The organism is Mycobacterium sp. 2-64 (assembly GCF_035918375.1).
GTDB classification, from domain to species: Bacteria; Actinomycetota; Actinomycetes; order Mycobacteriales; family Mycobacteriaceae; genus Mycobacterium; species Mycobacterium intracellulare.
Map to the genome: position 1 here is coordinate 849993 of NZ_CP142361.1, position 114099 is coordinate 964091.

Below are 114099 nucleotides of genomic sequence, written 5' to 3' on the forward strand. Positions count from 1 at the left end.
CCGCGGCGCCGTTCCGGCGGATGGCCGCGAGGCTCGCCCGGCGCCGCGGCATCGCGGTCGACCTCGTCGAGGGAACGGGCGAGTCGATTCCCTTCCCGGACAACTCTTTCGAATCCGTCCACGCCGGGCTGGTGTTGTGCTCGGTCGGCGACGTGGCCGCAACCCTCGGCGAGATCCGGCGGGTGCTGGTGCCCGGCGGCAGGCTCGTGGTCCTCGAGCACGTGCGCGGTGACGGCGCGACCGGCCGGTTCCAGGATCTGATCGCCAAGCCGTGGTCGTGGCTCGCCGGTGGCTGCGAGCCGAACCGGCGCACCCTCGAGGCCATCGCCGCCGCCGGATTCGACACCGCCGCGCTGCGCAGCATCCGAACGCCGGTGCCCTTCCCGTGCAAACCCCATCTGCAGGGATTCGCCACCGTCACTCGACGCTGACCGCCTCGATGATGGACAGGCGCGCCGCGCGCCGTGCCGGTGGCACCGAGCCGAGCAGGCTGATCGCCAGCGCCCCGAGCGTGAAGGCGAGCGCCAGGGGGCTCGGGTGAAAGCCGACTTCGAAATTCATGATGTCGTCGCTGATGCGGCTGAACAACCACTGGTCGGTCAGACCGAGCGCCAGCCCCAAAACGCCGCCGACGACACCGATTCCGGCCGCCTCCGCCAGCACCATCCGCAAGGTGAACCGCCGGCTGGATCCCATGGCGCGCAGCACGCCGATTTCGCGGCGGCGTTCGTTCACCGAGAGCGTCAGCGTGTTCAGCAGTGCGACCGCGGCCACCGCCACGACGATGACCCACACCGCGTTGGCGATGAACATGCTCTGACGCAGCGGGGCCTGCAGCCCCGCCAGCGCGGTGGGGCCGTCGTACACGTGGTTCGGGGCCGGCGCCGCCTCGCGGACGCCGGCCAGCAGCCGCTGCCGATTCACCCCCGGGGCCGCGGCGATTTGCAGTGTCGTCGCCGCCGGGCGATCGAACCAGGCCCGCATCTGGTCGAGGTCGATTCCGACGGTGCCGATCACGGTCGAGAAGAACGGCACCAGGGCCAGCACGGTCACCGACCGCGGGCCGTGCGGCGTTTGGAGCCGCAGTTGGTCGCCGGCCCGGACGTGCAGAGTGGTGCCGAGAATCCGCGTGAGCACCACACCGCGGCCGGCGAGCACCTCGGTGCGCACCCGTTCGTCCAGCGCCCGGAAGAGCGCATCGTTGCTGCCGGCGGAAAACCCGTCGAGCAGGACGCGGGTACCGCCGACCACGGCGAAACCGAACGCTCCCTCGGTCACGCGCGCCACGCCGGGAAGCGCGGCGACCTTCGCGGAAAGCCCCTGTGGCAGAACGTCGGTGGGGTAGCTGTCGGGCGGGTCCGCGCTCACCCACACGTCGGTATCGGTGACCGGTGCGAAGATGTCCCGCGCGGACCGAATCATGTCGGCGTTCGTGCCGGTGATCACGACGGTGGTGAGTACCCCGATGAGCACGGTCATCACGGTCGCCCACACCCGGCGCGGCGCACGCTGGATCGTCGCCGCGGCCAGCGCCCCGAACGACCCGAACGTGCGCGCCATCGCCGCCGTGGCGTGGACGATGGGCGCGGTGAGCGCGAAGCCCAGGGCGATCTCGGCGCCCAGCACCGCGGCCATCGCCACGACGGCGTAGCTGCCGCGCTGGCCGGTGACGACCGGCGTCGACACCGCGAACACCGCCACCGCACCAACCCCGCCGGCGATGCGCAGCCACCGCGGCACCGTGTCGGCCGCCGAGGCCCCGACCGGCGCGAGCGCCTCGATCGGCGAGACCTTGTACACCTGCCGCGCCGCCATCGCCGAGGCCGCCACGCTGGTCAGCGCCGTCGCCGCGAGCGCCAGCGGTATCGCATAACCGGGCAGCCAATACTGCACGCGGGCTTCGAGCCCTTGCGTCATCGCCGGGGGCAAGCGCCCAATCGCGATGTGGCCCGCCACAATTCCCATGCCGGACCCGATTGCCCCGCCGATCAGGCCGAGCACCGCCGCCTCCGCCAGCATGTCGCCGACGATGCTGGCGCGCCGGCCGCCGATAGCCCGCAGCATCGAGATGACCGGCCGGCGCGCGGTGATCGCCATCGTCATCGTGGTGTAGATCAAAAACGCGCCGACCACCAACGCGACCGCGGCGCCCAGCAGGGCCATGTAGTTCATCAGCTTGACGCCGTCGCCGGCGCGGGCCGCCCGAAAGCTCGGGGCCGCGACGATCGCACGGCCGTGCACGGCGGCGGTGACCGCGGCGCGGACGGCGCCGGGGTCGGCGCCCCGCTTCGTGGTGATGAGTATCGAGTCGAGTTGACCGGTGCGGCCGGTGGCGTTCTGCGCCAAGGCAAGTGGCGCAAGCACGTAGTGCCCGCCGTTGAGGTCCTCGTATCGCTTGCCCGCGAGCACATCGGTCACCGTGACCGACGCCGAACCCAGTTGAAACGCCTGGCCTTTCGCATAGCCGACGCGGGGTCCGGCCTGAACGCCGGACGGCGTCGAGGACAGCGCCTGCACCGGCCGGGTCACCACGTCCTTGAGGGCGCCGCCCAGGGCGGCGGTGCTCGCGTCGGCGCCCAGCAGCAGCACCGGCCCCGACGGTGTGGACGCCGACGCCCGGATCATCGGTGCGGCGGTGGCTACGCCGGGAACGCCGGCCACGTCGGCCAGTATCGAGTCGGGGAATCCGCCGTCGGTGATGCCGGACACCTCGAGCGCGGCGACCCCGGCGATCCCGTCGGCCAGCCGGCCCACCGACCCGGTGATCGACCCGAAGATGCCGAAGATCGCCACCAAATACGTTGCCGAGACCGCCATTACGGCGATCGACGCAAACGTGCGGCGTCGATGCACGGCCAGCTCGCGCAGGCTGAACACGCGCAGCCTGCTCGCCGCGGCCGTGAGCTTGAGGCCGCGCCGCGCCCCGGGCCTCACCCCGCGACCGCCATCACGTCCGAACCGACGCGACCGTCCTGCAGCGTGATCACCCGGTCGGTGGCCGCGGCCGCGTCGGCGTTGTGGGTCACCATCACCACCAGCCGACCCCCACCCTCCTCGTGCGCCACCTCCGCCAACAGCGCCAAAATGGACGCGCCCGTCGCGGAGTCCAGGTTTCCGGTCGGCTCGTCGGCGAGGATCAGCGGCGGGTTCATCATCAAGGCACGCGCGACCGCGACCCGCTGCATTTGGCCGCCGGACAGTTCCGCCGGCCGGTGCTGCGCCCGGTTGCCGAGCCCGACCCGGTCCAGCAGGCGGATCGCGTCCGGCTTGGCGCTGCCCAACCGGACTCCGTCGAGCAGCTTGGGAATCGCCACGTTCTCCCAGGCCGACAGCGTCGGCAGCAGGTTGAAGAACTGAAAGATGAAACCCACCCGCCGATGGCGGAACCGCGACTGCTGTTCATCGCTAAGGCGGGCGATTTCCTCGCCATCGAAGGCGATCGACCCGGAATCGGGGGAATCCAAGGCGCCGAGCACGTGCAACAGCGTGCTCTTGCCCGCCCCGGACGGTCCGACGACCGACACGAACTGCTCGTCCGCCAGCCGCAGGCTGACGCCGTCGAGCGCCCGCACCGTTTGACCGCCGACCCGGTATTCGCGCACGACGTTGCAAAGTTCGACGGTCATTCAAACATCACGATGGCCGCCGGTGAACGGTTCATGTACTGGATCTGGACGACGATGAACCGACCGGGCCGCTACCTCGTTTCATCAGGCATGCTTGGCAGGCACCGGGTGGTCGACCATATCGTCGGGCACCTCGCGGCGATCGGAGTCGATCACATCTTCGGTGTGGACGGCGCCAACATCGAGGACGTGTACGACGCCGCGCACTTTTGCCCCGACATCGACGCGGTGCTGGCCAAGCACGAGTTCTCCGCGGCCACCATGGCCGACGGGTACAGCCGAAGCGGGGCCGGGGTGGGCGTGGTGGCCGCGACCTCGGGCGGGGGCGCGCTGAACCTCGTTGCGGGTCTGGGCGAGTCGCTGGCGAGCCGGGTTCCGGTGCTGGCGTTGGTCGGCCAGCCCGCCCGCACGATGGACGGCCGCGGCAGCTTTCAGGACACCAGCGGCGCAAACGGATCGTTGAACGCCGAGGCATTGTTCTCGGCGGTATCGGTGTTCTGCGAGCGGCTGCTGACGCCGGCCGACATCGTCTCGCTGCTGCCCCGGGCCATCGCCGCGGCGCGCATCGGCGGACCGGCGGTGTTGTTGCTGCCCAAGGACATTCAGCAGGCCCATCTTGACGCCGGGCGTGACGACAATGACGCGGATGGCATGCGGGCCGCGATCGGCAACCCGCATCCGATCGTCGCCGAGCTGCGGCGGGTGCAGGGACGGGTCACCATCCTGGCCGGCGAGCAGGTGGCGCGCGATGACGCCCGCGCCGAACTCGAAGAGCTACGCGCGCTGCTGCACGCGCGGGTGGCGACCGTGCCGGACGCGAAGGATGTCGCGGCTGCAGACGGGGGGCCGGCCGCGTTGGGGGTGACCGGCGTCATGGGTCACCGCAACGTGGCCGAGGCGGTGGCCACCAGCGCGGTGTGCCTCATCGTCGGCACCCGGCTGGCGGTCACCGCGCGCGGCGGCCTGGACGAGGCGCTGGCGGCGGTGCGGACGGTCTCGATCGGTTCGGCGCCGCCGTATCTGCCCTGCACCCACGTGCATACCGATGATCTGCGCGGCTCGCTGCGCGCGCTGACCCATGCGGTTCGCCACCGCGGGCGGCCGGCCGGTCCGCGCATCCCCGGCGCGGGCCGGCCCGCCGAAATGACGCCCCCGCCCTTCACCGGGCCGGGCGTGCGGTACCGCGAGGCCATGGCGGTGCTGGACGATGTCGTGCCCGACGGGTCCGACATCGTGGTCGACGCCGGCAACACCGGCGCCGCGGCCATCCACTACCTCCCGGTGCGACGCGGCGGCAGGTTCGCCGTCGCGCTCGGCATGGGCGGCATGGGCTACAGCTTCGGCGCCGGGATCGGAATGACGTTGGGGCGAGCCAACACTGGCCGCCCGGCCGGCCGCACCGTGGTGATCGCCGGTGATGGCGCGTTCTTCATGCACGGCATGGAGGTGCACACGGCCGTGCAGTACCGGCTACCGATGACGTTCGTGTTGTTCAACAACAACGCGCACGCCATGTGCGTGACCCGCGAGCAGCTGTTCTACGACGACCTGTACAGCTACAACCGGTTTCGTCCCAGCCGGCTCGGCGCCGGCCTGGCGGCGATGTTCCCCGGCCTGGCGGCGGTGGACGTCAGCGACGCCGATGGATTCGCCGCGGCCATGGGCGCGGCGCTCGACATCGACGGCCCGGCGGTGGTCAGTGTCGAGTGCGCCGCCGACGAGATCCCGCCGTTCGCACCATTTCTCACCGCCGCGCCCGCTAAAGGCCGCGGGGTGGACCAGATTTCACTTGCTGAGGAGAACTTGACCAATGTCGCTGCCAGCGCTTGAGGATATCCCGGACCTCATCGACGGGGTCACCCGCATCGAAACCAGCCCCAGGGAGAAGGCCACGCCGATCATCATGGACATGATGCGGTCGGTGTACCCGCACGACCAGGTCTTCGGGCAGTACTGCACCGTCAACGACTACGTCGACTGCCCGCCCGACGAGCTCTACGAGTACATGGCCGACACCCGCAGCCTGGAGGAGTGGACGTACAGCCTGCGCGGGTTCACCCCCACCGACGAGCCCGGATTATGGCTGGCGCACGACCGGCTCGGCTCGGAAACCGAGATCTACACGCGCACCGTCGCCAACGCCCAGGCGCGGACCGTGGATTACCACTGCGCCTGGGATCAAGGCAAACATCTGTGGATGATCTACCTGATGCGTGTCGTCGACGCCCAGACCGTCCTCGACAAGCCGGGATCGGTTGTGCTGTGGACGAATTGCCACCACCCCTTCTACGACCACAACCCGTACCCGGAGACCGCTCCGGCGCAGCGGCCCGTGTGGGTCGGCGACTTCTGGGACATGTTCGCCGCCGGCCACCTGCTGGAGTTGCGCAACCTCAAGGCGATCGCCGAGTACCGCCACCGCAACGGCCTGCCCGTGACGCCGGTGTGGATGAGATGAGCAGACCATGGCTAAGCCGACCGTCAGCCTGATCGACGTTTCCACCTATCTGCCGGGGGATCCGATTCCCGCCGGCTACTACGCCCGATTCGCCGAATCCGACGACCTGCGCGACAACGTGATGTTCCGCGCTCCGAAGTTTCGCCATCACGTCGGCGCGGACGAGAGCTCGGTCGACATGATCGAGCGTGCGGCCCGGGGCCTGATCGAACGGCACGGCCACGACGTCGTCGCAGGTGCGGACGTGCTGATCACCCACACCCAGGTACCCGACATGGCGTTCTACGGCCAGGGTGGCGGCATCGCGCATCGGCTGGGCATGCGGCCGTCCTGGGTGCTCGACCTGAACAACGGCGGCTGCGCCGCATTCGTGTTGGCGCTCAACGTGGCCCGCACATTGTTGTCCGCGGGCCAGGGCCGCACCGCGCTCATCGCGATCGCACAGAACGCGGCCGGACAATTCTTCGATCAGCCGACCATCCGCCGCAAGGCGCAGTCGGCGGTGCCCGGTGACGGCGCCGCCGTGGGACTGGTCGCGCTGAGCGAACACTCGCCCATCCTGGATGTCGAGTGCCGCACCTACGGCGAGTATGCGGGCGAAATGACGCTGTCCTACGACCCGCCCCGCAAGTGGTGGCAGGCCGGCCCCGGCGAGGGCAGCATCGGTTTCACGGAGAGCAAGATCACCAAGGTGCTGGCCCGCGGCAACCGGCAGGTTCCGGAAGTGGCGCTGGCGGTCTGCGACCGAATCGGGTTGGCCGCCAAGGACATCGACCTGCTGGTCACCAACCAGCCCAACAGGGCGTTTCTGCGCAATTGGCGTGACGCGCTCGAGTTGCCCCCGCAACGTCATCGGGACACCTTTGACGAGTGCGGCAACCTGTTCGGTGCCGGGATCCCGATCAATCTGGACCGCGCGATCGCCGACGGCCAGCTGGGTGCCGGGGAAGTGGTCATGATGGCGGCCTTCGCGCATGCCGGCGACTTCGCCGGCGCCGCCGCGGTGCGCTGGGGCGGACGAGACTGATGCACGCGGTTCCGGCCCCGGTTGCCGGCCAGATCTGCGATGCGCTGCCCGACGCGGTGGATCCGTTCGCCTTGTCGCTCAACGAGAATCCGTTTCCGCCGCTACCGTCGGTGCGTTCGGCGTTGATTCGGTCCGTTTCCGCGGCGAACCGGTATCCGGAGTTCTTGCCGGAGCGGTTGCGCGGCTTGGTCGCCGGCCACATCGGTGTGCCCACCGAGCGGGTGGTGCTGGGCGCCGGGGCGACGGGCGTCGTGTTGCAGGCGCTGCAGGCGCTGACCGCGCCGGGCGACACGATCGCCATGGCGTCGCCGACGTTCGATGGCTATCCGATCGTCGCGCAACTGGCACGATTGAACTCGTCGTTCGTTCCGCTGGACGCGCACGGCCAGCACGACCTCGACGCGCTGGCCGACGCGGCCGGCGCCGCCCGCGTGGTGGTGGTGTGCCGGCCGCACAATCCGACCGGCACGCTGGAGCCCGCGGCCGCCGTTCTCCGGTTCCTGCGCCGGGTGCCGCGCGACACCGTCGTGCTGCTCGACGAGGCCTATATCGAGTTCACCGCTCCCGAGCACCGTTTCGACGTGGCGGCACTGGTCACCCGTTTTCCCAACGTCGTGGTGGTGCGGACCTTCTCCAAAGCCTACGGCCTGGCCGGGCTGCGAATCGGTTACGCGGTGGCGTCCCACCAGCTGGCGCCGACGCTGTGGACCCAGCAGCTGCCGTTCGGCATCGCGATCACGGGCCTGCTCGCGGTCGCGGCGTCGTATGCCGCGGAAGGTGAACTGCTGCGCCGGATCCGGCTGATCACCGCCGAACGCCGCTATCTCCGGATGCGCCTGAGCGCGCTGGGGATCTACACGACCGACGCGCACGCGAACTTCATGTATCTGCCGTCTCAACAGGGCTTGTCGTGGCGTGAGGCTTTCGGCAACGACGCTCCACGCGTGCGGTATTACGCGGACGGTGCCGCGCGGATCACCGTGGGCGGCCGCGCATCGACGACGGCGGTGCTGTCGGCGTTGGGAAAGGCCACGCTCGGGCTCCAAGTGCGGTAAGAAGGGGCGTGGCCGACTCACGACCGGACAAGCGTGATCCGATCGCCGCGGCGCGGGCCAACTGGGAGCGCGCCGGGTGGGGTGACGTGGCGCCGGGCATGGTCGCGGTGACGTCGGTGATGCGTGCGCACCAGATCCTGCTGGCCCGCGTGGAGACGGCGTTGCGGCCCTACGACCTCAGCTTCTCCCGGTACGAATTGCTGCGGCTGCTGGCGTTCAGCCGCTCCGGCGCGCTACCCATCACCAAGGCCTCCGACCGGCTGCAGGTTCACGTCACCAGCGTCACCCACGCGATCCGCCGGCTGGAGGCCGACGGGCTGGTGCAGCGTGTTCCGCACCCCACCGACGGGCGCACCACGCTGGTCCAGATCACCGACCTGGGCCGCTCCACGGTCGAGGACGCGACGATCACGCTCAACAAGCAGGTGTTCGCCGATCTCGGGATGTCCGACGCCGAATCGCAGGACCTCGCGTCGTCCATCGAGACGTTGCGCCGCAACGCCGGCGACTTCTGAAGCTCTTCGTCCCGCGCGCCCAACGTGGAGTTGTTGCGCCGAATCGGCTTATTTCCCGCCACAAGTCGACGTTCGGCGCGCGGTCAACGCAGCGTCTCGATGATCGCGCTGAAGTCCTTGTCACCGTGATCGGCGGCGAACTCAGCGTAGATCTCGGCGGCGTGGCGGCCCAGGGGGGCGGTCGAACCGCTGGAGGACACCGCGTCCATCGCCAGTCCAAGGTCCTTGTTCATCAGCGCGGCGGCAAACCCGGGCTTGAAGTCGTTGTTGGCCGGTGACGTCGGGACCGGGCCCGGCACAGGGCAATTGGTGTGCACGGCCCAGCAGTTTCCGGTCGCCCCGGTGATCACGTCGAACAGGGACTGCGCCGACAGGCCGAGCTTTTCGGCCAGGACGAACGCCTCGCCGATCGCGATCTGCTGCACCGCCAGGACCATGTTGTTGCACACCTTGGCGGCCTGCCCGGCCCCGGCCGCGCCGCAGTGGATGATCTTGCCCGCCATGGGTTCCAGCACCGGCCGCGCGCGTTGCAGGGCGGCGTCGTCGCCACCCACCATGAATGCCAGCGTCCCGGCGACCGCGCCGTTCACCCCGCCCGAGACGGGCGCGTCCAGCTGGGCGATGCCGCGCGATTCCGCCAGCGCATGCACCTCGCGGGCGTCGTCGACCGAGATCGTGGAGCTGTCGATGAACAGAGCACCGGGCCGCGCCGCGGGCAGAATCTCCGCGTAGCAGCGCTTCACCAACTCGCCGTTGGGCAGCATGGTCATGACCACGTCCGCACCGGCCACCGCGTCGACGGCGGTGTCGAAGGCGGCGACGCCGGCCGCCGCGGCCGCGGACAGCGCCGCGGGCACCGGGTCGAATCCGCGCACCGCATGGTTGGCCGCAACGAGGTTCGTCGCCATGGGCCCGCCCATGTGGCCCAACCCCAGGAAAGCCACGGTCACGTGCTCGGTCATCTGAAGACCCTTCTATGCGGTTGCCGGAGAAGCTCTGAACCGTGCGGCTTCTGCCCGACCGATGACCACTCGCATGATTTCGTTGGTGCCTTCCAGGATCCGGTGCACCCGCAGGTCGCGCACGATCTTTTCCAGACCATACTCGCGCAGGTAGCCGTAGCCGCCGTGCAGCTGCAGGGCCTTGTCGGCGACCTCGAAGCAGGTGTCGGTGACGTAACGCTTGGCCATCGCGCACAACTCGACCTTGTCGGGGTCGTCGGTGTCCAACGCATTGGCCGCGCGCCACAACATCATGCGCGACGTCTCGAGGCCGGTCGCCATGTCGGCCAGGGCGAACCGGATGGTCGGTTCGTCGAGCAGGGACTTGCCGAACGCCTGCCGATCGCGAACGTAGGCTCCCGCCTTGTCGGCGGCGGCCTGGGCGCCACCGAGCGAGCACGCGGCGATGTTGAGCCGGCCGCCGTTGAGGCCGTTCATCGCGATGCCGAATCCGGCGCCCTCGCCGTCCGCGCCACCCAGCATCGCGTCGGCCGGCACCCGCACGCCCTCCAGGATCACCTGGGCGGTGGGCTGGGCATGCCAGCCCATCTTCTCCTCCAGCGCGCCGAAACTCAGCCCCGCACTGTCCTTTTCGACGATGAACGCCGAGATGCCGCGCGGGCCCTCGCCGCCGGTCCTGGCCATCACCACGTAGACGTCCGACGCGCCCGCGCCCGAGATGAACTGCTTGACCCCGTCGAGCACATAGTCGCCGCCCTCTTTGACCGCGCGGGTGCTCAACGCGCTGGCGTCGGAGCCGGCGCCCGGCTCGGTGAGGCAGTAGCTGGCGATGACGTCCATCGACGCCAGGCGCGGGACCCAGTCCTTGCGCTGTTCGGCGGTGCCGAAGGTGTCGATCATCCACGCGCACATGTTGTGGATCGACAGGAATGCGGCGGTGGTGGGGTCGGCGATCGCCAGCTGCTCGAAGATGCGGACCCCGTCGAGCCGGCGCAGCCCGCTGCCGCCGACGTCCTCGCGGCAGTAGATCGCCGCCATGCCTAGCTCCGCCGACTCACGCAGCACGTCGGTCGGAAAGTGCTTGGCCGCATCCCATTCCAGGGCGTGCGGGGCCAGGCGCTTGGCGGCGAACGCGGCGGCCGTCTCGGTGATCACCCGTTCGTCGTCGTCAAGGGTAAACATGCGCGGCCCTAATCCATTGTGGGAATGACGAATTCGGCGCCGTCCTTGATGCCGGACGGCCACCGAGACGTCACCGTCTTGGTCTTGGTGTAGAAGAGGATTGACGACGGACCGTGCTGGTTGAGGTCGCCGAAGCCGGAGCGCTTCCAGCCGCCGAAGGTGTGGTAGGCCACCGGCACCGGGATCGGCACGTTGACACCGACCATCCCGACCTGCACGCGGGAGACGAAGTCGCGGGCGGCGTCGCCGTCGCGGGTGAAGATGGCCACGCCGTTGCCGTACTCGTGCTCGGACGGCAGACGCAGGGCCTCCTCGTAGTCGTGGGCGCGCACGATGCACAGGACGGGCCCGAAGATCTCGTCGGTGTAGATCGACATGTCCGGGGTGACGTGGTCGAACAGGGTCGGCCCGATGAAGAAGCCGCCTTCGAGGTTGGCGTCACCGAAAGTCAGGTCGTCGCTGGCGCGTTCGCGGCCGTCGATGACCAATTCGGCGCCCGCGTCGACGCCCTGGCCGATGTAGTCGCGCACCCGCGCCACGGCGGCCTCGGTCACCAGCGGACCGTAATCGGCCTTGGGGTCCAGGCTGTGGCCCACGCGCAGGTTGTTGATCCGCTCGATGAGCCGGGCGCGCAGCCGGTCCGCGGTCTGCTCACCGACCGGGACCGCGACGCTGATCGCCATGCAGCGCTCGCCCGCGCTGCCATATCCCGCGCCGATCAGCGCGTCGACGGCCTGGTCCAGGTCGGCATCGGGCATCACGATCATGTGGTTCTTGGCGCCGCCGAAGCACTGCGAACGCTTGCCGGTGGCCGCGGCCCCGGCGTAGATGTACTGGGCGATGTCGGAGCTCCCGACGAACCCGACCGCCTGGATGTCCGGGTGGTTCAGGATGGCGTCGACGGCCTCCTTGTCGCCGTGCACGACCTGGAACACGCCCGGTGGCAGGCCGGCCTCGACGAAGAGTTCGGCGAGGCGCACCGGGACCGACGGGTCGCGCTCGCTGGGCTTGAGCACGAACGCGTTGCCGCAGGCCAGCGCCGGGCCGGCCTTCCACAACGGGATCATCGCCGGGAAGTTGAACGGCGTGATGCCCGCGACCACGCCCAGCGGCTGGCGCAGCGAATAGACGTCGATGCCCGGACCGGCGCCCTCGCTGTATTCGCCCTTGAGCAGGTGCGGGATGCCGATGGCGAACTCGATGACCTCGATGCCGCGCTGGATGTCGCCCTTGGCGTCGGCCAGGGTCTTGCCGTGCTCACGCGACAGCAGCTCGGCCAGCTCGTCGTTGTGTTTGTTGACCAGCTCGATGAAACGCATCATCACCCGCGCGCGGCGTTGCGGATTCGTTGCGGCCCAACCTTTTTGGGCCTCGAGGGCCGACGCCACCGCGGCGTCGATGTCGGCCTGGCCGGCCATCGGCACCTGGGCCTGGACACTCCCGGTGCTGGGGTCGAAGACGTCGGCGGTGCGGCCGGACTGGCCGGCGGTGCGCCGACCGTCGATGAAGTGGGGAATCTGTGTGGTCATGGGGCCCTCGGATGTGGTTGACGCGCTTAAGCGGATACTTGCATATCCTAGTAACCCGGTTCGGGCCTTGGCAAGGTGGGTGGCGGGCTAGCCTGACAGCGGTATGCACACCATCGAGGCCGACTACCTGGTGGTCGGGGCGGGCGCCATGGCCATGGCGTTCATCGACGCGCTGGTCGCCGAAGCCTCAGCGGCGCAGGCCCGCGTCGTGGTGGTGGACCGCAACCACGCGCCCGGTGGGCACTGGACCATGGCCTACCCGTTCGTGCGGCTGCACCAGCCCTCGGCGTTCTACGGCGTCAACTCGCTGCCGCTGGGTGGCGACGCCATCGACCAAGTCGGTTGGAACCGGGGGCTTTACGAACTGGCCACCGCCGGCGAGATCTGCGCCTACTACGACCACATCATGCGCCGGCGGCTGCTGCCGAGCGGGCGGGTCAGCTACTTCCCGATGAGCGAATACCTCGGCGAACACCGTGGTGAAGCCCGGTTCCGCACGCTCGCCGGCGCCGACTACACCGTCCGGGTGGCGCGCCGCGTCGTCGACGCCACCTACATGCGGGTCACGGTCCCCGCGATGCGCCCGCCGCCTTATCGGGTCGCGCCCGGCATCGACTGCGTCCCGCCCGGCGACCTGCCGCGGCGCGGCGCCCACGAGCGCTACGTCATCGTCGGGGCGGGCAAGACCGGCATCGACACCTGCCTGTGGCTACTGGGCCAGGGCGTCGACCCGGATCGGCTCACCTGGATCATGCCGCGCGATTCCTGGCTGCTGGACCGCGAGACCATGCAGCCCGGCGCGTTGTTCGCCGAGAAGATCAAGGCCAGCTTCACCGCGCAACTGCGCGCCATCAACGACGCGGCGTCGGTGCGGGATCTGTTCGACCGCCTCGAAGAGGCCGGCCTGCTGCTGCGGATCGACCCGGCGATCCGTCCCGCCATGTACCGCTGCGCCACCGTCACCCGCCTCGAACTCGAGCAGCTGCGGCGGATTACCGACGTCGTGAGGATGGGGCACCTGCGGGCCATCGAGGCCGACACGATGGTCCTCGACCGGGGCGCCGTGGCGGTCAGCGGCCGCGAGCTCTATCTCGACTGCACCGCCGACGGCGCCGAAAAGCGGCTCGCCACACCGATATTCGATTCCAACCGCATCACCCTGCAGAGCGTGCGCGGCTGCCAACAGATCTTCAGCGCGGCGCTGATCGCCCACGTGGAGGCCGCGTACCGCGACGACTCGCTGAAAAACGAGCTTTGCGTGCCGCTGCCGCATCCGGACACCGACATCGACTGGCTACGGCTGGCGTGGGCCGATTACAGCAACCAGCTGCGCTGGTTCGACGACCCGGACTTGATGTCGTGGTTGTCGACGGCGCGCCTGGACCTGTTCGGTCACCTGATCGGCCACCTGCTGCCGTCCGCGTCGGCGAAGCCCCGGGTCCGCGACCGGATACTGGGCATCGCCAAGTCCGTGTTTTCCGCCACCGCCACCAAGCTCGACGAGCTGATGGCCGCCGAAGCCGCGCTCGCCGCGCGCTGACCCGTGTAACCCGAGCCGATATTGATCGGGTGAAGGAGGCATGTGGCGGCAAGAAGCGATCCCGTCGGGCCGCGACCCCTGCGCGCGGTACCCGGCGCCGGGCATGAGGCCGGCTACCCGGACTGGGAGGCCGTGTACTCCGACAACGTGGGGTGGGTGTACCGCACGCTGTTCGCGCGCGTCGGCAACCGGACCGACGCCGAAGACCTCACCGCCGAGGTGTTCCTCGCCGCGCTGCGGCCGCTGCGCCTGACCGTGAGCGTGGCCGAGGTGCGCGCCTACCTGCGGGCCACGGCCAGGACGGTGCTGGCCGCACACTGGCGCCAGACCCTGGGACGGGAGATCACCTCAATCGAGGACATCGAGCAACCGGCCGACAGCGAGGAGGCGATCAGCACCGCGCCGCAGCGGGTGGCCCGCGTCCTGGACGCCCTGCCGGATCGGTATCGCCTGATCCTGCAATCGCGCTTTCTGCGCGGCAATTCGATCAAGGAGTCGGCCGCGGAACTCGGAATCAGCGTGCCCAATGCCAAAGTGCTCCAGCACCGCGCCCTGCGGCTGGCGGCGCAGGTCAACGATGGGGGCAAGCAATGAATGCGCGGGGCTTGCGACGCTATGTCGACGATCTGTTGCGGGGGCGCCGGCCCAGGCCGTTCGCGCCCGACGACTTCGAGGCGGCGCAGCTGCGCACCGCCATCGAGCTGCGGGCCGCCCGCAGCGGGGATGACACGCCGCGCCCGGAATTCCTCGCCGATCTGCACCGTCGCATCGGCGAGCAGATGTCAGGCACGCCGCCGCGAACCCCGCCCGGGCGCACCGGCACGCGCCGCCAGGTCATCGTCGGCACGTCGGCCGCGGCGACGGCCGCGGTCGCCGCGGTTTCCCTCGATCGCGCAGTGATCTCCGGTCGCCATCGGCGACCGAGTGCCCCGGATAACGCCGCCGGGCGACTCACCCCCAACGAGGGAAGCTGGCAGCGCGTCGCCTCCAGCTCGGACGTGCCCGACGGGGCCATGCGAGCTTTCGATCTGGGTTCGGTGACCGGATTCGTCCGGCGCATCGACGGCAACGTGCACGCGATATCGGGGGTGTGCACCCATCAAGGGTGCAAGCTGTGGTTCGACGCGTCCGAAGACACCTTGCGCTGCCCCTGCCACACCACGTCGTTCTCGCCCAGCGGGCAGGTGCTCACCCACCAGTTGCCGATCGCACCAAAACCGTTGCCCGAATTGATGGTTCGTGAGGTCGACGGTGTCATCGAGGTGTTCGCCCCGGGGCGCCGCACCTGAACGGTGTAACCCGCCGCCCTATCTGTGGGCATGGATATCGCCCTGCGTCGAAGGCTTTTGGCGGCCGTGCTGGCCGCGAGCGTGATCTCATCGCCCGGCTGTGGCCGGCCGCGTCCCGTGGCGACCACCCCCGCGCCCACCACCGGGGTGTCGATCACCGCGCCAACCCCCGCAGCCGGCGCCAACCAGGTCACCATCGACGGCTTCGCTTTCGCGCCGCCGAACCTGACGGTGCCCGCCGGGACCACCGTCACCTGGACCAACCGCGACGAGGAACCCCATACGGTCGCCGCAAGTGACGGCTCATTTCACTCACCCGGCATGGGAACCGGAGCCACCTTCGCCCATACCTTCTCCGCCCCTGGGACTTTCGACTATGTCTGCTCGATTCATCCGATGATGCGCGGCACCGTGGTGGTGACGGGATGACCGGCCGCCCGGGCGACGATGCCATGACCCGGCGCCAGCTCCTCCGGCACACGGCGTGGTTCGGGGCGGCGGTCGGGTTGACCGTGGCCGGGGGCGAGGTCATCTCGCATGTCGCCGGGGAAGCGGCGGCTCAGCGCGCGCACGTCCGGCCCACCCTGCGGTTCGCCCAAATCAGCGACAGCCACCTCGGCTTCACCGGTGCGCCCAACAGGGACGTCGCGGCGACGTTCAGCGACGCGATCGACAAGGTCAACAGCCTCGGCTACACACCGGATTTCGTCATCCACACCGGCGACCTCACTCACCTTTCCAGCACCGAACAGTTCGACCAGGCGAAGCAGATGATGAGCGGTCTGAAGACGCCCCACGTGTTCACCGTGCCGGGCGAGCACGACTCCGTCGACGACGCGGGACAGAAGTACCGAAACACCTTCGGCGCGGGCGCGGTTGGCGACGGCTGGTACAGCTTCGACGTCGCCGGTGTGCACCTGATCGCGCTCGTCAACACGTTGAACCTGCGCAAGCTGGGCCATCTGGGGGTGGATCAGCTGGAGTTCGTCAAGAAGGACGTCGCCCATCTGCCGAGCGACACCCCGATCATCGTGTTCAGTCACATCCCCTTGTTCGCGATGTACCCCCAATGGGGCTGGGGCACCGACGACGCCGCCCAGGCGCTGAGCTACCTGCGCCGGTTCTCCTCCGTCACGTGCCTCAATGGCCATGTCCACCAGCTGTTTTCCAAAACGGAGGACAATGTGACGTTTCACAGCGGCACCGCCACCGCGTACCCGCTGCCCAGACCCGGTGACGGGCCCGCGCCCAAACCGGTGACGCTGCCGGCCGGCAAGCTGCGCGACGCGTTGGGTATCCGCGAGGTCGGCTACACCACGGGAGAGTCCGCGCTGGCGCTGAAAGAGCGGGCGTTGCGGTGATCGGCGTCCTGGTGCGGCTCGGACTCGCCGCGTCGTTGGCCCTCAGCGCCGTCAGCCACGCCTACCTCTATGTCCATGGCTACCAACGCATTCCGGCCATCGGCACGGGATTTTTGGTGCAGGCCAGTGTTTCATTGGCGATCGCTCTGCTGATCGTGGCCGGCGGTCCCGCGTGGCTGCGCTGGGCCGGTGCCGCGATGGCCGCCGGATCTCTGGTCGCCTTCGCGCTGTCGCGGACCGTGGGGCTTTTCGGCTTCTCCGAACGGGGCTGGGATCCGTCGCCTTATGCGGCGATCAGCGTGGCCGCCGAAGTGGTCATCCTGCTGCTGTGGTGGCGGGGTGGCCGCCTTCGGCTTTCGTGGCGTCAGACCACTTCCGTTTGAGCCGGCGCTTGAGAGCCATCGAGGGCTTTTCGATGAGGAACCAGCTCGCCGCGGCCACGGGTAGCGTCGCCGCGGCGGCGACGAGAAAGAACGCAACGGGTTGAAGACGCGCAAGGCCGCACACGGCCAAGAGTTGCTGGGTCGGGAACGCGTAGATGTAGACGCCGTAGGACAGATCCGTGCGTAGCCTCAAGCGGCTGCTCTTCAGCAAGGCTCCGGACACGATGATCGCGTAGGCCAACGGAAGGGCGGCGACCGTACGGTAATCGGGCAGCATGCTGGACGCCAGCACGATGACGACGCTCATCCCGACGAGCGGCCACCGCGCGGGGATCACCTCTCTCCATTGATAAAGGACGGCTCCGGCCGCGAACATGATCGCCGAACGCACGGCGATCTGGGGGATGGTCCATACCCCGGGGAACGTCATCGGCGGCATCGCCGTCGCCAGACCCGTAGCCACGACGAGTATTGCCGGAGAGACCCAGCGGTGATGGGCCAGGCCCGCCAAACCGACACCGGCGACGGCGAGATAGCAGATCACTTCCCAGACCAGCGACCACAGCGAACCGTTCCAGAGCCCGGAATGAGGTATCCCGCTTGGTGTTCCGCCGACATCGAGATGGACATAAGCCACCGCGCTGTTTTTCAGGACGTATTCGAGCGGCCCGCCGGAGCACACGAGCTCGCCGACCGAGCCGCCCTGGAGCGCCACGCTGAGCGGGGCGAAGGCGAACGCCGTCACGATGAGGCACGCGTAGTAGCCGGGCAGGATGCGAAGGGCGCGGGCGGTCAGGTAGTCACGCACGTGCGGGTCGTCGAGCCAACTCCTGGTGATGAGGAACCCCGAGATCGCGAAGAACCCGTCCACCCCTATCGAGAACAGAAGTTGCAGCGTCGCCGCCGGTGGCATCCGGCCGGTGACGGGCCAGCAGTGCCACAGCATCACCTCGGCAGCCAGCACCAGCCGCCACGCGTTCAGCGCGTTGTTCCCCGCGTTGAAAGCTTGTCCGAGGGTCATCGGCCACCGCCCGTCGTGGACCCCCCGCTTCGCGGATATTACCGCCGTTGGAGACGACCCGGCCTAGGCGGTACCCGGGGCCTCCGTAGCCGGCCGGTCGGCCACGGCGTTGGCCGCGCTGACGGGGCCCGCCTCGTCGGAGCTGGACGGGACCGGAGCCGACCACTTGACCCGAAGCCGGCGTTTGAGGGACATCGAGGGTTTCTCGACGACGAACCAGCTGATCGCGGCGAGCGGCAGGGTGGCCGTGACCGAGGCAAGAAAGAACAGCACCGGGTGGAGGCGCGTCGCGAGTCCACAGACGGCCAGCAATTGCTGGGCCGGGAAGGCGTAAATGTAGACGCCATAGGACAAATCGGTGCGCAGCCTCAACCGTTCGCTCTTGAGCAAGGAGCCCGAGACGACGACGGCGTAGGCCAGCGGAAGCGCACCGACCACCCGGTAATCGGGCAGTAACCCGGACGCCGCCACGATCACGAGGCAGACCGCGACCAGCGACCATCGGGCGGGGATGACGTCTCGCCACTGATACATGACGGCTCCGGCCGCGAACATGATGGCCGCGCGCACCGCGAGCTGCGGAATGGTCCACACCCCGGGAAATGTCAGGGGCGGCAAGACCAACGCTCCCAGTGTTGCCACCGCCAAAACCACGGGGGATACCCAGCGACGATTGCCCAGTCCCGCCAGGCCGATAGCGGCAACGAACAAGTAGCACAGCAGTTCCCAGACCAACGACCACATCGAGCCGTTCCAGGTGTTTCCACCCGGTAGATCGTGCAGCGTTCCGTCGATCGTCGGCTGCAGGTAGGCGATCGCACTGTTTTTCAGGACGTACTCGAGCGGCGCGGTGGACCCCAGCAGCTTGGCGGCCGACCCCCCTTGAATCGCCACGCTGAGCGGGGCGAAAACGAACGCGGTTACGATCAGACAGACGTAGAAACCGGGCAGAATGCGAAGGGCGCGGGCGGTGAGGTAGTCACGCAGGCGCGGGTCGGTGAGCCAACTCCGGGTGATCAGGAAGCCGGAGATCGCGAAAAACCCGTCCACACCCACCGAGAAGAAAAGCTGCAGAGTCGACTTGGGGGGCATGTGTCCGGTGATCGGCCACGAATGGAACAGCATCACCTCGGCCGCCAGCGCCAGCCGGAGCGCGTTGAGCGCGTTTCTTCGCGGATCGAATACCTGTCCGAGCTTCATCTGCCTCCAACCCCCGTCACGCCACGCACCATCGGCGCCATCGTATCGGCCAGAGGCCGGTGGTCGGTGACAACCGGTGAAGCCGGTCGCGCCGTCGCGTGAGTCCTTGGGCTGTGGCCACGACCGCAGCTACGCGGCGCCCGTGACCTCCGGAGGCAGCACCATCGCCGCTTCGCGGGCACCCGCCGCTTTTCGTTTGATGCGCGCCTTCAGGGACCTCGCCGGCTTTTCGACAAGGAACCAGCTCGCCGCGGCCAGCGGCAGTGTCGCCGCCGCCACGGTGAGGCAGAACACGAACGGATTGAGGCTGAGCAAGCCGAGGACCGCCAAAAGCTGCTGCATCGGGTACGCGTAGATGTACATGCCGTAGGACACGTCGGTGCGTAATCTCAAGCGTTTGTTGTGCAGCAGGGAGCCGGAGACGACCACGGCATACGCCAGGGGGACGGCGGCCACCACCCGGTAATCCGGCAGCTGGCCGGCCAGCAACACGATGACCACGCTCACCGCGACCAGCGACCACCGCGCGGGAATGACATCGCGCCATTGGTACAGCAGCGCTCCCGCCGCAAACATGATTGCGGCGCGGCACGCCAGGAAGACGATGACGATGCCCACGTTGCCGGTCGGACGATTGAACACCTCGGGGAAGGTGACCGGTGGCATCATCGAGGCCCCGATCGCCGCGACCACCAAAATGGCCGGGGAAACCCACCGGCGGTTGGCGAGTCCGGCGACGCCGATGATCGCGACGACGAGATAGCACATCACTTCCCAGAACAACGACCACAGCGACGCGTTCCAGATGCCCGCGTTGGGAATGTCGTGCGGGGTGCCGCCGACGTCGGGCTTGAGCCACATCACCGCGATGTTCTTGAGGACATATTCGAACGGGGCGAACGAGAACAGCAGCCTGGCCGCGGAGCCGCCCTGGATCGCCACGCTCAGCGGGGCGAAGACGAACGCCGTCACGATCATGCAGACGTAGAAGCCGGGCAGGATGCGAAGCGCCCGCGCGGCCAGGTACGCGCGCAGCCGCGGGTTGCTGATCCAACTCGCGGTGATGAGAAAGCCCGAGATCGCGAAGAATCCGTCGACGCCGACGCAGAGCAGCAGCTGAAGAACCGCCCGCACCGAAGGCAGATGACCCCGGACCGGGTAGGTGTGCCAGAAGATGACCTCGCCCGCGAGCGCTAACCGCCATGCGTTGAGCGCATTGCTTCGCGGATCGAACACCTGCCCGAGTTTCATCGGCGCAATCCTAGCGCCACCGAATCCTGAATTGGGCCGGTTTACGGTACTGGTCCAATTCGGCGACCGCAATGGGAACGTTAATAGATATGCGTCTAATAGGCAGCTCAGGCGGTGCAAATGATTTTGCGCGCCGCGCGCGTCAACAATGGTGCGGGATAACGCACATCGCCTCAGATGGGCATGCCGATCACCCGCGTCAATTCGTGGGCTTTGCCCGCAAACCCTCGACGAACGCGTTCGTCTCCTCCCACGTGGGGAGTAGGCCGGAGGCGCGTACGTCGTCGAGGCTGGGGGCCGCCGCGTCGCGGTCGGACAGGGTGGGCGGCGCGCCGTCCACCAGCGGCCAATCGATCCCCAGCGCCGGATCGGTTGCGCAAATGGTGTGTTCGCGTTGCGGGTTGTATTCCGCCGAGCACAAGTACATCACCGTCGAATTGTCTTGCAGCGCCAGGAAACCGTGTCCGAGGCCCTCGGAGAGGTAGATCGTCCTGTGCTCGGTGTCGTCGAGCAGCACCGAGTCCCACTGACCGAATGTCGGTGAGCCCACCCGGATGTCGACGACGACGTCGAATACCGCCCCGCGCACGCAGGTCACGTACTTGGCCTGGCTCGGCGGTACCTGGGCGAAGTGCAGGCCGCGCAGCACGCCGGCCGATGACACCGAGCAATTGGCCTGCCGAACATCCAACCGGTGACCGGCGAAGGACCTGAATCCCTTGTCGGTCAGCCATTCGAAGAAATGACCCCGCGAATCGCCATGAACGGCGGGGGTGATCTCCCAGGCGCCGGGAACTTTCAGCTCGCGAACTTCCACGTCACTGCCCACGTTCTTCGTAGCGGGCTTCGGAGGCGTCCTTCAACGGGCGCCACCATGATTCGTTCGCGCGGTACCAGTCGATGGTCTCACGCAGCCCCTCCTCGAAGTCGGTATGCTTTGGCGCCCAACACAATTCGTCGTACAGCGTCGATGGGTCGATCGCGTAGCGCAGGTCGTGGCCGGCGCGATCGGTGACATGGTCGAAGTCGTCGGGTTCGCGGCCCATCATCTGCAGCAGCGTCCGCAACACGGTCAGGTTGTCGCGCTCGCCCTCGGAGCTGATCAAATACGTCCGGCCGATCTCGCCGGATTCCAGGATGCGCCGCACCGCGCTGTTGTGGTCGTCGACGTGGATCCAGTCCCGGACGTTGGCGCCGGCGCCGTAGAGCTTGGGTCGCCGCCCGGTGAGCACGTTGGTGATCTGCCGCGGGATGAACTTCTCGACGTGCTGATACGGCCCGTAGTTGTTGGAGCAGTTCGAGATCGTCGCGCGCACCCCGTATGACCGCACCCAGGCCCGCACCAGCATGTCGGCGGCGGCCTTGGTCGCCGAATAGGGGCTGGACGGGTTGTACGGCGTCGCCTCGGTGAACCGCTGGGGGTCGTCGAGCTCCAGGTCGCCGTAGACCTCGTCGGTCGAGATGTGGTGCAGCCGCACGCCGTAACGCCGCACCGCTTCGAGGATGGTGAAGGTGCCGACCACGTTGGTGTGCAGGAACGGCTCGGGGCCCTCCAGCGCATTGTCGACGTGGCTCTCCGCGGCGAAGTGCACCACGGCGTCGGATTCGGCGACCAGCCGCGACACCAGTTCGGCATCGGTGATGTCGCCGACCACCAGCTCGATGGCGTCCTCGACGCCGGCCAGTGACTCGCGCCGGCCCGCATAGGTCAGGGCGTCGAGCACGGTCACGGAGTCCTCGGGGTGCTCGCGAACGGTGCTGTGCACGAAATTGGCGCCGATGAAACCAGCGCCGCCGGTGACCAGTAACCGCATGCCCCAAACCCTAACCGAGCCGATGGGTCAGTTTGCGGCAGTTAGCCCCAGAGCGCCGGCCAATTCGGTCAGCGCAGGTAGCAGGGTTTCTTCGGAATAGCCGCCCAGCACCTGGATGGCCACGTGGTCGGCTCCGGCGTCCAGGTGCTCGCGCAGCCGGCCCGCGATCGCCTCCGGGGTGCCGTGGGCGACCACCGCGTCGATCAGCCGGTCGCTGCCGGGCGTGCGCACATCGGCTTCGGTGAACCCCAGCCGCAGCCAATTGTTCACGTAGTTGCTCAGGCCCAGATAATGCTCGACGGTCTGGCGGCCGATCTCGCGGGCCTGTTCGGCGTCCGTGCTCAGCACCACCTTGTGCTCGGGCGCCAAATACACTGCCCCGCCGAGCAACTCGCGTGCCTTGGCCGTGTGTTCCGGGGTGGTCAGGTAGGGATGTGCGCCGGCGCTGCGTCGCGCGGCGAGCCGCAGCACCCGCGGCCCGAGCGCGGCGACCACCCGGCGGCTGGTCGGCACCAGCGCCGCGTCGAGTTCGTCGAGGTAGGAGACCAGGGCGTCGTACGGTTTGACGTACTCCTGGGTGTGCTCGGGGTGGCCGACCCCGACGCCGAGCAAAAACCTTCCCGGGTGGTGAGTTTCGATGCGGCGGAACGACTCGGCGACGGCCGCGGCGGGCGCCGACCAGATGTTGACGATTCCGGTGGCCAGCTGCAGCGACGTCGTGCGCGCCAGGGCCGGTTCGACCCAGGACAACTCGGCGTCCGGCGAGCCGCCGATCCAGGCGGCGCCGTAGCCCAGCGATTCGATCTGCGCCGCCAACTCGGGCTCGATGGATCGCGTCGGCAGCCACACGCCGAACTGGCCCAGGTCGGGCTTGAGCGAAACTCCCTCGATCATCCAGCTCCCCCTGCCGGTCGTCAGGACGGATTCAGTCCCAGTGGCCCCGCCAGTTCGGCCAGCGCCGAGACCAGGTTTTCATCCTTGGTCAGGACCTGCACCGGGACGTGGTCGGCGCCGGCCTCGAGGTGCTCGGTGAGCCGCGCCGCGATCTGGTCCACGGTGCCATAGGCCACCACCGCGTCCACCAGCCGGTCGCTGCCCGGCCGGGTGACCTCGTCCTCGCCGAAACCCAGCCGCTTCCAGTTGTTTCGGTAGTTGGCGAGATTGAAATAGACGTCGAGCGCCTTGCGGCCGACCGCCCGCGCCTTCTCGGCGTCGGTGGTCAGGATCGCCTTGTGCTCGGGGGCCAGGAACGCCGACGGGCCGATGATCTCGCGGGCCCGCGCGGTGTGTTCCGGCGTGGTCAGGTACGGGTGTGCCCCGGCGGAGCGCTCCGCGGACAGCTTGAGCACGCGCGGCCCGAGCGCGGCGACGACCCGGCGGTTGGCGGGCACCCCGTAGTCGTCGAGCTGCTTCAGGTAGTCCACCAGGGCGTCGTAGGGCTTGCGGTACTCGGTATGAGCCTCGGGATGGCCGACGCCGATGCCGAGCAGGAAGCGGCCCGGGTACGCCTTGTCGATGCGGTGGAAGGACTCGGCGACCGGCTTGGCGGCCGCGGTCCAGATGTTGACGATGCCGGTGCCCACCTGAAGCGTCGTCGTGGCTTCCAGGAGGGGTTCGACCCAGGACAGCTCGGCGGGAGGCGACCCGCCGACCCAGACGGCCCCGTAGCCCAGCGCCTCGATGTCCTTGGCCTGCTGGGGTGTGACGCCGCGTCCGAACGATCCGAACCGGCCGAGATCGGGCTTGCTTGCTGCATCGGTCATGGTCTTCCCAACCGGGCGCGGTGCGGCCCTATTCCAGTCCTATTCCGGGGTCGTGACGTTTTCTTCCGGGCCGTCGAGGTCGGGGGCGACGTCGGCGGCGGGCGGTTGCAGCGGCAGCAGCACGATGAATCGGGTGTCGCCGGGCGCCGATTCCACCCGCAGGTCCCCGCGATGCTTCTTGACCACGATGTTGAACGCCAGATCCAGGCCCAGGCCGGTACCCTCGCCGAACGGCTTGGTGGTGAAGAACGGCTCGAAGATGTGCTCCCGCACGTCCTCGAGTATGCCCGGGCCGGTGTCGCAGATCTCGACGCGGGCCATGTGCTCGCCTTCCCGGCAGGTGCGGATGGTCAGCGTGCCGCCGGTATCGCGCATCGCGGCGATCGCGTTGTCGATGATGTTGGTCCACACTTGATTGAGATCACCCGGATAGCAAGGGATTTCGGGAAGCGACTGGTCGAAGTCCTTGACCACGGCGATGGCGTGCGAGTTTTTGCCGCCGTCCTTGGTCAGCCGGTCGGCGAACATCACCAGCGTGCTGCGCAGCAGCTCGTGCACGTTGGTCACCTGGAACGGCGCGCGATCCAGCTGCGAATACTGTTTGGCGTCGGCGACCAGGGCCGAAATCCGTTTGCTCGCTTCGAGGATCTGGTTCATCAGCAGTTCGCTCTCGATGGTGTAGTTGATCCACCGGATCGCCTGCTCCGCCGATGTCGACGCGAGCTCCTCGCTGACCGCGGAAATCCGCTCCAGCCAATCGGTGTCGATGCCGCCCTCGACGAACGTCGGCGCGATGTCCCAGCCGCCGTCGATGCCGTGGGCTTCCAGCCAGTCGCCGACGGCGTCCTCGCGGTCGGCGGTCTCCAGCGCACTCAGATGCTGCGAGGCGGACTTGGCGACCTGCTCGGCGACCCTCTCCTGCAGCCGGACCAGGGCGCTGAGCGCCTCGGGGGAGACGGTGCCGTCGGCGAGCATCGCCAGCTTGTGCCGCATGCTGGCCACCCGTTCGCGCAGATCCGACGCGGCCCGCGAGATCGCCGCGGCCGGGTTGTTGAGCTGGTGGGTCAGCCCGGCCGACAGCCGGCCCAGCGCCAGCAGCTTCTCCCGGTTGTCGATGATGCGGCGGGTCCGGTCGGTGCCGACGGCGATGCCGTCGAGCAGGTGGACGGCCATCGGGAACTGGTCGCGCATGAATTGGGCGAACACCGGGGCGTCCATCACGAAGAACCGCGACGGCCGGGTCACGTGCACCGAGGCGTCGTAGCTCTTCTGCTTTCCGCCGGTGAACGCCCGCCAGGCCCCGCAGTACACGCCGCGCTGCGAGGTGCGGTTGGTCTCGATGTCCTGGCCGCCGGAGAGCTTGGACATCATCAGCTCGCCCTCGATCAGCACGTAGAAGCAGGTCGCCGGTTCGCCTTCGACGCAGATCGGGCCCGGTTCGTAGGTTTCGATGTGGCCCGCCGCGCACAGCACCGCAAGCTGCTCGTCGGTGAGCGCCTCGAACAGAAACAGGCTGCGCAGCTCGTCGGGCTCGCAGGGGACCTTGATCGATTCGGCGCCGGTCATGATTCGGCCAGGTAGCGGTGGACCAGCATCACGGCCATCGACCCTTCGCCGACGGCGGCCGCGACCCGCTTGGCCGACGTCGAGCGGACGTCGCCGGTGGCGAAGACCCCCGGCACGCTGGTTTCGAGCTGATGCGGCGGGCGGTCCAGCGTCCAGCCGCACACGTTGCGCAGGTCGGGGCCGGTCAGGATGAAACCGTGGTCGTCTCGGGCCAGCACCCCGTCCAGCCAGTCGGTGCGCGGGGCGGCCCCGATGAAGATGAACATCCGGCCGCAGGTGACGTCCTCGGTCTCGCCGGTCCGGTTGTTGACCAGGCTCAGCTGCTCGAGGTGGCCGTCGCCGGTGGCGCGCTGCACCTCGGTGCAGGTCAGCACGTTGATCTTGGGGTTGGCCTCGATCTGCTGGATCAGGTAGTAGGACATCGACGCCTCCAGGGAGGGGGCGCGCACCACGATGTTGACCGATTTGGCCGTGCGCGACAGGTACATGGCGGCCTGCCCGGCCGAGTTGGCCCCGCCGATCACGTAGACCTCTTCGTCTTCGCACTCCGCGGCGATGGAGACCGCCGCCCCGTAGCAGATGCCGCAGCCGGTCAGCTCGGCGCACCCTTCGGCGTCCAGCTGGCGGTAGGCGACGCCGGTGGCCAGGATGACCGCGTGAGCGTCGATCGAGCCGCCGTCGGCGAAGCGCACGGTGCGCTTGGACCCGTTCACCTCGAGGGCGGTCGCCTTGCGGGCGGTGATCAATTCGGCGCCGAACTTCTCGGCCTGGCGGCGGGCGCGGTCGGCCAGCTGGCCGCCCGAAACCCCGTCCGGGAAGCCCAGGTAGTTCTCGATGCGCGAGCTCTGCCCGGCCTGACCGCCCGTCGCGATGTGTTCGATGAGCACCGTGCGCAGGCCCTCGGAGGCGCCGTACACCGCGGCGGCCAGGCCCGCGGGCCCGCCGCCGACCACGATCAGGTCGTAGAACTCCTGCGACGGCGTGGTGGTCAGGCCCAGGGTCTCGGCCAGCTGCGCGTCCGTGGGTTCGACGAGGGTGTCGCCGCGCTGGGTGACCACCACCGGCAGCCGCAGTCCGTCCTCGCCCGCCGCGTTGAGCAGCCGCTCGCCGGCGGGCTCGTCGGCCATGAACCAGGTGTAGTAGAGGCCGTTGCGGGCCAGGAAGTCGCGCACCTGCCAGGACCGCGCCGACCAGCGGTGGCCGATCACCTTGGTGTGCGGGACGGGGTGCTCGGGGGCGGCCCGCCAGGCGTCCAGCAACCCGTCGATGACGGGGTAGAACTTCTCCTCGGGCGGGTCCCACGGCTTGAGCAGGTAGTGGTCCAGGTCGACGACGTTGATCGCGTCGATGGCGGCGTGCGTGTCGGCGTAGGCGGTCAGCAACACGCGGCGCGCCGCCGGATACAGGTCCATCGCCTGCTCGAGGAACTCGATGCCGCTCATCTGCGGCATCCGGTAGTCGGCGATGAGCAGCGCGACCGTCTCGCCGCGCAGTTTGAGCTCCTTGAGGGTGCCCAGCGCGTCGGGCCCCGACTCCGCGCGCACGATCCGGTGGTCCTCGCCGTAATGACGACGCAGGTCGCGCGCGACCGCCCGCGAAACCGAGGGGTCGTCGTCGACGGTGAGCATGACGGGCTTGCGCTGGCTTGAGGGGTTGGTCATCGGCGTTAAGTATGCGCTCGTCAGCGGGCGTGTGGGAGGTCGAGCGGGCGGCCCGCCTTCCGCCGACAGCGATTTTGGTGGACGCCGATGACCAGGTATCGTGGAACGACGGTGCGGCATCCGCGCCGACTTTCGGTGTGTCCAGTCCTAGGAATTTCCTGTCACCGGCTCACGTTACAAGTCGGTGCGCCATGTCGCGCCGATCTGGGCGCAGACGCGAACGAGACTAAACGATGAGGATTCTTAACTAGTTATGGCCAAGAAAGACGGCGCCATCGAGGTCGAAGGCCGCGTGGTCGAGCCGCTGCCCAATGCGATGTTCCGCATTGAGCTGGAGAACGGTCACAAGGTGCTTGCCCACATCAGTGGCAAGATGCGGCAGCACTACATCCGCATCCTGCCCGAGGACCGGGTGGTGGTGGAGTTGTCTCCCTACGACCTGTCCCGGGGCCGCATCGTGTACCGGTACAAGTAACAAGCCCGATCAGAACAACCTACGAACGACACAGAACAGGATCGAACAGCCGTGAAGGTGAACCCGAGCGTCAAGCCAATCTGTGACAAGTGCAGGGTGATCCGTCGGCACGGGCGGGTCATGGTGATCTGCTCCGATCCGCGCCACAAGCAGCGCCAAGGCTGAGCCAGGCGCCCCGCGGTACCAACACAACTGAATGCAGACCTCCCAGCACCACTGAGCGAATACGTCGCTCATCCACGCCCGGACGGAGGCCGGGCCCCGGATAGATCGGGAACGGGCTGGGATCAGACCTCCGCCGAGAAAAAGAGGAAACGCCACCTATGGCTCGACTAGTAGGCGTCGATCTGCCGCGTGACAAGCGGATGGAGATCGCGCTGACGTACATCTTCGGCGTCGGCCGGACCCGTTCGAACGAGATTCTCGAAGCGACCGGGATCGACAAGAACCTGCGCACCAGGGACCTCACCGACGACCAGCTGACCCACCTGCGCGACTACATCGAAGCCAACCTGAAGGTGGAGGGTGACCTGCGCCGCGAGGTCCAGGCCGACATCCGCCGCAAGATCGAGATCGGCTGCTACCAGGGCCTGCGGCACCGCCGCGGCCTGCCGGTGCGCGGCCAGCGGACCAAGACCAACGCGCGCACCCGCAAGGGCCCCAAGCGCACCATCGCCGGCAAGAAGAAGGCCAGGTAACCCCCCATGCCACCAGCCAAGAAGGCAGCGTCCGCCCCCAAGAAGGGGCAGAAGACCCGTCGCCGGGAAAAGAAGAACGTCCCGCACGGCGCCGCCCACATCAAGAGCACGTTCAACAACACGATCGTGACGATCACCGACCCGCAGGGCAACGTCATCGCCTGGGCGTCGTCGGGTCACGTCGGGTTCAAGGGCTCGCGGAAGTCGACGCCGTTCGCCGCGCAGCTGGCCGCCGAGAACGCGGCCCGTAAGGCGCAGGAGCACGGCGTCAAGAAGGTCGACGTGTTCGTCAAGGGACCGGGCTCGGGCCGGGAGACCGCGATCCGGTCGCTGCAGGCCGCCGGACTGGAGGTCGGCGCGATCTCCGACGTCACCCCCCAGCCGCACAACGGCGTTCGCCCCCCGAAGCGCAGAAGGGTCTAGGAGATACTCATGGCTCGTTACACCGGACCCGTCACCCGCAAGTCGCGCCGGCTGCGCACCGACCTCGTCGGTGGCGACCAGGCGTTCGAGAAGCGCCCCTACCCGCCCGGCCAGCACGGCCGCGCGCGGATCAAGGAAAGCGAATACCTGCTGCAGCTGCAGGAGAAGCAGAAGGCCCGCTTCACCTACGGCGTGATGGAAAAGCAGTTCCGCCGCTACTACGAAGAGGCCGTGCGGCAGCCCGGCAAGACGGGTGAAGAGCTGCTGCGGATCCTGGAAAGCCGGCTCGACAACGTCGTCTACCGCGCCGGACTGGCGCGCACCCGCCGGATGGCACGCCAGCTGGTCAGCCACGGACACTTCAGCGTCAACGGCGTGCACGTCAACGTCCCCAGCTACCGGGTGTCGCAGTATGACATCATCGACGTGCGGGACTCCTCGCTGAACACCGTGCCGTTCCAGATCGCGCGGGAGACGGCGGGCGACCGGCCGATCCCGAGCTGGCTGCAGGTCGTGGGGGAGCGTCAGCGCATCCTCGTCCACCAGCTGCCCGAGCGGGCACAGATCGACGTCCCACTCACCGAGCAGCTCATCGTCGAGTTCTACTCGAAGTAAGTGACTTTCGGGCCGGCCGGCCCGAAAACCCAACGGCATCAAATAGCGGGTGCCGAGAAGGAGAAGAAGAAACACCATGCTGATCTCTCAGCGACCCACACTGTCGGAGGAAGTCCTCACCGACAACCGCTCCCAGTTCGTCATCGAGCCGCTGGAGCCCGGATTCGGTTACACCCTGGGCAATTCGCTGCGCCGGACGCTGCTGTCCTCGATTCCGGGTGCGGCCGTCACCAGCATCCGCATTGACGGCGTGCTGCACGAGTTCACCACCGTGCCCGGCGTCAAGGAAGACGTCACCGCGATCATCCTGAACCTCAAGAGCCTGGTGGTGTCCTCCGAGGAGGACGAGCCCGTCACGATGTACCTGCGCAAGCAGGGTCCGGGCGAGGTCACCGCGGGCGATATCGTGCCCCCCGCCGGTGTCACGGTGCACAACCCCGACCTGCACATCGCGACGCTGAACGACAAGGGCAAGCTCGAGGTCGAGCTGGTCGTCGAGCGGGGCCGTGGCTACGTGCCGGCCGTTCAGAACCGGGCTTCAGGCGCCGAAATCGGCCGCATCCCAGTCGATTCCATCTACTCGCCGGTGCTCAAGGTCACCTACAAGGTGGACGCCACCCGTGTCGAGCAGCGCACCGACTTCGACAAGCTGATCCTCGATGTCGAGACCAAGAGTTCGATCAACCCCCGCGATGCGCTGGCGTCCGCGGGCAAGACCCTGGTCGAATTGTTCGGTCTGGCACGCGAACTCAACGTCGAGGCCGAGGGCATCGAGATCGGGCCGTCGCCGGCGGAGGCCGACCACATCGCGTCGTTCGCGCTGCCGATCGACGACCTGGACCTGACGGTGCGGTCCTACAACTGCCTCAAGCGCGAGGGCGTGCACACCGTCGGCGAGCTGGTGTCGCGCACCGAGTCCGACCTGCTGGACATCCGCAACTTCGGTCAGAAGTCCATCGACGAGGTGAAGGTCAAGCTGCACCAGCTGGGCCTGTCGCTCAAGGACAGCCCGGCGAGCTTCGACCCCTCGCAGGTCGCGGGCTACGACGTCGCCACCGGCACCTGGTCCACCGAGGCCGCCTACGACGACCAGGACTACGCGGAAACCGAACAGCTGTAGCAGTTCCGTCCCGGTCCTACCTGATACGGGGACCGGCCCCAATTAGGAGAAGTCGCAATGCCCAAGCCCACCAAGGGCCCTCGCCTCGGCGGGTCGTCATCGCACCAGAAGGCCCTTCTGGCCAACCTGGCGACGTCGCTGTTCGAGCACGGCCGTATCAAGACGACCGAGCCCAAGGCGCGTGCGCTGCGGCCGTATGCGGAAAAGCTGATCACCCACGCGAAAAAGGGTGCGCTGCACAACCGTCGAGAGGTGCTGAAGAAGATCCGCGACAAGGACGTCGTGCACACCCTGTTCGAGGAGATCGGGCCGTTCTTCGCCGACCGCAACGGCGGCTACACCCGGATCATCAAGGTCGAGCCGCGCAAGGGCGACAACGCGCCCATGGCCGTGATCGAGTTGGTGCGGGAGAAGACGGTCACCTCCGAGGCCGATCGGGCCCGCCGGGTGAAGGCGTCCAAGAAGTCTGACGCTCCTGTCGCGGCAGCGGCGGCGCCTCAGGCCGCCGTCGAGCCTGAGGAAGCCGTCGGGCCGACGGCCGAGGAAGCCACCGCCGAGGCCGGGGAGACCAAGCCCGAGACCGAGGCCTCCGACGAGCCGACCAAGGCCCAGGCCGAAGCCGAAGACAAGGCCGACAAGGCCGTGGCCGCGAGGGCCGAAGCCGAGGCCGCCGAGAAGGCGAACGACGAGGCTGACGAGAGTTAGCGAGGACGTCCGTCTGCGGCTCGATATCGCCTACGACGGAACAGGTTTCGCAGGCTGGGCAACTCAGACCGGCCAGCGTACCGTGGCCGGGGTTCTCGACGAGGCGCTGACGACCATCTTCCGCACACCCGTGCGGCTGCGGGCGGCGGGACGCACCGATGCCGGAGTCCACGCCACCGGGCAGGTGGCCCATGTCGACGTGCCCGCGGCGGCCCTGCCGAACGCGTACTCGCGTGCACCGCACGTCGGTGAGGCGGAGTTTCTGCCGTTGCTGCGCCGGCTGGGCCGGTTCCTGCCGACCGACGTCCGGGTCGTCGACATCGTCCGCGCCCCTGCGGGTTTCGACGCCCGGTTCTCGGCGCTGCGGCGTCACTACGTGTACCGGCTGTCGACGGCGCCGTGGGGTGTGGATCCGCAGCAGGTCCGCTACGTCACCGCCTGGCCGCGCCCCCTGGACGTCGAGGCCATGGCCACCGCCTCGCCGGACCTGTTGGGATTGCACGACTTCGCCGCGTTCTGCCGTCACCGCGAGAACGCCACCACCATCCGCGACCTGCAGCGGCTGGAGTGGACGCGCGAGGGTGACCTGATCACCGCGCGGGTCAGCGCCGACGCGTTCTGCTGGTCGATGGTGCGCTCCCTGGTCGGGGCGCTGCTGGCCGTCGGCGAACACCGGCGTCCCGTCTCCTGGTGCCGCGAACTGCTCAGCGCCACAGCCCGATCCAGCGACTACGCGACCGCCCCGGCGCACGGGCTGACACTGGTCGGCGTCGACTACCCGCCCGACGACCAGCTGGCCGCGCGCAACCTCATCACCAGGGACGTGCGCTCGCGCTAGACCCTCGCCGCGGCGAAACTCGCGGCTTTGTTGGTCAATCCGGGCACGTAGCTCAAATGCGACGCCCACCGCAGGCCGCCCGAACAGATCGGGTCGCCCGGGTTGCACAGGTCGATGGTCTTGCCCTCGAAATTCGGGCTCAGCGCGCTCATCAGGTTTCCCGCCCGGCCGGACGGATTCCCGAAGAGAGCGACGGCGGCGACGTGATCGGCGGCCGCCGGCGGCAACGGCCTGCGAAACCCGAAGCCGGACACCGGTGCGGCCGTGACGATGTCGATGACGGCGGCCCCCTGCGAGTAGCCACCCAGCACCAGCTTGGTGTTGGGGCAGTTCACCGCCATGCGCTGGATGTGGCTGCTCGCGTCGTTGGCGCCGTCCGCGGCGGCCAGGAAGTCCTTGTCGGCGGGATAGTTCACGCCATATGCGCCAACGCTTTTACGGGTCTGCTCGCGCAACGAGTTGACGAACGCCCCGCCCACCTTCCCGACACCGGGCGCCTCATCCGTTCCCCGGGCAAACACCACTTCAACGCCGGGGCAGGACGCCGATGCACGGGGAACCAATTGCGGGGCAACCAATAACGCTGCCCCCGCGAGCAATCCGACGCCCAGCCCTAAAGGGATAAGCCTCACACAGAGATGTTAAGCGCGCGTTGATAACCCGCCGGTAACGATTTAGACGAGAGGTGCTTGCGGTACGGACGTGACCGGCCCGGGCGCGAGCGGCGCGGGCGCCGGGGCGGTGCCGGTGCCGCCGTGGATCGAGGGGCCCGACCCGGGCGGGGTCTGCCCGTACACCGGCGTCTGCTGGCCGTACCCGGGCTGGCCCGGAACCTGCGGGCCGGCGCCGGGGAACGACGGGCCGTACCCGGGCACCGACTGGCCGGCGCCGACGAGCCGGGACGCGACGAACGCCGCGGCCTGGGTGGTGTAGACGGGGACGTAGCCCTCGGTGTGCCCACTCCACTCGTTGCCGGGGCCCGCGTGGCAGATCGGGTCGTTGGGGTTGCACAGGTCGATGGCCTTGGAGCCCAGCAGCTTGCTCTGGCTGGGCAACGTGCCGCCGGCGCGGTCGGCCACGTCGCCGAAGGTGGCGACGGCCGCGATGTTGTCGGCGTACTGCGGCGGCAGCGAGTTGCCCCAGTTGATTCCGCCGATGGGCACGCCGGCCACGATGTCCATCACCGAGGCGCCCTGCGAGTAGCCGCCCAGCACGATCTTGGTGCTCGGGCACTTCTCCACGCTTTTCTTCACGCGGTCGATGGTGTCGTTGGCGCCGTCACCGCCGTGCAGCTGCAGCTTGCTGGCGGCGTAGTTCACGCCGTAGGGCAGGATGTTCAGCCCGCCCGTCTGCTGACGCAGCGAGTCCACGAAGGCATCGCCAACCCGGCCCAGGCCGGGGGGCTCGTTGGTGCCGCGGGCGAAGATGACCTCGACGTCCGGGCAGTCATCGGCGGAGGCGACCGGCGTCGCAGCCGGTGCGGCGAGGAGGCCGGCGGCGGTCACCAGGGCCGAAGCGCCCAGGCCGACGAGGCGAGCTGCACGGTGAGTTTTCACCGGGCAATTTTACCCAATTTCGGCCGGGGCGAAACTCCTGCGACCTGTGGATAAGCGCTCCGGCGGGGCCGTTCGGCGGCCTACCGTGGGCCCAGACGGATTTCGCAGGGTGGGGGGATCAGTGCCGCGTCAGCCGACCACGTGGCTGCGCGTCAGCGCTCACCGATACCTCGTGCGCCGCACCGAATGCGCGTTGCTGGGCGAGGCGATATACCCGACCGGTCCCCGGGCGCGGATGCCGTCGGCATCGCTGGCAGCCGGCTGTGTGGTCACGGTCCTCGCACTGGCGGGCTGTGCGCTGCTGGGTTTGCTGAGCCCGCACGTCGCGTTGGATCGGGCGCAGATCGTGATGTCCCGGGACTCGGGTGCGCTGTTCGTTCGAGTGGGCGATGTCTGGCATCCGGTGCCGAACCTGGCCTCCGCGCGGCTCATCGCGGGGAGCGCCGCCGATCCGCAGCCGATCCGCGAGGCCGACCTGGAGCGCGCCAAACGCGGCCCGCTGCTGGGCATCCCGGGTGCACCGCAATTCGTCGGCAGGCCCCTGCCCGCGCAGGAACTGGCCTTCTCGATGTGCGACAGCGATGACGCCAGCAGCACGACGGTCGTCGTCGGCCCCGTCGCCGACAACGGGGTCACCCGCATGCCCCCCGGGCAGGCCGTCCTTGCCGCGGTCTCCTCGGGTTCGCCGGCCTATCTGCTCTACGACGGGCACCGGGCCATTGTGGACCTGGAAGACGCGGCCGTCGTGCGGGCGCTCCGACTCGAGGGCCACGCGCCGCGGCTCGTCTCGCAAGCGTTGCTGAACGCCATGCCCGAGGCGCCGCCGATCTCGGCGCCCCGCATCCGCGGCCTCGGGGGCGCCGCGCCCGGGCTGCCGGGGTTTCGCGTCGGCAGTGTGCTTCGCGTCACACGCGCCGACGGTGACGAGTATTACGCGGTGCTGGCCGACGGCGTGCAGCGGATCGGCCAGGTCGCCGCCGACCTGATGCGCTTTGGCAGCTCCCAGGGCACGGTCAGTCCCATCACCGTCGCGCCCGCGGCGATCCGGGCCGCGCCCGTCGTCGCCGAGCTGCCCGTGGCCGGTTTCCCCGACCGGGCGCCGACGCTGCCGGAGGCCGCCGGCACGTTATGCGCCAGCTGGGCGGGCGGGCGAGCGGGGGTGGCTTTGCTGGCGGGGGGCCGGCTGCCCGTGCCGCCCGGTCAGGCGGCGGTGACGCTGGCGCAGGCGGATGGCCGGGGCCCCGCGCTGGATGCCGCGTACGTGCCGACCGGCCGCAGCGCCTACGTGCGGGCGGGCGACAAAGCCGGCACCCGCTACCTGATCGTCGACACCGGGGTGCGATTCGCCATCCCCGACGACGACGCCGCGCACGATCTCGGCCTCTCCGAGCCGACCCCGGCGCCCTGGCCGATCCTCACGCTCTTGCCGGCGGGACCGGAGCTGAGCAGACGCGGCGCGTCAATCGCCCGGGACGCGGTCGCGGGCTCCCCGTAACCGGCTTCTGACCGCTCCGGCGGCGAGCGCGACCGTCAGCGCGACGAGGCAAACCGCGGCGCCGCGCACCGCGGTGTCCCGGGCGCGGGTATCGCGCGATCGGGTCGTCGGCGGCGACACGGCGGCCGGCGCCGCGGCAGGCGGCGGCTTGGGAGTGGTGGCGGGCGGGCCCGTCCCGGTGCTGACCGCGGCGAGCGGATCGATGGTGCCGTTGCCGACGAGCGGATCCCACCCCGCGGGCGGATGATGCGCGGTCGACTCGATGCGCTGCATCACCTGCCGCGCGGTCAGCGCCGGGAAGCGGGCCCGGATGAGAGCGGCCAGACCGCTCACCACCGGGACGGCATAACTCGTGCCCGACACCGGATCCGGCGCGAGGGAGGCCACGGCCTCGCCGGGCGCGGCGACATCGACCCAAGGTCCGGCAAGGCTGAAACCCGAGGGAGCCCCTTCGGCGTTCACCGAACCGACGGTCAGCACGTAGTCGTCGTACCACGCGGGACTGACCGCGACCGTGATGGTCTGCCAGGTGGCGTCCGGTCGCTGCGGCGGGCACTGCGCGGCGCCGCCGGTATTCCCCGCCGCCGCAACCACGACGGCATTCTTGACGTCGACGGCGTAGGCCAGCGCGGCGCCCAGCGCGCGGTCGTCGAGCGCGGCGGCCACCGGAACGCACGCCACCGAGGAAATGTTGATCACCGACGCGCCCAGATCCGCTGCGGTCCGAACGGCTTTCGCCATGGTGTCGACGTCACCCACCCCTGAGCGGGACCGGTCGGTGGCGGGCGCGAACTTCGCGCTGGACTGCCGAATGCTGATCAACGTGGCCTCCGGAGCGATCCCGCTGAAGCCGTCCGACTTGGAATCCGCCGCGGCCGCAATGATTCCCGCGACCAGCGTGCCGTGCGCGTCGCAGTCCTGCGTGCCGTCGCCGGTCGACACGTAGTCACCCCCGGGCACCACGTCGGGCAGCCGGCGGTGCCGCGAGACCCCGGTGTCGATCACCGCGATCCGTTGTCCGGCGCCGCGGGTGAGGCGCCACACCTCCGAGAGATCGAACGCCCCGGGCGGCTGGTTACGGCCCGGCCTCGAGTCGCGCGTCAGCGCCGCGCAGACCTCGCGCTGCACGGTCGGCCGCGTCGGCGCGGGCAAGGCGGGCTGGGGCAGCCACTTGTCGTCGATGCCGGGTGGCGAAACCGCCTGCGCCGGCGGCGTTCCGAACGCGGCGAGCATCGTCAGCGCCGACACCGCGAACACGCGCCCAACGTGCGAGTTCCTCACGTGAGATGCAATCCCCGGACCGCGCCGTAGAGCCCGCTGATCCAGCAGGCCAGCGGGACCAGTGCCGACCACGCCAGCCACTCGAGCACTTCGACACATCGGAGCGCGACGGGCGAGGAGGGTGTCGCGGCAAACCCGAGGTACATCGCGGCGGCGGCCAGCGCCGTCGCCGCCGCGAGGAGCGGTCCGGGCATCTGCATGCGCAGTACCGTGACGCCGAAGGTCGTTGCCGCGATGAGGGTTCCGCCGATGGCAAAGCTCAGCAGCCCGGCGCCTGCGCCGGACCTGCAGCGCAGCAGGAACAGGGCGGCGGTGACGGTCCCGAACGCCATGCAGGACAGCCGCGGTGCGCCGGCGAGCACGGTGAGAGCGGCGCCGACGCCGGCCGACGACGACAGCCCCGCGCGCAGGCTCACCAACCACCGGTCGGCGCGGATCGCTTGCGCGGGCACCCGCGAGTCACTCGGGCCGGGGACAGCGAAGTCCGCCGTCGCAAATCGGGGCGACAACCCCGCCAGCGCAATGGACATGCGCGGCGCCGCCCCGAGCAGACCGAGCGACAGGACCGCGGATGCCGACGCGATGACATGCACAGGCGCGGCGGTGATCGCGCCCACCAGCGCCGCCGCGGCGACGGCCGCCGCGAAGCACGCCGCCGCCGTCAACGCGACGACGCCGCAGCCCGACAGCCGCATCGCCAGCACGGCGGTGACGGCCGCCGCCGCCGCGGCCAGCAACACGTTGGAAACGCTTGGGCCACCGGGCACCATCACAAACCCGGCCACCGCCGCGAAGACGATGGCGATCACGCTCAGCGCCAGCCCGGCGATCGGGTCTCGGTAGGCCCGGTGCGCGACCGCGGCAAGCCCGAGCGCGACGAGGGCGGCCGATCCCAAAGCGGCGCCCGTCATCCCTTCGTCTCGAGGGTGGCTGTCGCTGAAGGTGTTTCGGACCAAAGCCAGCCCGCCAACCGCCGTCAGGACGACGGCCGCAGTCGCTCCGCAGAGCCGGGTGACCCGCCGGGTTGCGGCACCGCCACGCAACCGAGCGGGCCCCTCCAGCGTGGCCGCCACCTCCCGCGCGATGTCGACGTAACGCGGCGCGGGTAACGGCACGGAGGGTGTGCTCAGCACCAAGACCGCGCCGTCGCCGATGCGGTTCTGCGCCAACGTCGTCGACGGGTTCAGCGCGGACGCGCCGGGGATCGACACCTGGTAGCGCACCGCCTCCTGGTCGGCGGGACGGACCCCGAGGGCGTCGATGAGCGACGGAATCAACACCGCGACAGGCACTCCGGCGGGCAGCACCAGATCGGCGACGGCGGTGCCCCAATGAACGCGGACCCGGCACAGCCCGGTATCGGATGCAGCCAACGGCGGTCCCTTCGGTCGGATCCTGGCGAACATAGCCGGGTTTCGACGTCCCGGCATCCGGCTGTCCACAGGTGACTTGTCGCCGTTTTCGGTGCTCCCTACCGTCGTCGAACTGGAGGCGATGCGATGACCGAGATGTTGGTGCCCGAGGCACAACAGGCGCCAATCGTGGTCGAGGCGCCACCGGACCTGCCGCCACCGGCGGGGCCCGGCCTACTGCCCCGCCTGCTGCCGGTGGCGATCTCCGTGGTGAGCATCGGCATCATGGCCGCCGCGTTCGCGTCGGGGACCGCCATGGCCCGCACCCCCGTGTTCCTGGCCTTCCCGCTGATGATGCTGGTCTCGGCCCTGGCGTCCGGGCTGACCGGCCGGGCCCACCGGCGCGGCGATGGCATCGATGCCGACCGCGGACGGTATCTCGACTACCTGAGTCGGCTCAGTCAATCCGTATCCGAGGTCGCTATGGCGCAGCGCGCGTGCGCCATTCGGCGTCATCCCCATCCCGACACACTGTGGACGTTGATCGGCGGCGCTCGGATGTGGCAGCGCGGACCGGGCGACGCGGACTTCTGCGTCGTGCGGCTGGGCACGGGACCTCAGCCGCTCGCCCGTCGTTTGGTGGCGCCGGAGCTCGCCGCCGAGGAGCTTCGCGATCCGGTCACCGACACGGCGTTGCGCCGGTTCCTCCACGCATATTCGACAGTCGTTGCGCCGGTACCGATCGACCTGCGGGACGGATCGCTGGTGACGATCGACGGCGACGCGAGGGCCGCGCGTGGCTTGCTACGCGCGATGATCTGCCAGCTCGCCGTGCAGCATGCGCCCGATCAGGTGCGGATCGCCGCCGCGGTCAGCGAGCCGCATCGCGCCCACTGGGAATGGCTGAAATGGTTGCCGCACAACCAACATCCCGGCGATTCCGACGCGGCCGGTCCGGTGCGGATGGTCTATTCGGATGCCGCGCAGGTGCAGGGCGCGCTCGCGGGCGTTGCGGCGACCCGGGTGGTGGTGGTCGCCGAGCTGGACGAGGGTCCCACCGCGCTCGGCGGCGCCACCACCATCGCGATCGGCGGCGGCAATGACGGTGCGCCGCTGACGATCCGGCGCTCCGGCGAGGCCGCGCCGGTTTCTTGCCCCGACCGGATGGAGCCCGTCGACGCGCTGGTGTGCGCCCTCCGGCTGGCCGGTCATCGGGGGAGAGCGGGGGGCGGTGATCCCGGTTGGCCCGGATTGGTCGGTCTGCGCGACGTGCATCGTTTCGACCCGGCGACGCTATGGCGCGGCCAGGCGCGCCGCGACCGCCTGCGCGTCCCCATCGGCACCACCATGCAGGGCGCACCGCTCGAGCTGGACATCAAAGAGCCGGCCGAGGGCGGGATGGGCCCGCATGGGCTCTGCATCGGTGCAACCGGGTCGGGAAAATCGGAGCTGTTGCGGACCATCGCGCTGGGCATGATGGTCCGTAACTCCCCGCTGACGCTCAACCTGTTGCTCATCGACTTCAAGGGCGGGGCAACCTTTCTCGACTATGCGCGAGCGCCACACGTGGCCGCCGTGATCACCAACCTGGCCGACGACGCGCCGCTGGTGAGCCGCATGCGCGACGCGCTGGCCGGCGAGATGAATCGTCGCCAGCAGCTGCTGCGCACGGCGGGCTGCGTCAGCGTCGAGGCCTACGAAGGCGCGCGCCGCAGCGGCGACCCGCCTGAGCCGCTGCCGGCCCTGCCGACGCTGTTCATAATCGTCGACGAGTTCTCCGAATTGCTCAGCCAGCAACGAGATTTCGCCGACACCTTCGTGGCGATCGGTCGTCTCGGCCGATCCCTGGGCATGCACCTGCTGCTGGCCAGCCAGCGCCTCGACGAGGGACGGCTACGCGGGCTCGAGGCCCACCTGTCGTACCGCCTGTGCCTGAAGACCCTGTCCGCCGCCGAATCCCGCACGGTGCTGGGCAATCTCGATGCGTACGAGCTGCCCGCCGCGCCCGGCGCCGGCTTCCTGCGGATCGGCGGCGGCGAACCGATTCGCTTCCAGGCCGCCTCGGTTTCGGGACCGCTGCGGACGGACGCTTCCCCGGATAAGGCCCCCGCCGCGGCGCGCTCGACCCAGGCGTTCACGACCCGCGTCACCGGCGCGGTCCGTCGCACCCACCGGGCGAACATGACTTCCCCGCCGGCCATCTACCATGCGGTCCTGGACCGGCTGCGCGGCCAGGGGCCGCCCGCGCACCGGGTTTGGCTGCCCCCGCTGGGGCCGGCGCCGCAGCTGCACACCCTGCTGCACAGCGCGGAGCCCACGCCGGCCGGCCTGACCGCCGTCCCCATCGGCCTTGTCGACCGCCCCTTCGAACAGCGCCGAACGCCACTGATGATCGACCTGTCCGGGGCCGCCGGCAACGCGGCGATCGTCGGGGGGCCCCAATCCGGCAAGTCGACGGCGCTGCGCACACTCATCACCGCCCTGGCGGCCACGCACGACGCGAGCCAGGTGCAGTTCTACTGCTTGGATTTCGGTGGCGGGACGCTGTCGTCGGTGCGGTCGTTGCCGCACGTCGGTGCGGTCGCCGGCAGGGCCGAGTCCCGACTCGTCGGGCGGATCGTCGCCGAATGCGAGTCGGTCGTGCGGCGGCGTGAAGCCATATTCGGTGAGCACGCGATCGGCTCGATCGCCGACTATCGCCGGCGGGCCGCAGCCGGCGTCGCCAACGATGATCCGTTCGGCGACGTCTTCCTCGTCATCGACGGCTGGGCAACCGTGCGCCAGGAATTCGAGGCGCTGGAGGCCTCGATCACCGCCCTTGCGACCCATGGGCTTTCGTTCGGTGTGCACGTGGTGTTGTCTGCGTCGCGCTGGGCCGACGTCAGGCCGTCGCTGCGGGATCAGCTCGGCACCCGCGTCGAGTTGCGGCTCGGCGATCCCGCCGACTCCGAACTGGACCGCAAGGCCGCCGCGCACGTCCCGCACGACAGCCCGGGACGGGGGCTGTCCCGGGACGGCCTGCACATGGTGGTCGCAAGGCCCGTAGCCGAGGTGCTCGCCGGTCACTCGGTTGCGCCGCCGATACCGCTCTTGCCCGATCACGTGGACCGCGAGACCTTGGTGCGCGGGTCGGGAGCCGAGCTTCGCGCCCAAGTGCTGCTCGGCCTGCGAGAGCGCGAACTGCGCCCGGCGGCAATAGATTTCGACGGTCAGCCGCATCTGGTGATCCTCGGCGACAGCGCGTGCGGGAAGACGGCGACGCTGCGTACCTTGTGCCGTGAGCTGGTCCGGACGAAGACCGCCGCGCAAGCACAGCTGTTGATCGTCGACTTCCGGCGCACGCTGCTCGGCGTTGTCGAGTCGGAGCATCTCCGCGGGTATGCGATGTCGCCGGCCGCGTTGGCCGCGCTGCTGCCCGACGTGCTCGCCCTGCTGAGCGCACGAATGCCGCCGCCCGACGCGAGCCAGGCCGAGTTGCGCAGCCGCTCGTGGTGGTCCGGGCCGCAGATCTACGTCGTGGTCGACGACTACGACCTGGTCGCCACGCCGACGGAAAATCCGCTGGGACCGATCGCCGAATTCCTGCCCTACGCACAAGATTTGGGATTGCACCTCGTCGTCGCCCGGCGCGGCGCCGGGGCGGAGCGCGCGATGTTCGAGCCGGTGCTCGCGGGTCTGCGTGACCTCGGTTGCATGTCGCTGATGATGAGCGGATCTCCCAGCGAGGGCGCGCCGTTCGGCCGCGCTCGGCCGGCGCAATTGCCGCCGGGCCGCGGCTTGCTGACCAACCGTACCGGCGACGAAGACCTCGTCCAGGTGGCTTGGAGCCCGCCGTGAGCGAACACCGTCCGATCATCGAGGCCGGGCCGGGCACTATCCGCCGGTTATGTTGTGGCACAGGACCGATCGACGAGGGCGAGACGGCCGACGTCATCCGGTCCGCCCTGGACGCGATAGACGACCGCGTCGCGCTGGTGGGGGAGCGGCCGGTAACCGTCGACGCGTTGTGGGAGGCCGCGCTGCGGGCGGCAACCTGCGGAACCGCCGACGGCATGGTCGTCGTGCACCCGTCCTGGTGGTCCTCCTCGCGCGTGGGCGTGGTGACCGCGGCCGCCGCGAGGGTGGCCGGCGCGGTGCGGACGCGCCCGCGATCATGGCTGCTGACGCGGGCGTCTCGCGCGGAACCGACGGTGGCGGTGGAAATCGCCGAGCGGCTGGTGGCGGTCACCGCGAGCGAGATCACCGCCGTACCGCGCAACGCCGATCCGCAATCCGTCGCCGAAGCCGTCGCGGATGTCATCGCCGGCGCGGCCCCCGCGGCGGTGGTGATCGACACGCCGAGCACGGTCGCCGGGGCGTCGCCGCTGGCGGCGTCGATCATCCACGGGCTACGCGGGAGCGGGCCGTCGGCACCAAGTGTGCTGGAAATCAACCATATTCGCTTCACCCGGCTTGCGCGGGCGTCCTTCCCGGTGCGCCCGCTGCCGTCGGGGGCGCGTCCCACCGCCCGCCCGTCGCGGGTGCGGGCCCTGGGCACACTGGGGGCCGCCGCCATCGTCGTCGCCGCGGCGGCGCCGGCTGCGATGGCGCCGGACCGGCGTGGCGTAGTGCCCCCGACGCGAGTAGAGGCCACGCCCACGACGTTTTTGGTGGAAGGCCGGGTGGCGCTGTCGGTCCCGGCGACATGGCCGGCGCGACGGGTGGTCACCGGGCCGGGCTCGGCGCGGGTCCAGGTCACGTCTCCGGCCGATCCCGAGGTCGCGCTGCACATCACCCAGTCGCCGGTGGCCGGCGAGACGCTCAGCGGCACCGCCGAACGGTTGAAACGCGCGATCGACGTCGAGCCCGCCGGGCTGTTCGTCGACTTCAACCCGTCCGGTACCAGCGCGGGCCGGTCGGCGGTGACCTACCGCGAGGTGCGCCCGGGTCATGAGGTGCGCTGGACGGTGCTGCTCGACGGCCCCCTGCGGATCAGCGTCGGATGCCAGAGCAGACCCGGCGACGAGGGCGGGGTCCGCGATGCGTGCGAGCAGGCGGTCAGATCCGCCCACGCGATCGGATGACAATTCGTGGAACCGAACGACCCCCGTCACGGTCGTAATAGGTATGGCTGCACCAAACCCACTGAGCGCCGACGTCGACCTGATGCGGTCGGTGGCGGGCACCACCGACGCGCGCAACGAGGAAATCAGGGCAATGTTGCAGGCGTTCATCGGCCGGATGAGCGGCGTGCCGCCGTCGGCGTGGGGCGGGCCGGCGGCCACGCGCTTCAAAGACGTGATCGATCGCTGGAACGCCGAGTCGGTGCGGCTCTACCACGCCCTACACACCATCGCCGACACCATTCGGCAGAACGCGGCCACCCTGCAGGAGGCCGGCCAAAGCCACGCCGACCGCATCGCCGCCGCCGGCGGAAACCTGTGAGGAGGAAAGATCCCGTGGATTCGGTGTTGTCCTACAACTTCGGTGAAATCGAATACTCGGTGCGCCAGGAAATTCACTCGACATCGGCCCGCTTCAATGCCGCGCTCGACGAGCTGAGAGCACACATCGCGCCCTTGCAGCAGCTCTGGACCAGCGAAGCGGCCGCCGCCTACCAGGCCGAGCAGCTGAAATGGCACCAGTCGGCGACCGCGCTCAACGAGATGCTGGCCGCGCTCGGAAACGCGGTCCGCGACGGCGCGGACGAGGTGGCCAACGCCGACCGCCGCGCCGCCGGGGTGTGGGCGCGGTAGCGGCCGACGAGACACCGCGCGGTCTGGCCGCGCGTGAGACTGTGTGGTCCTGACGGGGGAGAGCCGTCGGGGCCACACAGTCATTTTGACCTGCGGGGATGGCGGTCGGTAAGCTGCTCCGTTGGCGTGCGGTACGCCAGGGCCTCGGGTCAACGTCGGTCGCCGAGACCAAGCCCATACCGCGGACGCCTGACCGGCACCCGGTCACACCGGGATCCACAGCCTCGGAACAGAGGCTCGCAGAGAAAGAGTGGTAAGCGCTGTGCCTACGTACACGCCAAAGGCGGGTGACACCACGAGGTCGTGGCACGTCATCGACGCCACGGACGTGGTGCTTGGCCGCCTTGCCGTCGCGGCAGCCAACCTGCTGCGCGGCAAGCACAAGCCGACGTTCACCCCCAACGTCGACGGCGGTGACTTCGTCATCGTCATCAACGCCGACAAGGTCGCCTTCAGCGGCCAGAAGCTGGACAAGAAGCTGGCGTACCGCCACTCGGGGTACCCCGGCGGTCTGAGCAGCCGCACAATCCGCGAGCTGATGGCAAAGCACCCCGACCGCGTCGTGGAGGACGCGATCGTCGGCATGCTGCCCAAGAACAAGCTCGCCCGGCAGATCGCGCGCAAGCTGCACGTCTACGCCGGCCCGACGCACCCCCACGTCGCACAGCAGCCCGTTCCGTACGAGATCAAGCAGGTGGCCCAGTGACCGAAACGACCGAGGGCCTGGAGAACCCAGAGAACCCGGACAACCCAGAGACCGCAGAGGAAACAGTGGCCGCCGCCGAGGTGACCGAAGCCCCGGTCGAGGCCTCGGAGCCCGCCGACGTCGCCGCGCCCGCCGAGCCCTACGTGTTCGAACGGCCCATCCAGACCGTCGGCCGCCGCAAGGAGGCCGTGGTGCGGGTGCGCCTGGTGCCCGGCACCGGCCAGTTCAACCTGAACGGCCGCACCCTGGAGGGCTACTTCCCCAACAAGGTGCACCAGCAGCTCATCAAGGCCCCGCTGGTCACCGTGGACCGGGTGGAGAGCTTCGACGTCTACGCCCACCTGCACGGCGGCGGCCCCTCGGGGCAGGCCGGCGCGCTGCGCCTGGGCATCGCGCGGGCGCTCATCGTGGCCTCGCCGGACGACCGTCCCGCGCTGAAGAAGGCCGGGTTCCTCACCCGTGACCCGCGCGCCACCGAGCGCAAGAAGTACGGCCTGAAGAAGGCCCGCAAGGCGCCTCAGTACAGCAAGCGCTGATCAGCCGTCGCTTTCCGGCCACAACTTGGCATCGCGGTGCACAAGTTGTGGCCGGTTGCGGCGTGTCTGCGCCCACCCGCGCCTGGTTTCGGCCACAAAGGAACGGGCACGTTAGGTGCTAGCCCGACAACTGTGAGAGGTTTGTTCGCATGGGTCGACTATTCGGCACCGACGGTGTCCGTGGGGTCGCCAACCGCGAGTTGACCGCCGAGCTGGCGCTGGCGCTGGGTTCCGCGGCGGCACGGCGTCTGGCGAGCGCGTCGGCGCCGGGCCGCCGCGTCGCGGTGATCGGCCGCGATCCGCGGGCCAGCGGCGAGATGCTGGAGGCCGCGGTGATCGCCGGGCTGACCAGCCAGGGCGTCGACGCGCTGCGGGTGGGGGTGCTGCCCACCCCCGCGGTGGCCTACCTGACCGGCGCCTACGACGCCGATTTCGGGGTGATGATCTCCGCCTCCCACAACCCGATGCCCGACAACGGCATCAAGATCTTCGGGCCCGGCGGCCGCAAGCTAGACGACGGCACCGAGGACCAGATCGAAGCCCTCGTCGGGGATCCGGGGCCGCGCCCGGTCGGAACCGGCATCGGGCGGGTCGTCGACGCCGAGGACGCGGCCGACCGCTACCTGCGTCACCTGAGCAAGGCCAGCACGCTGCGCCTCGACGGGTTGACCGTGGTGGTGGACTGCGCCCACGGCGCGGCCTCGGCGGTGGGCCCGCGCGCGTACCGCGCGGCCGGCGCGAGGGTGATCGCGATCAACGCCGAGCCCAACGGGCTCAACATCAACGACAACTGCGGCTCCACGCACCTGGATTCGCTGCGCGCGGCGGTCGTCGCGCACCGCGCCGACCTGGGCCTGGCGCACGACGGGGACGCCGACCGGTGCCTGGCCATCGACGCCGACGGCAACCTCGTCGACGGCGACCACATCATGGTGGTGCTCGCGCTGGCCATGCACGAGGCCGGCGAACTGTCCTCGCGGACGCTGGTGACCACCGTGATGAGCAACCTGGGGTTGCATCTGGCCATGCGTTCGGCCGGAATCACGGTGCGCACCACCGGCGTCGGCGATCGCTACGTCGTGGAGGAACTGCGGGCCGGCGACTACAGCCTGGGTGGCGAGCAGTCCGGGCACATCGTGATGCCCGCGCTGGGCTCGACCGGCGACGGCATCGTCACCGGGCTGCGGCTGATGAACCGGATGGCGCAGACCGGCTCGTCGCTGGCGCATTTGGCCTCGGCCATGCAGACGCTGCCGCAGGTGTTGATCAACGTCACGGTGGCCGACAAGGCCACGGCCGCCGCCGCGCCGTCGGTGCAGTCCGCGGTCGGGCAAGCCGAGGCCGAGCTGGGCGACACCGGTCGAATCCTGTTGCGCCCGTCGGGAACTGAGCCCATGATCCGCGTGATGGTGGAGGCTCCCGAAAAGGAGATCGCTGCGCGGATCGCCACCCGGGTCGCCGAAGCGGTCAGCGCCGCGCACTGATCCCGCAGCGCCGGGAACCCCGACCCGCCTACCGGCGTCGGATTAGGCATGAAATTCGTTGGGGGAACACGGCCTGTCGCCGCCGCCCGCGCCCAGATCGACGCGTCGGCCACGCACCGGGTCGCTAACCAATTCGCCATGGCCGCGGAATTTCTCGACCGCGCGGTCAGCGATCACCTGGCCAGGCTGGCCTTCGGCGGGGCCTGCGCCGGGCGGGCGCACGCCGCGCGCGGCGACGCGCTTCGCATCGAGTTGGGGCGCCTGACGCAGCAGGTGACGCAGTGGTCGCGCGCGTCCAGCGAGATCGCCGCCGCCCTGCGGTCCAGCGCGCAGCGCTACGCCGACGCCGAACTGTATGCCGCGGCGCGGATCGCGTAGCTCGTGGCCGACCGGTTGGACGTGGACGCGCGCCTCGCCGAGGGCCGGGTTGCCGTCGAGCACACCCAGACCTACGTGCAGGCGTCCCACGCGCTCGGCTACCAACATCTTGACCTGACAGCGCATCCCGCGCAGATCCGGGAATGGTATGCGAGCGAGGACGGACTCGACCTGCGCGCGCTCGACCGTGACTGCGCGGAGCTGCGGGCCGCCGGCGTGGTGGCCGCCGAGGCGCTGCGCATGCAGCGCGCCCAGGTGGCCGAGCTGGCCGCGGCGTGGCAGGGCGCGGGCGGCGACGCCGCGGTGCAGCTGTTGCAACGGCATTGCGACAGCGCGGACGGGGTCGTCGGCGAACTGCGCGCGGCGGCCCAGCGATGCGAGTCGCTGCGCGACAACCTGTGGCACCTGGTCGATTCGAAAGTCGCGACGGCCATCGCCGTCGACGACCGCGCGCAGGCGCAGCGGCCGGCCTGGTTGGCCGCCGCCGCCGCGGTCACGGCCGGGGACCGGCGGGGCGCCGAGGATGTGGTGCGGCATCAGGTGATTCCCTACGTGGACAACGACATTCGTAACGACTGGCTGGCCGCGATGCGGTCCACGTCGGACGGGGTCCAGACGTCCTACGCCATGGTGATCGACAGGGCCGCGGCCGCCCCGGCGGCGCGGTTCGAGTTTCCCGGTGATCTCGGGGCGGGCGTCGTTCCGGTGCAGCTCGCCCCGCCGGTGGCCGCCGCGTCCGCACCGCGGGTGGACGACCCCGCGGCGACGGTGGCGGCCGCGGCGCCGGCGCCGGTCGCCCCCCTGCCGGCCCCGCCGGCGCCGGTCGCGGGCTGGGGTAGCGGCCTCGGTGACGCGTCGGGGTGGCCCGCCGAAAGCTTGGGCGATCTGGGCGGGCTCGGCGGCGGTGGGCTCGGCGACGGCCTCGGCAGTGGTGGGCTCGGTGGGGGTGGCGGCGGTCTTCTTGGGCTCGCCGCCAGGATCGTCGACGCGATGGGCGATCTGCTCGGGTCGGCGGGCGACGGGTCGGATGGCGCGGCCGCGCTCGGCGATTCGGCGGACGGAAACGCGTTCGACGAGAACCCTTTTCACGCAGAGGATCCGACTGACGCGAAGGGCGCAGAGGACGCCGGCGACGCCGAGGACGCCGGCGACACCGCCGAGGGGAGCGGTCCAGCCGAACCTGTCGACGGGGAGGCGGGTCAGCCCGATCCCACGGAGCCCGAACAGCAAGCCCAACCGGTCGAGACCCCGCCGCCGGCGGATCCGGCGCCGGCCGAGCCGCCGGCTCCCGCGGCAGCGCCGGCCGCCGAACCCGCACCCGCCGCGGGGGAGGGGTCGACGCCGTGCGAGATTGCCGCGGACCAGCTTCCGCAGGCGGGGCAGTGACCGCTCAGGGCTGCAGTTGCAGGGCTTCCTCGACGAAACGCATGGACTCGTCGCGGTCGGTGGCCTGCGGGCTCAACAACAGCGTGGTCACGCCGGCCTCGGCGAAGGCGGCCATCCGTTCGGCCACATACCCGCGCGGCCCGATCAGCGACATGCCCCGCACCAGCTCGTCGGGCACGGCGTCGATGGCCTCCTGCTTGCGGCCGGACAGATACAGCTCCTGGATCCGGTCGGCGACCTCGCCGTACCCGTAACGCGTCGCCAGATTGTGGTAGAAATTGCGGCCTTTGGCGCCCATCCCGCCGATGTAGAGCCCGAGCTGCGGCTTGACCCAGGCCAGCCGCTCGTCGACGTTGTCCCCGATGGCCAGCGACGCGTGCACCATGACGTCGAGCGGACCCAGCGCGGGATCGCGTTTGGCGGCGCCGGCGGCCAGCGGCTCACCCCAGATCGACGCGGCCTTGTCCGGAAGATAGAAGACCGGCTGCCAGCCCTCGGCGATCTCGGCGGTGAGCTCGACATTCTTGGGACCCAGCGCGGCGATGCTGATCGGAATGCGTTCGCGCACAGGGTGATTGATGAGCTGCAGCGGCTTGCCCAGACCCGTTCCGCGGTCGGCGGGCAGCGGTAGCTGGTAGTGCTTGCCGGCGTATTGCACGCGCTCGCGGCGCCACACCTTGCGGCAGATCTCCACGATCTCGCGGGTGCGCCCGAGCGGGGCGTCGAACGGGACCCCGTGAAAGCCCTCGATCACTTGCGGTCCGGAGGTGCCGATGCCGAGGCGGAATCGCCCGTCGGACACGAAATCCAGGCCCGCGGCCGTCATCGCCAGCAGCGACGGCGTGCGGATGTAGAGGGGAAGCACCCCGGACGCCAGTTCGACCGTGTTGGTTTTGGCGGCCAGGTATCCCAGCTGGCTGATGGCGTCGAACGAATACGCCTCGGCCACCACCGCGACCTCGATGCCGGACTTTTCGAGTTCGACGACGCGGTCCACGGCTTCGTGAAAGCCGCCCGAATAGTTGAGAGCGATCCCGATTCGCATCCATGACACTTACCACGCGCCCGTGCGGGACGGGGCGCTCAGCCCGCGGAAGTGCCCGTCCAGTACTCGGCGAAGCGCCGGCCGTCGGCGGCCAGGCGCAGGATGTCGTTACCGGTGAACGAGACCGGGCCGTCCGGGCCGTGGCCGGTGCCCACCCAGCGCCCGGCCACCAGATCACCCTCGGTCAGTGGGCCGACCTCGATGCCGAAGCTCAAGTCCGAGAACATGTTTCGTGTCTGCTCGATGATCTGCGCGAGAGCGTCCGGTCCCTGTACCTCCCGGCCGGGCCAGTGACCGACGAAGTCGTCGGTGACCAGCTCGGCCGCGACCGGCCGTCCGTTCCAGAGTTCGGTGATCCAGCGGGCGTACAGCGCGTGCGCGCTCGACATCAACTCCCCCTCACTTCAGCAGGGCGACGATCTTTTCTTCCAGGGGAATCGCCTCGGCCTCGGGATCGATGGCGTCCGTCCCGGGCAGGTGCACGTCCGGGTCGGCGAAATCGCGATACTTCTTGTCGCCGCCGAGCGTGTAGAGCAGGTAACCGGTCAGCAGCGCCCGAACCGACCGCTGGGTACGCCGGTGCGGGCCGGGCAGGCCGAGCACCGTGGCCAGCCGCCGACCCTCCACCAGCCCGCCGGGCTCGGCCTTGCTGACGATGCGCAGCGTCGCCGGCTTCCACGCCTCGGCAAGCGCCAGCGCGTTGGAGTTCAACGTCGTCCGGTCGCCCGGCGCGGTGAAGATCACTCCCGGCACCTTGAGCGTCGCGGCGGGCTGCTGGGCCGGCGGGCTGGTGACGCTGGGGAAAATCGCCGCCACCGCCGCGAGCTTGGCGGGCATTCCCGCGGCGGCGAATACCGCGGCCGAGCCGCCGAAACCATGACCGACCACGCCCAGCTTGGCGGGATGCACGCTGATCTTGCCCGGCCCGAGGCGCACACCCGACACGATGTCCAGGGCGGTGCCCAGATCGAAGGCGAAGTTCAGCACCGAGGGGGCCACACCCCGCTGGGTGTCGGGAGCGCCGGCCACGATCCCCCACGACGCCAGATGCTCGAGCAGATTCGAGTACCGGGCGGCGCCGGCCAGCCACTCGTGGCCGAACGCCACGCCGGGCAGATTCAGGCCCTCCTCCGGGGTGTACACCACACCCGGCAGACCGGCAAAGGCCAGGTCACCCCGCAAAACCCGGTGCGGACCACGGCGGTGCAGAGCGGCGACGAGCTTGCGGATGCGGGCCACGCGTCGACGTTAGCGCATCGCAATCGCGCGCCGGCGCAGATGACTAGGCCGTGACCTCGATGACCCCCGCCCGCCACAGCGCCGCGTAGAGCTGGTGCAGCGTGGCGGTGAGCACGTGGGTGGTCAAGTCCATCAAGGCGTTTCCGGAGCCCGCGGACGGGTGCCGGCGTGGCCGGGCGGCGTGCCCGGGGGCCGGCGCCGAGGGGGCGGGCACCACTTCGTCGTACCGAACTGCGGTCATGATTGCCTCCTCATGGCGCACGGTTGTCGGTCGGAGCAAGTTACGCATTTCAATGCGACCCGCTGCACAATTCCCGGTGAACAACCATCGACGGCTGAATTCATGTGTCGGCGAAAACGGGAATCGAGGTAGCCAGAAACTCTGGGCAGCCTCACGCAGCTCGTCCTTTGGTCGGTGACGATCTTTGCTGACAATTTGGAATGCTAGAGGCGTTAAGCGCGGCCGCGATGACGTGAACGAAAACGTCGCGCGCACATCAGATGAAAGAACTCCCGCCGGTTATGACGGTGACATGAATGGCTGGGGACTGGGCGGATTGGTCCAGGACGTCCACCTGAGGCCGTCCCAGTCGCGGTGCCCGGGCACGCCTTCCTGCAGGTGGGCGGCCTAACCATAGCGCCGGATTGCGGGCCCGGTGTGCCGCCTGCACTACCCTGGTCAGAATGTGCGGAATTGTCGGCTATGTCGGGCAGCAGCCCGCCTGTGACGTCGTCATGGCCGCGCTGCGGCGGATGGAGTACCGCGGGTACGACTCGTCGGGCATCGCGCTGGCGAACGGCGACGGCACCCTGACGGTGAGCCGCCGCGCCGGCCGGCTGGCCAACCTGGAAGAGGCGGTCGCCCAGATGCCGCGGCACTCGCTGACCGGCACCACCGGCCTGGGCCACACCCGGTGGGCCACCCACGGGCGCCCCACCGACCGCAACGCCCACCCGCACCGCGACGCCGCCGGCAAGATCGCGGTGGTCCACAACGGCATCATCGAGAACTACGCGAACCTGCGCCACGAGCTCGAGGCCCAGGGCGTGGAGTTCGCCAGCGACACCGACACCGAGGTCGCGGTGCACCTGGTGGCGCAGGCCTACCGCCACGGCGAGACCGCCGGCGATTTCCCCGCGTCGGTCCTCGCGGTGCTGCGCCGCCTCGACGGCCACTTCACGCTGGTGTTCGCCAACGCCGACGACCCCGGCACCATCGTCGCCGCCCGCCGCTCCACCCCGCTGGTGCTCGGCATCGGCGACGGCGAGATGTTCGTCGGCTCCGACGTCGCGGCCTTCATCCCGCACACCCGCAACGCCGTCGAACTCGGCCAGGACCAGGCCGTGGTGATCACCGCGGACGGCTACCGGATCACCGACTTCGACGGCAACGACGATGTCGAATACCGCGAGTTCCATATCGATTGGGATCTGGCCGCCGCCGAAAAAGGTGGCTACGAGTACTTCATGCTCAAGGAGATCGCCGAGCAACCCGCCGCCGTCGCCGACACCCTGCTGGGCCATTTCGTCGACGGCCGGATCGTGCTCGACGAGCAGCGGCTCTCCGATCAGGAACTGCGCGAGATCGACAAGGTGTTCGTAGTGGCCTGCGGCACCGCGTACCACTCCGGGCTGCTGGCGAAGTACGCGATCGAGCACTGGACGCGGCTGCCGGTCGAGGTGGAGCTGTCCAGCGAATTCCGTTACCGGGACCCGGTTTTGGACCGCAGCACCCTGGTGGTCGCCATCTCGCAGTCCGGCGAGACCGCCGACACGCTCGAGGCCGTCCGGCACGCCAAGGAGCAGAAGGCCAAGGTGCTGGCGATCTGCAACACCAACGGCTCGCAGATCCCGCGCGAGTGCGACGCGGTGCTCTACACCCGCGCCGGCCCGGAGATCGGGGTGGCGTCGACGAAGACGTTCCTGGCGCAGATCACCGCCAACTATCTGGTCGGCCTGGCGCTGGCGCAGGCCCGGGGCACCAAGTACCCCGACGAGGTCGCGCGCGAGTACCACGAGCTGGAAGCCATGCCGGACGTCGTCGCGCGGGTCCTCGCGACGATCAAGCCGGTGGCCGCGCTGGCCTACCAATTCGCCCAGTCGCCGACGGTGCTGTTCCTGGGCCGCCACGTCGGCTACCCGGTGGCGCTGGAAGGTGCGCTCAAACTCAAGGAACTGGCCTACATGCACGCCGAGGGGTTCGCCGCCGGCGAGCTCAAGCACGGCCCCATCGCGCTGATCGAGGACGATCTGCCCGTCATCGTCGTCATGCCGTCCCCCAAGGGGTCCGCGGTGCTGCACGCCAAGCTGCTGTCCAACATCCGCGAAATCCAGGCCCGCGGGGCGATCACCATCGTGATCGCCGAGGAAGGCGACGACACCGTGCGCCCCTACGCCGACCACTTGATCGAAATCCCTTCCGTGTCAACGCTTTTGCAGCCCCTGCTGTCGACGATCCCGCTTCAGGTGTTCGCCGCGTCCGTGGCCCAGGCGCGCGGCTACGACGTGGACAAGCCGCGCAACCTGGCCAAGTCCGTCACCGTCGAGTAGGCAGCGCGCACCGCTTCGCGCGTATCGGCGACGGACCCGCGGCCGATCCATTACATTGCCCTGGGAAGCATTTCGGCCAGCTGGTCACGGCGTCCGTGCGGGAGGAAGTATGCGATCGGGCGGCATCAGATACGTCGTCGTGGGCCTCGTCGTGCTCATCGTCGCGGCATACATCGTGTCGATCATGATGTACGCCCAAGGCGATGCCGTCCGGCGTCTGGACGGTATAACCCCGGTCGTGAGCGCCGACGAGCCCTCGGCGACGATCAACGTCGAAGAGATCCAGTCGAACTACAGCGTGCTCGCCGTCAACCTCGCCTTCAATCCGGGATCGGCGTTGCTGGATCCGAAAACCCACCATCTCAAGGAGGATCTCAGCCTCCGCGTCCGATCCTCGGCGATGCCGTCGCGGCACACCTGGACCAAGGGCATGCTCCCCGGCCTGATGTCGGTCCCGCTGACCATCGCCGGGCAGATCGAACGCTGGCCGTTCGACCAATACCGCTCGGGGCTGATCGAAGTCGAGATCTTCTACGGCCCCGACACCGACCGCGCGCCCGCACACGTGCCCGTCACGTTCGTCGACCACCTCTCGGGGTGGCAGCTCACCGCGACCAGGCCCCAGGCGGACGGCCCCTACCGGCTGCAACTGCGGCGGTCGCTGAGCACCGCGGCGTTCGCCATCGTCATCCTCGGCGTGCTCATCACGATCGCCAGTCTGGCTGTGTTCGTGGCGGTTCAGACCGCGCGGGACCGGCGGCCGTTCCAGCCACCGATGACGACCTGGTACGCGGCGATGCTGTTCGCGGTGGTGCCGTTGCGAAACGCCCTGCCCGGTTCACCACCCTTCGGCAGCTGGGTCGACATCACCGTCGTGATCTGGGTCCTGGTCGCGCTGGTGGCCTCGATGGTGCTCTACATCGGCTGCTGGTGGCGACATTTGACACCGCCGGCGCCCGCCGCCGCGCCGCCGGCCGAGGTCCCCGCGCCATCGGGTAGCTGAGGGGTGGCGGCGTGTTAGCCGCCGAAGTCGTAGGGGCGCGGCGCCCCGCGTGCGAAGGTTGATGTCGTGGCGCCTGCATCGGTTCGAGCACGAGTGCGCAGCATGACGCTGGCGGTGTGGCATTTCGTCAGCACCGCGCCGCTGACCTACGGCTGGCTGTTGGTGCTGATGGTCACGACGATCATCCAGAACCATCTCACCGGCCGGCAGTTGCACTCGGTGTTGTTGCACCGCTCCACCAACATTCACGAGTTGGGCAAGGATCCACTCCACGTACTGTTTTCCAGTCTGCTGTGGATCGACGGCAAAAGCTTCGAGCCCTACCTGCTGCTGTTCACCCTGTTTCTCGCGCCGGCCGAGCATTGGCTCGGTCAGCTGCGCTGGCTCAGTGTGGGATTGAGCTCTCACATCCTGGCCACCTACATCAGCGAGGGCATCCTCTACTTCGCGATCGAGGAACGCGATGCGTCGCAACGCCTCGTGCACGCCCGCGACATCGGGGTCAGCTATTTCCTCGTCGGCGTGATGGCCGTGCTGACCTACCACATCGCCCGGCCCTGGCGCTGGGGCTATCTGGGGGTGCTGTTCGTCATCTTCGGCTTCCCGCTGATCACGATGGACCGCGTCGACCTCGACTTCACCGCGATCGGGCATTTCGCCTCGATCCTCATCGGACTGTGCTTCTACCCGATGACCCGCACCCGGTCCCGGCGCAGCCGGCAATTGAGTCCCGCGCGACTCAAGGCCATGGCGCGCCGCAGCGTGCCCCCGAGCTGATGGCGGTCCGCGGCGAAAGATGGTGGGCGCCAAGCCCCCGCGACGGCGACACGTAATCTGGCTCTGATGCGGCATTACTACTCCGTAGACGCGATCCGCCAGGCCGAGGCGCCGCTGCTGGCCAGCCTGCCTGACGGCGCCCTGATGCGGCGCGCGGCCTACGGGCTGGCCGCCGAGATCATCGGCGAGTTGGCGGCCCGCACCGGCGGGGTGAGCGGGCGACGCGTGTGCGCCGTCGTCGGCTCCGGAGACAACGGCGGTGACGCGCTGTGGGCGGCCACCTTCGTGCGCCGTCGCGGGGCGGCCGCCGACGCGATCCTGCTCAACCCCGAGCGCACCCACCGCAAGGGGCTGGCGGCGTTCCGCAGGGCCGGCGGCAGGATCGTCGAAAGCGTCTCGCCCGCAACCGATCTCGTCATCGACGGTGTCGTGGGCATCTCCGGCTCGGGATCGTTGCGGCCCGCCGCGGCCGAGGTGTTCGCCGCGGTCGATGACGCGGGGATCCCGGTGGTTGCCGTCGACATCCCCAGTGGCATCGACGCGGCCACCGGGGCCACCAGCGGCCCCGCCGTGCGCGCCGTCCTGACCGTCACCTTCGGCGGGCTCAAACCCGTGCACGCGCTCGGCGAGTGCGGGCGGGTGCGGCTGATCGACATCGGCCTGGACCTGCCCGACACGGACGTGCTGGGCTTCGAGGCCACCGACGTGGCGGCACGCTGGCCGGTGCCGGGACCCCACGACGACAAGTACACCCAGGGTGTCACCGGCGTGATGGCCGGCTCGTCGACGTACCCGGGTGCGGCCGTGCTGTGCACCGGCGCCGCGGTCGCGGCGACGTCCGGGATGGTGCGCTACGCCGGCAGCGCGCACCGCGAGGTGCTCGCCCATTGGCCCGAGGTGATCGCCTCTCCCACCCCCGCGTCGGCCGGGCGGGTGCAGTCCTGGGTCGTCGGGCCGGGATTGGGCACCGACGACGCCGGGGCCGCGGCGCTGTGGTTCGCGCTCGACACCGAGCTGCCGGTGATCGTGGACGCCGACGGGCTGACCATCCTGGCGGCCCATCCCGAGCTGGTGGCCAAACGCGGCGCGCCGACGGTGCTGACCCCGCACGCGGGTGAATTCGCCCGCCTGGCGGGTAACCCCCCCGGTGATGACCGGGTGGGCGCGTGCCGCAAGCTGGCCGACGCGTTCGGCGCCACGGTGTTGCTCAAGGGGAACGTCACGGTCGTCGCCGATCCGGGCGGTCCGGTCTACCTCAGCCCGGCCGGGCAGTCGTGGGCGGCCACCGCGGGTTCCGGCGACGTGCTGTCCGGCATGATCGGCGCGCTGCTGGCGGCGGGCCTGCCGCCGGGGGAGGCGGCCGCGGCCGCGGCCTTCGTCCACGCGCGCGCGGCGGCGAGCTCGGCCGCCGACCCGGGCCCCGGCGACGCGCCCACCTCGGCCTCGCGCATGGTGCCACACATCCGAGCCGCCCTGGCCGCCCTGTAGACCTATCGAGAGGATTCCCCAGTGCCACAACACCCTTCGCTGCCCGCGCACTCCATCGCCCCCGCCTACACGGGCCGGCTGTTCACCGCACCGGTCCCCGCACTGCGGATGCCCGACGAATCGATGGATCCCGACGCCGCCTACCGCTTCATCCACGACGAGCTGATGCTCGACGGGAGTTCGCGGCTGAACCTGGCCACCTTCGTCACCACCTGGATGGACCCCGAGGCCGGCAAGCTGATGGCCGAGACGTTCGACAAGAACATGATCGACAAGGACGAGTACCCGGCGACCGCGGCCATCGAGCAGCGCTGCGTGTGCATGGTGGCCGACCTGTTCCACGCCGACGGCCTGAACGACGCCGACCCCTACAGCGCGTGCGGGGTGTCCACGATCGGCTCCAGCGAGGCGGTGATGCTCGGCGGGCTGGCGATGAAGTGGCGGTGGCGCGCGAAAATCGGCAAGGACTGGAAGGGCCGCACCCCGAACCTGGTGATGGGGTCCAACGTCCAGGTGGTCTGGGAGAAGTTCTGCCGCTACTTCGACGTCGAGCCCCGCTACCTGCCGATGGAGGAGGGCCGCTACGTCATCACCCCCGAACAGGTCGTCGACGCCGTCGACGAGAACACCATCGGCGTGGTGGCGATCCTGGGCACCACCTACACCGGCGAGCTGGAGCCGGTCGCCGACATCTGCGGCGCGCTGGACAAGCTGGCCGCCGGCGGCGGTGTGGACGTCCCGGTGCACGTCGACGCCGCCAGCGGCGGGTTCGTGGTGCCCTTCCTGCACCCCGAGCTCAAGTGGGATTTCCGGCTGCCCCGGGTGGTGTCGATCAACGTCAGCGGCCACAAGTACGGGCTGACCTATCCCGGCGTCGGGTTCGTGGTGTGGCGCAGCAAGGAGTACCTGCCCGACGACCTGGTGTTCCGGGTCAACTACCTCGGCGGCGACATGCCGACCTTCACGCTGAACTTCTCCCGCCCCGGCAACCAGGTGGTCGGCCAGTACTACAACTTCCTGCGGCTCGGCCGGGAGGGCTACACCAAGGTCATGCAGGCGCTGTCCGGGACGGCGCGCTGGCTCGGTGAGCAGCTGCGGGTCAGCGAGCACTGCGAGCTGGTCTCCGACGGCTCGGCGATCCCCGTGGTCGCGTTCCGGCTGTCCAAGGACCGCGGCTACACCGAGTTCGACGTCTCCCACGAGCTTCGGACCTACGGCTGGCAGGTGCCCGCCTACACCATGCCGGACAACGCCACCAACGTCTCCGTGCTGCGCATCGTGGTGCGCGAGGGCCTGTCCGCCGACCTGGCCCGGGCCCTGCACGATGACGCCGTCTCGGCGCTCAGTTCGCTGGACAAGCTCCGGCCCGGCGGCCACTACGCGGATCAGCACTTCGCGCACTGAGGTGGTGGCGCCGCGCCGTCGAGCGTGGAGTTGTTGCGCCGATCACGCCGAAATCTCGCCAACAAGTCCACGCTCGGCGGCGGGTGGCGCGGTTCTGGGACAATGGCGCCCATGACCGGGCGGGCCGCTACGCCGATATCCCTGACACCGGGCCTCCTCGCCGAGGCCCTGGTGGACCTCGGCGCCATCGCGCACAACGTGCGGCTGCTGTGCGAGCAGGCCGGCGGCGCGCAGGTGATGGCCGTCGTCAAGGCCGACGGGTACGGCCACGGAGCCGCCCAGACGGCGCGCGCCGCGCTGGCCGCGGGGGCCGCCGAGCTGGGGGTGGCCACCGTCGACGAGGCGCTGGCGCTGCGCGCCGACGGCGTCCGCGCGCCGGTGCTGGCCTGGCTGCACCCGCCCGGCTTCGACTTCGCGCCCGCGCTGCTGGCCGACGTCCAGATCGCCGTGTCGTCGGAGCGCCAGCTCGACGAGCTGCTCGACGCCGTGCGCCGCACCGGCCGGACCGCGACGGTCACCGTCAAGGTCGACACCGGGCTGAACCGCAACGGCGTGCCGCCGGAGCACTACCCGTCGATGCTTACCGCGCTGCGCCGCGCCGTCGCCGAGAACGCCATCGTGCTGCGCGGCCTGATGTCCCACATGGTGTACGCAGACCAACCCGCCAACCCGGTCAACGACCTTCAGGCCCAACGGTTTACCGAGATGCTCGCCCAGGCGCGCGATCAGGGGGTGCGGTACGAGGCCGCGCACCTGTCGAACTCGTCGGCCACGATGTCGCGGCCCGACCTCGCCTTCGACATGGTGCGCCCCGGCATCGCGGTGTACGGACTGAGCCCGGTTCCCGAGCGCGGCGACATGGGACTGATTCCGGCGATGACAGTGAAATGCCCGGTGGCACTGGTGAAGTCGATTCGTGCGGGCGAGAGCGTGTCCTACGGGCACACCTGGACCGCGCGGCGAGACACCACCCTCGCGCTGCTGCCGGTGGGCTATGCCGACGGCGTCTTCCGGTCCCTGGGCAACCGCCTGGAGGTGTTGATCAACGGCCGGCGCCGACCGGGGGTCGGGCGGATCTGCATGGACCAGTTCGTCGTCGACCTGGGACCCGGCCCCACCGATGTCGCCGAGGGCGACGAGGCGATCCTGTTCGGTCCCGGCGCGAGCGGCGAACCCACCGCGCAGGATTGGGCGGATCTGCTCGGCACCATCCACTACGAAGTGGTGACCAGCCCCCGCGGGCGGATCACCAGGACCTACCGCGAGGCGCGAACCATTGAGCCCTGACGGAACCCGCAGGCGCTATAGGGGCAGGGCATGGCTTGCGGGTGGTGCGGGGCTGACGGCCATCGCCACGATCATCGGAGCCTCGGCCCGCCGCTCGATCACCCAACGCGCCACGGTCGAAGACCCTTACGCCCACGAGGATTTCAACCGGCTCGAGGACGACCGCAGCCTGGTGGTGACCACGCCCGACGGGGTGCCGCTCGCGGTCCGCGACGCGGGCCCCGCCGACGCGCCGCTGACGCTGGTGTTCGTGCACGGATTCTGCCTGCAGATGGGGGCCTTCCACTTTCAGCGGACCCGGCTGCCCGACCAGTTGGGCCCCGACGTGCGCATGGTCTTCTACGACCAGCGTGGCCACGGCCGATCCGGCGAGGCCGAGCCCGAGACCTACACGCTGACCCAGCTCGGCAGGGACCTGCAGACCGTGCTGAACGCGGTGGTGCCGCGCGGAATGATCGTGCTGGTGGGCCACTCGATGGGCGGCATGACGGTGTTGTCGCACGCCCGCCAGTTCCCCGAACAGTACGGGCGCCGAATCGTGGGCGCCGCGCTGATTTCCTGGGCGGCCGAAGGTGTGGCGAGATCACCACTGGGCGAGATCCTGAAAAACCCTGCGCTGGAAGCGGTCCGGGTCGCCGCGCGGTCCGCGCCGAACCTGATGCACCGCGGGCGCAACGTATCCCGCTCGCTGATCGGCCCGGTGCTGCGCGCCGCGTCCTACAGCGATCTGCAGGTCAGCCGGAGCCTGGACGCGTTCTCGCAGCGGATGATGAACAGCACGCCGATACCCACCATGGTGGGGTTTCTGGACGCGTTGGAAAAGCACGACGAAACCGCCGGGCTGTGGACCCTGCTGCGGGTCCCGACCCTGATCGCCTGCGGGGACCACGACCTGCTCACCCCGGACGAGTATTCGCGAAAGATGGCCGCCAGCCTGCCGCGGTCCGAGTTGGTCATCGTCGTCGGCGCGAGTCACCTGGCGCTGCTGGACAAGCCGGAGGCGATCAACGGTGGCCTGGTGCGGCTGGTCAGGCGTGCCACCCCGACCAAGGCGGCGCTGCGGCTGCGGCGGATACGGGAAAGGCTGTGGCGTCGTGGGTAAGGGTGAGGGCACCGCGACCTGCGAGCGCGTCGAGGACACGATCGCGTTGGGGACCCGGCTCGGTGAGCAGCTGCGGGCGGGCGACGTGGTGGTGCTCTCCGGTCCGCTCGGTGCGGGAAAGACCGTGCTGGCCAAGGGGATTGCCGCGGCCATGGACGTCGACGGCCCGGTCACCTCGCCGTCCTACGTGTTGGCGCGGGTGCATCCGCCGCGACGGGAGGGCGCCCCGACGATGATTCACGTCGACATGTACCGGTTGCTCGACCACACCGACAACCAGGGCGCAGACCTGCTCGGTGAGCTCGATTCGCTGGACTTGGACAGCGATCTCGACGACGCTGTCGTCGTGGTGGAATGGGGTGAAGGTCTGGTCGAGCGCCTCGCGGAACGCCACCTCGACATCAGGCTGGAACGCCTCAGCGGGTCCGACGTGCGGATCGCGACCTGGCAGTGGGCCGACAGGCCCGAGAGGGGCCACAGGGCCGGCGGTGAGGCGCACCCATGAGCATCGTCCTTGCCCTCGACACCTCCACCCCCGCGGTGACGGCCGGCATCGTGCGGCGCGAGGACCTGTGCGCGCTGGCGCAGCGGGTCACCGTCGACGCCCGCGCCCACGCCGAACGCCTGACCCCGAATGTGCTTGCCGCCCTTGCCGATGCGGGGCTGACAATGGTCGACCTCGACGCCGTCGTGGTGGGCTGCGGCCCGGGTCCGTTCACCGGCCTGCGGGCCGGGATGGCCACCGCCGCCGCCTACGGGCATGCGCTCGGCATCCCGGTGCACGGCGTGTGCAGCCTGGACGCCATCGGCGTGCACACCACCGGGGACGCGCTCGTGGTGACCGACGCCCGACGGCGCGAGGTCTACTGGGCCCGCTACCGCGACGGCGTCCGGACCGGCGGACCGGGCGTTGATGCCCCCGCCGACGTCGACCACGGCGGAGCGCAGGCTGTGGCCGGCTCACCCGACCACGCGGCGATGTTCGGCCTGCCGGTGTGCGGTCCCATCCACCCGACACCGGCCGGACTCGTTGCCGCGGTGGGGGATTGGCGCGATGACCCGGCTCCGCTGGTGGCCCTGTACCTGCGTCGGCCCGACGCCAAACCCCTGGCGGCGCGGCAATGATCGCCGAGCCGGTGACCGTCGGCGCGTTGACGCGGGCCGACGCGCAGCGCTGCGCCGAGCTGGAGGCGCAGCTCTTCGACGGCGACGATCCATGGCCGGCGGCAGCGTTCAACCGCGAATTGGCCAGTGCCCACAACCATTACGTGGGCGCGCGCGTCGGCGGAACGCTCGTCGGCTACGCCGGCATCTCGCGATTGGGCCGCACACCGCCCTACGAGCACGAGGTCCACACCATCGGCGTGGACCCCGCCTACCAGGGGCAGGGCATCGGCCGCCGGTTGCTCGACGAGCTGCTGACGTTCGCCGACGGCGGCGTCGTCTACCTGGAGGTGCGCACCGACAACGAGGCGGCCATCGCGCTGTACCGCAGTGTCGGGTTCGAGCAGATCGGCGTGCGCCGGAGCTACTACCGGGTCAGCGGCGCCGACGCCTACACCATGCGGCGGGAGGCGCTGTGACGACGATCTTGGCCATCGAAACGTCGTGCGACGAAACGGGAGTCGGCATCGCGCGGCTGGACACCGACGGCACCGTCACCCTGCTGGCCGACGAGGTGGCCTCCAGCGTCGACGAACACGTGCGGTTCGGCGGCGTGGTCCCCGAGATCGCCTCGCGCGCGCACCTGGAGGCGTTGGGGCCCGCCATGCGCCGCGCGCTGGCGGCCGCGGGCCTGGACAGGCCGGACATCGTCGCCGCCACGATCGGGCCCGGGCTGGCCGGCGCCCTGTTGGTGGGAGTTGCTGCGGCCAAAGCCTATTCGGCCGCCTGGGGGGTTCCGTTCTATGCGGTGAACCATCTGGGCGGGCACCTGGCCGCCGACGTCTACGAGCACGGGTCGCTACCCGAGTGCGTGGCGCTGCTGGTCTCGGGCGGCCACACCCACTTGCTGCATGTGCGCTCGCTCGGCGAGCCGATCGTCGAGCTGGGCAGCACCGTCGACGACGCGGCCGGCGAGGCCTACGACAAGGTGGCGCGGCTGCTGGGGCTGGGCTACCCGGGCGGCAGGGTGCTCGACGAGCTGGCCCGCACCGGCGACCGCGACGCGATCGCCTTCCCGCGCGGCATGACGGGGCCGCGCGACGACCCCTATGCGTTCAGCTTCTCCGGCCTCAAGACGGCCGTGGCCCGGCACCTGGAAAGCCACCCGGACGCGGTGAACGCCGACGTCGCGGCCGGGTTCCAGGAGGCGGTGGCCGACGTGCTGACCCGCAAGGCCGTGCGCGCCGCGACGGACCTCGGCGTCTCGACACTGCTGATCGCCGGGGGAGTGGCCGCGAATTCGCGGTTGCGGGAGCTGGCCGAGCAGCGCTGCGCGGCGGGCGGCCTGACGTTGCGCATCCCCAGGCCCCGGCTGTGCACCGACAACGGAGCGATGATCGCGTCGTTCGCCGCGCATCTGGTGGCCGCCGGGGCGCCGCCATCCCCGCTGGACGTGCCCAGCGACCCGGGCCTGCCGGTGGTGAAGGCGCAGGTCGGCTGATCGCTGAGGGCGAACGCGCGGGGAGCAGCGGGGCCCCCTTGAGTGCTAGCACTCCCGTGTATAGAGTGCTAGGTGGCAATCGGCCACGCCCTGTGTCGGCACCCGCGACGACGGCGCTCGGGCATGGACGAATGCCGAACACCTGATAATTCGGCAGGTTCCGGGCCCGCCCCGGACCGGCCACCAACTCCCGGTCCGGGCTCGTCCCGGACCCGACCCAAACACTGGAGGGCTCCAATCGTGGCGAAGGTGAACATCAAGCCACTCGAGGACAAGATTCTCGTGCAGGCCAACGAGGCCGAGACCACGACCGCGTCCGGTCTGGTCATTCCCGACACCGCCAAGGAGAAGCCGCAGGAAGGCACCGTCGTCGCAGTCGGCCCCGGCCGGTGGGACGAAGACGGCGAGAAGCGCATCCCGCTGGACGTCTCGGAAGGCGACACCGTCATCTACAGCAAGTACGGCGGCACCGAGATCAAGTACAACGGCGAGGAGTACCTGATCCTGTCGGCGCGCGACGTGCTGGCTGTCGTCTCCAAGTAAGAACCGTGTCCCGCCCCGGCGATCCCCGCGTCCGCGCGGGTGATTTCCGGGGCGGCATGCGTTAGAGCCTCAGAGCTGGGGCGTGAAGGAGCCTGATGAGCAAGATTATTGAGTACGACGAAACGGCGCGCCGCGCCATCGAGGCGGGCGTGAACACGCTCGCCGACGCGGTACGCGTGACGTTGGGCCCGCGCGGCCGGCATGTGGTGCTGGCCAAGGCATTCGGCGGGCCCGCGGTCACCAACGACGGTGTCACCGTCGCGCGGGAGATCGACCTGGAAGACCCGTTCGAGAACCTGGGCGCCCAGCTGGTGAAGTCGGTGGCGACCAAGACCAACGACGTCGCCGGCGACGGGACCACCACGGCGACTGTGCTGGCCCAGGCGCTGGTCAAGGGCGGCCTGCGCCTGGTTGCGGCCGGCGCCAACCCCATCGAACTCGGTGCGGGAATCTCCAAGGCCGCCGACGCGGTGTCCGAGGCCCTGCTGGCGTCGGCCACCCCGGTCTCCGGGAAGGAAGCGATCGCCCAGGTGGCGACCGTGTCGTCGCGCGACCAGCTCCTCGGCGAGCTCGTCGGCGAGGCGATGACCAAGGTCGGCACCGACGGCGTAGTCAGCGTCGAGGAATCCTCCACGCTGAGCACCGAGCTCGAGTTCACCGAGGGCGTCGGCTTCGACAAGGGCTTCCTGTCGGCGTATTTCGTGACCGACTTCGATGCCCAGCAGGCCGTGCTGGACGACCCCGTGATCCTGTTGCACCAGGAGAAGATCAGCTCGCTGCCCGACCTGCTGCCCATGCTGGAAAAGGTCGCCGAATCCGGCAAGCCGCTGCTGATCATCGCCGAGGACATCGAGGGCGAGCCGCTGGCGACCCTCGTGGTCAACTCGATTCGCAAGACGCTCAAGGCCGTCGCGGTCAAGGCGCCGTTCTTCGGCGACCGCCGCAAGGCGTTCCTCGAGGATCTGGCGATCGTGACGGGCGGCCAGGTGATCAACCCCGACGCCGGCCTGCTGCTGCGCGAGGTCGGCACGGACGTGCTGGGCTCGGCCCGCCGCGTGGTGGTCAGCAAGGACGACACCGTCATCGTCGACGGCGGCGGCGCCAAGGACGCGGTGGCCAACCGCATCAAGCAGCTGCGCGCCGAGATCGAGTCCACCGACTCCGACTGGGACCGCGAGAAGCTGCAGGAGCGGCTGGCCAAGCTGGCCGGCGGTGTCGCCGTGATCCAGGTGGGTGCCGCCACCGAGACCGCGCTCAAGGAACGCAAGGAGAGCGTCGAGGATGCCGTCGCGGCCGCCAAGGCCGCCGTCGAGGAGGGCATCGTCGCGGGCGGCGGCTCGGCGTTGCTGCAGACCCGCAAGGCGCTTCAACAGCTGCGCGGCTCGCTGACCGGTGATCAAGCGCTCGGCGTCGACGTCTTCTCCGAGGCGCTGGCGGCCCCGCTGTACTGGATCGCCACCAACGCCGGGCTCGACGGTGCGGTGGCGGTGCACAAGGTGACCGAGCTGCCCAACGGCCACGGGCTGAACGCGGACAAGCTCACCTACGGTGACTTGATCGCCGACGGTGTCATCGACCCGGTCAAGGTCACCCGCTCGGCGGTGCTCAACGCGGCGTCGGTGGCGCGGATGGTGCTGACCACCGAGACGGCGGTCGTCGACAAGCCGGCCGAGGAAGCCGATGACCACGGCCACGGCCACGGTCATCACCACCACTAGGCGACTAGACACGGAACACCCCCGGCGAAACCGGGGGTGCTTCGTTTTTGGAGGCAATTTCTGGCGTCGCACCTAACCGCCCAAAAGGCTGCATCGACATCGAATGTAATTCTGGTTCAGGTAAGTTGCGGCAAGTGAACTCGCAGGGGCGATTGGTGCCGCGGATCCTGCTGACTCTCGTGCTGACCTTGTCGGCCGCGGGTTGCGGCAGTGGCACATCGGATTCAAGTAAGACCACGACTGCTACGACGGCCTCGACCGCATCCGGCGCCCCCACCCAACGCATCCTTTCCGAGAAGGCGCTCACCGAGGCGCTACTTGGCGTGCAGGACCTTCCTGCCGGGTACAGCCAAGACCCTCCCTCGGACAGGTCGGTCGACAAGACATTCTGCGACTACAAGCCGGCCTTCCAAGAGAAAAGCTATGTGAAGCGGGACTTCACCAAGGGAGGTGGCCTGTCCGCTGAATTTCTCAAAGTCGGGTTGCGCCAGTACGCCGACGCCGATCAAGCTAGAGCGTCGTTCAAGTCCTTAACCGATGCCCTCGCAACCTGCACGGGCGAAACCTACAACGGTTCCAATCTCACTTACGCGCCGATGTCCGCGCCAAAGGTCGCCGCTGGCTCAGTCGGAGTCAAGATCACTGCCGATGGCGCCAGCCTGCTTTCGTTCTTCGCGGTCGATGGGCCTGTCCTCATCAATACTGGCGGTGGCGGATTAGTGAATGCCAACGCCGACGAGGTCATAAAAACCCTGGAATCCCAAGTTAAGAAGTACGAAGCATTGGCGAAGTCATAGCCAGCTTATGCTTCCGAAGCTCGATGTGCGGACCGCCGCATGACCCGGGGTAAGTCTCTCGATTCTTCCGCCCCGGCGCCCCGGGGTGTTTTCCTTCAGGGCTCGGTGCGGCCCGCGGCCAGCAAGCCGGCGGACGCGAACTTCAGGCCGGCCCGCAATTCGTCGAGCCGGATGGGATCGTCCGACTCGATGTAGCGCATGGTCGTCGCCACGGCCATGTTGAAGAACAACCACGCCAACGCGCTGGGGCTGAGCTCGTCGCGGTATTGGCTGCGGTAGTGATTCATGTGCAGCGTGGTCATCGCCAGCAGCGTGGCGTTGAGTCCCGAGACCTTGTCGAACGTGCGGACGTGGTCGGGCCGTTCGGCGAGGTAGCGGATCAGCCGACGGTTGGCGATGGTGTAGTCGATCAGGATGTCGATCGATGACTCCATCGCCGACTCCGGCCGGTCGAGGGTGATCCCCCTGAGCATGTCCTCGATTGCGGGAGCCTGCTCGGCGGCGAGCCGTTCGATCGCCGCGTTGATGATTTGTTCCTTGTCGGCGAAGTACTGATAGATCGAGCCCTTGCTGACGCCGGCCTTCTCGGCGATCAGGTTGGTGGTGATCTGCTCGGGCGCGTGCTGGCGCAGCAGCAATGTTGTCGACGACACGATTTTCGCGACCATCTCGCGAGAGCGTGCTTGCTGCGGCGCTTTTCGGCGCCTTGAGCTGGACTTTGCGGTGCCCACATGAACTCCTAACGCGACTTGAACGCGACCTTACGGTCACATTAGCGTCGGCGCCATGACCGCAAGTCCCGAAGTCGATGTCCGCCGGCACTCCGAGGACCAACAGGACGCAGAAGAGATCGAACTCGTTCCGCCGGAATCGCTGACCGCCGAGCACACCGGGCGCTGGACATTCCTCATCCTCGAGGGCGCGGCGTTCATGATGCAGGCCATGCACCCGGTCATCGCCGAAATCACCGGCCGCTACTCCGCTGCCTTCCACGGGGACCCCGGCGGCCGCGCGATCCGTTCCGTCGACTCGGTCCTGCGCTGGACCTATGGCGGCACCGAGGCCAGGGCGGAAGGTGACCGCGTCCGTGCGATGCACCAGCCGATCACCATGAAAAGCGCCGAGACCGGTAGGCAGATCAGCGCTTTGAATCCCGAGGCCTATCAGTGGGTGATCGCCACCGGCTACATCGTCAACGCACAGGCCGGGCGGTTGTTGATCGGGCGCGAGTTCACCGAGGCCGAGAAAGAGGAGCTGCTGCGCGACAACCGCCGGCTGGCCCGGCTGCTCCACGTGCCCATGCGCGGCTATCCCGAGTCGCAGCAAGAGATGGCCGACTATTTCGAAGCGATGATCGACACGCTGCGGGGCACGCCCCAGGCGCTGCAGCTGATGGAGGACATGAAAACCGGCAGGGTCGACGTGCCGCCGTCGTTGCCGAAAGCGCTGGCGCCGTTGGTGCGGGCCGCGGTGCTGCCCGCGCTCCGGCTCAACTACCTGTCCGTCGTGGGGTTGCTCGACCCGCGTCTTCGCGAAAAGCTCGGCGTCACTTGGAGTCCCAAGGAGGAACGTCAACTCATCCGCGTGTACACCGCGATCCGCACCGCCTACCGCGTGCTGCCCGACCGGCTCACCTACTTCCCGCTGGCGTATCACGCCCGCAAGCACCACCAGTGCCTGGAGAAGATGAAGCAGCGTCAAGAGAAGTCGTTCGCCTATCACCTTCGGTGACGTTTCCGGATAGGTCTGTGGCGCAACGCGTTCCACTCGACCGCACGCGTCAGAACTTGGCGCCCAATCCCGCGATCAGGTTGATGGTGACCGCCAGGACGACCGCGCCGAGCAGGTAGGACAGCAGCGCCTGGCGCAGCACCGTGGCCCTGATGGAGGTCAATCCGATCTCGGTATCTGACACCTGATAGGTCATGCCGACCGTGAAGGCGACATACGCAAAGTCGCGAAAGCGCGGCGGCTCCGGGTCGTGGAAGTTGATTCCGCCCGGTTCGTCCGAGTAATACAGCCGCGCGTAGTGCACGGTGAACAGCGTGTGCACGGCGAACCAGGACGCCGCGACGGTCAGGATGCCGACGACGGCGGCTTCCACGGCGCCGGGACCCGAACGCGACGCCGCGGCGACCACGTAACCCACCCCGCCCAGGCTCGCGACGCTCGCCGACACGATGACCGCGTCGGATGCCCACCGGGTGGGATCCTCCCGGGTCGCATATTCGCGGGTTTGATCGGCATCCATTCCGCCCAGGATGAGCCGCGTCCACACCACGTAGACACCAGCGGTCACGATCCAGCCGACCAGCGCGAACCGCCAGCCGACCGTGTTGCCCACCCCAAGGGCGACGGCGACTCCGAGCACGGCGGCCACCACTATCCGCGCCCCGACCGTGTCGCGAAAGAAGTCGGCGAGGGGTTTCACAATCCCGACCTAAGCACGATCCTCAGCGCCCGACGAGGACCCCGACGATGACGATGCCTACGCCCACCAAGATCGCCAGCGAGAGCGACACCAACCCGAAGCTGACAAAGCTCTCCTTCGCCGTCGAGGCCTCAAAGTCGCCCGCCGCGATGGGCGCGAATCTGCGACCGGCGCCCCACGCCGCCGCGAGCAGCGTCGTCAACCAGTTCGCGTAGGCCGCGTACACGATGAGCGCGACCGCCGCGATTCCCCACGCGTGGGGCAGGTGAATGTGCGGCCACAGCAGACCGAGCAACACGAGGAACATGCCGTTGAGCAACGCCTCCAGGTGGCTCGACAACCCCATGCGCGCGTTCTTCAGGGCGGGGACGGCCAGCCCGGTGAGCAGGCCGAGCAGAAACAGGACCAGACCCAGGGTGAACAGCGCGGTCTGCATCTCAGCACAGTAATTCGCCGTCGCGGGGCCGGCGCCGTTTTCGGGGCCTCAAGCGTCAGCGGGTGCCCGGCGGCAGGCTGGGCGGGGTCGTCACGGTCGTGGTCGGCGCGGACGTCGTGGTCGGGGTGCTGGTGACCGTGACGGTGCTCGTGCTCGTGCTCGTCGACGGCGGTGGCACGACGACTGTGCTGGTGCTGGTGCTGGTTGTGACGCTGGTGGTCGACGAGGTCGTCGTCGCCGACGCCGCCGCGATCACACCGCAGGCGATTCGTTTGTTCGACTCGGCGGTGGGGCCGCCGCCCAAGTTGTCGACGCTCTGGTGCAGGATCAGGGCGCTGCCCGAGCTGCTTCTCAGGTCCGCGGCGGTAAACGAGTTGCTGGTGGTGACCAGCTTCGCCGAGCCGTCGGAGCGCACCTGCAGCGCGGTCAGGTCTCCGCTGGCGGGGTAGCCCGTGTGATCGGCCGCCTGGTAGACGCTTCCCGCGGAGTCGAAGTCGCCCTCGCATTTGCCGACCGAATGGATTTGCAGCCCATGGAAACCGGGGCTCAGCACCTGGTTGGGGCCGGCCTCCACGGTCACCGTGGCGTAGCCGTTCGCGAATTCGAAGGTGGCGTTGGCGACCGGGATCCCGTCGGCGGTCTTGAGCTGGGTGGTCAGCCGCTCCGCGCCCGGGGCGGGGCTGGTCAGCGGCGACGTATTGGGTTGGCTGCCCTGCTGGTTCGCGCAGGCGGCCAGCGGTGCGAGGGTCGCGGTGAGCGCCGCGACCGCAAAGGATGCGCCCTTGTTCATGGGCGGTGCCTACCCAATTCGCCGATTTCAAAAACGGGCACGACTCGCCGCAGCGCCAGATCCCCGCCCGTCACAGCGAACTGAGCAGGGCCGCGCGGCCGCGGACGCGGAGCCGATTGAGCGTCGACCCACGCAGCCGGGCGATGCGCTCGACCATTTGATTCCCGAGACTTTCGAGCAAGTCCTCGCTCAAATCTATTGGGGCCGGACACAAGTCGCGTTCCTCCTCGCTGGCATGGGCATCGAGGACGGTGACGAATGAGCGCCATTCGTCTTCGTAGTCCGGCGCGGTCGGCGACGTCCGAAGGAGCACCGCCAGCTGATCCCAGACCTGGCGATGCTCCGCATGGGCGATCGCGACGAGTGTGCTCGCCGCCGACACGGCGGGGTAGAACAGGTCGTCCTCGATCCGCATGTGGACGTCCAGCTCAATCAACAGCTCGTCGAGGGCGACTTGGCGCTCGTCGGCCTCGGGCGGTATCGCTGTGATCCTCTCGCAGAGTCCGCGTAAAACTCTGTGGTGCTCGAACAGCACGTCGTAGGCGTTCACTGCGCGACTCCGCGCACCTCGATCAGCCCGTCGCGGATCCGCACCGGATAACTCGGCAGCGCCGCTGTTGCCGGTCCGCGCAACACTTCTCCCGATTCGCACGCGAACCTGGAACCGTGCCAGGGGCAAACGATTCGATCGCGGTCGATCCAGCCGTCGTTCATCGGCGCGCCCAGGTGGGGGCAGTGCTCGCCGACGGCCAGCACCCGGCCTTCGTTGCGATAGAGCACCACGCCGACGCCGGCCACCTCCACACGCCGCGGCTGGCCATCCAAGGACGCGACCGCCAGCACCGGTGTCCACCGGTCTCCGCTCAGCCGGGCGCCGGAGCGGTCAACCCCGGTGCCCGATGCGAACACCAACGTGCCGCCGAGGTAGCCGGCGCCGAGGGTGAGGCCGTAGCCCAGCGCGCTCGCCGCCATCCCGCGCCGGTGCCGCCCGCCCCGGCGGTCCCACCAGGACACCGCGTACAGGCCGGTGGCGATGGCGTTGAGGGCGCCGTGGACGAGACCGATTCGACGCGATTGTTCGTGGGTGTGCTGCCAGTCCGTCAGTCCGGTGGCGGCCGCGCCGACGCTGCCGGCGAGCCCGACGCCCAGCGCAAACCTCGACGCGTCGTGCAGCGGCGCGGCGCGGCGCGGCAACACGCCGACCGCATCCATTGCGACCGTCGTCGTCAGCGCTCCCATCGGAATCGACGTCAGAGCCGGATGCAGCGGATGACCGAGCCAGGTGCCGTGCAAGAAATTGCTGATCCGATCCCGGTGCCGACCCGCCGCGGCGAACACGAAGGTCAGAGCGTGCTCGAGTCGGTAGCTCGGCCGATCCAGCCACGCTTGTCGTCCCAGTGTGGTGCGCCCATGTGCCACAGTGCATCCCCTTCGGGTGCGAGGACCGGCGCGGCGCAACGCGTCTCGACGCCGCGTCGGCTATAGACCGCGGCTGGCCCGCCGCGTCCATGTCTGGTTCACGGACTGCGGATGCGAATCGTTCATTCGACGGCCGGCCGGGCCGTGCGGCGGCGACGACATTGTCGGGGCTCGACAACGAGCCCCCTCCCCGTTGTCCGGTGGGGGCAAGCGCCACTGCGGCCGGTCACGCGACCATGGAATCAGCAAGGGACGCAGACTTCGCCCAACCCAGGGCGCGCCCAGTCGTCAGGGGCGGTGCACCGGCCCGCCCGCCCCTGGCGGCAACCCCCTCCGACACGAAAGGACGCCACGCGCCATGACCACCATCCAGCGCATCCGGATGACGCCGCAGGACTACACCCGATTGCACGACGAACTGGCCGGGCTGCGTTCGCGCCGCGGGGCCGAGGTTCCCGACGACCTCATGGACTACAACCCGAATCGCCGTGCGCGCCAGTCCGTGTGGCGCGCGCGCATCTGCGAGATCGAGGGCCTGCTGTCCCACGCGGTCGTCGTCGGCGAAGGGGCGGCCTTTGACCCCGTCGCCGAAGCGGGCATGGTGTTGACCATCCGCTACGACGACACCGGCGAGACGGAGACGCTTCTGCTCGGCCGGCCGTGCCCCGAGGCCGCCGGCATCAAGGCCTATTCGATGGCGTCCCCGCTGGGTCGCGCGATTGCCGGCGCCCGCCCCGGCGACCAGCGTTTCTACGCCATCCCGGGTGGGACGGGGCGGTCCGTGACCGTGCTAAGGGCCCTGCCGTACGAAATGCATGCGGCGAAAAGCCTTGGGCCACAGGTGGTCTTACGGTGATGCAGACTATGGAAGCAACCATGCCCGCGGAGAAGGCGAAATCGCTGTTCACCCAGCGTGATTCGGCGCACGTTCCGGACAAGCAGATCCACCGCTGGGAAGGCGAGGGCGGCGCGGAGTACCTGCCCAGGTCGCATCGACGGCCGGAATACTAGGCCCGCGCCGAAAGACGATCGGGGGTCAGGCGCTGCGCCGGATGCCGCGGCCGATGTCACCCTTGAGCAGCAGGTCGCGCTCGGATTCCGACAGGCCGCCCCACACCCCATAGGGCTCGCCGACTTCGAGGGCGTGCGAACGGCATTCCTGGATCACCGGGCATTGCCGGCACATTTCCTTGGCGCGTTGCTCGCGTTGCATGCGGGCGCGCCCGCGCTCGCCGTCGGGGTGGAAGAACATTGCTGAGTCAACGCCGCGGCACAAGCCCTGCAGTTGCCAATTCCAGATGTCGGCGTTGGGTCCAGGTAGCTGCTCCGGCTGTGGCATTGGTTCGTTCCCTCTCTGCACGGCCCGCCCACGTGCGGTCGGGTTCGCGAAAGCGATTGTGTGCAACTTAAATTAAGTGGAGTGGAGTCCCCGATGACTACCCGTCGTGTGTAGACGTTAGGGGCGACGGTGAATTTCCGTCAATAGCCACTTAGCCCGGCAAAGTATGTGTCCTTTGGTGCAAAATTAACGTTGCGTTCATCTCGAATGAAATGGCGCCTCCGACGGGGCGCTACCAGGCGGTTGTCCGAAACGTGATTTCCCAGCTCAGCGCCGACCGCGCCCGCGGACCGAATTTATCCATGGGCTATAGTGATTAACTGTTCGGTAACAGGAAGACCACAAACTGTTTACTACATCATTGTGATTGAAACTCGTCACACTTCCTTGATTGGGCGGCGGTTGGCCGACGCCGCGTTCGGAGACGGGCCCGGCGACTGGCCGCTGCCGTCGGCGACGACGCCGGCGCAACTGTGGCTGCGCGCCGTCGCGGCCGGGGGACAGGGGCGCTACGGCGCCGCGCAGCGCGACCTCGCGGCGCTGCGGCGCGCCGCGCCGGCCGGCCGGCTGGCCTCGCTGGGCATGAGCACGCAGGGATCGTTCCTGCGCCAGCTCGGTTGGCACACCGTCGCGCGCCGCTGGGACGGGCGCGCCCTGGCGCTGGCCGGCGCCGATCCCGAGGCGGGCGCCGACGCCCTGATCGGGCTGGCGGCCGACGCGCTGGGCGTGGGGCGATTCGCGGCCGCGGCGGCGCTGCTGGCGCGCGCCGACCCGCTGCTGGCATCCCCGGACCCCAAAACGCCCGTGCCCGACCGGATTTCGGTGCGCCGGCGGTGGGTGGCCGCCGAACTCGCGATGGCCCGCGGCGAGGGTGACGTCGCCGTCCGCCATGCCGGCGAGGCGGTGGAGCTGGCGACGGCCATGAGCGTCCCGTCGGCCCGGCACCAAGTCAAGAGCGAGGTGGTGCTGGCCGCCGCGCTGTGCAGCGCGGGAAACATCGAGCGCGCCCGCGCGGTCGCGGACGCCGCGCTGCAGACCACCGGCCGGTTAGGTCTGCTCCCGTTGCGTTGGGCGTTGGCGTGCTTGCTGATCGATATCGAAAGCGTCACGTTTTCGGCACAGCAACTGCACGAAATCCGGGATGTCTGCGCAGGCCAGGTGCGGCACGCCGGTGGAACGTGGCGTTCCGCTTGAATTGGGCCCTTGCCCGTTATTGTCATTTCGTTAGTTAGCCCAGTTGGCCCGCGATGTGTCCGGTTCGTAACGTTAGGGATATCACCGTCGATGACAATTCCAGCAGGGGAACGTCTCGATGCCGTGGTCGCCAAGGCCGTCACCGGAGACCACGGCGCGCTGAGGGAGGTGCTGGAGACCATCCGTCCGATCGTCGTGCGATATTGCCGGGCCCGCGTCGGCACGGTCGATCGGGGTGGCCTGTCAGCGGATGACGTGGCGCAGGAGGTGTGCTTGGCGACCATCACGGCGCTGCCCCGCTATCGCGATCGCGGACGCCCCTTCCTGGCCTTCCTCTATGGCATCGCGGCCCACAAGGTCGCCGACGCCCATCGGGCCGCCGGTCGTGACCTGGCCTATCCCACCGAATCGATTCCCGAACGGTGGTCGCCCGACGCGGGGCCCGAACAGCTTGCCATTGAAGCCGATTCGGTGAGCCGGATGAGCGAACTGCTCGAAATCCTGCCCGCCAAGCAGCGCGAGATCTTGATCCTGCGCGTCGTCGTCGGCCTGTCCGCCGAGGAGACCGCGGCCGCGGTCGGCAGCACCACGGGGGCGGTCCGAGTTGCCCAGCACCGCGCGTTGTCGCGGTTGAAGTCCGAGATGATTGCGGCAGGTGACTGTGCCTGAATCCCTGGATGAATTCGCCCGCACCGACCTGCTCCTCGATGCGCTGGCCCAGCGGCGGCCGGTGAGCGTCGAGGACCCCGACGTCGACGTGCTGACCACGATGCTCGAGGACTGGCGCGACAACCTGCGATGGCCGCCGGCCAGCGCGCTGGTGACGCCCGAGGAGGCCGTCAACGCGCTGCGGAAAGGACTGGCCGAGCGCCGGCGGGGCCGTCGCGGCCTGACCGCCATCGCCTCGGTCGCCGCCGCGCTGATCGCGCTCAGCGGTTTCGGGGCCATGGTGGTCGAGGCCCGTCCCGGCACCCCCCTGCACGGGCTGCACGCGATGTTCTTCGACCAACCGCGGGTCCACGAAAAGCAGGAAATGCTGGCCGCCAAGGCCGACCTGGCCAAGGTGCAGGAATCGATCGACCGCGGCGAGTGGGAGCAGGCCAAGAATCAGCTGACCGACGTGAGCAGTCTGGTGCAGTCGATCGACGACCCCGTCGCCAAGCGGGAGCTGATGAATCAGCTGAAGCTGTTGAACGCCAAGGTCGAATCGCGCAACCCGAACGCGACGCTGCCCTCGTCGGCGGCTACGCCGGGTGCGCCCAATCAGTGACGGCGGTGGAAGCCGTCGGCGTCTGACGTCGCCTCGTTGAGCGCGGCGTCGGCGTAGCCCCGGCAGTAATCCCACGTGACGTAGGCGTCCGGCTCGGGGTCATAGGCGGGCTCGTGCGGGCGCACGGTGCCGTCGATCAACAGCTGCAGCAGGTTGGCCCGCAGCATGTCCCAGTCGTGGTAGTGATCCTGCTGACACTCGTCGCAGCAGACGACGAGCCCGCGAATGCCTTTGTGCGCCAGCAACGCTTCGTACACCGCCAGGTCAGCGAGGTCGGCCTCGACGGCCATCCGCTCCTGCTGATCCAGGGGCTGGCCCGGCTCGACGGCTTCCAGTGCCGCCGACGGATCACAGGGGTCGTCGGCGAAAGGGTCGGGCGGCAAACCCGGTGGGAGGTGGTCGCGCACGCCCCTAGCCTACGCAGCCCGGTCGGGATAACGCCAGCAGGGAGCCGCCCGCCGTTCCCGTTCCGTTCGGGGTGCGCGGCGCGCCCCGAGCAAGCGAACTCTCACGCTGTGCCCGATTGGCCGGCTTCCTCCTCGCGCCGTCCCGGCGCGCATCGTCACCCGGCGAAGGGGAGCCGATAGGATGGGTTTTCTCACGCCGCATCGTATGGAGGACCCCACTGATGACCCGTGGCACGTCCCACCTGGAAGCCAGCTCTGACCTCGTCGGCAGTCCGTATGTGCGGGTCGGCGGCCTGGTCGACGACCCGGTGCCCACGGGGGGCGACAACCCGCACAAGATCGCGATGCTGGGGCTGACCTTCGACGACGTCCTGTTGCTGCCCGCCGCCTCCGACGTGGTCCCCGCCACCGCCGACACGTCCAGCCAGCTCACCAAGAAGATCAGGCTCAAGGTGCCGCTGGTGAGCTCGGCGATGGACACCGTCACCGAGTCGCGCATGGCGATCGCGATGGCGCGCGCCGGCGGCATGGGTGTGCTGCACCGCAACCTGCCCGTCGCCGAACAGGCCGGCCAGGTCGAGATGGTGAAGCGCTCCGAGGCGGGCATGGTCACCGATCCGGTCACCTGCCGCCCGGACAACACGCTGGCCCAGGTCGACGCGCTGTGCGCCCGGTTCCGCATCTCCGGCCTGCCGGTGGTCGACGAATCGGGCGCGCTCGTCGGCATCATCACCAACCGCGACATGCGGTTCGAGGTCGACCAGACCAAGAAGGTCGCCGAGGTGATGACCAAGGCCCCGCTGATCACCGCGCAGGAGGGGGTGTCCGCCGACGCGGCGCTAGGCCTGTTGCGGCGCCACAAGATCGAGAAGCTGCCGATCGTCGACGGCCACGGCCGGCTGACCGGGCTGATCACCGTCAAAGACTTCGTCAAGACCGAACAGCACCCGCTGGCCACCAAGGACAGCGACGGCAGGCTGCTGGTCGGCGCCGCCGTCGGCGTCGGCGGCGACGCCTGGGTGCGGGCGATGATGCTGGTCGACGCCGGGGTGGACGTGCTGATCGTGGACACCGCGCACGCGCACAACCGGCTGGTGCTCGACATGGTCGGCAAACTCAAGGCCGAGGCCGGCGACCGCGTCGAGGTGATCGGCGGCAACGTCGCCACCCGGTCGGCGGCCGCCGCGCTGGTCGCCGCCGGCGCCGACGCCGTCAAGGTGGGCGTGGGGCCGGGGTCGATCTGCACCACCCGGGTGGTCGCGGGCGTCGGCGCGCCGCAGATCACCGCGATCCTGGAGGCCGTCGCCGCCTGCGGGCCGGCCGGGGTGCCGGTGATCGCCGACGGCGGGCTGCAGTACTCCGGCGACATCGCCAAGGCGCTGGCCGCCGGGGCGTCGACGGCCATGCTGGGCTCGCTGCTGGCGGGCACCGCCGAGGCGCCCGGCGAGCTGATCTTCGTCAACGGCAAGCAGTTCAAGAGCTACCGCGGCATGGGGTCGCTGGGGGCCATGGCGGGCCGGGGCTCCGGGACCGGAAAGTCGTACTCCAAGGACCGCTACTTCGCCGACGACGCGCTCTCCGAGGACAAGCTGGTGCCCGAGGGGATCGAGGGCCGGGTGCCGTTCCGCGGCCCGCTGTCTTCGGTGATCCACCAGCTGACCGGCGGTCTGCGCGCGGCCATGGGGTACACCGGATCGTCGACCATCGAGGAACTGCAGCAGGCCCAGTTCGTCCGGATCACCGCGGCCGGGCTGCGGGAAAGCCACCCGCACGACGTCGCCATGACGGTCGAAGCCCCCAACTACTACGCGCGCTGAGGCCCAGATGGTCGAGATCGGGATGGGCCGCACCGCCCGTCGCAGCTATGAACTGAGCGAAGTCAGCATCGTGGCGTCCCGGCGCACCCGGTCGTCGCAGGACGTGTCGACCGCCTGGCAGCTCGACGCCTACCGGTTCGAGATCCCGGTGCTGGCGCATCCGACCGATGCGCTCGTGTCGCCGGAGTTCGCGATCGAGCTGGGCCGCCTCGGCGGGCTGGGCGTGCTCAACGGCGAGGGGCTGATCGGCCGGCACGCCGATGTCGAGGCCAAGATCGCCCAGCTGGTCGAGGCCGCCAGCAAGGAGCCCGAACCCTCGGCGGCGATCCGGCTGCTGCAGGAATTCCATGCCGCCCCGCTGAACCCGGACCTGCTGGGCTCGGCCGTCGCCCGCATCCGGGAGGCCGGCGTCACCACCGCGGTGCGGGTCAGCCCGCAAAACGCCCAGGCGCTCACCCCGGTGTTGCTGCAGGCCGGCATCGACCTGCTGGTCATCCAGGGCACCATCGTCTCCGCCGAAAGAGTGGCCAGCGACGGCGAGCCGCTGAACCTGAAGACGTTCATCTCCGAGCTCGACGTGCCGGTGGTCGCCGGGGGCGTGCAGGACCACCGCACCGCGCTGCACCTGATGCGCACCGGCGCCGCCGGCGTCATCGTCGGCTACGGCGCCACCCGGGGCGTGACCACCAGCGACGAGGTGCTGGGCATCAGCGTGCCGATGGCCACCGCGATCGCCGACGCGGCCGCCGCGCGCCGCGAATATCTCGACGAGACCGGCGGCCGGTACGTGCACGTCCTGGCCGACGGCGACATCCACACCTCGGGCGAGCTGGCGAAGGCCATCGCCTGCGGCGCCGACGCGGTGGTGCTGGGCACCCCGCTCGCCGAGTCCGCCGAGGCGCTCGGCGAGGGGTGGTTCTGGCCGGCCGCGGCCGCGCACCCGTCGTTGCCGCGCGGGGCGCTGCTGCAGATCGCCGTCGGTGAACGGCCGCCGCTGCGGCAGGTGCTGGGCGGGCCGTCCGACGACCCGTTCGGCAGCCTCAACCTGGTCGGCGGGCTGCGCCGGTCGATGGCCAAGGCGGGCTACTGCGACCTCAAGGAATTTCAGAAGGTCGGGCTGACCGTCGGTAGCTGACTCGTCATCGGCGGGTGCCCGGCCAGGCGGGCGCGGGACGCCGACCGCGCGGCCAGCCGGGCGCCCGCGCATCGGCGGAGGCCGCTGGTTTGTTACCCGCGAGTAAGGCCATACTGGTGCGATGAAGCCGGATTACGACGTACTGATCATCGGTTCGGGTTTTGGGGGCAGCGTCAGCGCATTGCGGCTGACGGAAAAGGGCTACCGCGTCGGCGTCCTCGAGGCCGGACGCCGGTTCGCCGACGAGGATTTCGCGGAGACGTCCTGGGATCTGCGCAAGTTCCTGTGGGCGCCGAAGCTGGGTTGCTACGGCATCCAGCGCATCCACCCGCTACGCAACGTGCTGATCCTGGCCGGCGCCGGCGTGGGCGGCGGCTCGCTGAACTACGCCAACACGCTGTATGTGCCGCCGGAGCCGTTCTTCAAAGACCAGCAGTGGTCGCACATCACCGACTGGCGCGACGAGCTGATGCCGCACTACGACCAGGCGCGACGCATGCTGGGCGTGGTGGAAAACCCGACCTTCACCGACGCCGATCGCGTCGTCAAGGAGGTCGCCGACGACATGGGCTGCGGCGACACGTTCGTGCCGACGCCGGTCGGGGTGTTCTTCGGCCCCGACGGCACCAAGGCGCCGGGCAAGACCGTGCCGGACCCCTACTTCGGCGGCGCCGGACCCGAGCGCACCGGCTGCCTGGAGTGCGGCTGCTGCATGACCGGGTGCCGCTACGGCGCCAAGAACACCCTGCTGAAGAACTACCTCTATCTCGCGGAATCGGGTGGGGCGCAAGTCATTCCGATGACGACCGTGAAGCGGTTCGAGCAGCGCCCCGACGGGCTGTGGGAGGTCCGCACGGTGCGCACCGGCAGTTGGCTGCGCCGCGACCGGCGCACCTACACCGCCAAGCACCTGATCCTGGCCGCCGGGACGTGGGGCACCCAGCACCTGCTGTTCAAGATGCGCGACGAGGGCCGGCTGCCCCGGCTCTCCAACCGCCTCGGCGTGCTGACCCGCACCAACTCCGAGTCCATCGTCGGGGCCGGGCGCCTGGAGGTCTCTCCGGATCTGGACCTCACCCACGGGGTGGCGATCACGTCGTCGATCCACCCGACGCCCGACACCCACATCGAGCCGGTCCGCTACGGCAAGGGCTCCAACGCGATGGGGCTGCTGCAGACGTTGATGACCGACGGGCCGGGCCCCGAAGGCACCGACGTGCCACGCTGGAAGCAGTTGCTGGACACCGCCCGTGAAGATCCGCGCGGAATGCTGCGGCTGCTCAACCCGCGCCAGTGGAGTGAGCGCACCATGATCGCGCTGGTGATGCAGCACCTGGACAACTCGATCACCACGTTCACCAAACGCGGCAAGCTCGGCATCCGCTGGTACACCAGCAAGCAGGGCCACGGCGAGCCGAACCCGACGTGGATCCCGGTGGGCAACGAGGTCACCCGCCGCATCGCCGCCAAGATCGACGGCGTGGCGGGCGGCACCTGGGGCGAGCTGCTCAACATCCCGCTGACCGCGCACTTCCTCGGCGGCGCGGTGATCGGCGACAACGCCGACCACGGGGTCATCGACCCCTATCACCGGGTCTACGGCTACCCGACGCTGTATGTGGTGGACGGCGCGGCGATCTCGGCGAACCTGGGCGTGAATCCGTCGCTGTCCATCACCGCCCAGGCCGAGCGGGCCGCGTCGCTGTGGCCGAACAACGGCGAAAACGACCGGCGCCCGGCGCAGGGCGAGCCGTATCGCCGGCTGGATCCGATAGCGCCGGCGCACCCGCGGGTGCCCCTCTCCGCCCCGGGCGCGCTGCGCTGGTCACCGGTCGATCCGGTCAGCTCGGTGGGCTAGCTAGCTCCCGTGACGATCGCGAGCGCGGCGTAGCCGGGCGCTGCGGGTCGTCACCATCAGCTCCCGTGACGATCGCGAGCGCGGCGTAGCCGGGCGCTGCGGGTCGTCACCATCAGCTCGCCAGCACCTCGAGCGGTGTGCCGCTGACCACCCGGCTGCGCTCGCCGTGCACGTTGACCGGCACGTCGCCCATCAAGGTGATGCGGTGCATGAGCCGGGGCTGGTCGTCGTAGTCGTCGATGGCCCGGTGCTGGGTCGCGCGGTTGTCCCACATGGCGACGTCGCCCGGCGCCCAGGCCCAGCGAATGGTGTTCTCCGGCATGGTGATTCGTCGCTGGAGTAGCTCGAGCAGCACGCTCGACTCGTGGTTGTCCAGGCCCACGAAGCCGCGCACGAAATCGCCGGCCAGCAGCGCGCGTTCACCGGTCTCCGGGTGTACCCGCACCACGGGATGCTCGGTGCGGAAGTCGGGCTTCTCGAAGGCTTGCCGAAACGCCCGCTGCGCGTCGCTCATCGACATGACCGCCTCGGTGGACACGTAGTCGTAGCGGTTGGTGTGCAGCGCCCAGAGGTTTTCCACCAGGGCCTTCAGCGGCTCCGGCAGATGCTGGTAGGCCGCCACGGTGGAGGCCCACAGCGTCGAGCCGCCATAGGAGGGCAGGGTGACCGCCCGCAGGATCGAGGCCGCCGGGTAGTTGGCGGCGAACGTCACGTCGGTGTGCCAGCGGGTCGCCTTGCCGTACTCGGAGTCGATCGGCGTGATCACCGGCATGTGCTTGGCGGCCAGGGCGGACGCGGCCGGGTGGCCGATGGGGGTGCCCAGCAGGCGCGCGAAATCGAGCTGCTGCTCGTCGTCAAGGTGGTGCTGGTGGCGAAAGAAGACGACCTTGTGCGTCAACAGCGCCCGGCGGATCGTCTCGACCGCGGCGTCGTCGAGGTGGCCGCCGAGGCTGACGCCGTCGATTCGGGCCCCGATGCGACTTCCCAGCTTGGTGACGGTGATTTGAGCAGTCATGTCGTGTTCCTCGAGTCAAAACGGGTGTAGTCAAGTGACTACGTTTGGTAGTGTAGTCAGATGACTACAACGTCCGCAAGAGGCCGCGGGAAACCCCCGACCGGGCGGGCGGAAGTGGCCGCGGCGATCCTGGAGGCCGCCACCGAGCTGTTCGCCGAGCGCGGCCCGGCGGCGACCTCCATCCGCGACATCGCCGCGCGGGCAGGCGTCAACCACGGGCTGGTGTTCCGGCACTTCGGCACCAAGGAACAACTCGTCGGCGCCGTGCTCGACCACCTGGGGGACGACCTGAGCGCCCAGCTGGAGACCGACACCCCCGCCGAGGTGGTGCAGCGCTCCCTGGACCGCCAGATGCGGGTGATGGCCCGCACCGTGCTCGACGGCTATCCGGCGGGCCAGCTGCAGAAGCGCTTCCCCAACATCGCCACCCTGCTCGACGGGGTGCGGCCGCTCTACGACGACGAGGTCAAGGCGAGGCTCGCCGTCGCCAATGCCCTTGCCCTGCAATTTGGTTGGCGGTTGTTCGCGCCGGTCCTGCGCTCGGCGACCGGGATCGAAGAGCTGACCGACGCCGAATTGCGCGCCGCGGTGGGCGCCGAAGTGGAGCGGATGCTCGGGCCCGCCGACACTCAGTGAGGCCGCGACAGCACCCGCCGGTGCATGGGCGCGCGCCCCAGCGGCTGGTGCGGCGGCGGCAGGAGCGGCTTGCGGGGACGCACGGCGACCGTCGTCGGGGATTCGGTGCTCAGCTCGAGGTCCTCGCCGGCGTGCCGGATGGTCAGCTCGCCGCCGGGCCCGTCGCGCAGCGTGTACGTGACATCGACGTGGTTGACGTCGATGGTGACCCGGAAGTCGCGCCACCGCAGCCGGAATCGCAACCGCGAAATCCCGTCCGGCAGAGCGGGATCCAATGACAGCATGCCCTCGTCGTCGCGCAGGCCGCCGAACCCGGCCACCAGCGCGGTCCAGGCGCCGGCGAGCGAGGCCATGTGCAGGCCGTCGCGGGTGTTGTGGTGCAGATCGCGCAGGTCGATCAGGGCGGCCTCGTAGGCATAGTCGTGGGCCAGCTCCAGATGCCCGACCTCGGCGCACATCACCGCCTGGGTGCAGGCCGACAGCGACGAGTCGCGCACCATGCGCGGCTCGTAGTAGTCGACGTTGCGGGCCTTCTGTTCGGGGGTGAACGCGTGGCTTCGCCAATGCATCGCCAGCACCAGGTCGGCCTGCTTGATCACCTGCGCGGGATAGAGCCGGACGTAGGCCTCGTGCAGCAGCAGCGGGTAGGTGGTGTTCTTCTCGAAGTCCCATTCGGCGTAGGTGGTGAACCCCTCGCACTGCTGATGGACCCCGAGCCCGTCGTCGTAGGGGATGTGGGCGGCGTCGGCGGCATCGCGCCACGCGGCCGCCTCCTCGGTGGTGACCCCCAGCGCCTTGGCCGCGTCGGGATGGCGGTTGCACGCGTCGGCGGCGGTGTGCAGGTTGTGCGCGGCCATCAGGTTGGTGAAGGCGTTGTCGCGGACGACCGCGGTGTACTCGTCGGGGCCGGTGACACCGTCCAGGTGCCAGACGCCGTGCCGGTCGTGATGGCCGAGCGAGAGCCACAGCCGGGCGGTCTCGACCAGCACCTTCAGGCCGCAATCGGCTTCCAGCTCGTCGTCGCCGGTGACGATGCGGTAGCGCTCGAAGGCCATCGCGATGTCGGCGTTGATGTGCCAGGCCGCCGTGCCGGCCGGCCAGTACGCCGAGCACTCCTGCCCGCGGATGGTCCGCCACGGGAAGGCGGCGCCCTCCAGGCCCAGTTCGGCCGCCCGCTCCTTGGCCAGATCCAGGGTGGAGGCCCGCCACTTCAGCGCGTCGGCCACGGTGTGCGGCGCGGTGTAGGTCAGCACCGGCAGCACGTAACCCTCGGTGTCCCAGAAGGCGTGCCCGTCGTAGCCGGTTCCGGTGAGTCCCTTGGCCGCGATGGCGCGGCGTTCGGCGCGGGCGCTGGCCTGCAGCAGGTGGAAGAGCCCGAAGCGCACCGCCTGCTGGGATTCGGGGTCGCCCTCGACCTCGACGTCCGCGCAGTCCCAGAAGTTGTCCAGGTACTTCCGTTGCGAATCCAGCAGCCCCTGCCATCCGCTGTAGCGGCCGCCGTGCAGCGCGGCCGCGACCTGGTCGCGCAGCGCCGGACGCGAGCGCATGCTCGACCAGCCGTAGGCCAGGTATTTGACGATGCGCAACTTCTGTCCCTCGCGCAGCCCGCAGATCACGGTGGTTCGCGCCAGATCGGCCCGCGCATCGGTGCTGACCTCGACGCGGCCGGGAACCTCGACCTCGTGATCCATTCCGGCGGCCATCATCAGCGCGCTGCTACGGGTGCGGTGCATGAGGACCGCGCCCGTATCGGTGTTTTCGTGGGCGACCTCTTCGAGCGGGTTCTCCAGGATGGCCGACACGCGCGGGTCGCCGGAGGTCTGCGGCTGGTCCTCGTTGGTGACCAGTTCGGACTGCACCGTGACCCGCACGAATTCGCCGACCGCTTCCACGACATACTCGATGGCGGCCAGGCCGCGGTGCGGCAGCGAGACCAGCCGGGTGGTGACCACCTTGACCTCTTTGCCCGCGGGCGAGCGCCAGTGCGCGGTTCTCGTCAGCGTCCCGGCGCGCAGGTCGAGATCGCGCTCGTGAGAGATCAGTTCGCCGTAGCGCACGTCGAAGGGCTCGTCTTCGACCAGCAACCGGATGATCTTGCCGTTGGTGACGTCGATGAGCGTCTGGCCGGCTTCCGGGTAGCCGTAGCCGGCTTCGGCGTAGGGCAGCGGCCGGATCTCGTAGAAGGAGTTCAGGTAGGTGCCCGGCAGGCCGTAGGGCTCGCCCTCGTCGAGGTTGCCGCGCAGCCCGATGTGCCCGTTGGACAGGGTGAACAGGGATTCCGACTGGGCCAGCAGGTTGAGGTCGAGCTGGGTTTCGCGAACGTGCCACGGGTCAACGGGAAACGCTTCGTCGGTGATCATGACTGCAGCAACTCGGCGAGGTCGCTGACCACCACGTCCGCGCCGTTGCGGCGTAAGTCCTCGGCTTGGCCCACCCTGTCGACACCTATCACGAAACCGAAGTTACCGGCCCGGCCGGCGGCCACCCCCGACAAGGCGTCTTCGAACACGGCCGCCGCCTCGGCGGGGACGTCGAGCAGTTGCGCCCCGCGCAGGTAGGAGTCGGGCGCCGGCTTGCCGGCGATGTGTTCCTGGCGCAGGGTGATGCCGTCCACCCGCTTTTGCACGAACCGGTCCAGCCCGGTGACCTCGAGGACGTCGCGGGTGTTGGCGCTCGAGGACACCACCGCGATGCCCAGGCCCGCGGCCGACGCCGCCTCGAGGTAGCGCCGCGAACCGTCGAAGACCTTGACGCCGTCCTGCTTGAGGACCTTCTGGAACATGTCGTTCTTGCGGTTGCCCAGGCCGTAGACGGTCTCGGCGTCATCGGGGTCATCGGGGCTGCCGTCGGGCAGTTCGATGCCGCGGCTTTCCAGAAACGACCGGACCCCGTCCTCGCGTTTCTTGCCGTCCACGTATTTGCGGTAGTCCGCGGCCGCGTCGAAGGGGACGAATTCGTCGCCGGTGCGCTGGGCCCGGTCGGACAGGTAGGCGTCGAACATCGCCTTCCACGCCTTGGTGTGCACACTGGCGGTGTCGGTGAGCACGCCGTCGAGGTCGAACAGGCAGGCGCGCACCTTTTCTGGCAGACCCAGCTCTGAGCTCACCGGCGGTCCTCGCTTTCTGGTCTCGGGGGCTGGTTGACCGATACCCACTCCACCATGTCCGCCATGCGTGCCGCCAGCGTTTCGGTGTCCGCCGCCGCGGCGGGGCGGATGCCTGCGGGGACGGCCGGTCGCCGGTCAACGCGTTAACGCACTGTGCCGCAGGTGATTTCGTCGACGACGGACTCAGTCCCGGCTGCCGGGCGCCCCCGTGCCGTCGCCCGGGGGCCAGGTGCCCGGCACCATCGGCATTCGGGGTGCGTCGCCGAATTCGTCGGCCGCCAGGGTGGTCAGGCCCGCCGCGGCGACGGGTTCCTTGCGCGCCGTGCCGGCGAAGCCCAGGTTTCCGGCGCCGCCGTGCGACGCCGTCGTCTCCGGCTCGTTCCAGTCCGGATCGACGTCGACGTTCATGTCCATGAACTCGTCGCCATGGGCGCGCTGCCGCGCCCGCCGGCGCCGGCGGGTGCGCGCCGCCTCCCGCGCGGCCGCGGCCGCGACGGCCGCGGCCGAATCGGGTTCGGGCGCCTTCTTTTTCGCGCCGGCGGCGGCGCCCGCGCTCATCCCCGAACCGAAACCGATGCCGGGAGGCGCGAGGGCGTACGGGGGCACGAACGGGACGGTGCCGGCGGCCGGCGGCGCAGGCGGCGCCGGGCTGGCCACCGTGGCGGCCGAGGGCGCGGGCGCGGGCGCGGGTGCCGGCGCGGCGGCCGCGGCTGGCGCGGTGACGGGGCTCATGGCGGGCGCCGCCGGCAGGCTCGGGGGTGCGGCTGGGGCCGGGGCGGCCGGCACCGCGGCGGGCGCGGCCGGGGGGGCCGGGGCGGCCAGGCCGGCAAAGCCGGCCAGCGCCCCGAAGGGGGCCGCGGCGACGAGCATCGGCAGCAACAGCAACTGGGGCTGCGTCGGGAGCCAACTGGCTAGCTGGGCCAGGTGTGTCGGCCAGTCGAGCAGCACGAGTTGCGTGATGAACTCGAAGGCCGCCGCCGGGTTTTCCTGCAACAGGGCCCCGAACTGCTGGAAATCGGAAAACAGCTCGAGGGCCCGGACCACCCACCACATCAGGTCCCCGGGGTTGGTGTAGGCCTCGTAGGGCAGGCCGTTGAGGGTCCCCTCGACCGGATCCCAGTCGAGGCCGAACAGCCGCAGGATCTGGGCGACGAACTGGTTGAGCGGGCTGTCGAACCCGTGCTCGTGGTCGTGGTGGTCGTCGTCCTCCTCGTGGTCGTGTTGCGCGGTGGCCTCGGACTTCAGGATCGGCGGCGCCGGGTCGGTCGGCGGTACGGCCGCCACCGTCGCCGTGGATACGGCTTCATAGGTCGCCATCGTGCCGGCGGCCTGGACCCACATCCGCGCATAGTCGGCCTCGTTGACCGCGATCGGAATGGTGTTGATCCCAAAGAAATTCGTCGCCACCAGGGCACCGTGGACGACGTGGTTGGTGGTCAGCTCCGGCAGGGTCGGCATCGCCGCCAGCGCGGCGGTGTAGGCGGTGCCCGCCGCCTCGTGCTGGGCGGCCGCCGCGGCGCTGTGCGCGCTGGCCTGTGTCAACCACGCCAGGTACGGGGCGTGCGCGGCGACGTAGGATTCGGCGCTGGGCCCCTGCCATGCCCCGGCCTGCGTCGACGTCAACAGCGCGCCGAGTTCTTCTGCGGCCGAGGCGTATTCGGCGCTCATTGAGCTCCACGCCGCCGCCGCGGCGAACAGCGACGCCGGCCCCGGTCCGCTGCTGAGCAACGCCGAGTGCACCTCGGGCGGGGACGCCATCCACACCGGCGCGGTCATCGCCGGACGCCTCGTCGGCGGTCGGCCATCGGCGGCGCGCTTGCGGCGGGCAACGTCATCACGGCAACTCCTGGGCTGGGCAGTGTGCAGATCCTCGACCAGTCAATTGAAAATGATTGTCGTTATCAATACTCGACCGCCGACCTCATGCCAAAGGCATAGAATTCGCCGCGGCGGCGCGTTACGCACCGCGTTTTCGCCGTGGGCCTCTCGGGCGGCGGCGGCGCAGGCGGCCACTAGACTCGCCTGCGTGGCCGAATCCAGGGAAACTGAGGCAACCGAGCCGGCGGGCGCGTCCGGACCGCCCGCTCGACCGGTGCTCGTCGTGGACTTCGGGGCGCAGTACGCGCAGCTGATCGCCCGCCGGGTCCGCGAGGCGCGGGTTTTCTCGGAGGTCATCCCGCACACCGCCACGGCCGAGGACATCAAGGCCAGGGACCCGCTGGCGCTGGTCCTTTCCGGCGGGCCGTCCAGTGTCTACGCCGACGGCGCCCCGCAGCTGGACCCGGCGCTGTTCGACCTCGGGGTGCCGGTGTTCGGCATCTGTTACGGGTTCCAGGCCATGGCCCAGGCGCTGGGCGGGACCGTCGCCCACACCGGCACCAGCGAATACGGCCGCGCCGAACTGAAAGTCCTTGGCGGCGAACTGCATTCGGGCTTACCGAGCGTCCAGCCGGTGTGGATGAGCCACGGCGACGCGGTCACGGCCGCGCCGGACGGGTTCGAGGTGGTGGCCAGCAGCGCGGGCGCGGCGGTCGCCGGGTTCGAGAACCGGGCCCGTCGGCTGGCCGGCGTGCAGTACCACCCGGAGGTGATGCACAGCCCGCACGGGCAGCAGGTGCTCAGCCGCTTCCTGCACGACTTCGCCGGGCTCGGCGCGGACTGGACGGCCGCCAACATCGCCGAGGCGCTGGTCGAGCAGGTGCGCGCCCAGATTGGCGACGGCCATGCGATTTGCGGGCTGTCCGGCGGCGTGGATTCCGCGGTGGCCGCCGCGCTGGTACAGCGCGCCATCGGTGACCGCCTGACCTGTGTCTTCGTCGACCACGGGCTGCTGCGCGAGGGCGAGCGCGCACAGGTGCAACGCGATTTCGTGGCCGCCACCGGCGCCAATCTGGTGACCGTCGACGCGGCCGACACCTTCCTCGACGCGCTCGCCGGCGTGACCAATCCCGAAGGCAAGCGCAAGATCATCGGCCGCCATTTCATCCGGGCGTTCGAGGGCGCGGTGCGAGACATCGTGGGGGACAACGCTTCCGACGGCTCCGGCGTCGAGTTCCTGGTCCAGGGCACGCTGTATCCCGACGTGGTGGAGTCCGGCGGCGGCAGCGGCACAGCGAACATCAAGAGCCACCACAACGTCGGCGGCCTGCCCGGCGACCTGACGTTCAAACTCGTCGAGCCGCTGCGGCTGCTGTTCAAGGACGAGGTGCGCGCGGTCGGGCGCGAGCTGGGCCTGCCGGAGGAAATCGTTGCGCGCCAACCGTTCCCGGGCCCCGGCCTGGGCATCCGGATCGTCGGCGAGGTCACCGCGGAGCGGCTGGAAACGCTGCGGCGGGCGGACTCGATCGCGCGCGAGGAGCTGACGGCCGCCGGCCTGGACACCCTGATCTGGCAGTGCCCCGTGGTGCTGCTGGGCGACGTGCGTTCGGTCGGCGTGCAGGGCGACAACCGCACCTACGGGCACCCGATCGTGTTGCGGCCGGTGACCAGTGAGGACGCCATGACCGCCGACTGGACCCGGGTCCCCTACGAGGTGCTCGAACGCATCTCGACCCGCATCACCAACGAGGTCGCCGAGGTCAACCGCGTGGTGCTGGACATCACCAGCAAGCCGCCGGGCACCATCGAATGGGAGTAGTCGCCCTCGCGTGGGTGCAGGACTTTTCGGCGTTGTTTTCGGTGGAAGTGATCACCGCTCGGCGTGCCCGCTGAGCTTCCGCCGGAAGGTCCGCCTTCTCCAGGACAAGATGCGCGAGCGGGAGATGCGGCCGCCGAGTGATGCCGCACAACATGGGTAACAGGCGCCACACGCGTCGCTGCGCGGGTGGACAGGCGTTGTGCCCACCTCCGAGCGACAATCTCGGGCGGGCCCGTGACCAGCGAAAACGTGTTGTCGCTCGGAGGTGGGCACACGCACTGCGCCCTCCGCCAGGGTCTGGTGTGGCCGATGGGACTTGTGAGGCGCGACGTGCGGCGACGCCGGCCCCGTGCCCGGGGCCGCGGCGGCCGGCCGGCTGGCATGGTTCAGCGTCGACGGAGTGGGCGTTGCCGCCGAAAAAATCACGCCCGAAAACACCATCAGCCACACCGGCACCGAGCGCATAAAGCAGCCCCTCACGTTGCTTGACGGTTGTCAGAGGGCCGGTGTTTACTTCGAACATACTTTCGAACGCCCGGTGAAGGAGGCTAGGTCATGACCGCGGCTTTTGCCTCCAGTCACCGCGAAGAAACCCGCGCTGAGCAGCTCGAATCGCTTCGACGGCGGATGGCGAGCATCTCCTCGAAAAAGGCCGGGCCGACCGTCCCCGACGACCTGCTGGACTCGGAGTCCCAGCTGGCGCTGCCGCAGTGGCTGGCGGACCTGCTGCCGGCGCCGCTGCCGCGGGGAACGGTGGCGGTGCTCTCGGGTGCCCGGTCGCTGTTGTTGAGCATGGTCGCCGCAGTCACGGCGGCCGGTGGCAACGCCGCGATCGTCGGCCAGCCGGACATCGGGCTGCTGGCCGCCGCGGAGATGGGGGCGGATCTGAGCCGGCTCGCGGTGATACCGGATCCCGGAACCGATCCGGTCGAGGTGGCCGCGGTGCTCGTCGACGGCATGGATCTGGTGGTCCTCGGGCTGGGCGGGCGCCGGGTGCCGCCGACGCGGGCGCGGGCGGTGGTGGCGCGGGCCCGCAGCAAGGGTTGCACTCTGCTGGTCACCGGCGGCGATTGGCAGGGCGCGCCGACGCGGCTGGCGGCCCGGGTCTGTGGCTACGAGATCACCCCGCACTGGGGAACGCCCGCCCCCGGATTCGGGCGGATCAGCGGGGTGCGGCTGCAGGTCAGCGGGATGTGTGCGGGACGACGGGTGACGGCCCAAGCGCGAGCGGGGTGAACTCCGGTGGTAACCCCTTCTGGTTCAAGGGTTTTGGCGATCTGGTGCATGGATTGGCCCGCGGTCGCGGCGGCGGCGGCCGCGGATCTGTCCGCGTCCGTCCCGGTCGCGGTCACGCTGGCCAACCGGGTGGTCGCCTGTTCGTCGGCCGCCCGCGCGGTGGGGGTGCGCCGGGGGCTGCGACGCCGGGAGGCGGCGGCCCGGTGCCCGCAGCTGCATGTCACCACCGCCGACGCGGACCGCGACGCCCGCTTCTTTGAAGCGGTGATCGCGGCGGTGGACGACCTGGTGCCCCGCGCCGAGGTGCTGCGGCCCGGGCTCCTGGTGTTGCCGGTGCGCGGGGCGGCCCGCTATTTCGGGTCCGAGGCCGTCGCCGCCGAACGGCTGATCGATGCCGTGGCCGCCGCCGGCGCCGAGTGTCAGGTCGGGATCGCCGACCAGTTGTCCACCGCGGTCTTCGCGGCGCGGGCGGGCCGCGTCGTCGAGCCGGGAGGCGACGCGAGGTTTTTGTCGGTCCTGTCCATCCGCCAACTCGCCACCGAGCCGAGCCTGTCCGGTCCGGGCCGGGAAGAGCTGACGGACCTGTTGTGGCGGATGGGGATTCGCACCATCGGGCAGTTCGCCGCGCTGTCGCGCAGCGATGTGGCCTCCCGGTTCGGCGCCGACGGGGTGACCGCGCACCGGTTGGCCCGCGGCGAGCCCGAACGGCCGCCCTCCGGGCGGGAGCCGCCGGCCGAGCTCGAGGCCGTGCTGGACTGCGATCCGCCGATCGACCGGGTCGATGCCGCGGCGTTCGCCGGGCGCTCGCTGGCCGGAACGCTGCATCAGGCGCTGATGGCCGCCGGCGTGGGATGCACCCGGCTGGCCATCCACGCCGTCACCGCCAACGGCGAAGAACGCCATCGGGTGTGGCGGTGCGCCGAGCCGTTGACCGAGGACGCCACCGCCGACCGGGTGCGCTGGCAGCTCGACGGCTGGCTGAGCAATCGCACCGCGCGCGATCCCCGGCCCACCGCCGCGGTGACGCTGTTGCGGCTGCAGGCGGTGGAGGTGGTATCCGCCGAGGCGCTGCAGTTGCCGCTCTGGGGTGGGCTGGGGGAGGAGGACAGGCTGCGGGCCCGCCGGGCGCTGGTGCGGGTGCAGGGGTTGCTCGGTCCGGAGGCGGTGCGAGTGCCGGTGCTGTCTGGGGGTCGCGGGCCGGCCGAGCGCATCACGCTGATCCCGCTGGGCGACGAGCCGGTGCCGCGGGCCGATCCCGATCTGCCGTGGCCCGGCCGGCTGCCCGCGCCGTCACCGGCGGTGTTGCTGGACGATCCGGTGGAATTGCTTGACACCCAAGGGAACCCGATACGGGTGACCAACCGCGGGCTGTTCTCCGCCGACCCCGCCCGCATGATCAGCCAGGGCCGAGACGAGCGGCTGTGCTGGTGGGCCGGCCCCTGGCCGGTCGACGAGCGGTGGTGGGACGACCGGCCCGTGGGCGGTCAGGGGGCCGGTCAAGGGTCCGGCCGCACCGCCCGCGCCCAGATCCTGCTGGAAAGCGAGCGTGCGTTGCTGTTGTGCTATCGCCAGCGGCGCTGGTACCTCGAGGGCAGCTACGAGTAGATGGGCCGCAGCGCCTCCGGCGTCAGGTCCTTGAGCGAGGGATATCCGTCGACGGCCATGATCAGGTCCGCTTCGGCCAGCAGCGAGCGCAGCACGTGCACGACGCCCTCGACGCCCCCGAGGGCCAGCCCGTAGGCGTAGGGGCGGCCGATCCCGACGGCGGTCGCCCCCAGCGCGAGGGCCTTGATGATGTCGGCCCCGCTGCGCACGCCCGAGTCGAACAGCACAGGCAGCCCGTCGGCCGCCTCGAGCACGTCGGGCAGGCAATCCAGGCAGGGCAACCCGCCGTTGGCCTGCCGGCCGCCGTGGTTGGAGCAGTAAATGCCGTCCACGCCAATGTCTTTGGCGCGGCGGACGTCGTCGGGGTGGCAGACGCCCTTGACCATCAGCGGCAGGTCGGTCTCCGCCCGCAGCCACTCCAGGTCGTCCCACCGGAACGGGCCGCCGAAAATGGGCAGCTTGCGCACCGCCGCCTCGGTGGCGTCTTCGCCCCGGCTCAAGCGGGAGCGAAAAACGGGATCGCTGGTGTAGTTGGCGAGGCACCCGCTGGGCACCTGGGGGTAGTTCCCCCCGCTGAGGTCGCGGGGCCGCCAGCCGGTGACCCAGGTGTCCAGGGTGACCGCGATGGCCTTGAAGCCGGCCGCCTCGGCGCGGTGCACCAGGCTGGCGGCCATCTTGCGGTCCGGCGGCGTGTACAGCTGGAAGAACGCCGGGCTATCGCCCAGTTCGGCGGCGATATCCTCCATCGGGTCGGAGGTGAGCGTGCCCACGAAGAACGGGACGCCGGTGCGGACGGAGGCCCGGGCGCAGAGCATGTCCCCGTGGCCCTCCGGGTCGCACACCCCGATGACGCCGATGGGCGCCATGAAGATCGGTGACGGAAACCTCATGCCGAACAGCTCGACGGACATGTCGCGCTCCTCGGGGGCGATCCCCATCCGCGGGTACAGCCCCCACCGTTTGAAGGCCGCGCAGTTAGCGCGCTGGGTGTGCTCGTCACCGGCGCCGCCCGCGACGTACTGCAGCACCTTCGGTGCCATCGCCGCCGCCGCCTTTTCCTCCAGGTCCTCGAACCTGATCGGGTACTGCGGCTGATTTCCGTGCAGCGACTGGTCGTACAGCTCTTTTTGATAGTCGGCGAAGGCCATAGTCGGTCCAGTACCCCGCACCCCGTGCACCAAACCGTGTTCGAGGATGCGGTCCGACGGGGTCGCGGTGCGGCGAAAACGCGTTCGGCACTAAGCGGTTTCGATGCGCTTCGCTATGCGCGCGTCAGTAGCGTCCGAAGACGGTCGCCACGTTGTGTCCGCCGAAGCCGAACGAGTTGTTGATCGCGTACTCGTAGTTGCCGGGGCGGGGTTTGCCGGCCACCACGTCCAGGTCGATCTCGGGGTCGAGGTTTTCCAGGTTCAGCGTCGGGGGGACGACCTGGTCGCGCAGCGCGAGCACGGTCAGGATCGATTCGACGGCGCCCACGGCGCCCACGGAGTGGCCCAGGGCGGCCTTGGGGGCGTAGACGGCGGCGTTGCCGCCGTGGGGGCCCAGGGCGTTGTTGATGGCCCTGCCCTCGGCGACGTCGCCGACCGAGGTGCCGGTGGCGTGGGCGTTGACGTGGTGGATGTCGCTGGGGGAGAGCCCGGCGAGCTGGATGGCGCGGGTCATGGCGTGCCCGGCGCGTTCGCCGTTGGGGTCGGGGGCCACCATGTGGTAGCCGTCGGAGGTGATGCTCGCGCCCATGATGCGGGCCAAGATGTTGGCCCCGCGGGCCTTGGCGTGCTCCTCGGTCTCGATCACCATCAGGGCGCCGGCCTCGCCGAACACGAAGCCGGTCCGGTCGCGGTCGAACGGGCGGCACGCGCCGACGGGGTCGTCGTTCTTGGTCGACATCACGATCCGCATCTGGGCGAACGCCGCAATCGCGACCGCCTCGATCCTGACCTCCACGCCACCGCAGATCGCGATGTCGGCCTCCCCGAAGACGATGTTGCGCCACGCCTGGGCGACGCCCTCCGAACCCGATGCGCACGCCGACACCGGGGTGATGACCCCGGCCTTGGCGTGCCGCTCCAGGCCCACCGCAGCGGCTGCCCCGTTGGGCATGTACTTGGACACCGCCAGCGGGGAGACACCCTTCATCCCGCGGGCGCGCAGGTCGTCGTAGCTGAACACGATTTGCTCCGCCGAGCCCAGGCCCGTGCCGACGGACACCATCAGCCGGTTGCTGTCGACCTCGGGCGAGCCGGCGTTCTCCCAGACCCGCCGGCCCAGGACGGTCGACATCATCTGCAGGTAGCCCATCCGGTGGCGTTCGGCGCGGGTGAGTCCGCCGTCGAAATCCTCGAGTAGATGACCGCCGATGCGCACCGGCAGGTCAAACTCCTCGACGAACGAGTCCTCGAGTTTGCGGATGCCACTTTGCCTGTCCAGCAACAGCTTCCACGTGGACTCGGCGTCAGTCGCCAGTGCGGTCGTCATGGCAATGCCCGTGACGACCACGTTCGGCAGCGTTTTCCCCGTAACCAGCTCCGCCATGACTTCCGAAACCTTTCATTTGATGAGAGCTGCTAACGAATTGACGCCGAGCCCCACACATCCCACCAAATCATGCCAACACAAACTCCCATTGTCCCTGACGTCAAGGGCGTGGCGTTAATCGGCGCGTACCGCCTGCGCCTGCGCCACCAGGGCGCGGCCGCCGGGCAACGCCCGCAGAACGGCGCGGGCCAGCCGGTCGCGGCCGCGGAGAGCGCCGGTCCTGGCCTGACCGGTGCGCAAATGGCGCCACCCCAGGAACGCCCACGACGCCGCGACCACGGCGTCGGTCACCCCGCCGCGGGCCCGGCGCCGGTCGACGAGGGCCAGGCCGAGCGCGGTCGCCGAGTGCACCGTGTCGACCCAGACCCCGGCCGCCAGCTCCTCCGGGCCGGGGTCGACCCCCGACAACGCCGCCTGGACCAGATGGCGAGCGCCCAGGATCCGGGTGACGACGATCGCCTTGCGATCGACCCGTACCCCGTGGATGTGGCTCAGCACCTCGGCGGGGGCGGCCAGCAGCACGCCGCCCCACCCCGCCCGGATCAGCTCGATGGCACGAAACTTCATGGGGTATCGGCTAACCGGCGCGCGAAGGGGCCCACCCGCTCGATGAACCGATCGAAGAACCCCGCTGCGTCCACGTCAATCCCGATGAGCGCGTTGGGTTCTCGTCGACCCGACCAGTCGGTCACCGTCATGGCGCGGGTCAGGGTCCCGGTCAGCTCGATGTCCACCGTCGCCGGCCGGGTGTTGACGAGCCCCGGATCCAGCGCGACGGCGGCGGCCAACGGATCGTGCATGTGTGCTTGATACCCGTGGCCGAGGTCGTGGTAGGCCTCCAGGTAGAACCGGGTCGCGTCCTCGATCACCCTGATCAGGGGGTTGGACGCCGTGGACCGGGTTGCGCGTTCGTCGTGTTCGCTCAGCGGCGTGGTCGTCGACCCGGCGGCGGCCGCCAGCCGGGCCAGGTGCTCCGGTGTCATCGCGACCTTACGGGTCAAATCCAGCCCGCACAGGATCGGAAGCCGTTGGTGGCCAACGGTTTCCTGGCCCCAGGCCGCCAGCACCTCGGCCGCGGCCTCCGGGTCCACGCTGATGTTCCATTCCGCGACCGTGGTGGTGTTGCCCCGGTGGTCGTAGGAACCCCCCATGATCACCAGCCGGCGCAGCAGCGACGGCAGGGTGGGTTCGGCGCGCAGCGCCAGCGCCAGATTGGTCAACGGGCCGGTCGCCACGCCGATGAGCTCCCCGGGGTGGGCCTTCGCCGCCCGCACCCACGCGTCCGCGGAGTCGTAGTCGGTGAGCTCGTCCCCACCCGGTGGCAGCTCGGCGTAGCCTAATCCCCTGGGGCCGTGGACTTTTGACGGCAAACACATCGGTCCGGTCAGGGTTTGATCGGAGCCTCTCGAAACCGGTATGCCGGTGACCTCGCACAGCCGCAGCAGGCCGAGATTGTTTTCGCAGACCTGCTCCACCCCGACGTTTCCACCGGTCGAGGCGATGCCGACCACCTCGGCGTCCGGGCTGGCGAACAGGTAGATCAGCGCCAGCGCGTCATCCACGCCGGTGTCGACGTCGACGAAAACGGGAGCGTTCATTGTCTACAACCGTTCATTGTCTACAACATAGCCATCTCGGCTATTAGGCTGAGCTGATGCCCACAACGTCGGAGCCCCCGGAGGGCACTGAATTAACGCCGCACTTCGACGACGTGCAGGCCCACTACGACTTGTCGGACGACTTCTTCCGGCTATTCCTCGACCCGACCCAGACGTACAGCTGCGCCTACTTCGAGCGCGAGGACATGACGCTGGAGGAAGCGCAGATCGCCAAGATCGACCTCGCCCTGGGCAAACTCGGGCTGCAACCGGGCATGACGTTGCTCGACGTCGGCTGCGGCTGGGGCGCCACCATGATGCGCGCCGTGGAGAAATACGACGTCAACGTTGTCGGCCTCACCCTGAGCCGCAACCAAGCCGAGCACGTCGAGCGGCTGATCGCGCAGTCGAAGAGCCCCCGTTCCGCGCGGATCCTGCTGCAGGGCTGGGAGGAGTTCGACGAGCCGGTCGACCGGATCGTCAGCATCGGCGCCTTCGAGCACTTCGGGCACGAGCGCTACGACGCGTTCTTCACCATGGCGCATGACCTGCTGCCCGACGACGGGGTCATGCTGCTGCACACCATCACCGGTCTGCACCCGACCGAGATGGTGGAGCGCGGCATGCCCATCTCGTTCACGTTCGCCCGATTCATCAAATTCATTGTCACCGAGATCTTTCCGGGTGGGCGGTTACCGTCGATACCGATGGTGCAGGAGCGCGCCACCGCGAACGGCTTCACCGTGAGCCGCATCCAGTCGCTGCAGCCGCACTACGCGAAGACCCTCGACATCTGGGCCGCCGCGCTGCAAGCCCACAAGGAGGAAGCCATCGCGGTGCAGTCCGAGGAAGTCTACGAGCGGTACATGAAATATCTGACCGGCTGCGCCGACGCCTTTCGGGTGGGCTATGTCGACGTCAACCAGTTCACGTTGGAGAAATGATCACCAGTGCACGCCGGGCACCCGGCGCACCAGCCGCTTGACGCCCCGCGGCGTGCGCAGGCCGCCGGTGACGGCGCGGACGGGCCGGTTGGGCTTGCGGCGCACGGCCGGCGGCGGCGCTTGGGCGGCGGGTGCCAGCCCGCGCGCCGCGGCCGAGTCGGGATAGCCGAGATAGAGCTGGTGCAGGATTCGCCGAGAAGTCCTGGGGACGAAGTAATTTCCGGCCTCGGCAAGCGTGCCCAGCGGGGTGTCGATGCGCGCGGGCTTGTCGACCAGCCCGCGCACCACCATCGCGGCCGCGCGTTCGGGGCTGATCGCCCGGACCGGGTTGAGCCGGTGCGACGGCACGATCATGGGGGTGCGCACCAGCGGCATGTGGATGTTGGTGAAGGTGATGTGGTCGGACAGCACCTCGGATCCGACCACGTCGGAGAACGCGTCCAGCGCGGCCTTGGTCGGCAGGTAGGAGCTGTATTTGGGGTTGCGTGCCTGCACGCCGGCGCTCGACACGTTGACGACGTGGCCGAATCGCCGCTCGCGCCAATGCGGCAGCAGCGCCAGCACCATTCGCACCGCGCCGAAGTAGTTGACCGCCATCACCCGTTCGTAGTCGTGTAGCCGGTCGGTGGAGTTGACCACCGAGCGGCGGATCGAGCGGCCGGCGTTGTTCACCAGGTAATCGACGTGGTCGAAGCGCCCCAGGATGTCTTTGACGGTGTGCTCCACCGACGCGGAATCGGTGACGTCACAGGTAAAGGCATGGGCGGCACCGCCATTGGCGCGGATCTCGGCGACCAGCTCATCCAGCGCGGCGCCGTTGCGGGCCAGGGCGAACACCGTGGCGCCGCGCTCGGCGATCGCGATCGCCGACGCCCGGCCGATGCCGCTGGACGCGCCGGTGATGATGACGTGCCGGCCGTGCAACGGTCCTCGCGGATCGTCGCGGCGCGCGCGGTCCGGATCGAGGTGTTCCGCCCAGTACCGCCACAGCTTCGGTGCGTAGGAGGAGAACTCGGGAACCCGTATCCCGTAGTCCCGCAAGGCGTTTCGGGTCTTCTCGCTGACGAAGGTGGGCGGCAGGTCGACGAGGTCGAACACCTCGGCGGGGATGCCCAGCTGGGTGGCCGCCATATTGCGCAGCACCCTGGCCCGGCCGCGCACGTTGAGGACGGGGGCGGCCACCGAGCGGGGCAGCGACCCGCGCAGCGGCGGCAGCCCGGCCGCCTTGGCCACGCCGCGGTAGATGCCGCGCAGGCCGATCGTCTTCTCGGCGGTGAGGTGGAACGTCTGCCCGTCACGACCGTCGGCGTGCAGGAGCGCGACCAGCGCGTCGACGACGTAGTCGACAGGGACGATGTTGGTGCGGCCGGTGTCGGGCAGCAGGATGGGCGTCAGCGACGGCAGGACGGCCAACTTGGCCAGCACGCCGAAGAAGTAGTACGGCCCGTCCACCTTGTCCATCTCGCCGGTGCGCGAATCGCCCACGACCACCGCCGGGCGGTAGATGCGATGGCGCAGGCCGGGCGTCGAGCGCACCAGCAGTTCGGCTTCGAACTTGGTCTGGTGATAGGGCGTCGGCAGTTGCTGGCCGACGTCGAAGTCGTCCTCGGTGTATTCGCCGCGGAAGTCGCCCGCCACGGCGATCGACGAGACATGGTGCATCGTCGCGCCCAGGCGCCGCGCCAGCCCGATCACCGCGCGGGTGCCCTCGACGTTCGCGGCGCGCTGCTCGGGCTCGCCGGCGGTGATGTCGTAGATCGCCGCGCAGTGCACCACGTGGTCGATCTCGCCCAGCTCGGCGAGGACCTCGTCGCTCAGGTCCAGCTCCGGCAGCTCGGCGACCAGCGGTTTGACCCGATCGCCCCACCGCGCCGCGAGGCGTTCGAAGCGGCCCAGCGACCGCCGTCGCACCAGGACCCACACCTGCGCGTCGGGCCGGGATTCCAGAAGACGAGACACGACGCGGCGACCAATAAACCCGGTACCGCCGGTAACGACATACCGCATGAAGACATGGTGGCGTCGGCAGCCGCCCACGTCAACTGCCGATCCGCGAGGGCTGGCCGCGGGCTAGCTGTGGAAGTCGCGGATCCCGTCCCAGTCGACCAGCGTCCAGCCGGTCATCGGGTTGCCGGTGATCACCACGCGGCCAGTGTTGGGCAACGGGTGGGTGTTCATCAGGCTTTCCTTGCCGTTGCGGGTGTTCATCAGCGTCCACACCATGATCGCGTTGGCGTGCGAGAACACCACCGGGTTGCGGTGGCCGCTGTAGTAGACCTTGTTGACGGCCGCGGTGAACTGGTCGTTGAACTCTTTGCCGCTGATCGAGCCGGGGATGCTGTAGGACACATCGCCCTTGATCCAGTTCACCGGGGCCACCAGGTAGGTCGACTTCGCCATCGACTCGGGTTTGCCGTTGTACCAGCCGGCGTTGATCTCCTGGATGCCGGGCAAAATCTCGACCTGCTTGCCGAGCTCGGCGGCCAGCGGCGCGGCGGTTTGCTGCGTCCGGGTCATCGTGGAGGCGTAGACGCTGTCGTAGTCCTTGCGGCCGAGTTGGTGCGCGATCTGTTCGGCCTGCCCCTTGCCCTCCGGGGTCAGACCCGGGCCCGGCACGTCGGTGTCGATGGTGCCGGCGGCGTTGGCCTCCGACTGGGCGTGCCGGACGAACGTCACCGTGATCGACCGCGCCTGCGGCGAGCCGCCGCAGCCGGCGACGATTACCGTTGCGGTGAGGGCGGCGACCGCAACCGAGGCCTTCCGGAACAAGCTGCGCTTGGACATGGGAGATAGCCTGCCCTGCCGACGCCTTCGGTGGGAAGGGTTTGCGATGGTTACGTGCAGAAAAGCTCTCGATTTCTGGAATAGGAGACCCCATGGCGATTGACCCGAGTGCCGTCGGCGCGGTGACCGAACCCATGACCTTCGAATGGACCGACCGGGACACGCTGCTCTACGCGCTCGGTGTCGGCGCCGGCATCGACGACCTGGCGTTCACCACCGAGAACAGCCACGACATCGACCAGCAGGTGCTGCCCACCTACGCGGTGATCTGCTGCCCGGCCTTCGGCGCGGCGGGCCTGGTCGGAAAGTTCAACTGGGCCATGCTCTTACACGGATCGCAGAGCATCCGGCTGCACGCCCCGCTGCCGCCCGCGGGGAAGCTCTCGGTGGTCTCCGAGGTCGCCGACATCCAGGACAAGGGCGAGGGCAAGAACGCGATCCTCGTGCTGCGCGGCCGGGGCACCGACCCGCAATCGGGACAGCTGATCGCCGAGACGCTCACCACCCTGGTCATCCGCGGCGAGGGCGGGTTCGGCGGGATGCCGGGTCAGCGGCCGGTCGCGCCGGAGTTCCCGGACCGCGAGCCCGACGCGCGGATCGCGCTGCCCACCCGCGAGGACCAGGCGCTGATCTACCGGCTGTCCGGCGACCGCAACCCGCTGCACAGCGACCCGTGGTTCGCCCGCGAGCTCGCCGGGTTCCCCAAGCCGATCCTGCACGGGCTGTGCACCTACGGGGTGTCGGGTCGCGCGCTGGTGGCCGAGCTCGGTGGGGGCGTCGCGGCCAACATCACCTCGATCGCCTCGCGATTCACCTCGCCGGTGTTCCCCGGCGAGACGCTGACCACGCTGATCTGGCGCACCGGGGAGGGCAAGGCGGTGTTCCGCACCGAGGCGTCCGGCGCCGAGGGTTCCGGCGTTCGCGTGGTGCTCGACGACGGCGCGGTGGAATACGCCTGACTAGGCTTCGAGCTGATCGGCCAGCCGGTCGGTGAACGCCGCGGCCCGCGCGGGGCTGTCCAGCGCGAACAGCGCCGCGGTGGCGCGGTCGCCATCGTCGCTGTGCCGCACCAGGATCGGGACCCCGTCGTCGTGCACCGCGTCGAACGCGTCCTCGTCGGTGATGTCGTCGCCGAGGTAGACCGGCGTGAGCGATCCCGACCCGGCCCGGTGTAGGTGATCGATCACCCAGCGCAGCGTTTTTCCCTTGTCCCAGTCCAGATCCGGGCGCAGCTCGATGACCTCGCGGCCGGTGGTCACCCGGAGCGCGTCGCGGCGCCCCGCCGCGCGCACCGCGGCCAGCACCTCGCCCACGCGGTCGCGTTCGGCGTTGCGGTAGTGCACGGCGACGCCGAATCGCTTGTGCTCCACCACCACTCCGGGGATTCCGCCGAGCTGGTCGCGCAGCCGGGCCGCCGCCTGCTCGAGCACCGGGATGGCCGCGGCCGCGGCGTCGTTCTGATGGTGTGTCCCGTCGGGCGCGGTCAGCTCGAAACCGTGACTGCCCGCGTACCAAATGCCAGGCACGCCAACGCGATTCGTCACATCGGCGAGATCGCGGCCCGACAGCACCGCGACCGGACAGCCGTCGGCCAGCTTCGCCAGCGCCTCGGTGGCCCCGGCGACGGGCCGCGCGGCGTCGGGGTCGTCGACGATGTCCGAGAGCGTGCCGTCGAAGTCGAAGAATACGGCCGGCCGCCGGCCGGCCAGGCCATCGGCGGCGTCGGTGAGGGCCCGCATCGCATCCGGCAGTTGCGACATCCGAAGATCCCCGGTGCGCACGCCGACCTCGCCGAGGTCGCTGACCACGGCGTCGGCCCCGGCGTCACGCAGCGCGCCGGCGCTCTTGGCCGGCCCGACGCCGATCACCGACGCGAATCCCGCGGCGCGGGCGGCCTCGACGCCGGCCGCCGCCCCGGCGACCACGACGGCGCGGCCCGGGCGCACCTTCAGGTCCGCGGCCGCCCGCGCCGGGCCGTCCGCGGGGACGACGGCGGTGCCCACCCCGACGTCGCGCAGCCGCGCGGCCAGCGTTGAGCCGAGGTCGGTTTCCAGGTCGAACAGCACCGCGTCGTGGCGGCGCGGGTCGATGATGACCGGCATGTGCCAACCCTCTCACGGCGACCTCTATCGAACATATTTTCGATAGACTGCGCGTATGGGCTGGTTCAACGGGCCGCCGAGCTGGGCGGAAATGGAGCGGGTGCTCGACAGCAAGCCACGCCGTGCCGGTGAGCCGGCGGGGCTTCCCGAGGACGCCCCCCTGTCGCGCAAGCGCGCCACGTACCGGCCGCCGGGGGACGGCCGGGCACCCCGCCCGTCCGTCGGCCGTTCCGTTCCGTATGCCGAACTGCATGCGCATTCGGCGTTCAGCTTCCTAGACGGGGCGAGCACGCCCGAGGAACTGGTCGAGGAGGCGGCCCGGCTGGGCCTGCGCGCCCTGGCGCTCACCGACCACGATGGCCTGTACGGGGCGGTGCGGTTCGCCGAGGCGGCCGCCGAGCTCGACATGCGTACCGTGTTCGGCGCCGAACTGTCGCTGGGCGGTGAGGCCCGCACCGAGCGGCCGGACCCGGCGGGCCCACACCTGCTGGTGCTGGCCCGCGGCCCCGAGGGTTACCGGCGGCTGTCGCGGCAGCTGGCCGCGGCGCACCTGGCCGGCGGCGAGAAGGGCAAGCCCCGTTACGATTTCGACGCACTGACCGAGGCCGCCGGCGGGCACTGGCACATCCTGACCGGGTGCCGCAAAGGCCATGTGCGCCAAGCGCTTTCCGACGGTGGTTCGGACGCCGCCGAGCGGGCGCTGGCCGACCTGGTGGACCGGTTCGGTGCGCAAAGGGTCAGCGTCGAGTTGACCCATCACGGGCAACCGCTCGACGACGAACGCAACGCGGTGCTGGCCGCGCTGGCCCCGCGCTTCGGGGTCGGCGTCGTCGCCACCACCGGCGCGCATTTCGCGGGGCCGTCGCGGCGCCGGCTGGCCATGGCGATGGGCGCCATCCGGGCCCGGGAGTCCCTGGATTCGGCCGCCGGGTGGCTGGCCCCGCTGGGCGGTTCGCACCTGCGCTCCGGCGCGGAGATGGCCCGGCTGTTCGCTGGGGGCCCCGACGTGGTGACCGCGGCCGCCGAACTGGGCGAGCAGTGCGCGTTCGGGCTGGCGCTCATCGCGCCCCAGCTACCGCCGTTCGACGTGCCCGACGGGCACACCGAGGACAGCTGGCTGCGGCAGCTGACCATGGCCGGCGCGCGCGACCGCTACGGTCCGAACGCACCGCGCGCCTACGCACAGATCGAGCATGAGCTCAAAGTCATTGCCCAGCTGCAATTTCCGGGCTACTTCCTGGTGGTGCACGACATCGCCCGGTTCTGCCGGGACAACAACATCCTGTGCCAGGGCAGGGGATCGGCGGCCAACTCCGCGGTCTGCTACGCCCTCGGCGTCACCGCCGTCGACCCGGTGGCCAACGAGCTGCTGTTCGAGCGCTTCCTGTCGCCGGCCCGCGACGGGCCACCCGACATCGACATGGACATCGAGTCCGACCAGCGCGAAAAGGTCATCCAGTACGTGTACGACAAATACGGCCGGGACTACGCCGCCCAGGTCGCCAACGTCATCACCTACCGGGGAAAGATCGCGGTGCGCGACATGGCCCGCGCCCTGGGCTTCTCGCAGGGCCAGCAGGACGCGTGGAGCAAGCAGATCAGCCACTGGGGCGGGCTGGCGGACTCGCCGGAGGTCGAGGACATCCCCGAGCCGGTGATCGACCTGGCGAACCAGATCCGGAACCTGCCGCGGCACATGGGCATTCACTCCGGCGGTATGGTGATCTGCGACCGCCCGATCGCCGACGTGTGCCCGGTTGAGTGGGCGCGGATGGAGAACCGCAGCGTCCTGCAATGGGACAAAGACGACTGCGCGGCAATCGGTTTGGTGAAGTTCGACCTGCTCGGGCTGGGCATGCTCTCGGCGCTGCACTACGCCATCGACCTGGTGGCCGAGCACAAGGGGATCGAGGTGGACCTGGCCCGCCTCGACCTCTCCGAGCCGGCGGTGTACGAGATGCTGGCCCGCGCCGACTCCGTCGGCGTGTTCCAGGTGGAGTCGCGCGCGCAGATGGCCACGCTGCCGCGGCTGAAGCCGCGGGTGTTCTACGACCTGGTGGTGGAGGTCGCGCTGATCCGCCCCGGCCCGATCCAGGGCGGGTCGGTGCACCCCTACATCCGGCGGCGTAACGGTGAGGACCCGGTGGTCTACGACCACCCGTCCATGGAACCGGCGCTGCGAAAGACGTTGGGGGTGCCGCTTTTTCAGGAGCAGCTGATGCAGCTCGCGGTCGACTGCGCCGGGTTTTCCGCCGCCGAGGCCGATCAGCTGCGCCGCGCCATGGGGTCCAAGCGCTCCACCGAACGCATGCGGCGGCTGCGCGGCCGGTTCTACGAGGGCATGCGCGCGCTGCACGGCGCACCCGACGAGGTGATCGACCGGACCTACGAAAAGCTGGAGGCGTTCGCCAATTTCGGTTTCCCGGAAAGCCACGCGCTGAGCTTCGCGTCGCTGGTGTTCTACTCGTCGTGGTTCAAGCTGCACCACCCGGCGGCGTTCTGCGCCGCGCTGCTGCGCGCCCAGCCGATGGGTTTCTACTCGCCGCAGTCGCTGGTGGCCGATGCGCGCCGGCACGGCGTGACCGTGCACGGCCCGGACGTCAACGCCAGCCTGGCGCACGCCACCCTGGAAAACACGGGAACCGAGGTCCGGCTCGGTCTGGGTGCGGTCCGCCATATCGGCGACGACCTGGCCGAGCAACTGGTCGAGGAGCGAAAGGCCAACGGCCCCTTCGCCTCCCTGCTGGATGTGACGTCGCGGCTGCAATTGAGCGTGCCGCAGACCGAGGCGCTGGCCACCGCCGGGGCTTTTGCCTGCTTCGGCATGTCCCGGCGCGAGGGGCTGTGGGCGGCCGGGGCGGCGGCCACCCAGCGGCCGGGCCGCCTGCCCGGGGTGGGCTCGTCCTCGCACGTCCCGGCGTTGCCGGGGATGAGTGAGCTGGAACTGGCCGCCGCCGACGTGTGGGCCACCGGCATCTCCCCGGACAGCTACCCGACGCAGTTCCTGCGGGAAGACCTGGACGCGATGGGGGTGGTGCCCGCCGAGAAGCTGGGATCGGTGCCCGACGGCGACCGCGTGCTGATCGCCGGGGCGGTGACCCACCGGCAGCGCCCCGGCACGGCCCAAGGGGTGACGTTCCTGAACCTGGAGGACGAGACCGGGATGGTCAACGTGCTCTGCGCGCCGGGGGTGTGGGCGCGGCATCGCAAGCTGGCGAACTCGGCGCCGGCGCTGCTGGTGCGCGGGCAGGTCCAGAACGCCAGCGGCGCGATCACCGTCGTCGCCGAGCGGCTGGGCCGCATCACCCTGGCCGTCGGCTCCAAGTCCCGCGATTTCCGCTGACGTGCCACGCCGAACGTGCACTCAGGGCGCAGACTCCGCCGAATCGTCGCCGTGAGTGCACGTTCGGCGTGAACCGGCCGGCCCGCCGCGTCGGTAGTCTCCACCCATGACCATCAACCTGTCCGTCGACGAAGTCCTCACCACCACCCGCTCGGTCCGCAAGCGCCTCGACTTCGACAAGCCGGTCAGCCGCGACGTGCTCAGGGAATGCCTCGAACTCGCGCTGCAGGCGCCCACCGGGTCCAACGCGCAGGGCTGGCAGTGGGTCTTCGTCGAGGACGCCGAGAAGAAGAAGGCGATCGCCGACGTCTACCTGGCCAACGCCCGCGGCTACCTCAGCGCTCCGGGGGCCGCGTACCCCGACGGGGACACCCGCGGCGAGCGGATGGGCGCGGTCCGCGATTCCGCCACCTACCTCGCCGAGCACATGCACGAGGCGCCGGTGCTGTTGATCCCCTGCCTCGAGGGCCGCCCGGACAAGTCGCCGTTGGGTGGGGTGTCGTTCTGGGCGTCGCTGTTCCCGGCGGTCTGGAGCTTCTGCCTGGCGCTGCGCTCGCGGGGACTGGGGTCGTGCTGGACGACGCTGCACCTGCTGCGCGACGGCGAGCAACAGGTCGCCGACATCGTGGGCATCCCGCGCGACCGTTACAGCCAGGGCGGCCTGTTCCCGATCGCCTACACCAAGGGCACCGACTTCCGCCCGGCCAAGCGGCTGCCCGCCGAGCAGGTCACGCACTGGAACAGCTGGTGACCGCGGCGTTCGCGCGGGCGACTTAGCCGGGCGCGGCGGGTCGCCACGATCAAAGAGAGCTAGGTCGGCCAGGACATCAGCGGCCACACCTCGACGACCCCGTGCGCGACGGCGCACGGGGTCTGGCTCACCCGCTCGATCGCCGCGTCGAGATCGTCGGCCTCCAAGACCGCGAACCCGGCAATCGGCAGCGCCGAATGCAGATAGGGCCCGGGCTCGATCCGCACGCCGGCGCCGTCCGGATTGCGCACCTGAACGGGGTGTCCGGCGGTCCCGATGAGGGCACCCGCGGCGCGCAGCGCGTCATCGCGCGCGTGCGCGGCCTGCCTGCACTCGTCGCTCACGCGGTGGTACCCGGCCGCGTCCCCGTAACCGATGGTGATGAAGGTAGCCATGCCGTGCTGACTTCCCGCGGGCGCGAAACTCACCGCGGCGATCGCGACCTAGGTCGCCCCGGCGTACTCGTGCTGCCGCCACGCCTCGTAGACGGCGACCGCCGCGGCGTTGGACAGGTTCAGCGAGCGCCGGCCCGCCAGCATCGGGATGCGGACCTGCCCGGTGATGTGCGGGTCGGCCAGCGTCGCCGCGTCCAGCCCGGTGGGCTCGGGGCCGAACATCAGCACGTCGCCCGCGCGGTAGCGCACCTGCGCGAACGAGGTGGGCGCGTGCGAGGTGAACGCGAAGACCCGCTCGGGCGACAGCGCGTCCCAGGCCGCCGCCAACGAGGCGTGCACGGTCACCGAGGCCAGGTCGTGGTAGTCCAGCCCCGCCCGTCGCAGCTTGGGTTCGGACAGGTCGAAGCCCATCGGCTCGACCAGATGCAATTCGCAACCCGTCGCCGCCGCCGTGCGGATGGCGTTGCCCGTATTGGGGGCGATGCGCGGGGAGTAGAACATCAGCTTGAACACAACGCGATAATGGTCGCATGGTCGAGCAGAGCATTTGGATGCAGAAGGTCGCTGCCGATCCCGGGCATTCGCATTGGTATATCGAGCGGTTCCGCGCCATGGCCCGCGCGGGTGACGACCTGGCCGGCGAGGCCCGCTTCGTGGACGCCATGGCCCCCCGCGGCGCCCGCATCCTCGACGCCGGCTGCGGGCCCGGCCGGTTGGGCGGCTACCTGGCCGGCGCCGGCCACCGGGTGGTCGGCGTGGACGTCGACCCCGCGCTCATCGCCGCGGCCGAACAGGACCATCCCGGCCCGCGCTGGCTGGTCGGCGACCTCGCCGAGCTCGACCTGCCCGCGCGCGGCATCGCCGACCCGTTCGACGTCATCGTCTCCGCCGGCAACGTCATGACGTTTCTGGCCCCCAGCACCCGGGTCCGAGTGCTGAGCCGGCTGCGCGCCCACGTCGCCGGCGACGGTCGCGCGGCGATCGGCTTCGGCGCCGGGCGCGACTATGACTTCGACGTGTTTCTGAACGACGCGGTCGACGCGGGATTCGCGATCGACGTGCTGCTGTCCACCTGGGATCTGCGGCCGTTCACCGACGACTCCGACTTCCTGGTCGCAATCCTTCGGCCCGCCTAGCGTTTTCGCGGGATCGGTGTTTGCCAGGACCGACCGCGGGCGCGCGGCGCCACCTTGGAGGGACCTGTCTGCTCAGTAACGATTCTGGTGGGCTGGGCCGCGGGCTGTCATACTCGTCGGATTGCCACACTTACACGCGCGCGCCTATCTGGCGCGGGGCGGGTGGAAATAAAGCAGGAAGTTTCATGAGCCTCTCGTTTTGTTCAGCGCTCAGGGTCAGCGCGGCGGCCGGTCATGCGGCCGCGATGACGTGACCATGTTCGCCCGCCCGGCCGGCGCGGCCGAGGCGGATGCCGCCCCGCCCGCACCGGTTCCCGGCGCCGACGCGGCGGCCAAACGCCCGCCCGCCTGGTCGCTGAGCAACTGGCCGGTCGGTTGGAAGGTGCTGGCGATCGTGCTGGTGCCGCTGATCTTGGTGACGGTTTTCGGTGTGCTTCGCATCGACACCGCGATGGACAGCGCGGCGCGCCTGAAACTGGCCGCCACCCGCGCCGACGTGGTCCCGGTGATCACCAAATACATGTCGGCCCTGGACGTCGCGCTGCAGGCCGGCTCCGCCGGGCGCGACGTCGAGGGCGCCAAAAAGAACTACGAGGCCCGCAAAGGCGAACTGCAGGGCCGGCTGGCCGACACCGACGTCACCGACGATGTCCGATCGGGCGTCAACACGCTGCTCGACGCCGGCCAGATGCTGGTGAGCAAGGCGTCTGACAGCGGCCTCGGTCTGCGGGAGCGGGTGACCCTGTACGCGCCGATCCTGTTGACGGCCGAAGACGTCATCAACGCCTCGGTGCGGGTCGACGACGAGCACATCCGCGCCCAGGCGCAGGGGTTGAGCCGGGCGGTCGGCGCGCGCGGGCAGATGACGATGCAGAAGATCCTCATCACCCGCGGGGCCGAACTGCCCGAGCCGCAGCTGCGCACCTCGATGGCCACCCTGGCGGGCACCGAACCGTCGACGCTGTTCGGCATGAGCGAAGTGCTCGGGGCGGGATCGCCCGAGGCCAAGACGCTGCAACAGCAGATGGTGGCCCGGATGGCGATCATGTCCGACCCGGCCAGCGTGCTCGTCGACAACGCGGACCTGCTGCGGTCCGTCCAAGCCACCGACGACATCGCCGACCAGGTCATCAAGAACGTCACCGCCTCAGTGACCAAGGCGGTGCACGCCCAGGCCGCCGACCGGCGCAGCGCCGCGATCCTCGACACCGTGTTGGTGCTGGCGGCGATCGTCATCGCTCTGGTCGTGGTGCTGCTGGTGGCGCGCGCGTTGGTGCGGCCGCTGCGCATCCTGCGCGACGGCGCGCTCAAGGTCGCCCACACCGATCTCGAGGAGGAGGTCGCCCGGGTGAAAGCCGGTGGGGCCGAACCGATTCCGACGCCGCTGCCGGTCTACACGACCGAGGAGATCGGTCAGGTCGCCCACGCCGTCGACGAACTGCACACCCAGGCCCTGCTGCTGGCCGGCGACGAGGCGCGGTTGCGGCTGCTGGTCAACGACATGTTCGAGACCATGTCGCGGCGCAGCCGGTCGCTGGTCGACCAGCAGCTGGCGCTCATCGACCGGCTGGAGCGCAACGAGGAGAACCCCGAACGCCTCGACAGCCTGTTCCGGCTGGACCACCTGGCCGCCCGGCTGCGCCGCAACAGCGCCAACCTGCTGGTGCTGGCCGGCGCGCAGCTCGCGCGCGACCAGCGCGACCCGGTGCCGCTGGCCACGGTGATCAACGCCGCGGTATCCGAGGTCGAGGACTATCGCCGCGTCGAGATCGCCGGGCTGCCCGAGTGCGCGCTGGTGGGCGCGGCCGCGGGCGGCGCCATCCACCTGTTCGCCGAGCTGATCGACAACGCCCTGCGCTACTCGCCGCCGACGACGTCGGTGCGGGTCTCGGCGTCCCGCGGCGGTGACGGCGGGGTCGTGGTGCGGATCGCCGACTCCGGTCTGGGGATGAACGACGCCGACCGCCGCATCGCCAACATGCGCCTGCAGGCCGGCGGCGACGTCAGCCCCGACAACGCGCGCCACATGGGGCTGTTCGTGGTGGGCCGGATCGCGGGCCGGCACGGCATCCGGGTGGGGCTGCGCGGCCCCGCGGCCAACGAGACGGGTACGGGCACCACCGCCGAGATCTACCTGCCGCCGACGGTCCTCACCGGCCTGGCCGCCGCGGAATCGGCTGCGCCCCGGCACATTCGGGCGGTGTCGTCTCCGAGCGCCAAACTCGCCAGCGCGATCGCCGCGCCCCCGCCCGCCGACGACGCGCGGCGGCACGACGGCACGCGCGAGCCGGCGGCCCGCAACGCCCCGCCCGCGCCCGGGCCGTCGGTCACCCTGCTGCCGCGCCGCAACCCGGGTTCCAGCGGCATCACCGACGTCCCGACCCCGCCCGCCGAACCACCGCCCCCGCGGCGGCGCCGCGAGCTCGCGACCCCCTGGTGGGAAAACGCGCCCCAGGCCGCGCCGGCCGCCAGGCCCGAGGCCGCACCGAAGCCACCACCGCAGCCCACGCCCGCGCCGGAGCCCGCGCCCGAACCGGCGCCGGCTCCGCCGGTGCGGGCGGCATCGGACACCTCGGCCTTCTTCGCCGCCCGGCCCCGCGAACCCCGGCAAGACAAGCCCGCCGACCCGGCGACCGACGATGACGTCATCTACCGGCGGATGCTCTCGGAGATGCTGGGCGACCCGCACGACCTGGTCAACAGCCCCGACCTGGACTGGCAGTCGGTATGGGACCGCGGCTGGACCCTGGCGGCGGCCGCCGAGGACAAGCCCGTCGAGTCGCACACCACCGACCACGGCCTGCCGGTGCGCACGCCCGGCGCCCGGCTGGTGCCCGGCGGCGCCAACGCAACGGGTCTGGCCGAACGGGACGAGCCCGAGCACGGCCAGAACGGCAGATCGCACCGGGAGCCGCAGCACGCGGCCGTCACCCGCGACCCCGAGGCGGTGCGCGCCTCGTTCAGCAACCATTTCGGCGGCGTGCGCAGCGGACGCTCGCATGCCCGTGACACGGAGCAAGGACCCGACGAACAATGACCTCCCCCGACAACTCACTGGACTGGCTGGTGACCAGGTTCGCCCGCGAGGTCCCCGGCGTCGCGCACGCGCTGCTGGTGTCCGTCGACGGGCTGCCCATCGCCGCCAGCGAGCACCTGCCCAGGGAACGCGCCGACCAGCTGGCCGCCGTCGCCTCCGGGCTGGCCAGCCTGGCGACCGGCGCCGCGCAGCTGTTCGAGGGCGGGCAGGTGCTGCAGTCGGTCGTCGAGATGGCCAACGGCTACCTGCTGTTGATGCGCGTCGGGGATGGCTCGCATCTCGCGACGCTCGCCGTGACGTCGTGCGACATCGGTCAGATCGGCTACGAGATGGCCGTCCTCGTCGAACGGGTCGGGGGCGTGGTGCAGTCGACCCGCCGGTCCGCCGCCCACTCGTGAGCCGCGATGGACACCCCCGAGAGCTGGCCCGCACACCGTAAGGGGAACCTGGTCCGCCCGTACACCCTGACGTCCGGCCGGACCGACACCAACGTCGAGCTCCCCCTGGAGGCGCCGCTGCAGACTCTGCAGCCCGGCGCCCCCCACCGGTATCCGCCCAACGACGCGCGGGGCAGAATCATCCAGCTGTGCGGCCAGGGCCCGCCGAGCCCGTCGGTCGCCGAAATTTCGGCCCGGCTGGACCTGCCGCTCGGCGTCGCGCGCGTCCTCGTCGGGGATCTGGTGCTGTCCGGCTACCTTCGGGTGCACAGGACGTTGTCCGAGCGTTCGACCCGAGATGAGCGTCACGAACTCATAGGAAGGACCCTGCGTGGCTTACGCGCACTCTGAGGTGCAGCAAGATTCCGGCGCGCACGCGTCGACGAAGATCGTGATCGCCGGCGGATTCGGCGCCGGCAAGACCACCTTCGTCGGGGCGGTGTCGGAGATCATGCCGCTGCGCACCGAGGCGATGCTGACCGACGCCTCGACCGGCGTCGACGCCCTCGAGGCCACCCCGGACAAGCGGACCACCACCGTCGCGATGGACTTCGGCCGGATCACCCTGGCCGAAGACCTGGTGCTCTACCTGTTCGGCACGCCGGGGCAGCGCCGCTTCTGGTTCATGTGGGACGACCTGGTCCGCGGCGCCATCGGGGCGGTGGTGCTGGTCGACTGCCGGCGCCTGCAGGACAGCTTCGCCGCCGTGGACTTCTTCGAGCACCGCAACCTGCCGTTCCTGGTCGCGGTCAACGAGTTCGACGGGGCCCCGCGCTACCCGGTCGCCGAGGTGCGCGAAGCGCTGACCCTGCCCCCGCACATCCCGGTGATCACGGTCGACGCCCGCGATCGCCGGTCGGCGACCGACGCCTTGATCGCGGTCAGCGAATACGCCCTGGCCACCCTGACGCCCAATTGAGCGAGGAGTGGGTCGACCGCGAGTTCGACGGCCACGACTTCACCGACGAAGACCTGAGCCGCTTGCGGACCGAGCGGACCGTGTTCACCGAATGCAATTTCAGCGGCGCCAACCTGGCCGAGTCGCAGCACCGCGGCTCGGCCTTCCGCAACTGCTCGTTTCACCGGACGTCGTTGTGGCACAGCTCTTTTGCCCAATGCTCGATGCTGGGGTCGGTGTTCGTGCAGTGCCGGCTGCGGCCGATCACGTTCGACGAGGTGGATTTCACGCTCGCCGTGCTCGCCGGCATCGACCTGCGGGGCGTCGACTTCAGCGGCTGCCGGCTGCGGGAGGCCAGCCTGGTGGAGGCCGACCTGCGCAAGGCCGTGCTGCGCGGCGCGGACCTGCGTGGCGCGCGGACCGCCGGCGCCCGGCTCGACGGCGCCGATCTGCGCGGCACCACCGCCGACCCCGGGTTGTGGACGACCGCGTCGCTGGCCGGCGCCCGCGTCGACGTCGACCAGGCGGTGGCCTTCGCGCTGGCGCACGGGCTTCGACTGGATGGGGGCCCGCACGACGACGGCTGAGGTTCAGCGCGCGAGCCGGATGCGCCAGCGCACCAGCGCGCCATAGCCGACCGAGAGCGCCGCGAGCATGCCCATGTCGAGCAGCCAGGCCGCCGGCGCGTGCTGGAAATGGCTGTCCCGGGGACTTTGCGGGCCGGGCGAGACCGCCCACAGGTCGACGGTCGACCCTTGCGCGGCGTATCCCCACCGCGACGGCATCAGCCAGGACGCCTGGTCCAGAAGGATCCGGTCGGTGACCGGCACCATCCCACCGCAGAGCACCATCTGCATCATCAGCGACACCACCAGCATCGGCATCACCTGCTCGCCCGTGCGGGCGAGCGCCGAGAGCAGCAGGCCCAGCATCGCCGCGGCCACACACGTCGCCGCCACGGCGACGAACAGCTCGACGGTGGCCGCCGAGCTAGAGGGACCGAGCAGCACCGCTGGTCGCGTCGGCGGCCCCTTGCCCAGCACCACGATGGCGGTGGCGATGGCCGCCTGGGCGACGGCGAACCCGCAGAACACCGCGACCTTGGCCAGCAGGTACGCGGTGGTCGACAGGCCGACGGCCTGTTCGCGCCGGAAGATCGGCCGCTCGCCGATGAGGTCGCGGATGGTCAGCGCGGTGCCCATGAACGCGGCCGCCATGGTGAGCAGGGTCAGGATCATCCCGGCCTCGCCCGCCGACTCGCCGGCCGGGTCGGCGTAGCCGAAGCCGGCGCTGCCGGGAACGGTCAGCGACAGCGCGCCCATGACGAACGGCAGCACGGCCAGGAACACGAAATAGGCGCGGTCGGACACCACCAGCCGGACCTGTCGGCGCGCGATGGTGGAGAACTGGTGGCGCTTGCTGGTGCGTGGCGGCGCGCCGAGCTCGGCCGGCGCCTGGGTCCGCCGCGGGGGCGGCGGTCTGTTCTGGGCCAGAAAGCGGCGATTGGCCTCGTCCGGGTCGGCGCCCACCTTCGCGAAGATGTGCGCCCAGTTGGTGGTTCCCATGGCGGGACCGATCCGGGCGGGCGGACCCAGGAACGCCGTCTTGCCGCCCGGCGCCATCAGCAACACCTGGTCGCAGACGTCGAGGTAGGTCAGCGAGTGCGTCACCACCAGCACGACGCGGCCGGCGTCGGCGAGTTGCCGCAGCATCGTCATGACCTGCAGATCCAGCGCGGGGTCCAGGCCCGACGTGGGTTCGTCGAGGATCAGCAGCGACGGCCCGGTGAGCAGCTCGAGCGCCACCGACGCGCGCTTGCGCTGCCCGCCGGACAGCCTGTCGACCCGGGTGTTCGCGTGCTCGGTCAGGCCGAGCTCGTCGAGGACCTCGGCGACGACCCGGCCCCGGTCGGCTTTGCTGGTGTCCGGCGGCAGGCGCAGCTCGGCGGCGTATCCGAGGGCCTGGCTGACCGTGAGCTGCCGGTGCACGACGTCGTCTTGGGGGACCATCCCGATCCGGGTGCGCAGCGACGCGTACTCGGTGTGAATGTCGTGGCCCTCGAAGGTGACCGAGCCCGACGTCGGGGTGGCGTACCCGGCGATCAGCCGCGACAGCGTCGTCTTGCCCGCGCCGGAGCCGCCGATGAGCGCGGTCAGTGTGCCGGGGCGGGCGGTTAGCGAGATCCGTTCCAGCAGGCGCTTGTCACCGATGGCGAAGTTGACCTCGCGCACCTCGAGGCCGCCGGCGCGGGTCGCCGCCTCCTGCAGGCGAACCAGCGCGCCGCCGCGCAACACCAGGTCGACGTTGCCGATCGTCACCACGTCGCCCTCGGACAGCGCCGCCGAGGTGACCCTGACCCCGTTGACGAAGGTGCCGTTGCTGCTGTTCGCGTCGCGGATCTCGGGGCCGGCCGGTGTCGGCGTCAAGAAGGCGTGGCGGCGCGAGGCCAGCACGTCGTGGATGACGATGTCGTTGTCGAGCGCGCGGCCGATCCAGGCGGCCCGCCCGGTCACCGGCCGGCGATCGCCTTCGGGTCCCGCGACGGCGACCCGGGTGGTGGGGAACTCCCCGGCGTCGGCCGGCGGCTGCGGCGCGGTGCGCCCGGCGTCCCTGCGCCGAAAGGAGCGTGCCGGCGGGCGTCCCAGTTCGAAGGTGATCCGCGGGCCGTCGGGCTTGCCGATGTTGATGCTCTGGCCGTCGCGGATGTCGACGACCGGCACCCGCCGGCCGTCGAGGTAGACGCCGTTGAGCGTGTTGTTGTCGACCGCGAGCCACCGGCCCCGATCGAAGCGCAACAGCAGGTGCGCGCGGGCGATCAACGGGTGCGCGACCCGCAGGTCGGCGCGCAGGTCGTTGCCGACGACGACGTCGCGGCCGGCGGTGAAGCTGCCCTGCGAGTGCTCGGATCGCGCCGTCAGCAGGGGCTGGGCAGGTCGGGTCATCGCATCCCAGATTAGGGTCGCCGCCTGAGAGCCGCCTCAGCGTTTCAGCCGGATGTGCCAGCGCACGATGCCGGTGTAGGCGATCGAGAGCAGCGCGAGCATGGCCATGTCGAAGACGAAGATGTGTTTCGAGTGCTGCCAGATCGGGTCGTTGGTGGGGATCTGCTTGACCTTCACCAGCGACGGGAAGTCGATCGAGGACGCGCCCGCCGCGTAGCCCCAGCGGGCGGGCGTCAACCACGCCAGCTGTTCCAGCCCGATGCGCTGATACACCGGGATCATCCCGCTGGAGAACACCAGCTGCGACATGATCGACACCACC

Annotated in this window: 112 protein-coding genes (2 of these 112 running past the window's edge); 67 read left to right on the forward strand and 45 right to left on the reverse strand. The window is 69.8% G+C overall.

All coding sequences use genetic code 11. From position 1 onward, the window contains the following. Positions 1-431 carry the 3' portion of a class I SAM-dependent methyltransferase gene (locus tag QGN31_RS04075; RefSeq protein WP_009956585.1) on the forward strand. 193 nt of this gene lie to the left of the window's left edge, so the window shows 431 of its 624 coding nt (coding positions 194-624); its start codon lies off the left edge, out of view; the stop codon is at positions 429-431. Here the strand turns inward: QGN31_RS04075 and QGN31_RS04080 are convergent. Together QGN31_RS04080 and QGN31_RS04085 are read right to left on the reverse strand one after the other, a co-directional pair. After that, a complete protein-coding gene (locus tag QGN31_RS04080) occupies positions 418-2934 on the reverse strand; it encodes an FtsX-like permease family protein (RefSeq protein ID WP_009956587.1) in 2517 nt (838 codons plus the stop codon). The two genes, QGN31_RS04075 and QGN31_RS04080, sit on opposite strands and share 14 nt — an antisense overlap. Beyond that, a complete protein-coding gene (locus QGN31_RS04085) occupies positions 2931-3626 on the reverse strand; it encodes an ABC transporter ATP-binding protein (RefSeq protein ID WP_009956588.1) in 696 nt (231 codons plus the stop codon). Before QGN31_RS04085 ends, QGN31_RS04080 begins: the two co-directional genes overlap by 4 nt. Before the next feature lie 54 nt (positions 3627-3680). Between QGN31_RS04085 and QGN31_RS04090 the strand changes: the two genes are divergently transcribed. The 5 genes from QGN31_RS04090 to QGN31_RS04110 are packed head-to-tail and all read left to right on the forward strand — an operon-like array spanning position 3681 to position 8681. Beyond that, complete coding sequence (locus QGN31_RS04090; protein ID WP_043955847.1) at positions 3681-5456, forward strand: thiamine pyrophosphate-binding protein; 1776 nt, start codon at positions 3681-3683, stop codon at positions 5454-5456. Then, positions 5437-6084: a hypothetical protein gene (locus QGN31_RS04095; protein WP_008260527.1), complete on the forward strand. Its 648-nt coding sequence runs from the start codon at positions 5437-5439 to the stop codon at positions 6082-6084. Before QGN31_RS04090 ends, QGN31_RS04095 begins: the two co-directional genes overlap by 20 nt. Positions 6085-6091: 7 nt before the next feature. After that, entirely contained in the window at positions 6092-7111 is a 1020-nt protein-coding gene (locus tag QGN31_RS04100) for a 3-oxoacyl-ACP synthase III family protein (RefSeq protein WP_009956589.1), read from the forward strand. Beyond that, entirely contained in the window at positions 7111-8166 is a 1056-nt protein-coding gene (locus tag QGN31_RS04105; protein WP_014942877.1) for a pyridoxal phosphate-dependent aminotransferase, read from the forward strand. The genes QGN31_RS04100 and QGN31_RS04105 overlap by 1 nt, the downstream gene beginning before the upstream one ends. An 8-nt stretch (positions 8167-8174) precedes the next feature. Continuing rightward, positions 8175-8681 (forward strand): MarR family transcriptional regulator, encoded by a 507-nt coding sequence (locus QGN31_RS04110; RefSeq protein WP_008260522.1) that lies wholly within the window; start codon positions 8175-8177, stop codon positions 8679-8681. Between the two features lie 83 nt (positions 8682-8764). Here QGN31_RS04110 and mmsB read toward each other — a convergent pair whose 3' ends face one another. Genes mmsB through QGN31_RS04125 form a run of 3 tightly spaced genes read right to left on the reverse strand, consistent with a single transcriptional unit; the run spans position 8765 to position 12354 of the window. Next, positions 8765-9643, reverse strand: a complete 879-nt coding sequence (gene mmsB / locus QGN31_RS04115) for a 3-hydroxyisobutyrate dehydrogenase (protein ID WP_014942876.1) — start codon at positions 9641-9643, stop codon at positions 8765-8767. A 12-nt stretch (positions 9644-9655) separates the two neighbouring features. Further along, entirely contained in the window at positions 9656-10825 is a 1170-nt protein-coding gene (locus tag QGN31_RS04120; RefSeq protein WP_014381094.1) for an acyl-CoA dehydrogenase family protein, read from the reverse strand. 8 nt (positions 10826-10833) lie between these two features. Continuing rightward, a complete protein-coding gene (locus QGN31_RS04125) occupies positions 10834-12354 on the reverse strand; it encodes a CoA-acylating methylmalonate-semialdehyde dehydrogenase (protein WP_014381093.1) in 1521 nt (506 codons plus the stop codon). A gap of 103 nt (positions 12355-12457) precedes the next feature. Here QGN31_RS04125 and QGN31_RS04130 point away from each other — a divergent pair, with 103 nt between their 5' ends. The 6 genes from QGN31_RS04130 to QGN31_RS04155 are packed head-to-tail and all read left to right on the forward strand — an operon-like array spanning position 12458 to position 16927. Further along, positions 12458-13894 (forward strand): hypothetical protein, encoded by a 1437-nt coding sequence (locus QGN31_RS04130; protein ID WP_014385786.1) that lies wholly within the window; start codon positions 12458-12460, stop codon positions 13892-13894. A gap of 42 nt (positions 13895-13936) precedes the next feature. Then, complete coding sequence (locus tag QGN31_RS04135) at positions 13937-14488, forward strand: RNA polymerase sigma factor (RefSeq protein ID WP_043955361.1); 552 nt, start codon at positions 13937-13939, stop codon at positions 14486-14488. Continuing rightward, on the forward strand, positions 14485-15183 hold the full coding sequence (locus QGN31_RS04140) for a Rieske (2Fe-2S) protein (RefSeq protein ID WP_014385784.1): 699 nt from the start codon (positions 14485-14487) through the stop codon (positions 15181-15183). Before QGN31_RS04135 ends, QGN31_RS04140 begins: the two co-directional genes overlap by 4 nt. Before the next feature lie 30 nt (positions 15184-15213). Continuing rightward, complete coding sequence (locus QGN31_RS04145; protein WP_041785204.1) at positions 15214-15612, forward strand: cupredoxin domain-containing protein; 399 nt, start codon at positions 15214-15216, stop codon at positions 15610-15612. After that, entirely contained in the window at positions 15609-16544 is a 936-nt protein-coding gene (locus QGN31_RS04150; protein ID WP_014942874.1) for a metallophosphoesterase family protein, read from the forward strand. Before QGN31_RS04145 ends, QGN31_RS04150 begins: the two co-directional genes overlap by 4 nt. Continuing rightward, positions 16541-16927 carry a hypothetical protein gene (locus QGN31_RS04155; protein WP_043955359.1) on the forward strand — a complete coding sequence of 129 codons (387 nt, stop codon included), beginning with the start codon at positions 16541-16543 and terminating at the stop codon, positions 16925-16927. The genes QGN31_RS04150 and QGN31_RS04155 overlap by 4 nt, the downstream gene beginning before the upstream one ends. On the opposite strand, the gene QGN31_RS04160 is transcribed toward QGN31_RS04155, so the two are convergent. The 9 genes from QGN31_RS04160 to QGN31_RS04200 all read right to left on the reverse strand — a co-directional run bounded on the left by QGN31_RS04160 (position 16860) and on the right by QGN31_RS04200 (position 27203). Beyond that, positions 16860-17948 carry an acyltransferase family protein gene (locus QGN31_RS04160; protein ID WP_014942873.1) on the reverse strand — a complete coding sequence of 363 codons (1089 nt, stop codon included), beginning with the start codon at positions 17946-17948 and terminating at the stop codon, positions 16860-16862. The two genes, QGN31_RS04155 and QGN31_RS04160, sit on opposite strands and share 68 nt — an antisense overlap. Before the next feature lie 63 nt (positions 17949-18011). After that, complete coding sequence (locus QGN31_RS04165; RefSeq protein ID WP_009952895.1) at positions 18012-19148, reverse strand: acyltransferase family protein; 1137 nt, start codon at positions 19146-19148, stop codon at positions 18012-18014. A 129-nt stretch (positions 19149-19277) separates the two neighbouring features. Continuing rightward, positions 19278-20399, reverse strand: coding sequence for an acyltransferase family protein (locus QGN31_RS04170; protein WP_014385779.1), 1122 nt, complete (start codon positions 20397-20399; stop codon positions 19278-19280). A 199-nt stretch (positions 20400-20598) separates the two neighbouring features. Beyond that, positions 20599-21216 carry a dTDP-4-dehydrorhamnose 3,5-epimerase gene (gene rfbC, locus QGN31_RS04175; RefSeq protein ID WP_036459800.1) on the reverse strand — a complete coding sequence of 206 codons (618 nt, stop codon included), beginning with the start codon at positions 21214-21216 and terminating at the stop codon, positions 20599-20601. A 1-nt stretch (position 21217) separates the two neighbouring features. Then, on the reverse strand, positions 21218-22213 hold the full coding sequence (gene rfbB, locus QGN31_RS04180) for a dTDP-glucose 4,6-dehydratase (protein WP_014381085.1): 996 nt from the start codon (positions 22211-22213) through the stop codon (positions 21218-21220). Positions 22214-22240: 27 nt separating this feature from the next. Further along, the gene (locus QGN31_RS04185) at positions 22241-23107 is read right to left on the reverse strand and encodes an LLM class F420-dependent oxidoreductase (RefSeq protein ID WP_014942872.1); all 867 of its coding nucleotides are present in this window, start codon (positions 23105-23107) and stop codon (positions 22241-22243) included. Between the two features lie 20 nt (positions 23108-23127). Then, positions 23128-23976, reverse strand: coding sequence for an LLM class F420-dependent oxidoreductase (locus QGN31_RS04190; protein WP_014381083.1), 849 nt, complete (start codon positions 23974-23976; stop codon positions 23128-23130). A gap of 39 nt (positions 23977-24015) precedes the next feature. Further along, positions 24016-25542: an ATP-binding protein gene (locus QGN31_RS04195; RefSeq protein WP_014385777.1), complete on the reverse strand. Its 1527-nt coding sequence runs from the start codon at positions 25540-25542 to the stop codon at positions 24016-24018. Next, positions 25539-27203, reverse strand: a complete 1665-nt coding sequence (locus QGN31_RS04200; RefSeq protein ID WP_014942871.1) for an FAD-dependent oxidoreductase — start codon at positions 27201-27203, stop codon at positions 25539-25541. The genes QGN31_RS04195 and QGN31_RS04200 overlap by 4 nt, the downstream gene beginning before the upstream one ends. Before the next feature lie 253 nt (positions 27204-27456). Here QGN31_RS04200 and infA point away from each other — a divergent pair, with 253 nt between their 5' ends. The 8 genes from infA to truA all read left to right on the forward strand — a co-directional run bounded on the left by infA (position 27457) and on the right by truA (position 32077). Beyond that, positions 27457-27678: a translation initiation factor IF-1 gene (infA, locus tag QGN31_RS04205; RefSeq protein ID WP_003418601.1), complete on the forward strand. Its 222-nt coding sequence runs from the start codon at positions 27457-27459 to the stop codon at positions 27676-27678. A gap of 51 nt (positions 27679-27729) precedes the next feature. Beyond that, positions 27730-27843 (forward strand): 50S ribosomal protein L36, encoded by a 114-nt coding sequence (gene rpmJ, locus QGN31_RS04210; RefSeq protein ID WP_003879483.1) that lies wholly within the window; start codon positions 27730-27732, stop codon positions 27841-27843. 158 nt (positions 27844-28001) lie between these two features. After that, positions 28002-28376, forward strand: coding sequence for a 30S ribosomal protein S13 (rpsM, locus tag QGN31_RS04215; RefSeq protein ID WP_008260257.1), 375 nt, complete (start codon positions 28002-28004; stop codon positions 28374-28376). 6 nt (positions 28377-28382) lie between these two features. Beyond that, positions 28383-28799: a 30S ribosomal protein S11 gene (rpsK, locus tag QGN31_RS04220; RefSeq protein WP_008260256.1), complete on the forward strand. Its 417-nt coding sequence runs from the start codon at positions 28383-28385 to the stop codon at positions 28797-28799. 9 nt (positions 28800-28808) lie between these two features. Next, complete coding sequence (gene rpsD, locus QGN31_RS04225) at positions 28809-29414, forward strand: 30S ribosomal protein S4 (protein ID WP_009952905.1); 606 nt, start codon at positions 28809-28811, stop codon at positions 29412-29414. Positions 29415-29490: 76 nt separating this feature from the next. Beyond that, a complete protein-coding gene (locus tag QGN31_RS04230) occupies positions 29491-30534 on the forward strand; it encodes a DNA-directed RNA polymerase subunit alpha (RefSeq protein ID WP_008260253.1) in 1044 nt (347 codons plus the stop codon). Between the two features lie 57 nt (positions 30535-30591). Continuing rightward, entirely contained in the window at positions 30592-31239 is a 648-nt protein-coding gene (rplQ, locus tag QGN31_RS04235; protein WP_014385775.1) for a 50S ribosomal protein L17, read from the forward strand. Continuing rightward, complete coding sequence (gene truA, locus QGN31_RS04240) at positions 31226-32077, forward strand: tRNA pseudouridine(38-40) synthase TruA (RefSeq protein ID WP_080588042.1); 852 nt, start codon at positions 31226-31228, stop codon at positions 32075-32077. Before rplQ ends, truA begins: the two co-directional genes overlap by 14 nt. Here truA and QGN31_RS04245 read toward each other — a convergent pair. Beyond that, positions 32074-32709 carry a cutinase family protein gene (locus QGN31_RS04245; protein ID WP_026071200.1) on the reverse strand — a complete coding sequence of 212 codons (636 nt, stop codon included), beginning with the start codon at positions 32707-32709 and terminating at the stop codon, positions 32074-32076. The two genes, truA and QGN31_RS04245, sit on opposite strands and share 4 nt — an antisense overlap. A gap of 42 nt (positions 32710-32751) precedes the next feature. Beyond that, positions 32752-33633 (reverse strand): cutinase family protein, encoded by an 882-nt coding sequence (locus tag QGN31_RS04250; protein WP_014385773.1) that lies wholly within the window; start codon positions 33631-33633, stop codon positions 32752-32754. 121 nt (positions 33634-33754) lie between these two features. Here QGN31_RS04250 and eccB point away from each other — a divergent pair, with 121 nt between their 5' ends. Then, positions 33755-35128, forward strand: a complete 1374-nt coding sequence (gene eccB / locus QGN31_RS04255) for a type VII secretion protein EccB (protein ID WP_014385772.1) — start codon at positions 33755-33757, stop codon at positions 35126-35128. Here the strand turns inward: eccB and mycP are convergent. Both mycP and eccD read right to left on the reverse strand, forming a co-directional pair. Continuing rightward, positions 35093-36409, reverse strand: a complete 1317-nt coding sequence (gene mycP, locus QGN31_RS04260; RefSeq protein WP_407558108.1) for a type VII secretion-associated serine protease mycosin — start codon at positions 36407-36409, stop codon at positions 35093-35095. The genes eccB and mycP overlap by 36 nt on opposite strands. After that, positions 36406-37815 carry a type VII secretion integral membrane protein EccD gene (gene eccD / locus QGN31_RS04265; RefSeq protein ID WP_014942870.1) on the reverse strand — a complete coding sequence of 470 codons (1410 nt, stop codon included), beginning with the start codon at positions 37813-37815 and terminating at the stop codon, positions 36406-36408. Before eccD ends, mycP begins: the two co-directional genes overlap by 4 nt. A 93-nt stretch (positions 37816-37908) precedes the next feature. Between eccD and eccCb the strand changes: the two genes are divergently transcribed. The 9 genes from eccCb to QGN31_RS04310 all read left to right on the forward strand — a co-directional run bounded on the left by eccCb (position 37909) and on the right by QGN31_RS04310 (position 47986). Next, positions 37909-41598, forward strand: a complete 3690-nt coding sequence (gene eccCb, locus QGN31_RS04270; protein WP_014942869.1) for a type VII secretion protein EccCb — start codon at positions 37909-37911, stop codon at positions 41596-41598. Then, a complete protein-coding gene (locus QGN31_RS04275) occupies positions 41595-42824 on the forward strand; it encodes a type VII secretion-associated protein (RefSeq protein WP_014385768.1) in 1230 nt (409 codons plus the stop codon). Before eccCb ends, QGN31_RS04275 begins: the two co-directional genes overlap by 4 nt. A gap of 43 nt (positions 42825-42867) precedes the next feature. Next, positions 42868-43185 (forward strand): WXG100 family type VII secretion target, encoded by a 318-nt coding sequence (locus QGN31_RS04280; protein WP_014383255.1) that lies wholly within the window; start codon positions 42868-42870, stop codon positions 43183-43185. A gap of 14 nt (positions 43186-43199) precedes the next feature. Next, the gene (locus tag QGN31_RS04285) at positions 43200-43496 is read left to right on the forward strand and encodes a WXG100 family type VII secretion target (RefSeq protein WP_008260232.1); all 297 of its coding nucleotides are present in this window, start codon (positions 43200-43202) and stop codon (positions 43494-43496) included. 262 nt (positions 43497-43758) lie between these two features. Then, on the forward strand, positions 43759-44202 hold the full coding sequence (rplM, locus tag QGN31_RS04290) for a 50S ribosomal protein L13 (protein WP_008260230.1): 444 nt from the start codon (positions 43759-43761) through the stop codon (positions 44200-44202). An 80-nt stretch (positions 44203-44282) separates the two neighbouring features. Then, on the forward strand, positions 44283-44738 hold the full coding sequence (gene rpsI, locus QGN31_RS04295; protein WP_026071202.1) for a 30S ribosomal protein S9: 456 nt from the start codon (positions 44283-44285) through the stop codon (positions 44736-44738). Positions 44739-44887: 149 nt separating this feature from the next. Beyond that, positions 44888-46222, forward strand: coding sequence for a phosphoglucosamine mutase (gene glmM, locus QGN31_RS04300; protein ID WP_009955889.1), 1335 nt, complete (start codon positions 44888-44890; stop codon positions 46220-46222). 48 nt (positions 46223-46270) lie between these two features. Beyond that, positions 46271-46600, forward strand: a complete 330-nt coding sequence (locus QGN31_RS04305; protein ID WP_014712330.1) for a hypothetical protein — start codon at positions 46271-46273, stop codon at positions 46598-46600. 3 nt (positions 46601-46603) lie between these two features. Further along, positions 46604-47986: a hypothetical protein gene (locus QGN31_RS04310; RefSeq protein WP_014712329.1), complete on the forward strand. Its 1383-nt coding sequence runs from the start codon at positions 46604-46606 to the stop codon at positions 47984-47986. 4 nt (positions 47987-47990) lie between these two features. On the opposite strand, the gene QGN31_RS04315 is transcribed toward QGN31_RS04310, so the two are convergent. The 4 genes from QGN31_RS04315 to QGN31_RS04330 are packed head-to-tail and all read right to left on the reverse strand — an operon-like array spanning position 47991 to position 50511. Then, positions 47991-49031, reverse strand: a complete 1041-nt coding sequence (locus tag QGN31_RS04315; protein ID WP_008260216.1) for an LLM class F420-dependent oxidoreductase — start codon at positions 49029-49031, stop codon at positions 47991-47993. A gap of 38 nt (positions 49032-49069) precedes the next feature. After that, a complete protein-coding gene (locus tag QGN31_RS04320; RefSeq protein WP_014385763.1) occupies positions 49070-49420 on the reverse strand; it encodes an ester cyclase in 351 nt (116 codons plus the stop codon). A gap of 10 nt (positions 49421-49430) precedes the next feature. Further along, complete coding sequence (locus QGN31_RS04325; RefSeq protein ID WP_008260214.1) at positions 49431-50270, reverse strand: dienelactone hydrolase family protein; 840 nt, start codon at positions 50268-50270, stop codon at positions 49431-49433. Between the two features lie 43 nt (positions 50271-50313). Next, on the reverse strand, positions 50314-50511 hold the full coding sequence (locus QGN31_RS04330; protein WP_008260212.1) for an Rv1535 family protein: 198 nt from the start codon (positions 50509-50511) through the stop codon (positions 50314-50316). Positions 50512-50954: 443 nt separating this feature from the next. On the opposite strand from QGN31_RS04330, the gene glmS reads away from it, so the two are divergent. The 14 genes from glmS (at position 50955) to QGN31_RS04400 (ending at position 65544) form a co-directional block, all read left to right on the forward strand. Further along, positions 50955-52820, forward strand: coding sequence for a glutamine--fructose-6-phosphate transaminase (isomerizing) (gene glmS, locus QGN31_RS04335; protein WP_008260209.1), 1866 nt, complete (start codon positions 50955-50957; stop codon positions 52818-52820). A gap of 109 nt (positions 52821-52929) precedes the next feature. Then, entirely contained in the window at positions 52930-53823 is an 894-nt protein-coding gene (locus QGN31_RS04340; RefSeq protein WP_008260207.1) for a DUF4436 domain-containing protein, read from the forward strand. 66 nt (positions 53824-53889) lie between these two features. Further along, entirely contained in the window at positions 53890-54600 is a 711-nt protein-coding gene (locus QGN31_RS04345) for a rhomboid-like protein (RefSeq protein ID WP_026071203.1), read from the forward strand. 66 nt (positions 54601-54666) lie between these two features. Beyond that, positions 54667-56088, forward strand: a complete 1422-nt coding sequence (locus QGN31_RS04350; RefSeq protein ID WP_014385760.1) for an NAD(P)H-hydrate dehydratase — start codon at positions 54667-54669, stop codon at positions 56086-56088. 21 nt (positions 56089-56109) lie between these two features. Next, positions 56110-57492 (forward strand): glutamate decarboxylase, encoded by a 1383-nt coding sequence (locus QGN31_RS04355; protein ID WP_008260200.1) that lies wholly within the window; start codon positions 56110-56112, stop codon positions 57490-57492. Between the two features lie 111 nt (positions 57493-57603). Beyond that, positions 57604-58779, forward strand: a complete 1176-nt coding sequence (alr, locus tag QGN31_RS04360; protein WP_041785794.1) for an alanine racemase — start codon at positions 57604-57606, stop codon at positions 58777-58779. 52 nt (positions 58780-58831) lie between these two features. Beyond that, positions 58832-59881 (forward strand): alpha/beta fold hydrolase, encoded by a 1050-nt coding sequence (locus QGN31_RS04365; RefSeq protein ID WP_193375568.1) that lies wholly within the window; start codon positions 58832-58834, stop codon positions 59879-59881. Further along, positions 59874-60386 (forward strand): tRNA (adenosine(37)-N6)-threonylcarbamoyltransferase complex ATPase subunit type 1 TsaE, encoded by a 513-nt coding sequence (tsaE, locus tag QGN31_RS04370; RefSeq protein WP_014385758.1) that lies wholly within the window; start codon positions 59874-59876, stop codon positions 60384-60386. Before QGN31_RS04365 ends, tsaE begins: the two co-directional genes overlap by 8 nt. Continuing rightward, on the forward strand, positions 60383-61006 hold the full coding sequence (gene tsaB / locus QGN31_RS04375) for a tRNA (adenosine(37)-N6)-threonylcarbamoyltransferase complex dimerization subunit type 1 TsaB (protein ID WP_014381062.1): 624 nt from the start codon (positions 60383-60385) through the stop codon (positions 61004-61006). Before tsaE ends, tsaB begins: the two co-directional genes overlap by 4 nt. Next, the gene (gene rimI, locus QGN31_RS04380) at positions 61003-61464 is read left to right on the forward strand and encodes a ribosomal protein S18-alanine N-acetyltransferase (RefSeq protein ID WP_014381061.1); all 462 of its coding nucleotides are present in this window, start codon (positions 61003-61005) and stop codon (positions 61462-61464) included. Before tsaB ends, rimI begins: the two co-directional genes overlap by 4 nt. Continuing rightward, positions 61461-62486, forward strand: a complete 1026-nt coding sequence (gene tsaD, locus QGN31_RS04385) for a tRNA (adenosine(37)-N6)-threonylcarbamoyltransferase complex transferase subunit TsaD (RefSeq protein ID WP_014381060.1) — start codon at positions 61461-61463, stop codon at positions 62484-62486. Before rimI ends, tsaD begins: the two co-directional genes overlap by 4 nt. A 240-nt stretch (positions 62487-62726) precedes the next feature. Then, on the forward strand, positions 62727-63029 hold the full coding sequence (groES, locus tag QGN31_RS04390; protein ID WP_007167930.1) for a co-chaperone GroES: 303 nt from the start codon (positions 62727-62729) through the stop codon (positions 63027-63029). A gap of 95 nt (positions 63030-63124) precedes the next feature. After that, positions 63125-64747 carry a chaperonin GroEL gene (gene groL / locus QGN31_RS04395; RefSeq protein ID WP_008260188.1) on the forward strand — a complete coding sequence of 541 codons (1623 nt, stop codon included), beginning with the start codon at positions 63125-63127 and terminating at the stop codon, positions 64745-64747. 134 nt (positions 64748-64881) lie between these two features. Next, the gene (locus QGN31_RS04400) at positions 64882-65544 is read left to right on the forward strand and encodes a hypothetical protein (RefSeq protein ID WP_008260187.1); all 663 of its coding nucleotides are present in this window, start codon (positions 64882-64884) and stop codon (positions 65542-65544) included. Positions 65545-65639: 95 nt separating this feature from the next. On the opposite strand, the gene QGN31_RS04405 is transcribed toward QGN31_RS04400, so the two are convergent. Then, positions 65640-66212, reverse strand: coding sequence for a TetR/AcrR family transcriptional regulator (locus QGN31_RS04405; protein WP_014385756.1), 573 nt, complete (start codon positions 66210-66212; stop codon positions 65640-65642). A gap of 118 nt (positions 66213-66330) precedes the next feature. On the opposite strand from QGN31_RS04405, the gene QGN31_RS04410 reads away from it, so the two are divergent. Beyond that, entirely contained in the window at positions 66331-67275 is a 945-nt protein-coding gene (locus QGN31_RS04410) for an oxygenase MpaB family protein (protein ID WP_008260185.1), read from the forward strand. 49 nt (positions 67276-67324) lie between these two features. Here QGN31_RS04410 and QGN31_RS04415 read toward each other — a convergent pair whose 3' ends face one another. The 5 genes from QGN31_RS04415 to QGN31_RS04435 all read right to left on the reverse strand — a co-directional run bounded on the left by QGN31_RS04415 (position 67325) and on the right by QGN31_RS04435 (position 70620). Further along, entirely contained in the window at positions 67325-67975 is a 651-nt protein-coding gene (locus tag QGN31_RS04415) for a DUF1345 domain-containing protein (protein ID WP_014942867.1), read from the reverse strand. 22 nt (positions 67976-67997) lie between these two features. Then, the gene (locus tag QGN31_RS04420) at positions 67998-68411 is read right to left on the reverse strand and encodes a hypothetical protein (RefSeq protein WP_014942866.1); all 414 of its coding nucleotides are present in this window, start codon (positions 68409-68411) and stop codon (positions 67998-68000) included. Positions 68412-68466: 55 nt separating this feature from the next. After that, positions 68467-69201 (reverse strand): superoxide dismutase family protein, encoded by a 735-nt coding sequence (locus tag QGN31_RS04425; protein ID WP_014383246.1) that lies wholly within the window; start codon positions 69199-69201, stop codon positions 68467-68469. Between the two features lie 70 nt (positions 69202-69271). Then, complete coding sequence (locus tag QGN31_RS04430) at positions 69272-69751, reverse strand: hemerythrin domain-containing protein (protein WP_014942865.1); 480 nt, start codon at positions 69749-69751, stop codon at positions 69272-69274. After that, complete coding sequence (locus tag QGN31_RS04435; protein WP_038537467.1) at positions 69748-70620, reverse strand: Rieske 2Fe-2S domain-containing protein; 873 nt, start codon at positions 70618-70620, stop codon at positions 69748-69750. The genes QGN31_RS04430 and QGN31_RS04435 overlap by 4 nt, the downstream gene beginning before the upstream one ends. 358 nt (positions 70621-70978) lie before the next feature. On the opposite strand from QGN31_RS04435, the gene QGN31_RS04440 reads away from it, so the two are divergent. Then, a complete protein-coding gene (locus QGN31_RS04440; RefSeq protein ID WP_008260175.1) occupies positions 70979-71476 on the forward strand; it encodes a GreA/GreB family elongation factor in 498 nt (165 codons plus the stop codon). A 20-nt stretch (positions 71477-71496) separates the two neighbouring features. Further along, on the forward strand, positions 71497-71631 hold the full coding sequence (locus tag QGN31_RS04445) for a hypothetical protein (protein WP_014385754.1): 135 nt from the start codon (positions 71497-71499) through the stop codon (positions 71629-71631). 25 nt (positions 71632-71656) lie between these two features. Here QGN31_RS04445 and QGN31_RS04450 read toward each other — a convergent pair whose 3' ends face one another. After that, positions 71657-71959, reverse strand: a complete 303-nt coding sequence (locus QGN31_RS04450; protein ID WP_009952496.1) for a WhiB family transcriptional regulator — start codon at positions 71957-71959, stop codon at positions 71657-71659. Between the two features lie 402 nt (positions 71960-72361). Here QGN31_RS04450 and QGN31_RS04455 point away from each other — a divergent pair, with 402 nt between their 5' ends. The 3 genes from QGN31_RS04455 (at position 72362) to QGN31_RS04465 (ending at position 74423) form a co-directional block, all read left to right on the forward strand. Further along, the gene (locus tag QGN31_RS04455) at positions 72362-73153 is read left to right on the forward strand and encodes a hypothetical protein (protein WP_014942863.1); all 792 of its coding nucleotides are present in this window, start codon (positions 72362-72364) and stop codon (positions 73151-73153) included. 90 nt (positions 73154-73243) lie between these two features. Continuing rightward, positions 73244-73822: a sigma-70 family RNA polymerase sigma factor gene (locus QGN31_RS04460; protein ID WP_014381051.1), complete on the forward strand. Its 579-nt coding sequence runs from the start codon at positions 73244-73246 to the stop codon at positions 73820-73822. Next, entirely contained in the window at positions 73809-74423 is a 615-nt protein-coding gene (locus tag QGN31_RS04465) for an anti-sigma-D factor RsdA (protein ID WP_014942862.1), read from the forward strand. Before QGN31_RS04460 ends, QGN31_RS04465 begins: the two co-directional genes overlap by 14 nt. Here QGN31_RS04465 and QGN31_RS04470 read toward each other — a convergent pair. Continuing rightward, positions 74417-74830, reverse strand: a complete 414-nt coding sequence (locus QGN31_RS04470) for a DUF5319 domain-containing protein (protein WP_014942861.1) — start codon at positions 74828-74830, stop codon at positions 74417-74419. The genes QGN31_RS04465 and QGN31_RS04470 overlap by 7 nt on opposite strands. A gap of 221 nt (positions 74831-75051) precedes the next feature. Between QGN31_RS04470 and guaB the strand changes: the two genes are divergently transcribed. From guaB to QGN31_RS04485, 3 genes are all read left to right on the forward strand, one after another. Then, on the forward strand, positions 75052-76647 hold the full coding sequence (gene guaB, locus QGN31_RS04475) for an IMP dehydrogenase (RefSeq protein ID WP_014942860.1): 1596 nt from the start codon (positions 75052-75054) through the stop codon (positions 76645-76647). Between the two features lie 7 nt (positions 76648-76654). Further along, complete coding sequence (locus QGN31_RS04480; RefSeq protein ID WP_008260152.1) at positions 76655-77782, forward strand: GuaB3 family IMP dehydrogenase-related protein; 1128 nt, start codon at positions 76655-76657, stop codon at positions 77780-77782. Positions 77783-77903: 121 nt separating this feature from the next. Next, positions 77904-79640: a GMC oxidoreductase gene (locus QGN31_RS04485; RefSeq protein ID WP_009954983.1), complete on the forward strand. Its 1737-nt coding sequence runs from the start codon at positions 77904-77906 to the stop codon at positions 79638-79640. Between the two features lie 112 nt (positions 79641-79752). Here the strand turns inward: QGN31_RS04485 and QGN31_RS04490 are convergent, their stop codons facing one another. Then, positions 79753-80655 carry a TauD/TfdA dioxygenase family protein gene (locus QGN31_RS04490; RefSeq protein WP_014942859.1) on the reverse strand — a complete coding sequence of 301 codons (903 nt, stop codon included), beginning with the start codon at positions 80653-80655 and terminating at the stop codon, positions 79753-79755. A gap of 60 nt (positions 80656-80715) precedes the next feature. Between QGN31_RS04490 and QGN31_RS04495 the strand changes: the two genes are divergently transcribed. Continuing rightward, positions 80716-81291: a TetR/AcrR family transcriptional regulator gene (locus QGN31_RS04495; protein WP_009954986.1), complete on the forward strand. Its 576-nt coding sequence runs from the start codon at positions 80716-80718 to the stop codon at positions 81289-81291. Here the strand turns inward: QGN31_RS04495 and QGN31_RS04500 are convergent. The 3 genes from QGN31_RS04500 to QGN31_RS04510 all read right to left on the reverse strand — a co-directional run bounded on the left by QGN31_RS04500 (position 81285) and on the right by QGN31_RS04510 (position 86173). Next, complete coding sequence (locus tag QGN31_RS04500; protein WP_014942858.1) at positions 81285-83651, reverse strand: glycoside hydrolase family 65 protein; 2367 nt, start codon at positions 83649-83651, stop codon at positions 81285-81287. The genes QGN31_RS04495 and QGN31_RS04500 overlap by 7 nt on opposite strands. Further along, positions 83648-84445: a beta-phosphoglucomutase family hydrolase gene (locus QGN31_RS04505; RefSeq protein WP_371286284.1), complete on the reverse strand. Its 798-nt coding sequence runs from the start codon at positions 84443-84445 to the stop codon at positions 83648-83650. Before QGN31_RS04505 ends, QGN31_RS04500 begins: the two co-directional genes overlap by 4 nt. A 135-nt stretch (positions 84446-84580) precedes the next feature. Beyond that, a complete protein-coding gene (locus QGN31_RS04510; RefSeq protein WP_014942857.1) occupies positions 84581-86173 on the reverse strand; it encodes a PPE family protein in 1593 nt (530 codons plus the stop codon). A gap of 250 nt (positions 86174-86423) precedes the next feature. On the opposite strand from QGN31_RS04510, the gene guaA reads away from it, so the two are divergent. The 3 genes from guaA to QGN31_RS04525 all read left to right on the forward strand — a co-directional run bounded on the left by guaA (position 86424) and on the right by QGN31_RS04525 (position 90875). After that, complete coding sequence (gene guaA, locus QGN31_RS04515; protein WP_193375519.1) at positions 86424-88034, forward strand: glutamine-hydrolyzing GMP synthase; 1611 nt, start codon at positions 86424-86426, stop codon at positions 88032-88034. Positions 88035-88589: 555 nt separating this feature from the next. Next, positions 88590-89270: a hypothetical protein gene (locus tag QGN31_RS04520; RefSeq protein ID WP_026071206.1), complete on the forward strand. Its 681-nt coding sequence runs from the start codon at positions 88590-88592 to the stop codon at positions 89268-89270. 48 nt (positions 89271-89318) lie between these two features. Beyond that, a complete protein-coding gene (locus QGN31_RS04525) occupies positions 89319-90875 on the forward strand; it encodes a DNA polymerase Y family protein (protein WP_014383238.1) in 1557 nt (518 codons plus the stop codon). Here the strand turns inward: QGN31_RS04525 and QGN31_RS04530 are convergent. The 4 genes from QGN31_RS04530 to QGN31_RS04545 all read right to left on the reverse strand — a co-directional run bounded on the left by QGN31_RS04530 (position 90866) and on the right by QGN31_RS04545 (position 95008). After that, complete coding sequence (locus QGN31_RS04530; RefSeq protein ID WP_009957341.1) at positions 90866-92023, reverse strand: alpha-hydroxy-acid oxidizing protein; 1158 nt, start codon at positions 92021-92023, stop codon at positions 90866-90868. The genes QGN31_RS04525 and QGN31_RS04530 overlap by 10 nt on opposite strands. 124 nt (positions 92024-92147) lie before the next feature. Beyond that, positions 92148-93407: a 3-oxoacyl-ACP synthase KasB gene (gene kasB, locus QGN31_RS04535; RefSeq protein WP_014942854.1), complete on the reverse strand. Its 1260-nt coding sequence runs from the start codon at positions 93405-93407 to the stop codon at positions 92148-92150. A gap of 117 nt (positions 93408-93524) precedes the next feature. Next, on the reverse strand, positions 93525-93977 hold the full coding sequence (locus tag QGN31_RS04540; RefSeq protein ID WP_009957770.1) for a hypothetical protein: 453 nt from the start codon (positions 93975-93977) through the stop codon (positions 93525-93527). Next, positions 93974-95008, reverse strand: a complete 1035-nt coding sequence (locus tag QGN31_RS04545; RefSeq protein ID WP_014942853.1) for a nucleoside hydrolase — start codon at positions 95006-95008, stop codon at positions 93974-93976. The genes QGN31_RS04540 and QGN31_RS04545 overlap by 4 nt, the downstream gene beginning before the upstream one ends. 56 nt (positions 95009-95064) lie before the next feature. Here QGN31_RS04545 and cmaA1 point away from each other — a divergent pair, with 56 nt between their 5' ends. Next, positions 95065-95952 carry a cyclopropane mycolic acid synthase CmaA1 gene (gene cmaA1, locus QGN31_RS04550; RefSeq protein ID WP_014942852.1) on the forward strand — a complete coding sequence of 296 codons (888 nt, stop codon included), beginning with the start codon at positions 95065-95067 and terminating at the stop codon, positions 95950-95952. Here the strand turns inward: cmaA1 and QGN31_RS04555 are convergent, their stop codons facing one another. Together QGN31_RS04555 and QGN31_RS04560 are read right to left on the reverse strand one after the other, a co-directional pair. Next, the gene (locus QGN31_RS04555; RefSeq protein WP_038537445.1) at positions 95953-97959 is read right to left on the reverse strand and encodes an SDR family oxidoreductase; all 2007 of its coding nucleotides are present in this window, start codon (positions 97957-97959) and stop codon (positions 95953-95955) included. Positions 97960-98022: 63 nt separating this feature from the next. Then, positions 98023-98736 carry a histidine phosphatase family protein gene (locus QGN31_RS04560; RefSeq protein ID WP_014942851.1) on the reverse strand — a complete coding sequence of 238 codons (714 nt, stop codon included), beginning with the start codon at positions 98734-98736 and terminating at the stop codon, positions 98023-98025. A gap of 92 nt (positions 98737-98828) precedes the next feature. Here QGN31_RS04560 and QGN31_RS04565 point away from each other — a divergent pair, with 92 nt between their 5' ends. Continuing rightward, positions 98829-99695, forward strand: a complete 867-nt coding sequence (locus QGN31_RS04565; protein WP_014381037.1) for a MaoC family dehydratase — start codon at positions 98829-98831, stop codon at positions 99693-99695. On the opposite strand, the gene otsB is transcribed toward QGN31_RS04565, so the two are convergent. Then, on the reverse strand, positions 99696-100838 hold the full coding sequence (gene otsB / locus QGN31_RS04570) for a trehalose-phosphatase (protein WP_014385741.1): 1143 nt from the start codon (positions 100836-100838) through the stop codon (positions 99696-99698). Positions 100839-100893: 55 nt separating this feature from the next. Between otsB and QGN31_RS04575 the strand changes: the two genes are divergently transcribed. Together QGN31_RS04575 and QGN31_RS04580 are read left to right on the forward strand one after the other, a co-directional pair. After that, positions 100894-104181 (forward strand): error-prone DNA polymerase, encoded by a 3288-nt coding sequence (locus QGN31_RS04575; protein ID WP_014385740.1) that lies wholly within the window; start codon positions 100894-100896, stop codon positions 104179-104181. A gap of 106 nt (positions 104182-104287) precedes the next feature. Then, a complete protein-coding gene (locus QGN31_RS04580; RefSeq protein WP_014385739.1) occupies positions 104288-104932 on the forward strand; it encodes a nitroreductase family protein in 645 nt (214 codons plus the stop codon). 59 nt (positions 104933-104991) lie between these two features. Here QGN31_RS04580 and QGN31_RS04585 read toward each other — a convergent pair whose 3' ends face one another. Next, positions 104992-105327, reverse strand: coding sequence for a YciI family protein (locus QGN31_RS04585; protein ID WP_008260074.1), 336 nt, complete (start codon positions 105325-105327; stop codon positions 104992-104994). Between the two features lie 48 nt (positions 105328-105375). After that, positions 105376-105840, reverse strand: coding sequence for a tRNA (cytidine(34)-2'-O)-methyltransferase (locus tag QGN31_RS04590; protein ID WP_008260072.1), 465 nt, complete (start codon positions 105838-105840; stop codon positions 105376-105378). A 17-nt stretch (positions 105841-105857) separates the two neighbouring features. Between QGN31_RS04590 and QGN31_RS04595 the strand changes: the two genes are divergently transcribed. From QGN31_RS04595 to QGN31_RS04620, 6 genes are all read left to right on the forward strand, one after another. After that, positions 105858-106463: a class I SAM-dependent methyltransferase gene (locus tag QGN31_RS04595; RefSeq protein ID WP_008260070.1), complete on the forward strand. Its 606-nt coding sequence runs from the start codon at positions 105858-105860 to the stop codon at positions 106461-106463. Between the two features lie 250 nt (positions 106464-106713). After that, positions 106714-109500, forward strand: coding sequence for a sensor histidine kinase (locus tag QGN31_RS04600; protein WP_014385738.1), 2787 nt, complete (start codon positions 106714-106716; stop codon positions 109498-109500). Next, a complete protein-coding gene (locus QGN31_RS04605; protein ID WP_009956847.1) occupies positions 109497-109898 on the forward strand; it encodes a serine protease inhibitor in 402 nt (133 codons plus the stop codon). The genes QGN31_RS04600 and QGN31_RS04605 overlap by 4 nt, the downstream gene beginning before the upstream one ends. A 6-nt stretch (positions 109899-109904) precedes the next feature. Continuing rightward, positions 109905-110288, forward strand: a complete 384-nt coding sequence (locus tag QGN31_RS04610; protein ID WP_009956846.1) for a DUF742 domain-containing protein — start codon at positions 109905-109907, stop codon at positions 110286-110288. After that, a complete protein-coding gene (locus QGN31_RS04615; RefSeq protein ID WP_008260062.1) occupies positions 110269-110856 on the forward strand; it encodes a GTP-binding protein in 588 nt (195 codons plus the stop codon). The genes QGN31_RS04610 and QGN31_RS04615 overlap by 20 nt, the downstream gene beginning before the upstream one ends. Continuing rightward, positions 110853-111422 carry a pentapeptide repeat-containing protein gene (locus tag QGN31_RS04620; RefSeq protein ID WP_014385737.1) on the forward strand — a complete coding sequence of 190 codons (570 nt, stop codon included), beginning with the start codon at positions 110853-110855 and terminating at the stop codon, positions 111420-111422. The genes QGN31_RS04615 and QGN31_RS04620 overlap by 4 nt, the downstream gene beginning before the upstream one ends. Positions 111423-111425: 3 nt before the next feature. On the opposite strand, the gene QGN31_RS04625 is transcribed toward QGN31_RS04620, so the two are convergent. Together QGN31_RS04625 and QGN31_RS04630 are read right to left on the reverse strand one after the other, a co-directional pair. Beyond that, entirely contained in the window at positions 111426-113777 is a 2352-nt protein-coding gene (locus QGN31_RS04625; protein WP_014385736.1) for an ATP-binding cassette domain-containing protein, read from the reverse strand. 36 nt (positions 113778-113813) lie between these two features. Continuing rightward, positions 113814-114099, reverse strand: partial view of an FHA domain-containing protein gene (locus tag QGN31_RS04630; protein ID WP_041785791.1) — the final stretch only. The gene runs 2378 nt beyond the window's last position; 286 of the gene's 2664 nt are visible here — the last part of the coding sequence; its start codon lies off the right edge, out of view; the stop codon is at positions 113814-113816.

Coding starts and splice junctions, on each gene's coding strand:
- QGN31_RS04140 (WP_014385784.1), top strand. CDS start 14,485: ATGAATGCGCGGGGCTTGCGACGCTATGTCGACGATCTGTTGCGGGGG.
- QGN31_RS04555 (WP_038537445.1), bottom strand. CDS start 97,959: ATGCGGTATGTCGTTACCGGCGGTACCGGGTTTATTGGTCGCCGCGTC.
- QGN31_RS04605 (WP_009956847.1), top strand. CDS start 109,497: ATGACCTCCCCCGACAACTCACTGGACTGGCTGGTGACCAGGTTCGCC.
- rpsK (WP_008260256.1), top strand. CDS start 28,383: ATGCCACCAGCCAAGAAGGCAGCGTCCGCCCCCAAGAAGGGGCAGAAG.
- QGN31_RS04085 (WP_009956588.1), bottom strand. CDS start 3,626: ATGACCGTCGAACTTTGCAACGTCGTGCGCGAATACCGGGTCGGCGGT.
- QGN31_RS04500 (WP_014942858.1), bottom strand. CDS start 83,651: ATGATCACCGACGAAGCGTTTCCCGTTGACCCGTGGCACGTTCGCGAA.
- QGN31_RS04480 (WP_008260152.1), top strand. CDS start 76,655: ATGGTCGAGATCGGGATGGGCCGCACCGCCCGTCGCAGCTATGAACTG.
- QGN31_RS04150 (WP_014942874.1), top strand. CDS start 15,609: ATGACCGGCCGCCCGGGCGACGATGCCATGACCCGGCGCCAGCTCCTC.
- QGN31_RS04440 (WP_008260175.1), top strand. CDS start 70,979: ATGACCACCATCCAGCGCATCCGGATGACGCCGCAGGACTACACCCGA.
- QGN31_RS04120 (WP_014381094.1), bottom strand. CDS start 10,825: ATGTTTACCCTTGACGACGACGAACGGGTGATCACCGAGACGGCCGCC.
- QGN31_RS04495 (WP_009954986.1), top strand. CDS start 80,716: ATGACTACAACGTCCGCAAGAGGCCGCGGGAAACCCCCGACCGGGCGG.
- infA (WP_003418601.1), top strand. CDS start 27,457: ATGGCCAAGAAAGACGGCGCCATCGAGGTCGAAGGCCGCGTGGTCGAG.
- eccD (WP_014942870.1), bottom strand. CDS start 37,815: ATGTTCGCCAGGATCCGACCGAAGGGACCGCCGTTGGCTGCATCCGAT.
- QGN31_RS04425 (WP_014383246.1), bottom strand. CDS start 69,201: ATGAACAAGGGCGCATCCTTTGCGGTCGCGGCGCTCACCGCGACCCTC.
- QGN31_RS04560 (WP_014942851.1), bottom strand. CDS start 98,736: ATGTCCAAGCGCAGCTTGTTCCGGAAGGCCTCGGTTGCGGTCGCCGCC.
- kasB (WP_014942854.1), bottom strand. CDS start 93,407: ATGGCGGAGCTGGTTACGGGGAAAACGCTGCCGAACGTGGTCGTCACG.
- QGN31_RS04315 (WP_008260216.1), bottom strand. CDS start 49,031: ATGCGAATCGGGATCGCTCTCAACTATTCGGGCGGCTTTCACGAAGCC.
- QGN31_RS04585 (WP_008260074.1), bottom strand. CDS start 105,327: ATGGCTACCTTCATCACCATCGGTTACGGGGACGCGGCCGGGTACCAC.
- QGN31_RS04625 (WP_014385736.1), bottom strand. CDS start 113,777: ATGACCCGACCTGCCCAGCCCCTGCTGACGGCGCGATCCGAGCACTCG.
- QGN31_RS04200 (WP_014942871.1), bottom strand. CDS start 27,203: ATGACCAACCCCTCAAGCCAGCGCAAGCCCGTCATGCTCACCGTCGAC.
- QGN31_RS04420 (WP_014942866.1), bottom strand. CDS start 68,411: ATGCAGACCGCGCTGTTCACCCTGGGTCTGGTCCTGTTTCTGCTCGGC.
- rpsM (WP_008260257.1), top strand. CDS start 28,002: ATGGCTCGACTAGTAGGCGTCGATCTGCCGCGTGACAAGCGGATGGAG.
- QGN31_RS04145 (WP_041785204.1), top strand. CDS start 15,214: ATGGATATCGCCCTGCGTCGAAGGCTTTTGGCGGCCGTGCTGGCCGCG.
- QGN31_RS04100 (WP_009956589.1), top strand. CDS start 6,092: ATGGCTAAGCCGACCGTCAGCCTGATCGACGTTTCCACCTATCTGCCG.
- alr (WP_041785794.1), top strand. CDS start 57,604: ATGACCGGGCGGGCCGCTACGCCGATATCCCTGACACCGGGCCTCCTC.
- guaB (WP_014942860.1), top strand. CDS start 75,052: ATGACCCGTGGCACGTCCCACCTGGAAGCCAGCTCTGACCTCGTCGGC.
- QGN31_RS04580 (WP_014385739.1), top strand. CDS start 104,288: ATGACCATCAACCTGTCCGTCGACGAAGTCCTCACCACCACCCGCTCG.
- QGN31_RS04185 (WP_014942872.1), bottom strand. CDS start 23,107: ATGATCGAGGGAGTTTCGCTCAAGCCCGACCTGGGCCAGTTCGGCGTG.
- QGN31_RS04520 (WP_026071206.1), top strand. CDS start 88,590: ATGACCGCGGCTTTTGCCTCCAGTCACCGCGAAGAAACCCGCGCTGAG.
- QGN31_RS04460 (WP_014381051.1), top strand. CDS start 73,244: ATGACAATTCCAGCAGGGGAACGTCTCGATGCCGTGGTCGCCAAGGCC.
- QGN31_RS04320 (WP_014385763.1), bottom strand. CDS start 49,420: ATGTCGAGCGCGCACGCGCTGTACGCCCGCTGGATCACCGAACTCTGG.
- rfbB (WP_014381085.1), bottom strand. CDS start 22,213: ATGCGGTTACTGGTCACCGGCGGCGCTGGTTTCATCGGCGCCAATTTC.
- QGN31_RS04350 (WP_014385760.1), top strand. CDS start 54,667: ATGCGGCATTACTACTCCGTAGACGCGATCCGCCAGGCCGAGGCGCCG.
- QGN31_RS04195 (WP_014385777.1), bottom strand. CDS start 25,542: ATGACCGGCGCCGAATCGATCAAGGTCCCCTGCGAGCCCGACGAGCTG.
- QGN31_RS04565 (WP_014381037.1), top strand. CDS start 98,829: ATGGCGATTGACCCGAGTGCCGTCGGCGCGGTGACCGAACCCATGACC.
- QGN31_RS04525 (WP_014383238.1), top strand. CDS start 89,319: ATGGATTGGCCCGCGGTCGCGGCGGCGGCGGCCGCGGATCTGTCCGCG.
- QGN31_RS04330 (WP_008260212.1), bottom strand. CDS start 50,511: ATGACCGCAGTTCGGTACGACGAAGTGGTGCCCGCCCCCTCGGCGCCG.
- QGN31_RS04095 (WP_008260527.1), top strand. CDS start 5,437: ATGTCGCTGCCAGCGCTTGAGGATATCCCGGACCTCATCGACGGGGTC.
- QGN31_RS04125 (WP_014381093.1), bottom strand. CDS start 12,354: ATGACCACACAGATTCCCCACTTCATCGACGGTCGGCGCACCGCCGGC.
- QGN31_RS04410 (WP_008260185.1), top strand. CDS start 66,331: ATGACCGCAAGTCCCGAAGTCGATGTCCGCCGGCACTCCGAGGACCAA.
- QGN31_RS04280 (WP_014383255.1), top strand. CDS start 42,868: ATGGCTGCACCAAACCCACTGAGCGCCGACGTCGACCTGATGCGGTCG.
- QGN31_RS04305 (WP_014712330.1), top strand. CDS start 46,271: ATGAAATTCGTTGGGGGAACACGGCCTGTCGCCGCCGCCCGCGCCCAG.
- QGN31_RS04165 (WP_009952895.1), bottom strand. CDS start 19,148: ATGAAGCTCGGACAGGTATTCGATCCGCGAAGAAACGCGCTCAACGCG.
- groL (WP_008260188.1), top strand. CDS start 63,125: ATGAGCAAGATTATTGAGTACGACGAAACGGCGCGCCGCGCCATCGAG.
- QGN31_RS04450 (WP_009952496.1), bottom strand. CDS start 71,959: ATGCCACAGCCGGAGCAGCTACCTGGACCCAACGCCGACATCTGGAAT.
- QGN31_RS04160 (WP_014942873.1), bottom strand. CDS start 17,948: ATGACCCTCGGACAAGCTTTCAACGCGGGGAACAACGCGCTGAACGCG.
- rimI (WP_014381061.1), top strand. CDS start 61,003: ATGATCGCCGAGCCGGTGACCGTCGGCGCGTTGACGCGGGCCGACGCG.
- otsB (WP_014385741.1), bottom strand. CDS start 100,838: ATGCCGGTCATCATCGACCCGCGCCGCCACGACGCGGTGCTGTTCGAC.
- QGN31_RS04510 (WP_014942857.1), bottom strand. CDS start 86,173: ATGACCGCGCCGGTGTGGATGGCGTCCCCGCCCGAGGTGCACTCGGCG.
- glmM (WP_009955889.1), top strand. CDS start 44,888: ATGGGTCGACTATTCGGCACCGACGGTGTCCGTGGGGTCGCCAACCGC.
- QGN31_RS04105 (WP_014942877.1), top strand. CDS start 7,111: ATGCACGCGGTTCCGGCCCCGGTTGCCGGCCAGATCTGCGATGCGCTG.
- rpsD (WP_009952905.1), top strand. CDS start 28,809: ATGGCTCGTTACACCGGACCCGTCACCCGCAAGTCGCGCCGGCTGCGC.
- QGN31_RS04575 (WP_014385740.1), top strand. CDS start 100,894: ATGGGCTGGTTCAACGGGCCGCCGAGCTGGGCGGAAATGGAGCGGGTG.
- rplQ (WP_014385775.1), top strand. CDS start 30,592: ATGCCCAAGCCCACCAAGGGCCCTCGCCTCGGCGGGTCGTCATCGCAC.
- QGN31_RS04540 (WP_009957770.1), bottom strand. CDS start 93,977: ATGAAGTTTCGTGCCATCGAGCTGATCCGGGCGGGGTGGGGCGGCGTG.
- QGN31_RS04530 (WP_009957341.1), bottom strand. CDS start 92,023: ATGGCCTTCGCCGACTATCAAAAAGAGCTGTACGACCAGTCGCTGCAC.
- QGN31_RS04610 (WP_009956846.1), top strand. CDS start 109,905: ATGGACACCCCCGAGAGCTGGCCCGCACACCGTAAGGGGAACCTGGTC.
- QGN31_RS04405 (WP_014385756.1), bottom strand. CDS start 66,212: ATGGTCGCGAAAATCGTGTCGTCGACAACATTGCTGCTGCGCCAGCAC.
- QGN31_RS04130 (WP_014385786.1), top strand. CDS start 12,458: ATGCACACCATCGAGGCCGACTACCTGGTGGTCGGGGCGGGCGCCATG.
- QGN31_RS04490 (WP_014942859.1), bottom strand. CDS start 80,655: ATGACTGCTCAAATCACCGTCACCAAGCTGGGAAGTCGCATCGGGGCC.
- QGN31_RS04595 (WP_008260070.1), top strand. CDS start 105,858: ATGGTCGAGCAGAGCATTTGGATGCAGAAGGTCGCTGCCGATCCCGGG.
- QGN31_RS04170 (WP_014385779.1), bottom strand. CDS start 20,399: ATGAAACTCGGGCAGGTGTTCGATCCGCGAAGCAATGCGCTCAACGCA.
- eccCb (WP_014942869.1), top strand. CDS start 37,909: ATGACCGAGATGTTGGTGCCCGAGGCACAACAGGCGCCAATCGTGGTC.
- QGN31_RS04090 (WP_043955847.1), top strand. CDS start 3,681: ATGAACCGACCGGGCCGCTACCTCGTTTCATCAGGCATGCTTGGCAGG.
- glmS (WP_008260209.1), top strand. CDS start 50,955: ATGTGCGGAATTGTCGGCTATGTCGGGCAGCAGCCCGCCTGTGACGTC.
- tsaB (WP_014381062.1), top strand. CDS start 60,383: ATGAGCATCGTCCTTGCCCTCGACACCTCCACCCCCGCGGTGACGGCC.
- cmaA1 (WP_014942852.1), top strand. CDS start 95,065: ATGCCCACAACGTCGGAGCCCCCGGAGGGCACTGAATTAACGCCGCAC.
- QGN31_RS04545 (WP_014942853.1), bottom strand. CDS start 95,008: ATGAACGCTCCCGTTTTCGTCGACGTCGACACCGGCGTGGATGACGCG.
- mmsB (WP_014942876.1), bottom strand. CDS start 9,643: ATGACCGAGCACGTGACCGTGGCTTTCCTGGGGTTGGGCCACATGGGC.
- QGN31_RS04190 (WP_014381083.1), bottom strand. CDS start 23,976: ATGACCGATGCAGCAAGCAAGCCCGATCTCGGCCGGTTCGGATCGTTC.
- QGN31_RS04445 (WP_014385754.1), top strand. CDS start 71,497: ATGCCCGCGGAGAAGGCGAAATCGCTGTTCACCCAGCGTGATTCGGCG.
- QGN31_RS04485 (WP_009954983.1), top strand. CDS start 77,904: ATGAAGCCGGATTACGACGTACTGATCATCGGTTCGGGTTTTGGGGGC.
- QGN31_RS04230 (WP_008260253.1), top strand. CDS start 29,491: ATGCTGATCTCTCAGCGACCCACACTGTCGGAGGAAGTCCTCACCGAC.
- QGN31_RS04340 (WP_008260207.1), top strand. CDS start 52,930: ATGCGATCGGGCGGCATCAGATACGTCGTCGTGGGCCTCGTCGTGCTC.